113 protein-coding genes and 1 riboswitch (1 of these 114 running past the window's edge) are annotated in these 115,343 nt (G+C 36.1%); of the genes, 25 read left to right on the top strand and 88 right to left on the bottom strand.

Features of this window, described 5'->3' with window-relative positions:
* The 11 genes from SM124_RS06130 to SM124_RS06080 all read right to left on the bottom strand — a co-directional run.
* Positions 1-1,462 carry the 5' portion of an ABC transporter substrate-binding protein gene (locus SM124_RS06130; RefSeq protein ID WP_322445621.1) on the bottom strand. It extends 179 nt beyond the left edge of the window, so the window shows 1,462 of its 1,641 coding nt (coding positions 1-1,462); the start codon lies at positions 1,460-1,462; its stop codon lies off the left edge, out of view.
* A 157-nt stretch (positions 1,463-1,619) separates the two neighbouring features.
* Entirely contained in the window at positions 1,620-2,438 is an 819-nt protein-coding gene (nikC, locus tag SM124_RS06125; protein WP_322445620.1) for a nickel transporter permease, read from the bottom strand.
* A gap of 88 nt (positions 2,439-2,526) precedes the next feature.
* Positions 2,527-3,540 carry an ABC transporter permease gene (locus SM124_RS06120; protein WP_322445619.1) on the bottom strand — a complete coding sequence of 338 codons (1,014 nt, stop codon included), beginning with the start codon at positions 3,538-3,540 and terminating at the stop codon, positions 2,527-2,529.
* A gap of 22 nt (positions 3,541-3,562) precedes the next feature.
* The gene (locus SM124_RS06115) at positions 3,563-4,525 is read right to left on the bottom strand and encodes an ABC transporter ATP-binding protein (RefSeq protein WP_322445934.1); all 963 of its coding nucleotides are present in this window, start codon (positions 4,523-4,525) and stop codon (positions 3,563-3,565) included.
* Complete coding sequence (locus SM124_RS06110; RefSeq protein ID WP_322445618.1) at positions 4,506-5,489, bottom strand: ABC transporter ATP-binding protein; 984 nt, start codon at positions 5,487-5,489, stop codon at positions 4,506-4,508. The genes SM124_RS06115 and SM124_RS06110 overlap by 20 nt, the downstream gene beginning before the upstream one ends.
* A gap of 1 nt (position 5,490) precedes the next feature.
* The gene (locus SM124_RS06105) at positions 5,491-6,156 is read right to left on the bottom strand and encodes a GntR family transcriptional regulator (RefSeq protein WP_322445617.1); all 666 of its coding nucleotides are present in this window, start codon (positions 6,154-6,156) and stop codon (positions 5,491-5,493) included.
* Positions 6,140-7,192, bottom strand: a complete 1,053-nt coding sequence (locus SM124_RS06100; protein ID WP_322445616.1) for a ketopantoate reductase family protein — start codon at positions 7,190-7,192, stop codon at positions 6,140-6,142. Before SM124_RS06100 ends, SM124_RS06105 begins: the two co-directional genes overlap by 17 nt.
* A 10-nt stretch (positions 7,193-7,202) precedes the next feature.
* Complete coding sequence (locus SM124_RS06095) at positions 7,203-8,009, bottom strand: SDR family NAD(P)-dependent oxidoreductase (RefSeq protein ID WP_322445615.1); 807 nt, start codon at positions 8,007-8,009, stop codon at positions 7,203-7,205.
* A 224-nt stretch (positions 8,010-8,233) separates the two neighbouring features.
* Entirely contained in the window at positions 8,234-9,148 is a 915-nt protein-coding gene (locus SM124_RS06090; RefSeq protein WP_322445614.1) for a GNAT family N-acetyltransferase, read from the bottom strand.
* Between the two features lie 71 nt (positions 9,149-9,219).
* On the bottom strand, positions 9,220-9,642 hold the full coding sequence (fosB, locus tag SM124_RS06085; RefSeq protein ID WP_322445613.1) for a metallothiol transferase FosB: 423 nt from the start codon (positions 9,640-9,642) through the stop codon (positions 9,220-9,222).
* A gap of 5 nt (positions 9,643-9,647) precedes the next feature.
* Positions 9,648-10,544 (bottom strand): CPBP family intramembrane glutamic endopeptidase, encoded by an 897-nt coding sequence (locus tag SM124_RS06080; RefSeq protein WP_322445612.1) that lies wholly within the window; start codon positions 10,542-10,544, stop codon positions 9,648-9,650.
* A gap of 250 nt (positions 10,545-10,794) precedes the next feature.
* Between SM124_RS06080 and SM124_RS06075 the strand changes: the two genes are divergently transcribed.
* Positions 10,795-12,948 (top strand): MMPL family transporter, encoded by a 2,154-nt coding sequence (locus SM124_RS06075; RefSeq protein WP_322445611.1) that lies wholly within the window; start codon positions 10,795-10,797, stop codon positions 12,946-12,948.
* A 111-nt stretch (positions 12,949-13,059) separates the two neighbouring features.
* Here SM124_RS06075 and SM124_RS06070 read toward each other — a convergent pair whose 3' ends face one another.
* Together SM124_RS06070 and SM124_RS06065 are read right to left on the bottom strand one after the other, a co-directional pair.
* Positions 13,060-13,356, bottom strand: a complete 297-nt coding sequence (locus tag SM124_RS06070; RefSeq protein WP_322445610.1) for a hypothetical protein — start codon at positions 13,354-13,356, stop codon at positions 13,060-13,062.
* A gap of 9 nt (positions 13,357-13,365) precedes the next feature.
* Positions 13,366-13,629 (bottom strand): hypothetical protein, encoded by a 264-nt coding sequence (locus tag SM124_RS06065; RefSeq protein ID WP_322445609.1) that lies wholly within the window; start codon positions 13,627-13,629, stop codon positions 13,366-13,368.
* A gap of 126 nt (positions 13,630-13,755) precedes the next feature.
* Here SM124_RS06065 and SM124_RS06060 point away from each other — a divergent pair, with 126 nt between their 5' ends.
* The gene (locus SM124_RS06060) at positions 13,756-14,145 is read left to right on the top strand and encodes a flavoprotein (protein WP_322445608.1); all 390 of its coding nucleotides are present in this window, start codon (positions 13,756-13,758) and stop codon (positions 14,143-14,145) included.
* A gap of 92 nt (positions 14,146-14,237) precedes the next feature.
* Here the strand turns inward: SM124_RS06060 and SM124_RS06055 are convergent, their stop codons facing one another.
* The 4 genes from SM124_RS06055 to SM124_RS06040 form a co-directional block, all read right to left on the bottom strand.
* Positions 14,238-15,656 carry a hypothetical protein gene (locus tag SM124_RS06055; protein WP_322445607.1) on the bottom strand — a complete coding sequence of 473 codons (1,419 nt, stop codon included), beginning with the start codon at positions 15,654-15,656 and terminating at the stop codon, positions 14,238-14,240.
* A 140-nt stretch (positions 15,657-15,796) separates the two neighbouring features.
* Complete coding sequence (locus SM124_RS06050) at positions 15,797-16,741, bottom strand: RNA polymerase sigma factor (protein ID WP_322445606.1); 945 nt, start codon at positions 16,739-16,741, stop codon at positions 15,797-15,799.
* Between the two features lie 78 nt (positions 16,742-16,819).
* Positions 16,820-17,821, bottom strand: a complete 1,002-nt coding sequence (locus SM124_RS06045) for a S41 family peptidase (RefSeq protein WP_322445605.1) — start codon at positions 17,819-17,821, stop codon at positions 16,820-16,822.
* Between the two features lie 124 nt (positions 17,822-17,945).
* Entirely contained in the window at positions 17,946-18,524 is a 579-nt protein-coding gene (locus tag SM124_RS06040) for a helix-turn-helix domain-containing protein (protein ID WP_322445604.1), read from the bottom strand.
* Between the two features lie 163 nt (positions 18,525-18,687).
* Here SM124_RS06040 and SM124_RS06035 point away from each other — a divergent pair, with 163 nt between their 5' ends.
* A complete protein-coding gene (locus SM124_RS06035) occupies positions 18,688-18,846 on the top strand; it encodes a hypothetical protein (protein WP_322445603.1) in 159 nt (52 codons plus the stop codon).
* Between the two features lie 155 nt (positions 18,847-19,001).
* Here the strand turns inward: SM124_RS06035 and SM124_RS06030 are convergent, their stop codons facing one another.
* Positions 19,002-19,841 carry an STAS domain-containing protein gene (locus SM124_RS06030; protein WP_322445602.1) on the bottom strand — a complete coding sequence of 280 codons (840 nt, stop codon included), beginning with the start codon at positions 19,839-19,841 and terminating at the stop codon, positions 19,002-19,004.
* 269 nt (positions 19,842-20,110) lie between these two features.
* Here SM124_RS06030 and SM124_RS06025 point away from each other — a divergent pair, with 269 nt between their 5' ends.
* Positions 20,111-21,178 carry an ATP-binding protein gene (locus tag SM124_RS06025; protein WP_322445601.1) on the top strand — a complete coding sequence of 356 codons (1,068 nt, stop codon included), beginning with the start codon at positions 20,111-20,113 and terminating at the stop codon, positions 21,176-21,178.
* 91 nt (positions 21,179-21,269) lie between these two features.
* Here the strand turns inward: SM124_RS06025 and SM124_RS06020 are convergent, their stop codons facing one another.
* Together SM124_RS06020 and SM124_RS06015 are read right to left on the bottom strand one after the other, a co-directional pair.
* Positions 21,270-21,695, bottom strand: a complete 426-nt coding sequence (locus tag SM124_RS06020; RefSeq protein WP_322445600.1) for a VOC family protein — start codon at positions 21,693-21,695, stop codon at positions 21,270-21,272.
* A 142-nt stretch (positions 21,696-21,837) separates the two neighbouring features.
* Positions 21,838-22,392 (bottom strand): histidine phosphatase family protein, encoded by a 555-nt coding sequence (locus tag SM124_RS06015; RefSeq protein ID WP_322445933.1) that lies wholly within the window; start codon positions 22,390-22,392, stop codon positions 21,838-21,840.
* A gap of 679 nt (positions 22,393-23,071) precedes the next feature.
* Here SM124_RS06015 and SM124_RS06010 point away from each other — a divergent pair.
* Positions 23,072-23,368, top strand: coding sequence for a hypothetical protein (locus tag SM124_RS06010; protein WP_322445599.1), 297 nt, complete (start codon positions 23,072-23,074; stop codon positions 23,366-23,368).
* Positions 23,369-23,507: 139 nt separating this feature from the next.
* Here SM124_RS06010 and SM124_RS06005 read toward each other — a convergent pair whose 3' ends face one another.
* Together SM124_RS06005 and SM124_RS06000 are read right to left on the bottom strand one after the other, a co-directional pair.
* Positions 23,508-23,978 carry a GNAT family N-acetyltransferase gene (locus tag SM124_RS06005; protein WP_322445598.1) on the bottom strand — a complete coding sequence of 157 codons (471 nt, stop codon included), beginning with the start codon at positions 23,976-23,978 and terminating at the stop codon, positions 23,508-23,510.
* 2 nt (positions 23,979-23,980) lie between these two features.
* A complete protein-coding gene (locus tag SM124_RS06000; protein WP_322445932.1) occupies positions 23,981-24,430 on the bottom strand; it encodes a VOC family protein in 450 nt (149 codons plus the stop codon).
* A 167-nt stretch (positions 24,431-24,597) separates the two neighbouring features.
* Here SM124_RS06000 and SM124_RS05995 point away from each other — a divergent pair, with 167 nt between their 5' ends.
* Positions 24,598-25,269: a DNA alkylation repair protein gene (locus SM124_RS05995; RefSeq protein ID WP_322445597.1), complete on the top strand. Its 672-nt coding sequence runs from the start codon at positions 24,598-24,600 to the stop codon at positions 25,267-25,269.
* Positions 25,270-25,318: 49 nt separating this feature from the next.
* Here SM124_RS05995 and SM124_RS05990 read toward each other — a convergent pair whose 3' ends face one another.
* From SM124_RS05990 to SM124_RS05980, 3 genes are all read right to left on the bottom strand, one after another.
* A complete protein-coding gene (locus tag SM124_RS05990) occupies positions 25,319-26,260 on the bottom strand; it encodes a phosphotransferase enzyme family protein (RefSeq protein WP_322445596.1) in 942 nt (313 codons plus the stop codon).
* 342 nt (positions 26,261-26,602) lie between these two features.
* On the bottom strand, positions 26,603-27,388 hold the full coding sequence (locus SM124_RS05985; protein WP_322445595.1) for an alpha/beta hydrolase: 786 nt from the start codon (positions 27,386-27,388) through the stop codon (positions 26,603-26,605).
* 76 nt (positions 27,389-27,464) lie between these two features.
* Positions 27,465-29,027, bottom strand: coding sequence for a glycine betaine uptake BCCT transporter (locus tag SM124_RS05980; RefSeq protein ID WP_322445594.1), 1,563 nt, complete (start codon positions 29,025-29,027; stop codon positions 27,465-27,467).
* Between the two features lie 184 nt (positions 29,028-29,211).
* Here SM124_RS05980 and SM124_RS05975 point away from each other — a divergent pair, with 184 nt between their 5' ends.
* Positions 29,212-30,060 (top strand): polysaccharide deacetylase family protein, encoded by an 849-nt coding sequence (locus SM124_RS05975; protein ID WP_322445593.1) that lies wholly within the window; start codon positions 29,212-29,214, stop codon positions 30,058-30,060.
* A 49-nt stretch (positions 30,061-30,109) separates the two neighbouring features.
* On the opposite strand, the gene SM124_RS05970 is transcribed toward SM124_RS05975, so the two are convergent.
* The 3 genes from SM124_RS05970 to SM124_RS05960 form a co-directional block, all read right to left on the bottom strand.
* Complete coding sequence (locus tag SM124_RS05970; protein WP_322445592.1) at positions 30,110-30,376, bottom strand: excalibur calcium-binding domain-containing protein; 267 nt, start codon at positions 30,374-30,376, stop codon at positions 30,110-30,112.
* A 111-nt stretch (positions 30,377-30,487) separates the two neighbouring features.
* Positions 30,488-31,579: a metallophosphoesterase gene (locus SM124_RS05965; protein WP_322445591.1), complete on the bottom strand. Its 1,092-nt coding sequence runs from the start codon at positions 31,577-31,579 to the stop codon at positions 30,488-30,490.
* Between the two features lie 88 nt (positions 31,580-31,667).
* Entirely contained in the window at positions 31,668-31,829 is a 162-nt protein-coding gene (locus SM124_RS05960) for a hypothetical protein (protein WP_322445590.1), read from the bottom strand.
* A gap of 274 nt (positions 31,830-32,103) precedes the next feature.
* Here SM124_RS05960 and SM124_RS05955 point away from each other — a divergent pair, with 274 nt between their 5' ends.
* Both SM124_RS05955 and SM124_RS05950 read left to right on the top strand, forming a co-directional pair.
* Positions 32,104-32,592 carry a hypothetical protein gene (locus SM124_RS05955; RefSeq protein WP_322445589.1) on the top strand — a complete coding sequence of 163 codons (489 nt, stop codon included), beginning with the start codon at positions 32,104-32,106 and terminating at the stop codon, positions 32,590-32,592.
* Between the two features lie 11 nt (positions 32,593-32,603).
* Positions 32,604-33,302 (top strand): DUF1287 domain-containing protein, encoded by a 699-nt coding sequence (locus SM124_RS05950; protein ID WP_322445588.1) that lies wholly within the window; start codon positions 32,604-32,606, stop codon positions 33,300-33,302.
* 305 nt (positions 33,303-33,607) lie between these two features.
* Here SM124_RS05950 and SM124_RS05945 read toward each other — a convergent pair whose 3' ends face one another.
* The 3 genes from SM124_RS05945 to SM124_RS05935 form a co-directional block, all read right to left on the bottom strand.
* A complete protein-coding gene (locus tag SM124_RS05945) occupies positions 33,608-33,811 on the bottom strand; it encodes a hypothetical protein (protein WP_322445587.1) in 204 nt (67 codons plus the stop codon).
* Between the two features lie 142 nt (positions 33,812-33,953).
* Positions 33,954-35,051, bottom strand: coding sequence for a hypothetical protein (locus tag SM124_RS05940; protein WP_322445586.1), 1,098 nt, complete (start codon positions 35,049-35,051; stop codon positions 33,954-33,956).
* Complete coding sequence (locus tag SM124_RS05935; protein WP_322445585.1) at positions 35,038-35,619, bottom strand: RNA polymerase sigma factor; 582 nt, start codon at positions 35,617-35,619, stop codon at positions 35,038-35,040. Before SM124_RS05935 ends, SM124_RS05940 begins: the two co-directional genes overlap by 14 nt.
* 210 nt (positions 35,620-35,829) lie before the next feature.
* Between SM124_RS05935 and SM124_RS05930 the strand changes: the two genes are divergently transcribed.
* On the top strand, positions 35,830-36,798 hold the full coding sequence (locus SM124_RS05930) for a D-2-hydroxyacid dehydrogenase family protein (protein ID WP_322445584.1): 969 nt from the start codon (positions 35,830-35,832) through the stop codon (positions 36,796-36,798).
* Between the two features lie 45 nt (positions 36,799-36,843).
* Here the strand turns inward: SM124_RS05930 and SM124_RS05925 are convergent, their stop codons facing one another.
* The 6 genes from SM124_RS05925 to SM124_RS05900 all read right to left on the bottom strand — a co-directional run bounded on the left by SM124_RS05925 (position 36,844) and on the right by SM124_RS05900 (position 48,414).
* Positions 36,844-37,581, bottom strand: coding sequence for an ABC transporter permease (locus tag SM124_RS05925; protein WP_322445583.1), 738 nt, complete (start codon positions 37,579-37,581; stop codon positions 36,844-36,846).
* Positions 37,574-38,494: an ABC transporter ATP-binding protein gene (locus SM124_RS05920; RefSeq protein WP_322445582.1), complete on the bottom strand. Its 921-nt coding sequence runs from the start codon at positions 38,492-38,494 to the stop codon at positions 37,574-37,576. The genes SM124_RS05925 and SM124_RS05920 overlap by 8 nt, the downstream gene beginning before the upstream one ends.
* A 72-nt stretch (positions 38,495-38,566) precedes the next feature.
* A complete protein-coding gene (locus SM124_RS05915; RefSeq protein WP_407691378.1) occupies positions 38,567-39,580 on the bottom strand; it encodes a sensor histidine kinase in 1,014 nt (337 codons plus the stop codon).
* The gene (locus SM124_RS05910) at positions 39,570-40,283 is read right to left on the bottom strand and encodes a response regulator transcription factor (RefSeq protein WP_322445581.1); all 714 of its coding nucleotides are present in this window, start codon (positions 40,281-40,283) and stop codon (positions 39,570-39,572) included. The genes SM124_RS05915 and SM124_RS05910 overlap by 11 nt, the downstream gene beginning before the upstream one ends.
* Positions 40,284-40,454: 171 nt before the next feature.
* Positions 40,455-44,282, bottom strand: a complete 3,828-nt coding sequence (locus SM124_RS05905; protein WP_322445580.1) for an ABC transporter permease subunit — start codon at positions 44,280-44,282, stop codon at positions 40,455-40,457.
* Positions 44,283-44,496: 214 nt separating this feature from the next.
* Positions 44,497-48,414 (bottom strand): ABC transporter permease subunit, encoded by a 3,918-nt coding sequence (locus SM124_RS05900; RefSeq protein WP_322445579.1) that lies wholly within the window; start codon positions 48,412-48,414, stop codon positions 44,497-44,499.
* Positions 48,415-48,629: 215 nt separating this feature from the next.
* On the opposite strand from SM124_RS05900, the gene SM124_RS05895 reads away from it, so the two are divergent.
* On the top strand, positions 48,630-49,763 hold the full coding sequence (locus tag SM124_RS05895) for an amidohydrolase (RefSeq protein WP_322445578.1): 1,134 nt from the start codon (positions 48,630-48,632) through the stop codon (positions 49,761-49,763).
* Between the two features lie 17 nt (positions 49,764-49,780).
* Positions 49,781-50,581, top strand: coding sequence for a GNAT family N-acetyltransferase (locus SM124_RS05890; RefSeq protein WP_322445577.1), 801 nt, complete (start codon positions 49,781-49,783; stop codon positions 50,579-50,581).
* A gap of 274 nt (positions 50,582-50,855) precedes the next feature.
* Here the strand turns inward: SM124_RS05890 and SM124_RS05885 are convergent, their stop codons facing one another.
* The 11 genes from SM124_RS05885 to SM124_RS05835 form a co-directional block, all read right to left on the bottom strand.
* Entirely contained in the window at positions 50,856-51,632 is a 777-nt protein-coding gene (locus SM124_RS05885; RefSeq protein WP_322445576.1) for a sulfite exporter TauE/SafE family protein, read from the bottom strand.
* A gap of 54 nt (positions 51,633-51,686) precedes the next feature.
* Positions 51,687-51,917 (bottom strand): sulfurtransferase TusA family protein, encoded by a 231-nt coding sequence (locus SM124_RS05880; RefSeq protein WP_322445575.1) that lies wholly within the window; start codon positions 51,915-51,917, stop codon positions 51,687-51,689.
* A 208-nt stretch (positions 51,918-52,125) separates the two neighbouring features.
* Complete coding sequence (locus SM124_RS05875) at positions 52,126-53,253, bottom strand: MBL fold metallo-hydrolase (protein WP_322445574.1); 1,128 nt, start codon at positions 53,251-53,253, stop codon at positions 52,126-52,128.
* 39 nt (positions 53,254-53,292) lie between these two features.
* Positions 53,293-53,856 (bottom strand): sulfurtransferase TusA family protein, encoded by a 564-nt coding sequence (locus tag SM124_RS05870; RefSeq protein WP_322445573.1) that lies wholly within the window; start codon positions 53,854-53,856, stop codon positions 53,293-53,295.
* Between the two features lie 81 nt (positions 53,857-53,937).
* A complete protein-coding gene (locus SM124_RS05865; RefSeq protein WP_322445572.1) occupies positions 53,938-54,234 on the bottom strand; it encodes a rhodanese-like domain-containing protein in 297 nt (98 codons plus the stop codon).
* A 27-nt stretch (positions 54,235-54,261) separates the two neighbouring features.
* Positions 54,262-54,621 (bottom strand): rhodanese-like domain-containing protein, encoded by a 360-nt coding sequence (locus SM124_RS05860; protein WP_322445571.1) that lies wholly within the window; start codon positions 54,619-54,621, stop codon positions 54,262-54,264.
* Between the two features lie 34 nt (positions 54,622-54,655).
* Positions 54,656-55,135: a DsrE/DsrF/DrsH-like family protein gene (locus SM124_RS05855; protein WP_322445570.1), complete on the bottom strand. Its 480-nt coding sequence runs from the start codon at positions 55,133-55,135 to the stop codon at positions 54,656-54,658.
* Between the two features lie 64 nt (positions 55,136-55,199).
* Complete coding sequence (locus SM124_RS05850; protein WP_322445569.1) at positions 55,200-55,427, bottom strand: sulfurtransferase TusA family protein; 228 nt, start codon at positions 55,425-55,427, stop codon at positions 55,200-55,202.
* A 151-nt stretch (positions 55,428-55,578) separates the two neighbouring features.
* The gene (locus SM124_RS05845; RefSeq protein ID WP_322445568.1) at positions 55,579-55,839 is read right to left on the bottom strand and encodes a metal-sensitive transcriptional regulator; all 261 of its coding nucleotides are present in this window, start codon (positions 55,837-55,839) and stop codon (positions 55,579-55,581) included.
* Complete coding sequence (locus tag SM124_RS05840) at positions 55,826-56,203, bottom strand: rhodanese-like domain-containing protein (protein WP_322445567.1); 378 nt, start codon at positions 56,201-56,203, stop codon at positions 55,826-55,828. Before SM124_RS05840 ends, SM124_RS05845 begins: the two co-directional genes overlap by 14 nt.
* A gap of 185 nt (positions 56,204-56,388) precedes the next feature.
* Entirely contained in the window at positions 56,389-56,955 is a 567-nt protein-coding gene (locus tag SM124_RS05835) for a class I SAM-dependent methyltransferase (RefSeq protein WP_322445566.1), read from the bottom strand.
* A gap of 426 nt (positions 56,956-57,381) precedes the next feature.
* Here SM124_RS05835 and SM124_RS05830 point away from each other — a divergent pair, with 426 nt between their 5' ends.
* The gene (locus tag SM124_RS05830; protein ID WP_322445930.1) at positions 57,382-59,061 is read left to right on the top strand and encodes a CoA-disulfide reductase; all 1,680 of its coding nucleotides are present in this window, start codon (positions 57,382-57,384) and stop codon (positions 59,059-59,061) included.
* A gap of 77 nt (positions 59,062-59,138) precedes the next feature.
* Here the strand turns inward: SM124_RS05830 and SM124_RS05825 are convergent, their stop codons facing one another.
* From SM124_RS05825 to SM124_RS05810, 4 genes are all read right to left on the bottom strand, one after another.
* Positions 59,139-59,609, bottom strand: coding sequence for a DinB family protein (locus SM124_RS05825; RefSeq protein ID WP_322445565.1), 471 nt, complete (start codon positions 59,607-59,609; stop codon positions 59,139-59,141).
* A 54-nt stretch (positions 59,610-59,663) separates the two neighbouring features.
* Positions 59,664-60,101 carry a VOC family protein gene (locus SM124_RS05820; protein WP_322445564.1) on the bottom strand — a complete coding sequence of 146 codons (438 nt, stop codon included), beginning with the start codon at positions 60,099-60,101 and terminating at the stop codon, positions 59,664-59,666.
* Between the two features lie 79 nt (positions 60,102-60,180).
* Positions 60,181-60,465: a hypothetical protein gene (locus SM124_RS05815; RefSeq protein ID WP_322445563.1), complete on the bottom strand. Its 285-nt coding sequence runs from the start codon at positions 60,463-60,465 to the stop codon at positions 60,181-60,183.
* Positions 60,466-60,562: 97 nt separating this feature from the next.
* Positions 60,563-62,095, bottom strand: a complete 1,533-nt coding sequence (locus SM124_RS05810) for a carboxypeptidase M32 (protein ID WP_322445562.1) — start codon at positions 62,093-62,095, stop codon at positions 60,563-60,565.
* Positions 62,096-62,404: 309 nt separating this feature from the next.
* On the opposite strand from SM124_RS05810, the gene SM124_RS05805 reads away from it, so the two are divergent.
* The 3 genes from SM124_RS05805 to SM124_RS05795 all read left to right on the top strand — a co-directional run bounded on the left by SM124_RS05805 (position 62,405) and on the right by SM124_RS05795 (position 64,263).
* Positions 62,405-62,971 carry a DJ-1/PfpI family protein gene (locus SM124_RS05805; RefSeq protein WP_322445561.1) on the top strand — a complete coding sequence of 189 codons (567 nt, stop codon included), beginning with the start codon at positions 62,405-62,407 and terminating at the stop codon, positions 62,969-62,971.
* The gene (locus SM124_RS05800) at positions 62,968-63,939 is read left to right on the top strand and encodes a Gfo/Idh/MocA family protein (protein ID WP_322445560.1); all 972 of its coding nucleotides are present in this window, start codon (positions 62,968-62,970) and stop codon (positions 63,937-63,939) included. Before SM124_RS05805 ends, SM124_RS05800 begins: the two co-directional genes overlap by 4 nt.
* Before the next feature lie 102 nt (positions 63,940-64,041).
* Positions 64,042-64,263: a hypothetical protein gene (locus tag SM124_RS05795; protein ID WP_322445559.1), complete on the top strand. Its 222-nt coding sequence runs from the start codon at positions 64,042-64,044 to the stop codon at positions 64,261-64,263.
* A 40-nt stretch (positions 64,264-64,303) separates the two neighbouring features.
* On the opposite strand, the gene SM124_RS05790 is transcribed toward SM124_RS05795, so the two are convergent.
* The 9 genes from SM124_RS05790 to SM124_RS05750 all read right to left on the bottom strand — a co-directional run bounded on the left by SM124_RS05790 (position 64,304) and on the right by SM124_RS05750 (position 73,086).
* Positions 64,304-65,419, bottom strand: a complete 1,116-nt coding sequence (locus SM124_RS05790; protein WP_322445558.1) for an acyltransferase family protein — start codon at positions 65,417-65,419, stop codon at positions 64,304-64,306.
* Positions 65,420-65,421: 2 nt separating this feature from the next.
* On the bottom strand, positions 65,422-66,006 hold the full coding sequence (locus SM124_RS05785; RefSeq protein WP_322445557.1) for a histidine phosphatase family protein: 585 nt from the start codon (positions 66,004-66,006) through the stop codon (positions 65,422-65,424).
* A gap of 281 nt (positions 66,007-66,287) precedes the next feature.
* The gene (locus SM124_RS05780) at positions 66,288-67,208 is read right to left on the bottom strand and encodes a GNAT family N-acetyltransferase (protein WP_322445556.1); all 921 of its coding nucleotides are present in this window, start codon (positions 67,206-67,208) and stop codon (positions 66,288-66,290) included.
* Positions 67,209-67,221: 13 nt separating this feature from the next.
* Positions 67,222-68,226 carry a hypothetical protein gene (locus SM124_RS05775; protein WP_322445555.1) on the bottom strand — a complete coding sequence of 335 codons (1,005 nt, stop codon included), beginning with the start codon at positions 68,224-68,226 and terminating at the stop codon, positions 67,222-67,224.
* A gap of 66 nt (positions 68,227-68,292) precedes the next feature.
* Positions 68,293-69,195: a helix-turn-helix transcriptional regulator gene (locus SM124_RS05770; RefSeq protein WP_322445554.1), complete on the bottom strand. Its 903-nt coding sequence runs from the start codon at positions 69,193-69,195 to the stop codon at positions 68,293-68,295.
* Between the two features lie 91 nt (positions 69,196-69,286).
* A complete protein-coding gene (locus SM124_RS05765; protein WP_322445553.1) occupies positions 69,287-69,775 on the bottom strand; it encodes a GNAT family N-acetyltransferase in 489 nt (162 codons plus the stop codon).
* An 88-nt stretch (positions 69,776-69,863) separates the two neighbouring features.
* Positions 69,864-71,927 carry a methyl-accepting chemotaxis protein gene (locus SM124_RS05760; RefSeq protein ID WP_322445552.1) on the bottom strand — a complete coding sequence of 688 codons (2,064 nt, stop codon included), beginning with the start codon at positions 71,925-71,927 and terminating at the stop codon, positions 69,864-69,866.
* 287 nt (positions 71,928-72,214) lie between these two features.
* A complete protein-coding gene (locus SM124_RS05755) occupies positions 72,215-72,634 on the bottom strand; it encodes a thiol-disulfide oxidoreductase DCC family protein (RefSeq protein WP_322445551.1) in 420 nt (139 codons plus the stop codon).
* Between the two features lie 62 nt (positions 72,635-72,696).
* On the bottom strand, positions 72,697-73,086 hold the full coding sequence (locus tag SM124_RS05750; RefSeq protein ID WP_322445550.1) for a VOC family protein: 390 nt from the start codon (positions 73,084-73,086) through the stop codon (positions 72,697-72,699).
* A gap of 218 nt (positions 73,087-73,304) precedes the next feature.
* Positions 73,305-73,406, top strand: a riboswitch (purine riboswitch).
* Positions 73,407-73,536: 130 nt separating this feature from the next.
* On the opposite strand from SM124_RS05750, the gene SM124_RS05745 reads away from it, so the two are divergent.
* The 7 genes from SM124_RS05745 (at position 73,537) to SM124_RS05715 (ending at position 79,497) form a co-directional block, all read left to right on the top strand.
* Positions 73,537-74,127: a xanthine phosphoribosyltransferase gene (locus SM124_RS05745; protein ID WP_322445549.1), complete on the top strand. Its 591-nt coding sequence runs from the start codon at positions 73,537-73,539 to the stop codon at positions 74,125-74,127.
* 21 nt (positions 74,128-74,148) lie between these two features.
* Entirely contained in the window at positions 74,149-75,672 is a 1,524-nt protein-coding gene (locus tag SM124_RS05740) for an NCS2 family permease (RefSeq protein ID WP_322445548.1), read from the top strand.
* Between the two features lie 115 nt (positions 75,673-75,787).
* Positions 75,788-76,498 (top strand): DUF421 domain-containing protein, encoded by a 711-nt coding sequence (locus SM124_RS05735; protein ID WP_322445929.1) that lies wholly within the window; start codon positions 75,788-75,790, stop codon positions 76,496-76,498.
* Positions 76,499-76,518: 20 nt separating this feature from the next.
* Positions 76,519-76,725: a hypothetical protein gene (locus SM124_RS05730; RefSeq protein ID WP_322445547.1), complete on the top strand. Its 207-nt coding sequence runs from the start codon at positions 76,519-76,521 to the stop codon at positions 76,723-76,725.
* Positions 76,703-77,026 (top strand): ferritin family protein, encoded by a 324-nt coding sequence (locus SM124_RS05725; protein ID WP_322445546.1) that lies wholly within the window; start codon positions 76,703-76,705, stop codon positions 77,024-77,026. Before SM124_RS05730 ends, SM124_RS05725 begins: the two co-directional genes overlap by 23 nt.
* A gap of 115 nt (positions 77,027-77,141) precedes the next feature.
* Entirely contained in the window at positions 77,142-78,557 is a 1,416-nt protein-coding gene (pdxR, locus tag SM124_RS05720; protein ID WP_322445545.1) for a MocR-like pyridoxine biosynthesis transcription factor PdxR, read from the top strand.
* A 16-nt stretch (positions 78,558-78,573) separates the two neighbouring features.
* A complete protein-coding gene (locus SM124_RS05715) occupies positions 78,574-79,497 on the top strand; it encodes a DMT family transporter (RefSeq protein WP_322445544.1) in 924 nt (307 codons plus the stop codon).
* 144 nt (positions 79,498-79,641) lie between these two features.
* On the opposite strand, the gene SM124_RS05710 is transcribed toward SM124_RS05715, so the two are convergent.
* The 25 genes from SM124_RS05710 to SM124_RS05590 all read right to left on the bottom strand — a co-directional run bounded on the left by SM124_RS05710 (position 79,642) and on the right by SM124_RS05590 (position 110,820).
* On the bottom strand, positions 79,642-80,301 hold the full coding sequence (locus tag SM124_RS05710) for an HAD family hydrolase (RefSeq protein ID WP_322445543.1): 660 nt from the start codon (positions 80,299-80,301) through the stop codon (positions 79,642-79,644).
* Between the two features lie 48 nt (positions 80,302-80,349).
* The gene (locus SM124_RS05705) at positions 80,350-82,290 is read right to left on the bottom strand and encodes a GTP-binding protein (RefSeq protein ID WP_322445542.1); all 1,941 of its coding nucleotides are present in this window, start codon (positions 82,288-82,290) and stop codon (positions 80,350-80,352) included.
* A gap of 165 nt (positions 82,291-82,455) precedes the next feature.
* Complete coding sequence (locus SM124_RS05700; protein ID WP_322445928.1) at positions 82,456-83,781, bottom strand: YjiH family protein; 1,326 nt, start codon at positions 83,779-83,781, stop codon at positions 82,456-82,458.
* Between the two features lie 80 nt (positions 83,782-83,861).
* Complete coding sequence (locus SM124_RS05695; RefSeq protein ID WP_322445541.1) at positions 83,862-84,839, bottom strand: agmatinase family protein; 978 nt, start codon at positions 84,837-84,839, stop codon at positions 83,862-83,864.
* Entirely contained in the window at positions 84,824-86,104 is a 1,281-nt protein-coding gene (gene hutI / locus SM124_RS05690) for an imidazolonepropionase (protein WP_322445540.1), read from the bottom strand. The genes SM124_RS05695 and hutI overlap by 16 nt, the downstream gene beginning before the upstream one ends.
* Before the next feature lie 14 nt (positions 86,105-86,118).
* Complete coding sequence (gene hutU / locus SM124_RS05685; protein WP_322445539.1) at positions 86,119-87,786, bottom strand: urocanate hydratase; 1,668 nt, start codon at positions 87,784-87,786, stop codon at positions 86,119-86,121.
* A gap of 220 nt (positions 87,787-88,006) precedes the next feature.
* Complete coding sequence (locus SM124_RS05680) at positions 88,007-88,960, bottom strand: alpha/beta hydrolase (RefSeq protein ID WP_322445538.1); 954 nt, start codon at positions 88,958-88,960, stop codon at positions 88,007-88,009.
* Between the two features lie 23 nt (positions 88,961-88,983).
* Complete coding sequence (locus SM124_RS05675; RefSeq protein ID WP_322445537.1) at positions 88,984-90,459, bottom strand: helix-turn-helix domain-containing protein; 1,476 nt, start codon at positions 90,457-90,459, stop codon at positions 88,984-88,986.
* A gap of 164 nt (positions 90,460-90,623) precedes the next feature.
* Positions 90,624-91,319, bottom strand: a complete 696-nt coding sequence (locus SM124_RS05670) for an HAD family hydrolase (RefSeq protein ID WP_322445536.1) — start codon at positions 91,317-91,319, stop codon at positions 90,624-90,626.
* A 161-nt stretch (positions 91,320-91,480) separates the two neighbouring features.
* The gene (locus tag SM124_RS05665; RefSeq protein ID WP_322445927.1) at positions 91,481-92,974 is read right to left on the bottom strand and encodes an alanine/glycine:cation symporter family protein; all 1,494 of its coding nucleotides are present in this window, start codon (positions 92,972-92,974) and stop codon (positions 91,481-91,483) included.
* A 168-nt stretch (positions 92,975-93,142) separates the two neighbouring features.
* Positions 93,143-94,831 (bottom strand): methyl-accepting chemotaxis protein, encoded by a 1,689-nt coding sequence (locus SM124_RS05660; protein ID WP_322445535.1) that lies wholly within the window; start codon positions 94,829-94,831, stop codon positions 93,143-93,145.
* A gap of 132 nt (positions 94,832-94,963) precedes the next feature.
* Positions 94,964-96,328, bottom strand: coding sequence for an MATE family efflux transporter (locus tag SM124_RS05655; RefSeq protein ID WP_322445534.1), 1,365 nt, complete (start codon positions 96,326-96,328; stop codon positions 94,964-94,966).
* A 215-nt stretch (positions 96,329-96,543) separates the two neighbouring features.
* A complete protein-coding gene (pssA, locus tag SM124_RS05650; RefSeq protein ID WP_322445926.1) occupies positions 96,544-97,212 on the bottom strand; it encodes a CDP-diacylglycerol--serine O-phosphatidyltransferase in 669 nt (222 codons plus the stop codon).
* A 148-nt stretch (positions 97,213-97,360) separates the two neighbouring features.
* Complete coding sequence (locus SM124_RS05645) at positions 97,361-98,503, bottom strand: M20 family metallopeptidase (RefSeq protein WP_322445533.1); 1,143 nt, start codon at positions 98,501-98,503, stop codon at positions 97,361-97,363.
* 239 nt (positions 98,504-98,742) lie between these two features.
* Positions 98,743-98,937, bottom strand: a complete 195-nt coding sequence (locus tag SM124_RS05640; RefSeq protein WP_322445532.1) for a hypothetical protein — start codon at positions 98,935-98,937, stop codon at positions 98,743-98,745.
* 155 nt (positions 98,938-99,092) lie between these two features.
* Positions 99,093-101,252 (bottom strand): sensor domain-containing protein, encoded by a 2,160-nt coding sequence (locus tag SM124_RS05635; RefSeq protein WP_322445531.1) that lies wholly within the window; start codon positions 101,250-101,252, stop codon positions 99,093-99,095.
* Positions 101,253-101,518: 266 nt separating this feature from the next.
* Positions 101,519-101,773 (bottom strand): YiaA/YiaB family inner membrane protein, encoded by a 255-nt coding sequence (locus SM124_RS05630; RefSeq protein ID WP_322445530.1) that lies wholly within the window; start codon positions 101,771-101,773, stop codon positions 101,519-101,521.
* Between the two features lie 100 nt (positions 101,774-101,873).
* Positions 101,874-103,001, bottom strand: a complete 1,128-nt coding sequence (menC, locus tag SM124_RS05625; RefSeq protein WP_322445529.1) for an o-succinylbenzoate synthase — start codon at positions 102,999-103,001, stop codon at positions 101,874-101,876.
* A gap of 132 nt (positions 103,002-103,133) precedes the next feature.
* Positions 103,134-103,583, bottom strand: coding sequence for a BsuPI-related putative proteinase inhibitor (locus SM124_RS05620; protein WP_322445528.1), 450 nt, complete (start codon positions 103,581-103,583; stop codon positions 103,134-103,136).
* Positions 103,584-103,695: 112 nt separating this feature from the next.
* On the bottom strand, positions 103,696-103,995 hold the full coding sequence (locus SM124_RS05615; RefSeq protein ID WP_322445527.1) for a c-type cytochrome: 300 nt from the start codon (positions 103,993-103,995) through the stop codon (positions 103,696-103,698).
* A gap of 205 nt (positions 103,996-104,200) precedes the next feature.
* Entirely contained in the window at positions 104,201-105,028 is an 828-nt protein-coding gene (locus tag SM124_RS05610; protein WP_322445526.1) for a carbohydrate ABC transporter permease, read from the bottom strand.
* Between the two features lie 12 nt (positions 105,029-105,040).
* Positions 105,041-105,940: a carbohydrate ABC transporter permease gene (locus tag SM124_RS05605; RefSeq protein ID WP_322445525.1), complete on the bottom strand. Its 900-nt coding sequence runs from the start codon at positions 105,938-105,940 to the stop codon at positions 105,041-105,043.
* Between the two features lie 226 nt (positions 105,941-106,166).
* Complete coding sequence (locus SM124_RS05600; protein WP_322445524.1) at positions 106,167-107,441, bottom strand: ABC transporter substrate-binding protein; 1,275 nt, start codon at positions 107,439-107,441, stop codon at positions 106,167-106,169.
* Between the two features lie 70 nt (positions 107,442-107,511).
* Positions 107,512-109,608 (bottom strand): amylo-alpha-1,6-glucosidase, encoded by a 2,097-nt coding sequence (locus SM124_RS05595; RefSeq protein WP_322445523.1) that lies wholly within the window; start codon positions 109,606-109,608, stop codon positions 107,512-107,514.
* Between the two features lie 192 nt (positions 109,609-109,800).
* Positions 109,801-110,820: a LacI family DNA-binding transcriptional regulator gene (locus tag SM124_RS05590; RefSeq protein WP_322445522.1), complete on the bottom strand. Its 1,020-nt coding sequence runs from the start codon at positions 110,818-110,820 to the stop codon at positions 109,801-109,803.
* Between the two features lie 286 nt (positions 110,821-111,106).
* Here SM124_RS05590 and SM124_RS05585 point away from each other — a divergent pair, with 286 nt between their 5' ends.
* Positions 111,107-112,366 (top strand): ATP-binding protein, encoded by a 1,260-nt coding sequence (locus SM124_RS05585; protein ID WP_322445521.1) that lies wholly within the window; start codon positions 111,107-111,109, stop codon positions 112,364-112,366.
* A 64-nt stretch (positions 112,367-112,430) separates the two neighbouring features.
* Here SM124_RS05585 and lepB read toward each other — a convergent pair whose 3' ends face one another.
* Positions 112,431-113,048, bottom strand: coding sequence for a signal peptidase I (gene lepB, locus SM124_RS05580; RefSeq protein WP_322445520.1), 618 nt, complete (start codon positions 113,046-113,048; stop codon positions 112,431-112,433).
* 349 nt (positions 113,049-113,397) lie between these two features.
* On the opposite strand from lepB, the gene SM124_RS05575 reads away from it, so the two are divergent.
* Positions 113,398-113,922: a hypothetical protein gene (locus SM124_RS05575; RefSeq protein WP_322445519.1), complete on the top strand. Its 525-nt coding sequence runs from the start codon at positions 113,398-113,400 to the stop codon at positions 113,920-113,922.
* Positions 113,923-113,965: 43 nt separating this feature from the next.
* Here SM124_RS05575 and SM124_RS05570 read toward each other — a convergent pair whose 3' ends face one another.
* A complete protein-coding gene (locus SM124_RS05570; RefSeq protein WP_322445518.1) occupies positions 113,966-114,940 on the bottom strand; it encodes an HD-GYP domain-containing protein in 975 nt (324 codons plus the stop codon).
* Positions 114,941-115,343: the final 403 nt, after the last annotated feature.

Here is a 115,343-nt window from a genome sequence, read left to right as displayed (position 1 = left end):
CTACACTCTTTCTAGCTTCTTCAAGTAACTGATCTACTTTCGCATTTTCAAAGAATGCTAGATTGAAACCAGGTCCTTTACTAGAAGAATGAGCAAAATACCATAGATTATAGTCCGGGTCTGCATAATCTGGTGTCCATGCTGCTAAAGCTAATTGGTGCTTACCGCTTGTTACTAAATCAAGGAACGTTGGCCATGCAAGTGTATTAATCTTCAAGTTTACACCGATTTTGGCTAGGTCCGCTTGAAGCATCACGGCGATATTTTTACGAACTTCATTGTTTTCAGAGATTGCTAGCTCTAAATCAAAGCCATCTTCTAAACCAGCCTCTTTTAAAAGCTCTTTCGCTTTATCTAAGTTATAATCATAAAGTTTGGCATCAGGATTAAAACCAAACATCCCTTTAGGTACAATTCCAGGTACGCGTTCCGCTCCACCAAGCAAAATGCTGTCAATGATTGCCTCATAATTGACCGAATGTGCAAGGGCTTGACGAACGAGTTTGTTATCTAGTGGTTTTGCGGTCATATTCATTGCAAAATCATCAATTTGATATCCTGGTGACTCGACCACTTCTACATTATTTTTTCCATCCATTTGCTTTAGCACATCTGGAGAAATCATCGTGTCATCCAGTAAATCTAGCTCACCTTTTTCAAGCATAAGTCGACCAGTTGACGGCTCTGGAACGATTAAGACATTGACTGTTTTCATTGTCGGAGTTCCGCCCCAATAGTTTTCATTTGCTTTTAAAACTAGCTTTTGGCCACGATCCCAGCTTTCAAGAATGTATGGACCTGAACCTACCTCTTTATCTGCTAAGTAAGACTCAGCCATGTCATCTCCATGATTTTCAGCAAGCTTAGGATTAAGGATGTTCCCAAACACGGTTCCTAACGTTTTAACAAAAGGACCAAATGGCTCTTTTAACTTAATTTTAATCGTGTGGTCATCCACAATTTCAAAGCTATTTTCATCGATTACTTTCTTAAAAATACCTGCTGCTGATTTCCCTAATTTTAACGCACGAGTAAATGAATATTGTACAGCTTCAGATGTAACTGGAGATCCATCATGGAATTTTGCATCTTTTCTTAAGAAGAACGTGTATGTTTTACCGTCCTCACTAATTTCCCAATTCTCAGCTAATTGAGGTTTAACCTCTGTATCTGTTCCATCATAAGTAACAAGACGGTCATACAACATATAAGTAATACGGAAGGAAGTATTGGCTGCAGTGCTGTGTGGATCTAAGTGCGGGATATCTTGGTTTGTTGCGAAATTAAACACATTCGGATCAGCTGATTTAGCTTCTTCGACTTCTTCATTTGTGTTTGTATTATCATTCGTATTTTTCTGAGGAGTGGTTGTTTCTTGGTTGTATTTGTTACAGCCTGAAAGTACAAGACCAACGACCATCATAAACATAACTAGCTTTGCCCAAAGCTTTTTACTATGCATTCCCTTTTCCCCCTAAAAATGATTTTTTTCGCTTAAACTTAGTTAAAACAGCTTTAACCCTTCACCTCCCTAAACAACAAGTTTTTATCTCGTAAATTGTTAACCAATATTCAAAGCTAACAATTCAAGAACAAGTTTCTAACAACCTATATATCTACTAACGCTGCTTCGGATCCAGCACATCGCGTAATCCATCCCCAAGCAAGTTAAACCCTAAGACAGTAAACAAAATCGCAAGCCCTGGAAAAGTGGCTGCCCACCAAGCTTCTCGTAAAATTTCACGACTCGATGAAAGCATCGCACCCCATTCAGGAGATGGAGGTTGTGCACCTAAACCGATAAAACTAAGACCAGCAGCGGCTAAAATAACAAACCCTAAATCTAGTGAAGCTTGTATGCTAGCAGGTGCAATCGAGTTTGGTAGTATATCTTTAAATAAAATTCGAAATGGATTGGCACCAATCGCTCGAGATGCTTCAATAAACTCTGAGCTTTTAATCGACAAAACAGAAGAGCGAACAATCCTTGTATACCACGGCCACCAAACAACCGCGAGTGCGAGCAGCACGTTCTCTATGGATGGCCCAAGTGCTGCGGCAATGGACATCGCGAGGATAATACCTGGAAAGGATAGAAAAATATCCGTCATTCGCATAATGACTTGATCAACTACCCCACCGAAATAACCTGCAATCGCACCTAGAATAGTCCCAATTGGAAACGAAATGAGCACAACGAGCAATCCAATTTTTAAAGAAATTCTCGAACCATAAACAATTCGACTGAATATATCTCTTCCCACTTCATCTGTTCCAAAAATATGTTCATCACTCGGAGGCTGCAATTTATTAGTAATATTAACTTCAAGTGGGTCGTGTGTTGCAATTTGTGGAGAAAACAGAGCCAATACAAGTAAAACGAGAACAAACACAAAACCGATTACCGTTAAAGGGCTGGCAAAAAATCTCCTTAGCATTTCAGGACCTCCTATCTATCTAAATTTGTACCACCTCTTGGAAAATCAGCAATTTGATTTTCACCAAGCACAATCATCATCGAGACAACTAATCATATTTCAGCCTAGGGTCAATCACTTGGTAGAAGATATCGATGATGAGATTCACCATGATAAAGAGAACGGCAATAAGGATTGTAACCCCCATGACAGCTGGAAAGTCTAAATACGTAATGGCATTCACCGCATATTTTCCAAGACCAGGCCATGAGAATACCGATTCAACGAGAACACTTCCTCCTAATGCGTGCCCAAAGGTCATTCCTAGTAAAGTTAAGATAGGCATCATCCCATTTTGCAGAGCATGACCATAAAGTACACGGTTCTGTGACCCACCTTTTGCATAAGCGGTACGAATATAATCACTTCTTAGAACCTCGAGCATACTCGAACGGGTCATCCTCGTGATCATTCCAATCGTTACCGCCGCTTGAGTCACACCCGGTAAAATTAAGTGCATGAGAGCGGAACGGAATACCTCCCAATTACCAGTTAATAAAGCATCTATCGTGTACATCCCGGTAATATGGGTAGGTGGTGAAACCCATGTGTCCAATCTCCCTGAACCAGGCAATACTCCGATTTGTAAATAGAAGAATAATAGAAGGATAATCCCGAGCCAAAACGCGGGCATTGCTACCCCAATGAGAGCCATAAACCGGGTTAGCTGGTCAGCAATCTTATCTTTTTTATTGGCACTTATGATCCCAAAGGGGATTCCAATTAAAACGGTAATCACCATGGAAAACATCGTGAGTTCAAGGGTCGCTGGAAAATATCGTTTCAAATCCTCTGACACCGGCTTCTGAGAGTAAGTACTGTCTCCAAAGTCTCCTTGAACGAGCCCTGCCATGTAACGCCCATATTGAACATAAATTGGATCATTTAACCCCATTTTCTCCCGCAGTTCTTCTAAAACTTCTGCATCTGCCTTCGGACCTAAAATGAGTCGAGCTGGGTCACCTGGAATCGTATGAGAAATGAAAAACGTTAACATACTAATACCGATTAAAATAGGAATCATGAGAACCAATCTTTTAGCAATATAACGAAGTGCATCCATTTAACTCCCTCCTTTCCTAGTTCTATACATGAATACAAGCCGTCCAATGTCCAAACGTTTTTTCCTGTAACTTTGGAACCTCTGTTTTACATTCAGGTGTCGCTACTGGACAACGTGTATGGAATGGGCATCCTGTTGGCTGATTAATCGGACTTGGAATATCCCCTTGTAAAATAATTCGCTCTCTCTTTTGCTTAGGATCTGGTACCGGTACAGCCGATAAAAGTGCCTGAGTGTAAGGATGCTGCGGGTTATTATACAATTCATCTACATCTGCAAGCTCAACGATTCTTCCTAAATACATCACAGCCACACGGTCTGAAATATGTTGAACAACCGATAAATCATGGGAAATAAAGATATAGCTCAGCCCAAATTCACCTTGTAAATCAGACATTAAATTCAACACCTGAGACTGAACGGATACATCCAATGCCGAAACCGGTTCGTCTGCCACAATCAGTTTGGGCTTTAACGTTAATGCTCTGGCAATCCCAATTCTCTGTCTTTGTCCGCCGGAAAACTCATGGGGATATTGATTTAATTGCTCTTTCCTGAGGCCAATTTTATCAATTAAACTCTCAATAACCTCCATCCGCTCCTTCTTATTAGTCATTCCATGAACAAGGAGAGGCGCTTCCAAAATCGCTTTAACCGTACTTCTTGGATTAAGTGAAGCGTAAGGATCTTGAAACACGATCTGCATTTCTTTTCTTAAGTCCTTCAGTTGCTTCCCTTTTAACTCGGTAATGGACTTTCCCTTATATTTGATTTCACCTGAAGTGGGTTCAATCAAGCGTAAAATCGACCGTCCGAGACTCGACTTTCCACAACCAGATTCCCCTACGATGCCTAACGTTTCACCTTCATTAATGTAAAAGCTGACACCGTCGACGGCCTTCACCACTTTCTTGTCACCTAGGAATCCTTTTTTCAAGGTGAAGTGCTGCTTCAAATCCTTGACTTCAAGTAATGCCAACCTTATTCATCTCCTTTGCTTCAAATAACCAACAAGCAACTGTATGATTCGAGCCGACTGTATAGGTATTTGGTTGACTTGACTTACAGTGATCCATTGCCTCCTTACAGCGATCGGCAAAGCGACATCCTGAAGGCATATTTTTTGGAGAAGGGACTGTCCCTGGAATGGAACCGAGGGATTGTTTTCGTTGTCCGATTTTAGGTACGGACTGAAGTAACCCCTTTGTGTATGGATGTTTTGGTTCGGCGAATAACTCTTCCACCGTTCCTTGCTCCACTACCTTTCCTGCATACATAACCACCACTCGGTCACAAACCTCCGCCACAACCCCTAAATCATGTGTAATCATGATAATTCCCATATCATTTGTTCTTTTCAGATTGTTCATCAATTCCAAAATTTGTGCTTGAACGGTTACGTCTAGAGCCGTTGTTGGTTCATCACAAATGAGCAACTGAGGATTACACGCCATTGCAATTGCAATCATCACCCTTTGTCTCATTCCACCTGATAACTGGTGAGGATATTCATTCACTAACTCTTCCGCCCGTGGAAGACCGACTTCCTTTAACAAATCAACCACTCTTTGCTTTCTCTCTGTTTTGGACAAATCCGTATGAAGCATTAACGATTCACTAATTTGTTTTCCAACCGTATGAAGCGGGTTTAATGAGGTTAGTGGATCCTGGAAGATCATCGAGATTTTATTGCCCCTTATCTTTTCCAACTGCTTTTTTGATAGAGTAGTAATCTCACTTTCTCCCAATGAAACCTTTCCACTCAAACGAGCTTTATCAGGCAATAGCCTCATAATTGAAAGAGCCGTCATACTTTTTCCACAACCCGATTCCCCAACAATTCCAAGCGTTTCCCCTTTATCAATGGAAAAAGAAACATCATCTAGAATCTTTAAATAGGAACCATCTTTTTTAAGAGATAGAGATAATTGTTCTACCTGTAATAACACCTCACACACCTCTCTCTTTTTTAAAATTGGTTAGTTCGTAGAGGGCTACAGTATAATGTTCGGAAAACAGTTGTTTGATTTCCCCTTGATCCTTCGTCTTCAACACATTAAGCAAAAGTTGATGATTTTCAACCACCTTAGTTGCCCGCTGCGGGAGTTCATGTGCAATGGTTAAAAACATGGCTCCTACTTGTGTATCAAGCTGCTGATGCATGTGAATCAGCCGTTGATGCTTAGAAGCTTCTACAATCGTTTTATGAAAGAGGGTATCTATTTCCGCTTCCCTTTCTAAATCTCCCTTTTCAAACGAATCCTGCAATTCCATTAGTAACTCTTCTAATCTTTTGAAATCTTTTTTTGTTAAAAATGGACTGGCTAACTGAGCGGCCTCACTTTCTAACAAAGCTCGTAGCGTGTAGATTTCGTAAGCATCTTGGAGAGAAAGAGTCGTAACAAAGGTGCCCTTATTAGTTTCGTGCTTAACGAGTCCCTCATTTTGTAAAAGCTTAATGGCCTCTCTTACAGGACCTCTAGAGATATTTAACTCATCAGCAAGCTGGGCTTGATTTAACCGTTCACCTGGCTTTAAGGTGCCGTTTAAAATCATTTTGCGGATAATTTTTGCTACATCATCTGATAGCGTTCGTTGTTCAAGATAAAACTTCATTTTCCTTAATCCTTTCAAATATCGCTTTCAATTCATACAGGTTTCCCCAGTCCATCTGCCTCGCTCCTGTTTCAATTTCTAAAATCTGCTGTATCAGGTTCTCCGTCAGAGGCATCGCTATTCCGTGTTCCTTCCCCATTTCAACAATCGGAACGAGCTGTTCTTCTATTTCTGTTTTCCTTTTTCTTACCGCTAAATCTCGCCAAATCCCACTTTTTGTTTTTTTATTTGAGGCCATTCGTACCGCTAATTTTTCTAACTGCTTATTTAAGCGTCCATCATCTCTAGCTTCACGTGGATAGACTAAACCCGGTTCCCAATCATCAAAACCTAATGGGTGAACTCCCTCCGCTTCGGCTACTGCTAGAATTTCTGAACACAGTTCCATTAACGTTTCTCTTAAATCTAGTTGCCTAACAACACCAGCCATCGTTTCGTCAACTAAAGCAGTCGCATACAGAAGTCCTGCGTAAGACATTTTGCCCCATAAATAACCCCAAATGTTATTGGTGATTTGAGCGGGGCCCCATGCCAACAGGCGTTTGTGCAGATTTTTTAGTCGATCCGTTACCGATCCATCCAATTCACCGATATAGAGAGAAGAAATTCCACCGTATAAAATTCTCCCTGGCTCTAAATAGTCAGCTGAAAAGTTCACAAAGCAACCAATCGTGTTTTCTGCCCCTATTAAACGAGAAATCTGTTTTTCACACAGCCCATTTTGAACAGAAACCACTACCGTTTCTTTTTTGAGTAATGGGCGAAGCTGCTCAATTGCTGTTTTTGTATGGTGAGCTTTCACTGCAAGTAAAACCATTTCAAGAGGTTTCCCTCGCCCCACTAATTCCTTCGGCGTCATCGCCTTACAGTCAACTGTTAACACTTCAACCGGTCCTTCAATCTTTATTCCTTCTTGATTAATCTTTTGCACATGATTTTCTGCAATATCGCAAAGAAGGACATTTTCCCCATTTAATGTTAAATAGGCACCAAGGACACCGCCAATCGCCCCTGCTCCTACAATCGTAATTTCCATTTCATCCCTCCTAGAAAAGTTGTAACCCTCCATCAGCCGATATGATTTGGCCGCTAACATATGAGGCATAATCAGATGCAAAAAATAAGACGGGATAGGCAATATCTTCTGGTTTCCCCAGCCTTTTTACAGATATGGATTCAATCAACTGCTCTTGCTTCTCCTTCCCCATCCTTTCCCACTGTTTTTCCGTAGATGGATTGGAAAGAACAAAACCTGGTGCCACATTATTTACCGTAATTCCATATGGACCTAGCTCCCTTGCCATTTGTCGAGTCAGCCCTATTTGACCAGCCTTGGCACTTGTATATGCTTGAATTCCCGTCAAACTGCTGCTTCTTCCCGCTCCACTTGAGATATTCACAATCCGGCCATATTGTTGCTTTTTCATGAATGGCGCCACCGCTCGAATCATATAAAAGCAAGCATTCAAGTTGATACCCACGACCTTCTCCCATTCTTCATCCGTCACTTCCTCGATGGGTTGATGGACTTGACCAACTACCCCTCCCGCATTGTTCACGAGGATATCAACCCGACTGAACTGTGTTGCAACCTCTTCTACAAAAGTTTGGATTTGGTCTGATTGGGTTAAATCCACTTTAAATGTATGTACAGTACCCGGGACCCTTTTTTCTACAATGAATTGTTTCGTTTGTTCTAATGGTTCTTCAAGAATGTCCACTGCAATGACATGGGCACCTTGGGAAGCAAACGCCTCACATATTCCCCGTCCGATTCCATGTCCAGCCCCGGTTACAATCGCCACTTTGTCTAAAAAAACATTTGAATGTAAACTGTTAACACTTTGAAACAAAACGGCACCCCCTATAACTGTTTGTAAAATTCAGAATCTTTTTAATATTGTTAATTGGAATCTTAACTAGTTTTGAATTTGTCCGCAATAGCTTCGACAAAACTTCCTTTAAAGCCTGAAAACTTCTGTTAATTGGACAAAAAAAGTTCTTTTCTGAAACTTTTGTTACTTCCAAAAATATCCTCGTAAAAGACAAAAAAGAGATTGTGATCACTCACAACCTCCTACTTTTTCACCGAATGATAAGCTTTTAATAGCTCCTCTACGGAAATATCCTCTATTTTCATACCTGAAATCTCACAGCCTTGGATCTCTACATGATTTAAATTACAATTCCTAAACATACTTCCTTCTAAATCGCATCGATCAAACGATACTGGATTTTGATCCTCACCCAAATTTGTATCGCTAAACTTAAGACCGCCTAACGTCACTAGCTTCATTTTACTATTCGATAGATTTAAATCGGCAAATAAAGTCTCTCTCAAATTGATATTTCGGAACCTAGAATGACTTAAATTGACATTACTAAAATGAGCATTGGAAACATTACTGTTACTGAAGGAACTCCCGGCTAAATTCATTTGATAAAACTCGGCTCCAGCCATATTGCTATTCTCGTATTGATAGTTTGCTAAATCTTGATTTTCGACCACTCTATCATTTGCACGTGATGCTTTTCTTTTAACAAAACAAACCTCATCTTCCGTTTCAAACACTCGATTGTAGCCCATTTTCTCATAGAAATGAAGATTGCTTTTTTGCCTAGGTGAAGTTTCAAGATCCCAAATTCGAACAGTCGGAAACTCTTCTTCAATTAACTCAATAACCTTTGAGCCAATCCCGCGTCCTTGATAGTGGACATCAATAAATATCCGGTCTACCCTTCCATACGATTGACCCGATAAAGTGACAATCACTCCACCAACTATCTTCTCTTCCACCATCACTTTATAAAAGTTCAATTCCTCTACTGAATATCGGGTCATTTCAACAGAATCATATCCAGGTGGCTGAATATTATAGTCAACGATTTCTTCATTCGGCAGCCATTTTCGAGCTTCCTCATCAAATGCTCGCTTCATTATATCAGTTAACAATTCTATGTCGGCTATAGTTGCTTTTTCTAAAGTAATCATGTTTGTACCTCCTATGTTGTACTTCCTATCGTGTATCTGGTACTACTAAATTGTTTTCAAACCCAAACTCCTTAGTTATCAAAGAACTCCATATGCGTTTTATCCGCGCGATAATAATTTAATCGGTCTTGTAAATTTCCTGTGTGAAACTCAAATTTATGTCCATCTGGATCAGTAAAATATAGTGAATCCATATCACGCTTATCTCTTTCCCGTCCCGGAAGAATATTTACGCCAAGCTCAACTAGCTTTTTATACAATCGCTCCAATTCTTCCTTTGAAACGGTAAAAGCAATATGTGTATATGATTTCTTAATTTCCTCTCTAGGAATCTCTTTTTCTACGTTTATTGCAAGCCATAAGCCATCCAAATCGAAATAAGCAAGATTTCTTCCTTTTACTAGAAGCTTAGCTCCGAATACTTCTTGATAAAATTGTATCGAACGGTCTAAATCGCTTACTGAAAATAATAGGTGATTAATCTGCATCTTCATTCTCCTTAATTACTTACTCCATACTTCTTAATCGATAAATAAGTAAAGATGATCAAACTAAAAGCCGTCCACATTAACGTAATAGCAGGGTTTATATTACCTACCACAAACAAAGAAGGAATATTTCCAAATGCCGTATTATCCATCGTTAAAAACCAACCTAGAAACATATTATTTGCTGCATGTGCTCCAATTGTCAATTCCACACTGTTCGTTCTAGCCGTTATAAAACACCATAAAATGCCTGATAAAACATAATCAGCACCAATTAAGACGGCTGAGTACTCCATTTCTGGATTGGCAAAATGAAGAGCAGCAAAAATCAACCCAGCCAAAATGGAGAGTATATAATGATTCTTCACTATTTTCCCAATCCACTGCATCAAATAACCACGGAAAAACACCTCTTCCGTAGTAGTCTGGATAGGAGTGAGTATTAAAACAAACAAAAACAAAGTTACATAATCCTTAAAATTAATATCATTTAAACGATAGTCGCTTGGACTCAAAACAAAATCGATTAAAGTAGTAAAAGTAATCAACCCAAAAAACACCGCAAAGCCCCAGAAAATTCTTTTCCAATTAACCCCATTATAAGGAGTTATTAAACTCTTAAAGCTCCTCTTATGTATCAGCCTTATGGCCAAGAAAATCCCAATAATCCAGACAATATAAGTCATGTTCAGATAAACAAAACTATAAATCGAATCCAAATTTACTGCTTCCATCGTTACATTATCAAAATAAGTTGATTCATCCTTATCCTCAACCACATGCTTCTCGGTCAAATAAACCGAAACAATCGAACCAATAAATAAAAAAGCTAACATAACGAAAAATGAAAGAATATACCTTTTCCAACTATTTTTCCCTTGATTTATGCTGATAAAATCCTTTTCCAAAAGCGATCCACTCCTGATTTAACAATAATTAACATTTGCAATTGTAACATAGGGAGGGACACAATGGGAGAATATATTCTTCAGCTGTTTAATAGTGAGAGCTGGTAAGCAACTCCGAAACCTACACATCAAACATAATCCCCCTAAAAATAGCAAACCCTAATAAAAAGTACCAACACTAGCCTTGGAGGTGAACCATCTATTGCGAGTCCTACGAAAACAAGGTCATCTTTACAATTGGGGTTTATTCATGTACGAGCGACGCTACCTAGTTACGTTGTTCTCTATTATCCTTTTTCTCACTATGATTCCCTTTGCACGAGACTTGCCGAACGTCTTAAAAGAAAACGGGTTCACTCCGGTGGGAAGTGAGTCGGACCAAGGATATCAGCAGATGGAACATACACTCGGAATAGAGTCTTCCTCACTTACGGTTGTTTACAAAAGCAATCAACTAGATTTAACTGAACCAAAACAAGTAAAACGAATCCTTTCCTCCCTATCATCAGTTGAGGAACTACCGTACGTAACGCACATTCACATAAACGAACTAGGGAAATCCAAGAAAAAAAGTCATATCCAATCAGTCCACATAAGCCTAAGCCTGACCGATTCAGAAAGCATTAATGTTTTTCCTAAAATAAGAGACTTAATTCCCACACCTGATGGGATGGAAGTGTATGTGAACGGCGGAATTGCTACTTTATATGATATCCAAACAGCAACGAAAAACGACCTCCTTAAAGCAGAGATGATTGGTCTACCAATTGCCTTACTAGTCTTACTTGTCATTTTCGGGACCGTCGTAGCCTCCTTTCTTCCCATCATTGTTGGTTTAATGGGAGTCACGATTACACTTGGGATTACTTATTTTGTTGCGGACTATTACTCATTATCAAATTTTTTACCAAATATTGTCACGATGATTGGCTTAGCGATTGGAATTGACTATGCTTTATTCGTGGTAAGCCGCTTTCGCGAAGAGCTTGAACTTCAATCGTCTGTAAAAGAAGCTGTTGGCATGACCTCTCAAATGGCAGGTACGTCCATCATTTTTTCAGGCTTTGCCGTATTAATCGGTTTATTCGGAATGCTATTTATTGACCTACCGATTATGAGAGCGTTATGCCTCGGCGGAATTTTCATCGTGCTCTTTTCTGTCTTATTATCCAACACACTGTTACTATCTCTACTCGCTATCATCGGGAAAAATATTAACCGGTTCAAAGTGTTTCCGACATTACAAGCGAGGTGGAGCCAATCTACGTTTTGGGAAAAAGTAGCTTTCGCTGTCATGAAAAGGCCCGTTTTCCTAGCTTTATTTATGAGTGGACTGCTGATTTTACTCATGGTTCCGATTGGTGGAATCAAGCTTGGTGTCCCAACAGCCGACGTCCTCCCGCCAACTTATGAGTCTAGAATTGGGGCTGACCTGATTAAAGAAGCTTATGATGACCGGGAACGAAGCCCCATTTATCTGGTGGTAGAAGCAGAGAAACCAATCACAAATGTTAGCACTATAAAAAAACTCAATGACTATTCCAAAGAAATCACAAAAGTAGCTGGTGTAAAAGAGGTCAGGAGCTTCATCACCGCTCTAGGGAATCATCCTCCCGATAGAACGGCAGAATTATTAGCCCAAAGAGAAAATCTTGAGCTAGTTCAAGAAAAAAATCTACTCAAGCAAAACACTGCCTTAATTACAGTCATTGGAGCAAGTCACCCAGAGTCTATTAAAACAGAACAACTAGTCGTCCGACTGAGACAGCTCGAAAACGAATCATTTCAAACCTATATTACGGGACCTTCAGCTTATCGTGTAGATATGCTCGAACGAATTAAAGCAGGACTACCATATTTAATTACCTTTGTGATGATAGTAACCTATATCATCCTTTTCATTGCCTTTCGCTCCGCTCTTCTTCCATTAAAGGCAGTACTTATGAATGTACTAAGCTTAGGGGCAAGCCTGGGGATTGTGGTCATTGTCTTTCAAAAAGGCTTATTCGCAGATCTATTTCAAGTAACCTCAACAGGCTACGTCAGTATCGTCATGCCTGTTACGATTTTCTGTGTTGTCTTTGGTATTTCAATGGATTATGAAGTATTCCTCATTTCAAGGATTTTGGAAGAGTATGAACGGACGGGAGACAATGATTATAGTACAGCAACGGGACTGAGGAAAACAGGAGGACTCATTAGTAGTGCGGCATTAATTTTAATGGTCGTGGTCGGTTCCTTTATTTTCACGGATATTGAAATTACAAAGGCACTCGGAATCGGACTGTTCAGTGCCATTTTTATCGACGCCACCTTCATCCGAATCATTGTTGTCCCTGCTTTAATGAAATTAATGGGCCATGCGAATTGGTGGGCACCTAAATTTCTTTTCAAGGTTCGGTGATTTTAGCATGAGTTTAGTTAAGTAACTAAACTCATGCTAACTCTTTTAATCGTACAGAATGAACGGAAAGTAAAAAGCCCGTCCTAGTCACAGGACGAACAATCATAACCTTTAACCAAACAATCTTACATATGCAATAAACAAACTAAATGCACCCACCAAAATAAATACGAACGCACACAAATAGAAAGCAACCTTAGCAAACATATACGATTTACTAGCTAAACGGTGAAACAAGGCAACTTCCCATTCTACCCAGGAAAAAAACTTAACCTCTCTAATCCAATTCCACTCTTTTAACTGCTTGTCATGTTCCTCGAGTGTATATTTTTTCTTAACATGAATGGCAAAAACGATCCCTATTATTATAAAAACAATCCCGAACAAAGCAGGAAAAATAGCATCCATAACCGACCCCTATTGGTACAAACTTCGTAACTGATCTAAATCTCTCATCAATAGCTGAATTTCCTCCTGACTTAAACGTAAAGGCAATTGATCATATAATGTAATCACTTGGCCATCCGTATCTTTCTGATGCTTTTTCAAGTATTCATAAAGTGCCATTAACTGATTTTCTCTAATGGTCGACTCTAAAGACATATTCTTCACTCTCTGGAGAGAAAACTCATTCATCTCTTCATCAAACTCACCGGAAATAATCCTTCCTTCCAGTAACATCAAACCACTCCCAATCCGTTTCTTTTCCCCTTATCTTTCGCTAATATTCCCCTTTCTATTAAAAAAAGGGAAAACGACTTCAATTATAGAAACTTAAAGTACCAACAGATGACAGGAGGCATTACATTGGAATTTCGTTCGTTTCTCGATACATACATCAACACATGGATCCAATCTTCGTTAACCGATTTAAGAAACATGATTTCGGAGGATTATCAAGCAAGGGAAATATCTGGTGGTCAAATCATTGACTTTGGCTACGAAGAATCAATTAAAGGCTGGGAGCAAGGTTTTACTTATGTTTTAGAAAACCAGGCCGAGTGGAAAATACACGAAGTCTCTACGATTCCTTTAAGAGAAGATGAGGTCATGGCGGTATTGGAAGCTACATTAGTCATAGATGGGAAGAGCTTACATACAGCCAACTTATTTTTTCAAACGTTCAAGAAAAGGGATGATAACAACTGGAAGCTAGTAAGAAGTTACATTGAAGCGGGCATACAAAAAAACAGGTAACCAATCAATTAAAAAAGCTCCCAATGGTAGTGACCAAAAGTTAGATTTCTACTCTAACTTTCTGGGTGCAGTACCAATAAAGGAGCTCTCTTTTACCATATAATAACGGCTACAAGTGTTGATAAAATCAACCCAATCATAACCGGCAGAAAGTTTTTCCGTACAAGGTCCATGACGGGAACATTACATAACCCAGCAACCGCCACTAGAGAGGACCATGCAATCAACGTTCCACCACCCGTCCAAACAGAACCCATTTGCCCGATAGCTGCCAGTGTTGCTGCATCAATTTGCCCAGTCGAAAGTGCCCCCGACAAGGCTCCCGTTAATGGCAACCCTGAGAAACCAGATCCATCTAGTCCTGTAATAATTCCGATTATTAGAATGCCAAATGCTGATAGAAACTTACTTTCAGGAATCACTTGTTGGGAAGACTGAATCAAATCAAACAAAAATGCTGGGGAATTTCCGTCTTCAACGGATAAAATGCTGGCAGAAAAATCACCACTGCCTAGGAAAAAGAACCCTGCAATGGGGATCACAGGCCCCATTGCTTTGAAAGCAAATATAAACCCATTTGTAATATGTTCACTAATTTGGTCAAATGCTTTGGCCTTACCGTAAGTGATGGTTGCTAAGCTTAAAAGTAAAACAGCCACACCGCCAATAAACGCGGCTCCATTTCCACCTTCAAACCCACCCATTCTTCCACCACTAACCTTTGTGGAGATCATATAAACCATAACAGCAAGCATAGATAAAGGAACTAAAATCGCAAATACCTTACTCCATACCGGTTTTTCCTCACTTGTTTTGCTCTTATCCTCTTTCCCTTGTAAGCCTTCTAACTCTTTTTCAATTAAAGGATTATCTTTAGACCTAATATTTTTTCTCATTTGGAAATAAACAATCAGTATGGCGGTCACCCCTGTAATAAGGGACAAAATCAGTGCTTTATCAGCCACATTAGCTGTTTCAAGACCGGCAGATGTGGCACTTAAACCAGGAGCAATTTGCATGACATAATCGGAGGAAAGAGCCATCCCTTGACCGGCTAACGCTACCGCCATCGCTGCTCCCATAACCGGAAGCCCAGACCGAACAGCAGCAGGTACTAACAACGCACAAATCAGAGGGACGGCGGGAGTTGGCCAAAAGAATAAAGAAATTACAAAGGTAACACCAACTAAGACAAAGTAAGCAATATGCCCATTAGTCATCACTTTTTGGATAGGGCTAATCATTTGTTTATCTGCCCCTAAGTCCCTTAGTGAATGAAGCAAGGCGACCATAAACGTAATGATTAAAAAGATGCTAAACAATTCCTTTGCAGCTGTCAAATTTGCGTTAAAGACAGAAGTAAATCCACCTACAAGACTCCCTTTATAAATCCATGCCACTAAAAAGGTACCTAAAATGGTGGGAAGAACAACCCCTTTTCTAAAAATCATCGTTAAAATGACGACCAATGTAACAACACCATATAGCCAATGAGCGATTGTTAAGGTCATGTAAGAACCTCCTCAGTGTGTCGAACTTTATTCACATTTAAACTTTATTCATTGTATGAACATAGCCCAAATGAGTGAATAAAAATTCGCATAAGAAGATACTCAATCGCCCAAAAATAGATCTCGCTTCCACCACTTTTTTACATCACATAATTCCTAGAAAAAACACTTAGCTGTAGCTCCTTTGCTGCCTCTTTTAATAACTCAGGACAGAAGTAATAATCCTTTACTGTTATAATCCTGCCAGAATCTATTTCTATTAAGTTAAGATTGTAGACACCTAAGCAGTTATTCATCTCTCCAATTTGAACAATCGTTGGTTTTCCCCATAAAATATGTACTTCCGCTTTCATTTCAACAGGATCTTTCGCCCAATCCGTCAGTGAGTAACTTCTTACGGTATCCTTACCAAACTCTTGTGCAATATGTACGATATCATTTGAGACATTCTCATCTAATAATTTGGCAATCCCATCAGGGTCTCTTCTATTAAATGACTCAATAAATAGAGAAATCGTATTTCTTTGCTCTTCTGAGATGGCGAGTTGATTGAACCCTTCTTCATTTAGCTGTATCTCTTTTAACCTTACCCTAGCTCGGTTTAATAAAGCTTTAATTGCTCCTTCCGTTGCACCAAAAATTTCTCCTACTTCTTTTGCTTTAAATCCGAATACTTCAACTAAAAGTAGAACGACTCTTTGACGAGGGGGTAAATGCAAAACCAGTCGCTCCATGGCCTCTTCTACCTCTCCTGATAAATCTTCTTTTTCATAAGAAGGCTCATTATGGTATTCAAAAGAATCCATCTTTATTTTCACTTTTCTACATTGATCAATCCAAGTATTTGAAGCAATTTTAAACAAGTAGCCTTTAGGATTGATTGGTTGCCATAACTGCGCTAAAGATGAGAAAGCTTTTATTAATGTCTCTTGAACTAAATCTTCTGCATCCCAAGGTGACCCTGTTAGCTGATAGCAATACCTCCAAAGTGAAGGTCTGTGGGGAATGATACTTTCGTCGAATGTCTTTTTCAAATCACGTAATGGATTACCCAAATCTTGTAAGTTATTGATGTCAACAGTCATAATATTTCCTCCAAATGGTTGTTTACCGTAATAACGTAAATTACGAGGAAAAAGTTACGCAATCACTTAAAAATTTTACTAGATTATCCCGAACATTTTATTTAACTTATTCAACTGCTTTTCCGCTTCCACTTTTAATGGTTTATGTAAACAATACTCCTCAGAATCAAGTAAACCGCTCAAGATATCTTCGTAAGCTTTATCAAAAGCTTCCTTTGAATCTATTAAAGTATCAGGTTCAACACCTACACCCTCCCAGTTTGTGTTCGTAACTGTACTTACCGCTCTTCCATGTGAAATAAACACTTCAAATTGGGGATGAAGGATATGTGGTCTTCCTGGCTGTGCTCCTCCACCTGTGTTTTCACCGACAATCTTTGCTCGATTCAAGTGTTTTAGATTATAAGCAAAAGATTCAGCTGCTGAAAAAGTGTACTTACTAGTTAAAACTCTCACTGGCTTTTCCAAATACTTCTTACCGGGTACATATGACATCGTCCAAAACTGTATTTCTTTATTTTCTGCTCGATTATAAAAAGTTGTATGGTGAATATCTGTTTCAAAAAAGTAGCTCATAAGGATATTCACCATGTCTGGATCCCCACCACCATTTTCCCTTAAATCAATGATAAGTCCACTTGTATTTACCAAAAAGTTCATCGTAGCTACTGCTGTATCACCCGCTAAATGAGGTAAATCGAATATGTTAAGTTTGAGATAACCTACATTCCCAGGTAGAATCTCACATTTAGCAAAACCAAAGTTATTAAGCCAAGTTCCCTCCTCCATTTCAAACTGATCCTCATCGTTTGACTCTTCTTTTTTTGAGTGTTCCAAGAAATGAAGAGCTAAATGCCTATCGTGGTTTACACTCTGAAGAATCTGACTTATAGATGTACAAAATTCCTCCGGTGCTGAAAGTAAAGCAAATTTTTCGCCTTTTGTAAATTCAACTAGCTTTTCATTTATAGTTAAAGCAACCTCTGGAAAAACATAGTTTTCTTCCAACTTTTTTATAAGTTGATTGATTAAATTTTTCTTGAATTCATCAGTTAATAATAATGCTTCTATTGTATTCATATTTCATGTCTCCCTATTTGTAGATTTTGTTTATAGATTCAGTATCAACCTTATTAAACCTATTGTCAATTTTTTTTGACAAGAATACAATAAAAAAACTTCATTGAAGTTTTCAACAAAGTTTCTAGTTTCTGTTTATCGGATACAACATGACAGCTAACTCCCAAAAATTTAGTTCATTTCCTTTAGCATCTGTTTGATACCATTTTTCTAACAATGCTTCTATATCCTTTTTGAATTCAAGCACTTGTTCTTTCGACAACTCCTTATTTAATCCAATCAAGAGGGGTTTTGAATTTGATTTCTGGCAAAAGAAATCCTCTATTGCCTGCAAGTATAACTCCTTATGCTCATTTAGTAACGCCTCATTCATCTGAAGTTCTGAATGTTTCATTTCATCGTTAATTGAATCTTCTTCTAGTTTATAAATAATCTTATTCGCGATTGGTAGGTAGTATTTTTCTGTAAAATTCCCTTTGATCTTAGTTTCTGTAATCACTAGCAGTCCTGCTTTATGTAACTGTTGAATATGATAATGTACTTTATTTCTTGGCTCACCTATCTTCAGTGATAACTGTTGAGAGGTCTTTGGAACTTGGTCTCTTAATGAAGCCAGTATTCTTTGCCGTAAGGGGTGGGACAATGCTTTCATCTTTTCTAAAGAGGTTACTTCAAACGTGTCCTCTTGTTTAAAATTAGTCAAATGGAACACACCTTTACATTTCTTCTAGCTTTAGTATATCAAAAGTACACTGATAACTAACAGTTCTACCTCTTTTAAACACAAAGCAAAAACTCTCTGATATTCCCAATTATCTGCATACCTTTTGTCAGTTAACAAAAACTAATACAAGGAGGTGTTAACTTTGGATAAACAGATGAAACCGAATAAAAATGTTGGAGAAAAAAGCAACGAAATGCAACCTATGGACCAAGGTCTAAATTTAGTTGCCCAAACCTTTAACAATGCCACTGGAGTAGATAAAGGAAATGATGGAAAAAACAATCCAAATCAACAATCATAAACGCCATTAATACGGCGTTTTTCTTTTTATACTTTTATTTTCCGTTATTATTTCATTATTAGTTTAAATCATTGAACAAATGAAAATAAATCATCTAATAAATAGGGAAGGCATGAGCCTTCCCTATTTTCCTCTATATGTACTTATTACAAAAACTAAACCAAATTCATCGAACTAATAGCTGTTGAGAGGGTAGACTGAATCTTAACATGATCAAACCTAATTCCTAGTTGCACGGCTGTCTGTGCTATCTCAGGTCTCAAACCAGATAAGGTTGTCTGAACACCAATTAAATTTAGAGCCTCAATTAATTTAAAAAGTTGGTGTGCCACCATTGTATCAATCATCACAACACCTGATAAATCTAACAGTAAATGACTAACTCCTAGATTAGAACATTGAATTAAAGTGTTCTCTAGCATAATTTTCGCTCTGGTAGAATCAATATCCCCTACGAGTGGCAAAAGTGCTACATTTTGATTAAGTAGTATAACTGGAGAACTTAGTTCCATAATCAAGGCTTGTTGTGATTGAAGTCTTTCCTCGGAGAAATCGTTATATTCCTTAGTAAACCAAACAATCACCTTGCTGAAAGTTTTCGTGACGATACGAAATGAAATCTCCATATCGCATTGAGTATAGTTTTTTGAGTTTAATTTATAAAATTCACTTATTAAATCGAGGTATTGTTCTTGTGTCCGAAAGAACTCCCTTAAAATTAGTTGTACAGGTGTGTTTAAATGTTCTTCATCTTTTGACACTAGTTCAATCCACTTACCGAAAGCAGTGAAAAACTTTTCCTCTTCCATTTTAAACACTTGGAAAAATTGCTTATGAAACTCGTTATTTTGTTGTTTAACATTCCATATTACAGTGGGATCCTTTGAAGAATAGACTCCATTAGGTTCACTTTTATCCAACTGCTGATACCAATTTTCAGTTAACTCCCAAGATTTATCTAATAAAAATTGATATAGTTCTTCGTTCCTATGCATGATTTGACCCCCAACTACACATTATGCATCTTTATTGCTGTAATAATATTATCATATATACTTCAATTTTCACCAAGATATAATAATATATTCATAGTCAAAAATACTATGTGTCTTGTCTACGTTTTTCCTCTAAGACACCAATTTTTAATTTTACAAAGTTTACAGAATAGATACAAAAAATTCACAAAAGGAGATACTAATTTAAAGGATTTTTTATCTTTTATATAGAACAATAGTAGGAAACAAACCTTAAGGGAATGGTATAAGTGGAATCCTATAGAAATCTGGAATCTGAAGCAAACTATATTTCTCAACGGCCAATTGGATTTATATTTAAGTTCAAAAAAATAGATGATGATTTTATCCATACATACGCACATGGTGATTTATTAAGTAAGTTAGGTTTAACTCCATCGATGGTTGAAAACGGTACTTTATTTGATGTATTGCCAGAAGATGTGGCTAAGCAAAAGCAATTATTCTACCAGAAAGCATGGAATGGTGAAACTTCAAATTATGAAGGCAACTTTAATCAGACTCATTATCTCGCGGTGTTGAGTCCTATTTTTAATAATGGTGAAGTGGTTGAAGTATTTGGAACGGTCTTTGATATTACCCGAGAAAAACAAAATGAACGAATGGTCGGTAAAGCGGAGAAGTTAGCTGCTCTCGGCCAGCTTGCAGCAGGAATAGCCCACGAAATTCGTAATCCCCTTACCTCTCTTAAAGGTTTTTCGCAGATTTTAAAAGAAAGAACGACTGGCCAAGAAGCCGAATATGTGGCCATCATGTTAGAAGAACTGAATCGAATTCAAAATATTGTCAACGAGTTTATGTTATTGTCCAAACCACAAGAGCATTTTATTTTGAAAGAGCACTATATGAATCATTTAATCTCACATGTCATCAAAATTCTAGAGCCAGAAATTACGCTTAACAATATGAATATCATAACTTGTTTTTCAAATGATATTTATGCCCAAGTTGATGACTCCCAGTTGAAACAAGTATTGATTAATTTGATCCAAAATGCAATCGACGCATCTTCCACCAAAAGATCGGATATTATTATCTATCTAAACGAAATAGACCAGGTATACTATGAAATCAAAATAGTTGACTTCGGAATAGGAATTTCTGAAGAACGCCAGGAGTCCCTCTTTCAGCCATTTTTTACAACGAAAGAAAAAGGAACAGGACTTGGACTAATGGTTTGCAAGAGAATTATTGAACAACACAAAGGGAGCATTGAACTTATTAGTAAAGAAGGCTTTGGCACAACGGTAAAAATCATTCTGCCGAAAAAGATAACAGAAGGAGCACCATCAAAATAAAGACTCTTTTCGCCATACTGTTTTCTATAACATAACCTATTATTACCCACTTTTTCGAAAAGAATATCAAAATAAAGATGGTGCTTATGTATTATTGATTAAGTTCAGTTGATACCTGCCATTGGACCCCAAATTTGTCAATTACTTGGCCATATAAAGGACTCCAAAACGTTTCCTGTAGTGGCATACCCACTTTGCCACCAGCTTGTAGTCTTTCAAAGACTTCTTTAGATTTTTCAATATCGTTAATGGTGATGGCAATAGTTACCTGTGACCCAAGTTGGTAAGGACTACCTGGAAATGTATCAGATATCATAAGGTCAATGCTACCAACTTTTAATTGTGCATTTAAAATGCGATCTTTTGTATCATCTGGTGTAGGATAATCAGGGTTAGATGGCATATCTCCAAACGTTTGGACACTAATAACTTTTGCATCCAAAGCATGCTCATAGAAGGAGACTGCTTCTTTTCCATTTCCATTCATTACCAAATAAGGATAGACTCCCGTTATCATTTCAACACTCCTTTTATAAGAACATTTGTTCTTATGTAAATTTTAACACGTTTTCGCTTTTTTGGAAAGCCATTATTTTTACTTCCTCATTTGTTCCAACTAGTTAAACGTAAATATTGACTACTTCAACCACAAGTTTACCCTATTTTCCCCATAGTCTTTCTACGTTAATTAATAAATCATCTTCAAAAGATAACTTATAAATATCAGGCATATCAAGTTTCTTCCAAAAATCAAAATGGTATTTTGAATCAAAGTAGTTCATGATTAAAACCATAATATTTCCATGGGTTCCAATCACGATATTTTTTCCCTTGTAACGTTCAAGAACTTGAAGAGTTGCCTCCACTCCCCTCTGCTGGGCAACTAGATTGGACTCCCCACCTTCCCAAAAAAATGTTTCGTCCTCCCAAACCTTCATAATAGCTTCATTAAAATCTTCGGCCGACTTCTCAGTAAGCTTCCTTTCCTTAAAGCCTTCCTCGATTTCTACTTTACTTCCTATCAGATGAGCTAGCCCCTCAACCGTTTGAATCGCTCTTAAGTACGGGCTAGATAAAACGACATCTATATTTTCAAACCTTAACACATGAGTAACCTTCTTAGCATCTGCTTCTCCTTTTTCGGACAAAGGACGTTTAAATTCATTTGGTGTATAAGTTGAATGGGCATGTCTTACAAAATATACGGTTGTCATATTTCTACTCTCTATATCTTCTAACTCGATAAAATCTATGGGGTTCTTTTTGATATAATCCCCTATTAACATAAGGGTGGAGGGAGAGATCTTATTAAATCTGTTGTTAAGCTGAGTTACTCCTTCCAAGAGGTTTTGATTTTTATTAAGATCATCATAGGCTGCTTGAAAGTCTTCAAGATTGGTCGCATAATTCATTGATGAGAAAAGACTCTCTGTATCTAGAAAAAGTTCAAACATCTCCTGACAATGAAAGTATAGTAAACTATCTTTTATTTTCGACCAAGTTTTTGGCTGTGCATAATAATAGGCGCCCCACCAATAAAACTCCGCTAAACTATTTTTTGCATGGTTATAAAAAGCATAGAATAAAAACAAGGCTTGTTGACCTTTTGTTAGCTGATTATAGACAGACTGTTTTACCTTTATACCTTTACCTTGAATTAATGGGATGAAGGGTTCAAAGCACATCCCTCCAAGTAAAGAATCATCAAGACTTTCCAAAAACTCTCTTTTCATTTTTATCAACATTCACTACGCACTCCTTCAAAATCATCATACATGATTGGAAGTTTCATTCCCACTTTTTCACTTTTTAACCGGTACATTTTTCCACCATGTTTACTCGTACCCTCTACTAAATTATAATTTACACTAGTTTCAAATAAGGAGTGCACCAATGAAAGAGCTTTTACTATCAATTAAAAAATTTGAAATGCTGTTAGAAAAGTATAAGGATGATAAAAGAAATACCTTTGAATTTTTTTCTTATTTTAAATCCTTACATAGAATACAAACGACCTTTGATTATATTCCTATACTTGAACTTGGAACCATTTTAAAAAACGAAAAACCAACGATTTATTTTGAATTAAGGAATTATGCCACCCACAGCCATGTGATTGAGTTGATCACTACTGTTGATATGGACCTGGATGAAGCAACGGCTAAAATTGAGCATATAAAGAGCTTGTAAACATTTGATTGTTTGTATTCCATAATAACTTTAAGTAAAGCCCATAAAAAAAAGCGATTAATTGAAAAAGATCGTTTAACCAACCAGGTTAGACGATCTTTTTTTACGTTAGAAAGGTTTTTCATAAATATCATCAGCTTTAGTTAAATTTAAATACACTAATAAAATAATCTTCTTCTGGAAAAACCCCCACAAATTCAAAGCCATTTCTCAAGTAAAACTTTTTTAACTTTTCATTCCCCGCCCAACAGTCTAAATATAAAGCTTTTCTGGAAGTTTTAGCATATGACTGTGCAAAATCAGTTATCATCTTTCCTAATCCCTTCCCTTGATATTCAGGCATTAAAGCAACTTTAGAAAGATACTTACTATCAGCTTCAATTGCTAAATCACTTAACTCTTTTATTTCATGAATAAAAAAAGTCCCAATCACAAAATCTTCTTTTGTTAACACAAAGGCATGATTAGCGCTAACTTCTGTTAGGATTACTTGTGAATTCCAAGGGTACGACCACTGATTGATTCCCTTCCTTTGTAGATGAAGTGCTGATTCATTTAAAACACTTAAAATTGACTTTAAATCTTCTTCAATGGCCAGCCGAATCTCCATTTTTAATTCCTTCTCTCCTTTTCCCAGTCACTTAAATACATTTTTGGTTTAGTTTCCGGTTCTGCATTTAATTTGCATATAAACTCAATACTGTTTCCATCTGGGTCATCAAAATAGACCATTGCATGTGCCTGGTCGGGCATGACAATCGGCTCAGTTGGCTTGAAACCAAATTCCTCACGCATGATAATCCCTTTTTCCTTCAGCCATTCTTTCGCCTTTTTCAAATCTTCTAGCTCTACACGAAAGGCGACATGTCTTAATGAGGGATGATAACTAGTTCGAACCTGTTCACCTTCCCACAGGCCCAGCCAACTTACATTCTTTTCAATCCAAAAAAATGCCGTTTTTTCATATTGAATAGCTAATTCCAACCCTAATCCCCTATAGAACTCAGTGGATTTTTCAAGGTTACTTACAGGTAAATGTGCTTCATACAGGCCTTTTATCATCATTAAACACTCCCTCAATATTAATATCTTAAGACTAATGCAAAACAGCACAAGATAACTCAGTATGTTGTTTGAAATATAATAAGACTTATGTCTGATTTTCTGAGTGGTAGAACTTAAACACTATACATGCTATCATGAAAACAAATGAATAAGAGGTATAAATCATGAAATATAGTGAAAAGTTACGTCAAACTTATATGTTGTTTGCCAATCCAGCAAATGCCGTTCCAATGAAAAAATATATGAGAGATCAATTTGAGTTTTTCGGGATTAAAACACCTGAGAGAAGAGCTATACTAAAAGACTTTGTTAAAGAGCATGGTTTACCCAAAAAAGAAGAATTTCATGAAGTTATCTTAGAACTATGGGCTATGCCCGAAAGAGAACTCCAGATCGTTGCTATCGGACTCATAGATTTTAAGCAGAAAAAGAAGGAACTTAAAGACGAGTTTGTTCCTCTTCTCGAAAAAATGATTACTCTTAAATCCTGGTGGGACACAGTGGACCACATTGCGAGCAATCATGTGGGCTACTTGTTTAACCACTACCCTGCATTCATTCATACCGTTGGTTTAAAGTGGAGAAACAGCGATAATATTTGGCTTAGAAGGACCATGATCCTATTTCAGCTGAAATACAAAACGAATACTGATACGGAACTTCTTGCTGAAATCATTGTCGAAAACCTTGGTAGCAAAGAATTTTTCATTAATAAAGCGATTGGTTGGGTGTTAAGGGAATATGCCAAGACAAACCCTTTTTGGGTAAAAGAATTCGTTGAGAAACATCCTCTATCTCTCCTTAGTAAACGAGAGGCTTTAAAACACATTAAGTAATACAAATATCGCCTACAACATAATGACAGTTGTAGGCGTCCCTTTTTTCTTATCCGAAAGTTGCTCGATAACCTTCTATTTTCTGTTCGAGTTTATTCACTAAACCAGCAAGCCATTCAGGTGTTTCTTCATTAATCTGCACATCAACCACTTGCTTCAAATGGTCATAAGTAACATAGTTATGGAATCTTATAAACATAGGAATATGATTTATTTCCTCTTCTGAAATTTCCATTTTCGTACGATACCCCTGTATAAACAATTGAAAATTCTTATTTGAAAGATCCACATCATTCGAAAATAAATCTCTTAAAGCAAAGGCTATATCTGCAGCAAACCAACCACTCAGACTACCCTCAAAGTCAATAATTTGCACTTCTTTACCAGCCCAGATTAAATTATCTAATTCAAAGTCAAAATGAATTCTTCCATAGTTTTGTGAAGTCCTCTTAAGACTATTTAGATGCACACTAACCTTGTCATATTCCTTCTGCTCCAAAGCATCTTGAACTGTAATTGGACTCAATAAATTGATTAAAGTTGACGTTTCTTTCTCATGATATAACCTGGATAAATGATGGAGATTCCCTAAAGCCTCTCCCCATAAAACATATTCCTCATCGTTTAGCTCTTCTATTTCTTTTAAATTTCCTTGTAGAAATTGAACTACCACTCCATGAAGTGCACCCATTGGAGTATGAATCGACTCTATTAAGTTTCCTTCATAGGATTGAACCGGTTGATTGACAGTAACGGGATGGTCTTTTAAGTATGATAAAAATAAAAGCTCTTGATTGATTTTCTCCCAATCCCCTTCAGGAGTAATTCTTAGAATATATTTTTCGCCCTCTTTTTCAAAGGTAAAAATAAAATTACTACTTGCTCTTAAAAAACGTAAAGAATCTTTATCCGGACCCCATCTTTCTAATAATTGATAAACATACGTTTTTTCCATCTCAAAAAAGTTCTTCATGACTGACAATTTCATCATTTTTGTTTTTCCTCCTAGAATGAGTAGAACAAAAGATGTTAGGAGTACGGTCCGTCAAATAATAAAAAGACTACCGTGAATACGATAGTCTGAATTGATAAATATATGTAACTTTTTAGAAAAGCTCAAAATAAAGGAACTATGAGTATACTAGTTTCCTATTATTAAGAAATTTTTACAGCTTGAAGGCTACATATTGGACTTCGTAATTCTTTTGTTCTTGATTGAATTTTGAATAGAAACACAATATCAACCTCCTTTGGAATAATTTCCTAACAAGTAGAATTATATAACTCTTATTCATATCTGTAAATACTTATTTTCTACACTACCACTCGTTTATTACCTAATCTTTTTTACAAATGTGAACAATTCAGCCCTTCTCTCTTTAAAATAGACATATCCATGACTTGCATTTTTAATAATCTCAAACCTTGTCGTTGGTAATTTCTCTCTCAAGATATTATAGACTCTTTGGTTCGTGGTTAAAAACTCTCTACAAATATTATCGTTTTCGCTCTCTCCTCCTTCTCTCGTACCACAATCCATATAAAAACTTTCTATTAAAGATAAATCAGACTCTTTGATTAGATTTTCAATATCTTCCTGGTTTCGGTAAAAGGCAGAGGAAAAGATGATAATATGTTTAAAAATCTCCGGATACTTGCAGGCTGCATAGGTAGTAATGAGTCCTCCTAAAGAGATACCCGCCATAGCTGTATAATCTTTTTTTGTCCGATATTTCTCATCTATCAACGGCTTTAATTCATGCACAATAAAATCCATATACTGTTTGCCTTTTCCACCTAACGAACTAGCCTGTCCTAATAGCTTCTTTACATACTCCCCGTCCACCCACGGACTATATTCATTGAAGCGTTCCTCACTATTCTGGTCAATCACCACAACGATAACATCTAGTTCATTTTTATCTAAATAGCTTTTTAGTTTTAATGAAACCCCACCTATTGCTTCACTATCATCGAATACATTTTGACCATCATGCATATACAAAACTGGATAGTTATTTTCGCCTTCTTGATAACTAACAGGCAAGTAAACCCGTATTATCCTTTCTTGATTGAATACATTCATATGTACAGAAAACTTTTCTAACAATGCTCTCATCCTCTAACTACTCTTTTGGATATTTTACCATAATAAAAAAGGAGCATCACCCCAAATTAAGGGACACTCCTCCATATTATAAATGCTTTTGATCAAGTTCCTTTAGTAACTGCTCCAACTTTTTCATTCGCAATTTTTCTTTCAGTCTCTGTTCCTTTACTTCTCGATTTAATGCTTTATTTAAAGAGACCACCATTAAGAGCATAATGACTGCAAATGGTAATGCAGCTACAATCGAGGCTGTTTGTAAACCTTCTAGCCCACCGCTCCACAATAACACTGCTGCAATGGAAGATTGTAATACCCCCCAAATAATTTTTGTAGAGTTTGCTGGATTTAACACCCCTTTAGACGTTAACATTCCTAGAACAAAAGTGGCTGAATCGGCCGATGTGATAAAGAACGTAATAATTAAAAAAGTGGCGAGTACCCCAAGGAGTGTCCCCCAAGGAAACTGCTCAAGTGTAATAAACAATGCGGTTGTCATATCCTGGTTAACTGCTTCTGTAATTCCTTTTTGTTCAAATAAATCGAAGAAGATGGCGGATCCCCCAAATGCGGAAAACCATAGGGCACCTAAAAGAGTCGGTACTAATAATACGCCTAATACAAACTCTTTAATCGTTCTTCCTTTAGATACACGTGCAATAAAGGTCCCAACAAATGGTGCCCAAGCAATCCACCATGCCCAGTAAAACAACGTCCAAGCTCCAACCCAAGTTCCTTGAGAGAATGGTGTTAAACGGAAACTCATCGGAATGATGTTTCCTAAATATCCGCCGATCGTGGTTGTAAAGGCATCCACAATAAACGAGGTTGGACCGACGATTAGTACAAAGAGTAATAAACCACCAGCCAAACCTAAATTTAAGTTACTTAAATATCGAATTCCACGGTTTAAACCTGTTGTAGCTGATAACATATATAAAATGGTAACAATGAGAATAATCATTAATTGGGTGAAAACGGTATTTGGAATTCCTAGTACATGATTAAGTCCTCCATTTATTTGAAGGGTACCAAGACCTAACGAAGTCGCCACACCAAACGCTGTGGCAATCGCTGCCAATGTATCAATTCCTTTCCCGATTGGCCCATTAACTCGATCTCCTAGCAGTGGCTTGAAAGTCGAACTGATTAAAGCCGACTCTCCTTTTCGATATTGAGCGTATGCCAATGCTAACGCGATAATCGTATATATAGCCCACGGGTGTAGCCCCCAGTGAAAGAACGAATACCGGAGTGCCAACCTCGCAGCTTCAGGTGTTCCTCCCACCGCTTGATCTAAAGGCGGTGTAATGAAATGATAAATCGGTTCAGCCACACCCCAGAATACTAGACCAATCCCCATACCTGCAGAAAACAACATCGCGAACCAAGTATAATAAGAAAACTCTGGCTCGTCGTCATCTCCTCCTAGCTTAATTCTTCCATACGGGCCGAACGCTAAATAAAATGCAAATACTAAAAAGATAAACGTAGTAAATAAATATAACCATCCAAAATTGTTTGTTGTAAAATCCAATGCCTTTGTGGCTGTTTCTGATAAATTCTCAGGTAAAATAAAACCCCATACAACAAACAGGGCAATTACCGTTACTGATATGTAAAATACAACCCCTAATTTATTTTCCTTCATCCAAACATCCTTTCTAAAAAAACAAAAATAATAACGTCCATAATTTACCCCTAATCAACGGGTAATAAACAAAAAAACACTGATATAATCAACATTTGTCGAATTAGATTTTTTACATGTATAAAGCTTCTTTTTATAAAAAAAATAAGATTGTTTGTATATTAATAAAAAGGAGATTTAAAAGATGAGGAAACGAACCCGCAATCTAGGACTTTTTATCGCTTTGTTGCTTTTTATGAGTGTTTTTACGACGGATAGCATCTTGGCAAATGACAGTTCTGCTGATGACTCAACAAGTGTGGCTAGACAACAACCACCAGAGGGCCTACCCAATTTACAAGGTGGTCCGGAAAAAGAACGTGTTCGTTACCCAGTTTCAAATATCGTGTTGCAACAGCGTTATCCAGAAACCGTTGTGTTAAGAGGTCCTGCAAATGTAAATAGACTTGCCTTAACCTTTGATGACGGGCCAGATCCGAGATTTACTCCATTAGTTTTAGATACATTAAAAAAATACAATGTGAAAGCGACTTTCTTTTTAATGGGAGCAAGAGCGAAGGCTTACCCTGATATTGTGAAGAGAATGATTGACGAGGGACATATTGTTGGAAACCATACATATTGGCATCCCAATCTAGTGAAGCAAGGCGAAGTCGCTACCCTTGAAAGAGAAGTTAATCAATCAGAGGAAGAATTAGCAAGATTAATTGGATACCGTACCAAATTATTCCGTGCACCATATGGTTTTTTATATAATGAACTTGTTGAAAAGCTTAGAGATATGAATTACACCGTTGTTGGGTGGTCGGTAGATTCCTTAGACTGGAAGGAAGAGCCACCTGAAACAATTGCTTATACGGTATTAAGCAATGTTCAACCTGGCGCAATTATATTAATGCATGATGCTGGAGATTGGACATCTGATCGTACGAATACTATTAAGTCACTCGATCAAATTATTCCAACCTTAAAAGAACAAGGGTTTGAGTTTGTCACTGTTCCTGAGTTATTAAAGATTCCTTATAAAAAGTAAAAATAGGGAGCGATTAATTTTCGCTCCCTATTTTTTTCTATGTAAAGTTTTATCTCTCACAAGCAATTAAATCTTTATCTCTATCTCTACCCTTATTCAAGTCGTATAGTTTTTTAGAAACAAAAGGTTTGTACTTGGTTTTTCCACCTTTATTCTTAACTTTAGAAGTACGAGCAACCCCACCTTTGTAATCTTTGTTTAGCTCTGTACAGTTTTTATACTTTTTAACTTTCCCACTAGCATCAGCTTCTGAGACTCCTGAAGTCACTCCAAAAATGAGAGTGAAAGATAATGCTGCAATTATTATTCTATTCATAGTGATAACCTCCTTTTCCCACTGATAAATATAAAGCATCTTTGTAACCTTTTCAATAAAATCCATAAAAAAAACGCCCCTTCAATTAAGAAAGAGCGCAACTTTAATCATTTATTTGCCTGTAAATGAAACGTTAATGACCATGACTTCACTTCGACTTCCTAGTCTAAGTGGAGGTCCCCACGTTCCAAAACCGGAGGATACAAATGAATGCATCGTATCTTTTTTCAAGTATCCCCAATCATTTTCATAAATTCGATCCGTTATAAGATTGGCTGGGAATAACTGACCTCTATGAGTATGTCCGGCAAGATGAATATCTACACCTTGATCTCTTGCCACATCTAAATCGTATGGTTGATGGTCAAGCAAAATTATAGGTTTTGAGGTATCTACTGCTTTAAACAGCTCACTCATCGTTAATCGTTGCTTATCTGTTTTATCATTTCGACCAACAATCGTAAAAGCATCATTAATGGTAATAAACTCATCCTGTAAGACACGAATGTTAATTTTCTTCATTTCATTGATAATGGGATTCATATCGTCACCATAATAATCATGATTCCCTAAAACTGCGTATACCCCAAGTGGAGCCTTCACCTTGCCTAAAATTTCACCCATATTTTTTTTAACGTAGGGCTCAACATAGTCATCGATAATGTCACCAGGAACTAAAACAATATCCGGCTGTTCTTGATCTACAATGGTTACTAGTCGTTCTAAATGACCTCGACCTACTAGCGAACCGAGATGCAAGTCAGACACCATTAATATTTTTACATCCTCTTGAGTTGAAGGTTTATCAATTTCGACCTCATACTCTCTTACTACTGGGCTCCAGGCATTAATTGAACCGAATACAAAGATGAATAGGTAAATAGAAAGAACCACTATACCGATCCAGAAAACACCTTTCTTTTTTAACGCTAAATAAAATAAATTAGCTACCGGAAGCAGAACAAGACTATAGCCAACAATGGCTACCCAAAAGCCTCCAAGAATTTCTATTACTTGAAAAGGCAGAAGCCTCCCTATGATAAACGAAAACGATAAGCTAATGATAAAAATGATATATGTTTTTTTATAGCGTGGTAATTTCGTTGATTTAACCCATGCCCAGCCGTTGTAACCGATGTAGTAACAAATGAGGCCGTAAATAGCTAAAGTAAGAATAAACGAAAGTATAGTTAAAATTGACATTGTAATTTAAAAGACCCTTCCATGTTCATTGTGGATTTTATTATACCACTATACAAATGGAAACATGAAATTAGAGCTCTCCGGGTTTTTAATAATTTTCAGGAATGCTCACTCTTTTACAAAGCTCTGCATTTACCCCTAAATTCTGCAATTTATTAATGACATCCCTAATGGATCCCTTATCCGGTTGAATATTATTTGTCTTCATTTCTGATACATTCTTTTGACTAAACACAGTGATTTTCTTCAAAATACTGCACCTCAATTCGTGTTAGAAGAACACATGTTTTTTATTACTTTCATTATAGATGACATTTATGAACGAACTATGAACAATTAGAAAATAAATAAGGCAACTTTGTGAACATTTTTTCACACCTGTCCTTTTTATGTACATGAACATCTATCACTAAATTTCTATTTTTAGTAACCTTTTTCCATTTCATTCCGTCTATCTAATAAATGAAACTCTTGCTTATGGCTATAGCGAGTAAAAATGTTTAGTAAATAAGGGGAATAATAATATGAAGAAATGGTTCATCGCTTGGACATTACTTATACAACTCATCCTCACTGGTTGTAGTTTTCAGGTTACTGAAAATCAGTCAGAAGGTGAAGAGAAAAAACCTCCTAAGGCTTTTATCGAGGTACAAAATGAAACTTACGAAACAGTTTTAGGAACGTATTGCTGGAGATATAAGAATGAAGGTACTTGTGTAGATTATGCAGGTCCTGAAGAACTTTTGAAAGACAAAACTCCGATTAAAGTTCAGCCTGAGGAAATCGTCACTTTCAAGATGAACTATAAGCCTTTTCCAAATGAATTTCATGTCCTTCAAATAAGCGAAGGCAAGCAAGTAGAAATTCAAATTAAAGACAACTCTTTCACTGCTCCTACAGAAAAAGGTACGTACTATTATTCTTATGGAGTTTGGTGGATGGATAAAAAGCAGAAACATGTTTCTAAAGGGGACGCCTTTTACAACTTTGCATTAGAAGTAATTAAAGATTAGGACTGTGAAATATGAAACTTAAAAGAATTATCCTTTCAATCATCTCTTTCCTCATTTTAGGCAGTGTGTTGTTCGTACTATTTTTCCGGAATGGTATCATCCTTGATTCCTTGAACATACACTTGGATGAGCCTTTTGTTAAAAGAATTGAAGTTCCTGATAATTTTGATCAGACTGACCGGAATAAAAACGGAATACCAGATCCTATTGATGTCGTAAATGCTGCAAGAGAGGAAGTCAAACAGCGAACACCATATAAAAGTGCTTATTATGCTGGTGGGTATCCTCCTGATAATGAAGGTGTTTGTACGGATGTTATTTGGAGAGGCTTACTTGGTGCGGATATTACATTGAAAGACCTTATGGATGAAGATATTAAAGAAGTTACGAGTGACTACCCTAGAGTAAATGGCAAACCAGATCCAAATATCGATTTCCGTAGAGTTCCCAATCAAAATGTATTTTTTCAAAAATACGCCGAATCTCTTACAACTGAACTTAAACCACGAGATGTAGACAATTTGCAAGAATGGCAACCGGGAGATATCGTTGTCTTCTTAGATGGATTTCATCACGTGGCAATTATCTCTGACAAACGAGCAAAAGATGGTACACCGTATGTGATACATAATAATCCACCATATGCAGCAGAGGTCAAATTAAAATCCTTTAAAACCCCTATCGCGGCACATTATCGTTGGAAGTACTAAAGGAGGGAATGCATCCCTCCTTTTTTGTATGTTTTATATTACTAACTGTCAAATGAGTAAACATTATGTCTTACTTTTTCAGGTCATGCAGGAAACTAATGGATAAAAATAGAAGTTTATATCACCCTTAACAAAAATTCTAGTTTTAAAGATTGTATTCTATTCTGGAGAACTCTTTTACATATATAGAAAAAACAAGTAAATACTATTTATGGAATATTAGGCAACTAAAAATTAGAGATAAAGAAAAGCTTTCCGTTCATAAACTTGAACGACAAGACATTTACTAAGTTTTAATATTCCCTTTACTGTAGCTTCGTTTTTATTGGATACAATGTAGATGAATTAAAAATTCCAACTAAAACAATAGCCACTGGTTCTTCAAATTTTTCATAGGCTCTGTAGTTAATCCTTGTTCTGCTAAACAAGTCTCTATGAATTGGAGGGTAATTAAATGGCTCTTTTTTTAAACTCCCTGTTTCTGCTTTACCTTCTTCATTCCTTCTCATTAGTGCTGTACCATTCTCTATTTTACAAACAAAAAGAAGAACAATCCTAAGATTGCGCTAAGAGAAATAACACTCCTAGCGTATTTTTTCGTCCCAACACTTTAACAAACTAAAGGGGGACTGTCCCCCTTTAGCCAACTGGTTATTTTATTTCTTTACCGCTCTTGTCTTTCAAAACAATTTCGTATTTATCACCTTTGACTTCTGCTTGGACTTCATCTCTTGCAATAAATTCATCTATCATCCCTATAATTAAGTCGGCATTCTCCTTAAATCTTGAATCCTTACTTTCCTTGTCTAATGTGATAAAAATTTTCATCACTTGCTTATCGCTCTTATATCCTAGACCTTTAACATTATACTTGTTCTTACTACCTAATTCTTCAAACATAACAGCTAAAGCATTGCCCCAACGACCTTCTTGAGCTCGTTCTGCTCCGAAACGATAGATATCGACTTCTATATCTTCTCTTCCGCCCTCTTTAAGTGCAGTTTCCACCGCTTTCACAATTTGTTCTACTTTGTTTTCATCTTCTTCTTTGGCAAACTCAAGAGTTACCTTATTCTTACCTCCACCCCAGGACTGATTATAATTGTATTTCTCTAATACAGGTGAGACTAACCTACTGATTTCATCCCACTCCTTTCGTTCTCTTTCTTCTTCGGCTAAATGTTCCTGAGAAGGTGCTACATACTTTCGCACTTTAATAGAATAATCATCGTATCTTTCGTCTTGTTTTAAAATATTGTTTGATATCTCTATAATTTCTTTACTGGCTTTTTCAATATTCCCCTCTGTGTCGTCTAAAAACACATACATAGCACCCTTTTTAAGACTATAAACGTGGTGGATAACTTCTTTGACAGGATATCCATCTTCCACGAGCTTATTTGTAATTTCACTACTCATATCAATATGTTGTCTTTTTTCATAAAGCGATTTAAGTGGTGGGAATTTCGATACAACGTCCGCCATTGCTGGTGAAATAAACCCTGATCCAATAAATATCGCACAAGCTGCCGCAGCTGACAGCGTTGCTAACCCCGCTTTCTTTGTTACCGTCCATTGCATCTTCTTAAAAGACTGGAAAGCATTCCATTCTCTGTCCACCTGATTTACTCTTTCTTCATCAAATTCTCCTTCTTCATATCGTGTTGGAAGATTATTTATAAACTTTTTCAACTCGGGAGAAACAGGTTCGCCGCTCTTCTTTTTCCATGTTTTCTTATTGAATTCCATAAGTCTCAGCCTCCGTAAGAAATTTTTTATCCTTTCCCATCAATTCCGCTAACTTTCTCTTTCCACGCTTTAATCGTGATTTCACCGTATTCATGTTCTCTCCCAAGGCAAGCGAGATATCTTTAATAGACATGTCCTCGTAATAATAAAGAAGTAATGGAATTCTTTGATTTTCATCAATTAGAGCTAGCCAACTCATCATTTCATTTCTATTTTCATTGGCCATTAATTGAATATGTAACGATTCTGTCTTCATTTTTTCCTCTGCCTCAGAACTATCTTCTATTGGCACATAGGTTTGCCTGGATCTTTTACGATATAAATCAACGGACCGGTTATAGACAAGTCGATAAAACCAAGGTTTAAAGTTGTTAATTTCTTTCCCTCTCATGATGCTAATATAAGCATCCTCTAATGCCAGTTGTACGGCATCTTCTACTAAATCCCTTGAGCGAAGAACTAGATAAGCCGTCTTCTGCGCGGATGATAATAAGTCCTCAACCAGCATTCCAAAAGCATCATGGTCTCCGTTCTGAATTTGTAGAATTAACTGTTGTTCTGAATTCACTTGAAGGATCCTCCTTTGCGTTTTCAATAAGTATGTCGTTCTGGGTGGTATGGAAAGTTGCACTTTTTAAAAAATTTTTTTGAATTTCTTTGGGGTCAGTTCCCCTTTATTTAACTAAAGGGGGACTGACCCCATTTGAATTAATTGGTATAATATGTTTATTAATCTCATTACCTAACTTTTTAACCTAATATAGTTGGAGGTACCTATATGAAAGTTGTCATTTTAGACGATTGGGAAGGTTTCTATTCAAATCATCCACAAGTAGAAAGATTAAGGTCTCATTTTGAAGTGGAAGTGTATAATGATCAGCCTACCAAAACTATTTTAATTGAACGGATTCGGCATGCTGATGTAATCATTCCCATTCGTGAACGAACAAAGTTTACTAAAGATATTTTACAACAATTACAACATATTAAACTAATTGCACAAACAGGAGCGGGGCTAGCTCACATTGACATGGATGAGGCTATCAAATTACATATCCCCGTTTCTACAACCCCAGGAGGATCTGCTGCCGTTGTTGAATTAATCTTTGGAATGATGATTAATCTGTCTAGAAAACTATTACCTTTACATCAAGATTTAAAGAACCGTATATGGCAAGAATCGGTAGGTTTAAGTTTAGAGAACAAAACCGTCGGGATTATCGGTTTAGGAAAAATAGGTTCAGGAGTAGCCAACATTGCGAAGGCTTTTAACATGAATGTAGTTGCATGGGGACCCAGATTGACAGAAGAAAGAGCAAGCGCACAAGGGGTTACTTACACCTCGCTTGAAGAACTTTTACAACGATCTCACTTTATTGTAATTGCAGTCCGTTTAGTGCCTGAAACAAAATTATTACTTACTGAACATCATTTTAATTTGATGAGAAAAGATGCTTTCCTTATTAACACTTCTCGAGGAGAGATTTTGGACGAAACTGCCCTTATCAAGGCTTTATCAACCGACAAAATTGCTGGAGCTGGACTTGACGTGTTTACAGAAGAACCAATTAATGAAGACAACCCTTTGTTGACACTCGATAATGTCCTTTTATCTCCGCATATTGGCTGGAAAACAGATAATATGTTTAACCAATTCCTAACAACCGCTGCTGATAATATTCTTGCGTTTTTCATTGACAAAAACCCAACGAGAATAGTGAACCCAGATGTATTATCTGTTCAATAATGGAAAAAGTGCCCATGGTTTTTTGGGCACTTTCCCTTTAATTTTTTAATTCACATCAACTCGATTAAAATAAAAAATCGTACACACCCACCCAACAACTGAAATCACACCAATAATCATATAAGAGTACATGGCCGGATAGGTTGATAACATAGAATTGGTAGCGATATCACCAGCTGCTGCCCATGGAAAAAGATCTCGATGCTCGGAATTACTAGCCATAACATTCATCAACGTTATGACAATCGTACAAATAATAGTTGGAACATAATTTTTTAACCATAAAGTAATAAAAATAATCGGTGAGGAGAGAACAAACAGTAATGCTCCACCTAATAAGAACTGTCTAAAGGAATGAATAACAAGGGAAGCACTTAGCCCTTCAAACTGAAAAAGCACTCCTAACCCTAAAGTTATACTCCATGTAAACATCGTGAGGAGCATAATCCACAGAAATAATAAAATACTCTTACATATAATTAAGCTAAAACGTGGCACCGGAATCGTTAATAAGTTTTTTAACGTATCCTCTAAGTACTCACGAATGAATAAGTAAGCTGTTACAACCCCGTAAAGAGGTACTCCTATAATGATTACCGTATAAAGATTCCCTTGAAAAAATAATTCTTCAAAAAGAATAGGTTCTGCGTTTGTCTTCGTCTTCAGATGCAAAAAGGAAGCAACGACAATTAAAATGGGTGCAACAGAAGCTCCCAAAATACTAATAAAGAACATTTTTGAACGTTTTAATTTTAGTAGTTCCGTATAAAGTAGATTAACCAATCGTTCCACCCCCTACGAGAGAAGTGAAATAGTCTTCTAAACGGTCCTCACTTAAATACATCTTTGACACATCCACGTCATGCTGTACAAATAAGCGATTAATTTTGGCTTGCTCGCCAATATGAGAATACACTCGGATGATTTTGTCTTCCCGGACTTCATAATTAAAAATATCGAAATGCTTTTCTAATAACATAGCAGCTTTATTTTCATTACTGACTTGGAACTCCACATACCTCTTATTTTTCAACTTAAGGGTATGATAAGAAACCTCTTCTAGTAATCTACCTTCATGAATAAACCCTAAATGATCCACTAGCTGCTCAACCTCAGATAAAATATGACTGGAGATAAATATGGTAATGTTTCTTTCCGTTGCTAGGTTTTTAATCAATTTTCTCATTTCTTTAATTCCAATGGGATCCAAACCGTTCGTTGGTTCATCTAAGATTAATAGTTCCGGATAGTGGAGTAAGGCTCTTGCAATTCCAAGCCTTTGTTTCATGCCTAAAGAATAATTTCCAACGAGCTTTTTCGTTTCGTGCTCAAGACCAACTAATTCCAATGCCTCGTCTAAAGCTTGCTTCTTTTTTACACCCATGATTTTTGCATTTATCATTAAGTTCTCTTTTCCCGTTAAATTCTCATAGAATCCCGGTATCTCAACAATAGATCCAATTCTTCTTAAAATTTCCTTTTGATTTGTAAAAAAATTCTCCCCAAAAATTTCAATTTCACCAAAAGTAGGTTTAACCAACCCGAGTAACATACGAATCGTAGTCGTTTTCCCTGCTCCGTTCCGTCCTAGAAACCCATAAATATCCCCTTGTTTAACATTGAGGTTCACTTGATCAACTGACGTTTGATTCCCGTATACCTTTGTTAAATTTGTTGTTTTTAAAATGACACTCAAACTAACTACCTTCTTTCCTTTAGCTTACATAAAATCTTAAGCTTAAGGTCTTAACTGCGGCTAAACGATTTATTAATTGTTTCTTAATTTTGGAATAGAAAAGCTGAAGGTTGTTTTTTTCCACGGAATGCTTTCTACCCAAATTTCCCCACCATTTTTGAGAAGTAAAGCCTTTGTAATGGCTAGACCTAACCCGCTTCCGCCTGTAAAAGTTCTCGACTGATCGTTACGATACATTCTTTCGAACACTTTTTCATAATCTTCTTTTTCTATGCCGGGGCCTTTATCCCATATATGAAGAATAAACTCTTCATTTGTTTCACTCATTTCTATTCCTAAAAACTCTCCTTCTTTCCCGTGCAAGAGGACGTTCTTAATCAAGTTACTAATCACTCGGGACAGACTAAGTTTGTCTGCAAACACATAGCAACTTTTCTCTGGTATTTTCAACTCCAATTGAAATTTATTTCTTTGAAGCTCTGGTAAAAAATCAATTACTAGTTCTCTAGTCCATTCTGCTAAATCCATTCTTTCAAAGTTCATAGGAACTTCATCAGCATCAATTTTCGCCATCTGAAAAATTTGGTCAATGAGTTCTTTTAAATGGTAGGATTTTTTTGAGATGATATTTACATACTCTTGGCGCTCATCCTCTGTAACCACAGTCTCGTCCGATAACGCATCAACATACCCAATGATGGATGTAAGTGGAGTCCGAATATCATGGGAGATACTAGACAAAAGACGTTTACGTGCCTCCTGTGCTTGAATATTCTCGATTTGAACTATCTCTAGTTTTTCGATCAGTTCATTTATCGAAAATATCAGCTCATTTGTTAATGTATCTTGATTAGCAAACAATCTCGTCTTCACATTCCCTTTAATCGCTCTTTGCAGCTCCCTATTTAGGATTGCTAGCTTTTTTCTAGATTTAACTCTACTGACAAAAATAATCACTGTACTTAGGAAAAACAAAATCAGTAAACTCATTAGAGGAAATGATTCTTGAACAAATGCTAAAACAATAAGCACTGAACATATCGTTAAATGAAACATGAAAAGCCAGGAAATAACATCATGATTCATGAATATCACCAGTAAACTTATACCCAATCCCCCATACAGTCTGAATTACTTTTGGATTAGAAGGATCTTCTTCTATTTTCATACGAAGCTTTCGAATATGTACCATAACCGTGTTATCATCCTCAATATAGTTACTATCCCATACATTTCGAAAAATCTGTGTTTTTGTAAACACTTGCTGTGGATGGGTGGCAAAAAATTTAAGCAATTCAAACTCTTTACCGGTTAAAGTAACTTCCTCTCCCTTAACTAGAACCTGTATTTTTTTCATATCAATTTTGATATGGTTGAATGTTAATACAGATTCCTCTTGACCATGCCCGTCACTGCCTAACACGATAAATCTACGCAGACAAGCTTTCACTCTAGCAACCACTTCATGAATACTAAAAGGCTTTGTGATATAATCATCGGCCCCTATACTCAAACCTAGAATCTTATCAATCTCATCATCTTTAGCTGTCAGCATCATAATGGGGATATTGGACTTCTCCCTAATCTTTCGACAAACTTCAATTCCATCAATGGAGGGCATCATTAAATCTAGTAAAACTAACTGATATCTATTCTGGTTATATAGCTTGAGTGCTTCGGCTCCATCTATAGCTTCATCAATCTTATAATGTTCTCTTTCTAAATACTTTTTCAATAGACCTCTAATCTCTTCCTCGTCATCGGCGATTAAAATTCTAATTTCCTCCATGTACGCACAACTCTTTTCATTTGAAATTAGGTTAATCATATTTTAGCACTTTTAACATTATTATCCACTAGTCTACTAAATTCTGTGTAACTACAAAGCATAGAAAAAGAGGCATTTAGCAGTAAAATCCCTCGACTTTTAACTACTAAAATACCCCTAATAATTATTTTTCTATTCTATTCCTTTAATTACCTCAAGGGCTTTTTCAATATAAACATCTTTCCCCGCTTTTATCTCATCCAATCTTAAGATTACTGGTACGTTCGGTTCTATTCCAACAATATGTGCAGGAGAACCATCCTGTTTCTGTACCACCATTCCAGTAAAGTTTAAGGTTGCCCCTCCTACAAGTGATGATGAATTTACAAGACCATTAGCACCGGCTGTTTGCCTACCAACAACCTGACCTAATTTATTTGCTGTAACAAAATGTAAATAAGATTCACCATCACCAATCGTTTCTTCCGAAGCTAGGAAAACCCACTTTCCACTTAATGTAGGAGCCTTAGGTTTGAATGACCATTGTTTATCAACATCTTTGTTGAACCAAATCGCATTATGATAATCAGGATAAACAATTTGTGGGATTCGATAATTCCCCCCTCTACTTTTTTCCTTAATTAAATGCGATAATAATTTTTTCGTAGATAAATCAGGTATTCCTCTAATATCAAATACAATTCCTTTTGCATTCGCTAGTTTAGGAATTAATGGCTTTATATCATCCATTTTCGTTCCTACTAGATTTACATAGTAAATCCCGTTTTCTAGTTCTTTTACCGTTTCAACTCTACCGTAAGTATCTAAAGCTTCAAAGTTCTGATCCTGTTCTAGTTTTACGAATTCCTCTTTACCATCTCTTACAAACTTAAAAGAGCTACTTTCTCCCCGACGTCCGGTCGTTACAAGAGTTAAGGCTTTATTAACTTTCCATTGTGTTGAACCAGAAATTAATTTACCTTCTTCTTTTAGTACATCTATTATAGGAGTATTATCTTTCTCAAGAATCATATCACCTTTCTTAATTGGTGAATCTGGATGTGCATTTACGACTACAACATTGCCTTCCACTAATTTAATTCTGAAAGGCAACTGGACATACCTACCTCCACCACGATTTCCAATCAACTCCGCTTGACCATCTTCAAGAACCGTAATCATTGTATTAATCCCTGTTAGAAACTCTTTTTCATTCTTTGCACGCAATGCACTCTTAATTGCTGGTTTTAATTCTTTACTCCACCCTTCACGATCTTTTAAATATGGATAAAAGTGTTGAAGCTTATTCCAAGCGATAATTGTGTTTGCTAGATAAGTTTCAGTTTGTTCTAAGGTCATTTTATCTAATGAAATCGTTCCTAACTCTTTATATAAATCAGATAGCTGTTTCCATGAAGGATCTGTCATCCCTACGGTTGATTGTTCTTTTTCACTATAAAGAGTAAGCGGAATGTAACTAATAATGTCCTCACTTATTTTCACTTCTAGAACTTCATCTTTTTTTGGTAAATGCTCATGAATTAATTTTGATTGATCCTTCATTTTAAAATCGGTCGTAGTCCATACACTTCTAAACAAAGGTTTTTCTTTTGGCTCGTCTTCCTCTCTTTGATTAAACATGGCCATTATATCTCTATCAGGACCTACCCCTTCATGTTGAATAAATGCCACTCTTAAGTCTGCATTATTCTGTACATCAGAATTTACTGGGATATCGCTTTGTTCTCCCGGCTTTAAAAATTGAACGGTAGGAGCAACCGGATAAAACAATTCCTCTAACTTTTTTCGTAGCTGCTTCTCATTGCCTGCATCTTGTACATGCTTAATTCCGTAAACAGCAAATCGATTCCAATCTAAAAAGTACCCTTCTCCACTTGGGTGAAAATATCTGATATATCCGTATGCCTTAGCAAATGCCGCGAGATTATCAATCACACGTTCTTCATCTGCTATTGCTGCCACATGAACGCTTTCATCCTTAAAAATAATGTTCTTTTCATTCAAAAAGAATAATAAAGCTACGATAACCGCTAATGAGAATCCTGCTCCTGTCATTACTTTTTTAGGTGTAAACCATTTAGTTAATTCTAATATAAGAGTAATCTTCTCTTCTACTAAACTACTTGTTACTTTGTGCGGTTTACTATCAAATAAGCGTTTTAATCCCTCTCCTAAGAAATTAAAGGCAAGAATCGTAATTGCGATACTTAAAGTGACGAAGAAAGGAATCCAAATCGCTCCTCGAATATCGTTTAAAGCATTCCCTAATAAAACCGCCCAATTTAACGAAGTGTTTATAAATTTATAACCCTCTGTTTCTGTGAGAATTAATGTTTGTGATAAGAATACAGAAATAAATCCTAACTGCGCTAGTAAGAATAATGATCTTCCTAAATCATTTGTTAAAAATATAATCGTCTGTTTTTTTAATAGTGGAAAGTAATAATTCTTTAGCAATCTTATTTTCGTTGCCCCTGAAGCAATTCCAGCTTTTACATACTCGAGTTGTCCAATTCTTTCAAATTCTTCCCGATAAATTTGTCCGATTCTACCCACTTCTACTATTGCCATGAGAAGAACAATCCAATAAATTCGACTTTCTGTATGGGCAAAGAATGGTATTGCCATGACTAGCATCACTAAAATGATGACAGGGAAGAATGAAAACATCATTTGTAAAACATGTAAAATACTAGTCGAAAACCAATTTCCCCTTGAAGCAAAGAAGCCTAAAGGAATCCCTATCATAAATCGAACCAAGGAAATAATCGTGATGATTAAGAGTGTCTCCTTCGCACCAAGTATGATTAAACTAAATAAATCCCGCCCAAGTTTATCCGTACCAAGCCAGTAATCACTTGATGGCTCTAGTGGAGGAACTACTAATTTTCCATCCTCATTTTTAGTAAACATGAATGGCTCTAACTCCGTATCAACTACAGACCATTTTGGACCTGCAACAGCAGTGTACAAAATTCCCAAAATAAGGATTAAACTAAAAACAAATAGAGGGTTCTTCTTTAAAACTAAGAGGCCATTAATGAGTTTGGTCATAAACCAAACCACAAATCTCCTTACATATTTCCCTAGCTTCTTTGCTTTCATTGGTCGAAGCGCTTGACTGGACTCAACAGATAAAGGCACTAAAAAATGTTTAAATAGATCACTTAGCAGCATGGCAAGGAACATCACTAAAAAAAATGGATAAAGCAAGGCAACAAACATATAAACCTGGCCCTCTTGTGCTGCCTTTAATATTCGATAACCCATCCCTTGGTAAAATGCTAGTAACTCGATAATGGGTAGACTAGTTAATATGTACAATGTAATCGTTCTTATGTTGGTTATTACCCGTGCCCATGTGTTCCAAAGCATATGGGTGTATAAAATATATGTATCAGACTTACCCTTTGCTCGAACTGTACTGATATAATCTTTCTTCGATTCATCCTCAAGGGTCGAAAATGTAATACGATAAATGTAGAAAATGGGATAAAGACTCAAACTCATGACTGGTAAAAATGAATTATACCAATGTTCATGACCAAATAAATCAAGATTCAATATTCCATGGCTATAAATTAATAGACCACCATATTGAATTAAAATAAAGGCAAAGAAATCAGGCAGAGAGCTAAACGTTAAATGAATACCGTAAATACTTCTACCGATGAAGCTATTCCTAAATTGAAAATGAATTAATCCTAGTAAAACTCCCACACCCAAGCTCACAAAAAAAGCTGGAATGAAGATTTTTAAACTTCTAAAAAATAAGGTAGTTGCTTCATCTACATAATAAGTATTCCTCTCTGTTTTCCCTAGTCCTTCACCTGTAACAATGTTGGTTATAATATCTTTAGTAGACTCAATGTTGTACTCTAAATCAAAAGGTTGTGGTGCAGGCCCAATCCCTTTTGGAATGACACCAACAAAAATTAATAAAACGCCTAACCCTGCTAGTAATACAATGTTTCGGATTTGCTTCAAAAAAATACCCAAATTGACCGCCCCTTTTTGGACCGTTTCTTTTTTTTGGTCCGTCTTTTCCTTCCCCTTTGTAAAATAGTTTCTTTTAAATTCCATTATATCGTTTGTAATATTTGGAAGACAATGTTTTATTAAAAAATTTAGAATTATTAGAATAGAACTTCAATCACAAAAATAGACCATCACAGCTTCATAAGCTGAATGATGGTCTGTTGTTACTATCACACTATTTTACAAGTTCTTCAAAGGCTGTCTCAATAAACGAATCATTTCCTGCACGAATATCCTCCATTGATTGTAAAACCGGTATTATTGGATCCAGTCCTCTTATTTGATAAGTCTCACCGTCTTTTCTGTTTACAATCATACCAGTCATATTCATAACCGCATCTTTTGCTAATGGAGTGGAGTTCACAAGCCCTATTGCACCCGCTGTTTTCCTACCTACTACTTTTCCTATTTTATTCTCGGTTACGAATTGTAAATAAGCTTCACCATCACCAATGGTTTCTTCTGATGCGAGGAATACAACATTCCCTTTAAACCTAGGTTTTTCTGGTTTAATGGTCCAATCCTTCTCTACCTCTTTATTAAACCATGTAACACTACTGTAGTCAGGATAAATAATTTTTGGTATATGGAATGTTCCAGATTTACTACGTTTTTTAATTAAGTGAGATAGCATCGTTCTCATTGATGGATCAGGAACTCCCCTTACATCAAAAATGACCCCATCTGCTTTAGCTAATTGATCTATAAATGGTCTCACATCATCCATCTTTGTTCCCACTAAATTCACGTAATAAATATTGTTATCCAATTCCTTAACTACTTCTTTTCTATTATAAGGATCTATTTCATCATAACTTCTATCAAAGGTTAAAGTAATGGGGCTTTCTTTCCCCTCGTGCTCATATTTGAAAGTAACTTCTTCCCCTTCTTTTCCTGTTATGAATAACCTAGAAGCCTTATTCACCTTCCATTGTGTTGAACCAGATACAAGACTTGCTGTTTTACTAAGGGCCTCCAAAGCAACTTTACCATTCTTCTCTTTGATAACATCCCCTATTTTTATTGGAGAATCCTCTGCAGCAGCTGTAACGACTACTTCACCTTCAATTACTTTTACTCTAAAAGGTAAATAAATATCCTGGACCGTAGTAGAAAGGATTTCAGCTTGCCCATCTTTAAGAGGAAGCAACATTTTTTGATACGTTTTGTAAAATTCAGCCTCATTTTTAGCATGTAAAGACCTTTGAATGGCTGTTCTTAATACTTGATTCCAAGCTTTTTTATCTTCTATATATGGATAAAAATGTTGAATCTTATTCCAGCCGATAATGGTATTTGCTACATATGTAGCATTTTCTCCCAATACACTATCAGATAACTCCTCTAGGTAAGAATTTAGTTCCTCCCCTTTTTCAATCCCCTCTTCTTCATAAAGAGTTAACGGGATATACCCCTTAATACTTTTTGTAATATACACTTCAGCAATCTCATCCTTCTCAGGCAACTGCTCAAATAACAACAAAGATTGATCCGTCATATCTAGATTGGTAGAAACCTTTTTACTAATAAATAAAGACTTTTCTTCTTTTTTATCAGAAATATTATCAATCGTTGGTCCGGAACCTTGATGTTGATAACTCACAATCCTTCCCTTTGGATTTTGTTCTGAAGTGTTTAAATCTACTTTTTCCTGTTCTTCTCCTAGTATGCCAAATTGAACAGTTGGAGCAATTGGTTTAAAAAGTTCCCCAAGTTTTTCTTTTAACTGCTCATCATCTTCAGCACTTACTATATGCTTCGAACCGTATATCGCAAATCGATTCCAATCAAACTGAGTACTTCCCTCACTAGGATGAAAATATCGAATATACCCATAAGCCTTTGCAAATGCCGTAAGATTCTCAACGGACCGCTCTTCATTTTCTAAAGCATATACTTGGAGGCTTACAGTTTTTACATTTATCTTTTCAGGTGTTAAGAATATAAATCCTGCAATTAGTATGGATAGGGTGATTCCCGCACCAGCCATAGCCTTTTTAGGAGGAACCTCTTTTAATGCTTTTATTACACTAGTTACCCTTTCATCCACAACAGCAGAGTTCACTTTTAATGTTTTAGTATTAAAGTATTTCTTTAATCCTTCCCCTAAAAAATTGAATGTTAATATGGTTATAGCAATAAAAAGGGTAACGAAAAATGGAATCCAGATGCTCGCTCTAATATCATGTAAGGCCGTTGATAACAATACCGGCCAGTTTAACGAAGTATTTTTAAATAACCTTTGTCCTGTCTCACTAAGATATCCGAAATGAGATAAGAATACAGAAACAAATCCGAGTTGTGAGAGAAGGAATAATGACCTTCCTAAATCGTTTGTAACAAAGATAATGGATTGCTTATTCAATAAAGGAAAATAGTAATTTCTTAAAAGTCCCATTTTTGTTGCTCCAGCAGCAATTCCGGCCTTTACGTATTCTAATTGTCCAATTCGTTCAAATTCTTCTCGATAGATTTGACCAATCCTTCCCACCTCAACAATGGCTAAAAGAAGAACCATATAATATTTTCTGTCCTGGCTGTGTAGTAAGTATGGAATGGCCATGATTAACATAATTAAAATCAAAACCGGGAAATAAGAAAAAAGGGTTTGTAATAACCGCAAAATTGAAGCAGAAATGATGTTTCCTCTTGAAGCAAAATAACCTAGTGGAACACCTAAAATGAAACGTAGAAGCGTGATAATACTTACGACGATTAATGTTTCTTTCGTACTTAAAATAATTAAGCTAAATAGGTCCTTTCCTACCTTATCTGTTCCAAACCAAAATTCACTAGACGGGGGGATAGGTGGAATAATCCATTTTCCCTCATCACTCTTACCAAATAAAAAAGGTGTTAATTCCTTATCAACAAATGACCAGCTTGGTCCTACAAAACCTAGAACAAATAAGCCTATCAAAGTAATAGAACTGAACACTAACAGTGGATACTGCTTCACAAACAAATAGACGTTTATGAATCTACTAATAAACCAAACTATGTAATCTTTAAACTTCATTAATTTTATCGTTTTTATTAAAATAGTAAATCTTTTGTAACGATAAGCTATTTCTTCTCCAAGTAATAAAAGCGGATAGATGATACTCTTAGGATTCAACCAATCAAAATAATCTTTAAACCTTATCATCTTTAATTGCTGAATAAAGATTTTAAGATTCCTAGATCTCATTGGTCTTAGAGCTTTGCTTGAGTCCTCTGAAACAGGCACTAGAATATGAGAGCTTATATCGCAAATCAGCATAACGACAAACATGATCAATAAATAGGGATAAATTAAAGCAATTGTCATCATAAGCTCATTGCTCTGTATGGACTTTAACAATTTATACCCCATACCTTGATAAAATCCAAGTAACTCAATAATCGGAAGACTTGTAAGAATATAAAGAGTAACCGTTTTTATATTCGTGATAATTCTTGCCCACGTGTTCCAAAGCATATGTGTGTAAAGGATATATGTATCAGACTTTCCCTTTGAACGAGCCGTAGTTACATAGTCCTTTTTTGATTCATCCTCAATGGTGGATGCTGTAATTCTGTATAGGTAGAAAATTGGATATAAACTTAATGATACCATGGGTAAAAGTGCATTATACCAATATTCATGCCCGAATAAATCCAGGTCTAAGATACCATGACTATAAACAAGTAATAAGGCATATTGAATAAGAATAAAGGCAAAAAAATCTGGAAGAGAAACAAATAATAAATGAACATTGTAGATCGCTTTTCCAATCATCTTTTTTCTGAACTGATAGCTTAAAATCCCAAGGAAAACACCCATTAAAATACTAAAGAAGAAAGCAGGGATAAGGATTTTTAAACTACGTATAAAAGCGGTATTGGCTTCATCCATATAATAAGTATTTCTTTCAGATATCCCCAGCCCATCCCCTGTCACGATATCCTTTACTACCATAGTGAAAATTTCCCAGATAAATGCTAAATCAAAAGTATTCATCGGTAGTTCAGGATTCTTGGGAATAACGGTAAGAAAAATTAATAAGGCTCCAATTCCAACTAATAATGCTACATTTCTTATTTGCTTATAAATAAAACTCAGATTGACCACCCCTTTTGAACCTATTCTATTTATACGGTTCTAATATAAAATTCCCCTTCTCTATTTGGTATATAATTACAGTATAACTTTTGTAATATTTGGAAAACAATACCATTTTCGAAAAATCAGCTTAGTTCTCACCTTAGTTTTTAACAAAGTCTGTACGGAGACCTAATCTATACTATAATTTTAGTAGTCTAATGAAATTCGGGAGGGACATCACTTTGAATTACACTACCATCATTGATCAAAATAGAGATATCATTTTACAAACTTATGAGGATTTACATCAATTAGCTGAACCAAGCTGGAAAGAGGAACAAACCTCTCTTTACCTGAGAAAACGTCTTCTAGAGGCTGGTCTTGAGGTCCGTACGTTTGAAGGTCATTTTGGGTTTATTGCTGAAATAAAAGGTGAATCTAATAAAGTAGTCGCACTTAGAGCAGATATGGATGCCTTAATGCAAGAAGTAGACGGAGTGGTAAAGGCCAATCATTCTTGTGGCCACGACGCCCACAGTACATTAGTGTTACATACTGCATTAACGTTAGCGAAACTAGAAAAACCGAAACATACATACCGATTTATTTTTCAACCGGCTGAGGAAAAGGCAGAAGGTGCACTGCAAATGATGAAAGAAGGTGCCCTTAATAATGTTAAGTTTCTGGGAGGTGTTCATTTACGACCAAAAATTGAGATTCCCTATGGAGTTGCATCTCCAGTTATCCTTCATGGCTCAACAGCTACATTAAGAGGGACCATTACCGGTACACCCGCACACGCTGCTCGCCCAGAAGAAGGGATCAACCCAATTGAAGTAGCATCCTTACTCATTCAAGCTGTTCAACAAGTTAGAGTAAGAAATAGCAAACGTTACTCGATCAAAATTACAGAACTCCACTCTGGTGAAGCATCGAACTTAATCCCGGAAACCGCTAGATTTACGTTTGACTTAAGAGCAGATTCAAATGAGGCGATGGATGAGTTAATTGGTAAAGGACAACATACGATTGAGTCTATTGCACAAGTAACAGGAGCTACCATTTCCTACAATCTAGGTGAGTTCTCCCCTGCTGCGATTGAAAATCAAGAAGCAATGAAACTAGCTCAAAAAGCAATTGTTGCTACACTTGGAGAAGAGAATTTTGTACCGACTCTTGTTTCACCAGGAGCAGAGGATTTCCATTTTTATACGTTGAAAAACCCAAACATAGTAGCTACACTAATTGGCCTAGGCTGTGACTTAACACCAGGATTACATCATCCAAAAATGACATTTAACAAGGAAGCATTAATCTACGGGACAAAGATTTTAACAAGTTTAATGCTAGAAGCAGATCAGAAAACGTGGAGTTAATTCAAAGGAGAGAACAGATGAGTATTGAAATAGAATCTGTTATTACTATTCGTACGATTACGGATATCAATGAACTTTCACTCGTTCGACAACTGGAGGGACTAGTCTGGAGTGAAGATGATACGGTTCCTGTGAGCCATATGGTCGCTGTTTTAAAAAATGGTGGTCTAGTACTAGGGGCATTTCACGAAGAAAAACTTATTGGCTTTCAATACAGTTTCCCTGGATTCGATGGAGAAAAAGTCTTTCTCTGCTCGCATAGTTTAGGCATTCACCCAGACTATCGAAAACTAGGGATGGGTATGAAGTTAAAAATGGCTCAGAAGGAATGGGCAGTTGAAAAAGGATACGAGCTCATTACATGGACATACGATCCCCTTGAAACCGTTAATGGAAATTTAAATCTACATAAACTCGGTGCGATATGCTCCACTTACATGGAGAACGTATATGGAGAAATGGCCGATAGCATGAACGTCGGATTACCTTCTGACCGTTTTCTCGTAGAGTGGTGGGTTAAGGACGTATGGCACAGAAATCAGATTGCTGTAGACCGTATTTCTTCAGCGATAAACGTCAGCGTACTAGATGGGGTGTTAGTTCCAGATAAAATGAATTTAGATATACTAGAAGATACCATCTTCATTCCGGTCCCTAGCAATTTTCAAGAAATTAAACAAAAAGATTTTGACTTAGCGGTGAGATGGCGGGAGTTCACGGGGAAAGTGTTTACTCATTACTTTAAAACTGGATGGATTGCTACTGATTTAGTTAAAATCAGTCAGCAGCAGTATTCCTATGTACTAGAAAGAAAATAAGAGCGGGGTTCGGTACCGACCTCCGAAAGTTAGAGTAAAAAACTAACTTTTGGGGTTAACTACCTTCCCGCTCTTATTTTGTTCTATCTAGTAACAACTTAAATCCTAAAAAAACCACTTCTGTATCAAATAAATAACTCCTACCAGGAGCCAGACAAATACCCCAGGTCATATCGGTGGAAGCCACTTCTTTTGGGGTACTTGATGATTCAATCCTCAAGTGCCAGTTCCACACTTTTTATGGTCAGCCATTCAATCACCCGTTTTTGTTAGATTATAGAATATCCATCCAAATCTTAATAGCCGTTGCTGAAATTAGGATGGCTAAAATAACTTGTAATACCTTCGTGTTCATTTTTTTCCCTGCCACCGCTCCAAGTGGTGCAGCAATTAAACTCGCTATAATCATGATAAATGCTGGGAAATAATCAATTTGTCCAGTCGTGATTTTCCCTACTGTAGCACCAATGGACGAGATGAATGTAATAGCTAGTGAAGAGGCAATCGTCATGCGTGTTGGAATTTTTAAAACAACAAGCATAATCGGTACAAGTAAAAATGCTCCTGCAGCACCCACGATTCCAGCTCCAGTCCCAACAACTAAGGCAAAGAATGCGGCTAACCATTTATTGAAGGTAACTTGATCAAGTGGAATATCATCTATGCCTTTTTTCGGAATAAACATCATCACCGCTGCAATCAATGCCAGTATACCATATATGAAGTTAATACCCTCTTCAGACATAAATTTAGATCCGTATCCACCAATAAAACTACCGATTAAAATACTAACCCCCATGTAGAGAATTAATGTTTTATTTAAGTATCCACCCTTTCGATAAGCCCAAACTCCACCGATAGTTGCAAAAAATACTTGGATTGCGCTAATGCCTGAAACTTCATGAGCAGTAAACGCAGCTATACCGAATAATGGTGGAATGTATAATAGCATCGGATACTTAATAATCGAACCGCCAATTCCGAGCATTCCCGAAATATAAGAACCAATAAACCCAATTAAAAAGATCGTAATAATATAGGTAAAATCCATTTCCAGGACCCCTTTCAGATAAAAGGGAACCAATTTGGTCCCCTGATGGATTAATTACTCGCCTTTTTTAATCCAAAATTTGAATACATCTTGGTCTTCTTCGTGTTTTAAAAGTTCAAGTCCACCAGACTTTGCCCAAGCAGTTAGGTCATTTTTAGCCCCTTTATCTGTTGTATGAATCTCTAACACTTGACCAGCCTCAAGATCGTTCATTGCTTTCTTCGTTTTCACGATTGGCATAGGACAAGCTAAACCTTTTGCATCTAATACTTTTGTTGCTTCCATTGTAATTCCTCCTAAATTGACATGATTATAGTTTAAAAATTAGGATTTTTGCGATTACTGGATTTTTTTTTGCGAAAATCTGATTTATTTTGCGATTTTTAAATTTATTTTGCGAAAAAAACCATAATTTTGCGAAAATCCATTTATTCTTGCGAAACTACATTTCTGGGGTGCAAAACTCCACCCCGACTATTAATTCTCCAAAGCCTTATCTTACTGCACAACGATTTGGTCCAATCTCCATTTCACGTTGTTGTTCTTCATCAGGAGTGATTTTCCCCATATTCGTTTGCCTAATCTCTTGATATGCGTTTGGTTGTGGTGGAAGATTCTCCGTTACAAGCTTTCTGAATTCATTCTCATCCTCAATGTTTAGACCATGGTTTTTAGCAAAAAGAGTACCTAATTTCTCTGCAACACTTCCGTCTTCATTCAACTCATCAATAATCATAAAGTGAGCCGGTAGAACAACTAAGTCCTCAGATAAATTTTTGTATCTAGTGTAAAGACTTTCTCTTAAATCAGCTACCCAATCCTCAGCCATACCAGCTAAGTCAGGACGTCCGATTGAATCAATGAATAAAATATCTCCTGAAAGCAAGTATTTGTCATCAACTACAAATGAAGTTGAACCGATTGTGTGACCAGGTGAATAAATGGCATGAATATCAATGCTTGTATTTCCAATTGCCACAACATTTCCACCTTCTAATGGCTCATAAGCAAATGTTACTTCTTCCGCATCTTTCGGAGGTAGCCAGTAAGTCGCACCCGTCGTTTCAGCAATCATTCGACCACCTGAAATGTGATCAGCATGTAAATGAGTATCAAAAACATGTGTAATCTTAGCACCAATTTTACTCGCAAAGTCTAAATACACCTTCGTCATACGAGTCGAATCGATAATCGCCGCTTCACCGTTTGATACGACCATATACGATAAACAACCTTTACCAATACGAACAAATTGATAGATCTCTCCGCCATCTTTTAAATCGCCCACTTTAACAGGCTCTAAATGTTCACTCCATGCTTTCATTCCACCGGCTAGATATGAAACATTTAATCCTTCCTCTGACAACATTTCTGCCACCATAATCGAAGAACCTTCTTTTGCACATACCACTAACACTTCACGGTCGGTAGGAATTTGATTCATAATTCCTTCCACACCATCAAGCAAATCAAAATAAGGAATGTTTAAATAAGTGAAGTTCTCACCTTCAATTTTCCAATCGTTAAAATCCGTTTCGTTACGTACATCTAAAATAAATAAAGGTTCTTTATTAATCACCTTTTTGGTTACTGCGTTTGGATTCATGGCTTTAACAGTCATTTTTCTTACCCCCTATGGTATTTATATTCATAAAATTTTTTATCTAACATTCAACTTCCCAGTCCACTGACTCATACCTGGAACAACATTAAACGCTTTAAACCCTTTTTCCGCTAATTTTTGTGCAGCTAAATCACTTCGGTTTCCAGTACGGCAAACCACATAAACTTCCGTATCTTGACTCAACTCACCCATTCGCTCTTCCAATTCACCAAGTGGGATAGAAACAGCGTTTGGAATATGGCCAAATGCGTATTCTGCTGATTCACGCACATCAAGAATAACCAACTTATCTGATTGTAATTTACCTTCTAATTCACTGTTTTGAATGACATGAGGATGCTTTTTCTCAATCGTTTCATCACCAGATGATTTGCGTAAATAATGCTTTAAAACATCGCCTTCTTCAATCGTTCCTAAATATTGATGACCTGAACTTTTTGCCCAAGCCTGTAAATCTGCTTTTGACCCTTTATCAGTTGCTTGAACTTCTAACACTAATCCTGCACCTAAAACGTTCATCGCCTTTTTTGTTTTCACAATTGGCATCGGACATGCTAAACCTTTTGCATCAATCATCACATTTGCTTTAATATTTTCCATCATAAACCTCCAAATACCTAATAGGGTATATTTTATTTTAAAAAAATTTGCAAGAAGTGCTTAGTAAGCTAGAATCCTAGCTTACTCCACTTCGCCTTCCCAAGCTAACATGCCACCAGTCATATTAATGACATTGAACCCTTGGTTTTCAAGGAACTGACATGCACGGCCACTTCTACCACCTGAACGGCATACAACTACGTATTCAACTGACTTATCTAAGTCTTGTTTGCGAAATTCTACTAAACCTAATGGAATATTTACGGCACCAGGAATCTTACCTGCTTCCACTTCATCTACTTCTCGAACATCAATGATATTTAGTTTTTCACCGTTCTTTAATAACGTTTCAACCTCTTTTGGTGAAATTTCTCTCATGCTTCATTCCTCCTATAAATTAAGTTATTATACCCAGGCGCTCATGCCGCCTTTGACATTCGTCACTTGTTTAAAGCCTAATTTTTTCAACAATTTAGAAGCTTTATTACTACGCATCCCACTTTGACAAATCACGACTACTTCTTTTTCCTTCGAAAGTGTATTTGCTTGTTTAGAAAGCTCATGTAATGGAATGTTTTTAAACCCTTTAATATTTCGACCAGTAAACTCACCCACTGTTCTTACATCGATATATTGCTTAGTATGGTCATTTAAACTGTTCTTTAATTCTGATGTTGTAATCTGTTTAACGCCTTTAGTCGGCAAAATTTGACGAAGCATCAAATAAGCAAAGAGTCCAATTAATAGATAATTAACAATTTCCAATATTTAGCCCACCTTTGTAAAATCTAATAAACTACTAAATAAATAAGTTAACATTTCCTTCTTCAGCGTCAGCTAGGTAAGCTGCTACACCAGCAAATTCAACACCATCTAATAGTTCTTCGTGTTTTAATCCTAGTAAGTCAACTGTCATTTGGCATCCAACTAATTTGATATCTTGTTCTTTTGCCATCTCAATTAATTGAGGAAGTGGCATAGCATTATGTTTTTTCATAATGTCCTTAATCATTTTTTGACCAATACCACCCATATTCATTCTTGATAATCCCATTTTATCGGCGCCTCTTGGCATCATTTTTCCAAACATTTTTTCCATAAACGTTTTCTTCACTGGAACATGTTCATCTTTTCGTAAAGCATTTAAACCCCAGAACGTGTGGAAAATAGTTACTTCATGATCGTATGCTGCCGCACCATTCGCAATAATATAAGCAGCCATTGCTTTATCATAATCCCCACTAAATAAAACGATCGTTGTTCTTTTCTTTTCAGTCATTTGTCTTCCTCCTCAAAGTTGTATATTACCATTACCCCTACAGGTATATAAAATTCAAAAAAATTTAAGCTTTTTTTATCCAAAACTTAAATACATCTTGTTCTTCTTCATGATTTAATAGCTCGTGACCTCCAGATTTAGCCCATGCCGTTAAATCATTTTTAGCACCTTTATCTGTTGTATGAATTTCAAGTACTTGACCTGACTCTATTTCATTCATTGCTTTCTTAGTTTTAACGATCGGCATTGGACATGCTAAACCTTTTGCATCTAAAATTTTATCTGCTTTCATTTTGTATTCCTCCTAAAAATTTATTTACCGTTACCCCTATGGGTATATTAATATATAAAAAAACTTCTGTCAACACTAAAAGTTGAATTTGAAAAACGAACTTCCTTTGAGTCATTAACTACATCCTTCGTTCGTTTTTCACATCCCTCTCCTATCGACTTTTTACTAATAAATTAACAGCTTCCTTGATGATATCGTCCATTTTCTCGCCTTTCTTTTCAGCTTCAAGAACACACTCAACAAGGTTAGAACTAACAATCACTCCAACTGTACGATCAACTGCCGAACGCACTGCAGACAATTGTGTAATTACTTCTTTACAATCTTTATTTTCTTCCATCATTTTCAGAATGCCTCTTAGCTGGCCTTCCATTCGTTTCACTCTATTTTTAATTTGATCATTGTACTCCATAATAATCCTCCCCTCCGTAATATTTTTTATCGGAACAAGTACATTCTGTTAATGTATACCCCATCACGCTGAACCCTCTTTTTCTGAGAGAACGTATGCTAACATTTTTCTCAAGATGATCAGCTGCAACAATATATATTTTCTTATTATTTATTTCATTATAATATCTGTCTAAGTAAGCCACCGGGATATTTATCGCTCCAGGAATGTTACTATTACTGGATTCATTGTAGTCCCTTACATCTACAATCGTTATTATATCATGATTAAAAGATTGGATGCATGGAACACCTCTTACTGGAACATATCTCTTATAGAGCAGCCATACGACTATACTAACTAGAATGGTCAAAATCGCTATCATGTTAAACCTCCTGATGTCAGTCGATTTGTTATCGACTTGCTTATAATATACCTACATGGGTATAGTCGTCAACCATTTTAATCAATTTTTTTAATTTAGCTCTTTTCTAAAACATTACGAAAACAGCCTTTAATTTAAAAGCAGAAAGAAGGTGAATCAACGAATTGACACCTTCTCTTAAACCATTAAAATTCAACAATAATCCCATATATCGCCTGATGAACGTCAATGACCTGGGATACTAATTCATTCTCCATAAAGATTTGATGTAATCCATCAGATGGAATTCTTTCTTCAAGTGGTGGTCCGATTTCAGTTTCAATTGCCTCCCACTCAAGTACAAGCAATTTTGATCCACTTGTTAAAATTCGTTTGAATTCTGAGAGTACCTTCTTTAAATCAGATACCTCATGAAGTACAAATGCAACTACCGCTTTATCTATACTGTCATCAGGTAAATCAATGTTTTCTAAATTACTAACTGTATATTGAATGTTTGTAATCCCTTCATTATTAGCTCGTTCTTTAAGTAAATCTAACATTTGCGGTTCAATATCAACAGCATACACTGTACCTTGTGTTTCTTTTGCTATTGGTAAAGTCAAATATCCGTTTCCTGCTCCTAAGTCCGCGACCAAGTCTGACCCCTTTATATTTAAAAGTTCAATAACCGATTCGGGGGTAAACAGTTCTTTTCTTTTAGGATCAATTAACTTGTCTGCCTTCTCAGGTTTAAATCTGTGTCCAGTCACTTCTTATCACTCCTAATCCATTAATTTTCGAAGAGCTTGTTCTCTTTATTAATTTCAGATAAGGTCCGAACTCCTAATTTTCGTATAATCGGTAGAGGTGGACACCACCCTTGTATGGCGTGTCTTATCATATATATACTAGCAATTCCAGAAAGAAGCAGCCATACTCTTTTGCCTCTGAATTGTTCGGATAATAGTTCCATTTATTTCCTTACGAATTCTGTAAATTTTACTACTTCATTTTTTTTCTATATCGTTTAATATAGGGGTAGGGGTATTGGTACTCCAAAAAGTACTCCTTTAGTTTTAAGGTTTGTAAAAAAAGAAGCTTATTTTTTATCTAACCTTAAGTTTGCCTTTAAGTAACGATTAGAATGCATCAATTGATAAAATTCAATAAACTAACCTATATAAGGAGAGATTATGATGACAAAGAAAATTTTAATTATCGGTGGAGTTGCTGGTGGAGCTACAGCTGCTGCTAGACTGAGAAGAATCGACGAACACTCTAACATTATCTTATTTGAAAGAGGAGAACACATCTCTTTTGCTAACTGTGGACTTCCTTACTATATCGGAGAATCGATTAAACAACGTGAAAAATTACTCGTACAAACGGTCGAAGGTATGAGTAAACGATTTAATCTTGATATCCGTAACTTAAGTGAAGTAACAAGTATTAATCGTGAACAAAAGACTATTATGGTCAAGAATCTTAGAACAGAAGAGAGTTATGAAGAAAACTATGATGTACTCATCCTTTCACCTGGAGCCAAACCAATTGTTCCTAACATTCCAGGTTTAAGAGAGGCTAACCACATCTTTACTCTACGAAACATTCCTGATACGGACAGAATTAAAGGATTTGTTGATCAACAACAACCTAAAGAAGCGGTTGTAATTGGTGGTGGGTTTATCGGACTTGAAATGGCTGAGAACCTAGCTGAACGCGGAGTAAAAGTGACAATCGTTGAAATGGCTAACCAAGTGATGGCTCCACTTGATTATGAAATGGCATCTATCGTTCATAATCACTTAGTAGAAAAAGGTGCACAACTCATTTTAGAAGATGGAGTCCAATCATTTGAAGACCAAGGAAATACCGTTGTTTTAAATAGTGGAAAGAGAATTAACACTGATTTAATTATTCTTTCTATAGGTGTTACTCCTGAAAATAATTTGGCGAACAATGCAAGGCTTGCAGTAGGAGAACGTGGTGGAATTCAAGTAAATGAATTTATGCAAACAAGTGATGAAAACATTTATGCACTTGGCGACGCGATTGAAGTGAGAGACTATATCAATGGACATGCAACGATGATCCCGCTAGCTGGTCCTGCCAATCGACAAGGGCGAATCGTAGCAAACAATATTTATGGTAAAAAAGAGACGTATAAGGGTACACTCGGAACGTCTATTGCAAAAGTATTTGATTTAACTGTAGCTACAACAGGGAACAATGAAAAAGTGTTAAATAGGATTGGAACTCCTTACAAAGTTGTTCATATTCATCCGGCTTCACATGCTAGCTACTATCCAGGTGCACATCCTATCGCCCTTAAACTAATTTTCGACGAACAAACGGGTGCGATTTACGGGGCACAAGCTGTAGGTAAAGATGGTGTCGATAAACGTATTGATGTTATTGCAACGGCTATAAAAGGAAAATTAACGGTATTCGATTTAACAGAACTAGAATTATCTTATGCTCCGCCATTTTCATCAGCCAAGGATCCTGTCAATATGGCTGGATATGTTGCCTCAAATATGATTGATGCTAATATCCAAACGGTTCAATGGCATGAGATTGACCAAATTGTTCAAGATGGCGGGTTATTAATTGACGTACGTGAACCTAAAGAAAGAGACAATGGTTTTATTCCTGGCTCTATCAATATCCCACTAGATGAACTAAGAAACCGTCTAGATGAACTTCCAAAGGACCAACCCATTTACCTTTCTTGTCAAGTTGGTTTACGTGGATATTTAGGAACTCAAATCTTACTTGGCCATGGCTATAACGCTATTAATGTAGACGGTGGTTGGAAAACATATTCTTCTGTTTTTAAAGGGAATAAAGTTCACGCTGTTGGATGTAAAGGTTAAGAAAACATTTTGTTTAGAAAAGTCTAACAAAAAGACCCTGTAGCTATAATCTAGCCCAGGGCTTTTTTTGTGTTATATCAACTAACACTATACAACTCTCTACCAATTAAATTGGCTGACACAGGTTTTAAGCACAACTCTCTTGACCATACAGACAATTGCCCTACATGGTGAATTTCATGAGCTATTACATGTCGTAAAATTTCCCCTTTTGCATAGAACTTATCGCTCCACGAAACTTTCACTTTCTCTTCATCCATTTCTTCTAACCATGCTTGGAGAAAGGTTCTTATCTCTTTTTGTAATAGGTCTGAAATGGTTTTTACACTTTGAACGGTGTTAAATTCTGCAAAATCCAATTCAAAATCAGGTTTACCTTGTATCGCATTGATCCAACTATACTCAACATCCACTATGTGAAGTAAAGTGTGTAGTATATTACCTAATCCCCCACTACGCTGTAATAATAGCTCTTCTTGAGGGATTTGTTTACACCATTCGAACCATTCTTCTCTAACTTTCCAATTATACTCAAATAATTTTTGCATGCTGCTGACCGACCTCTATTAGTTTTATATTTAAGGCTTTTATTATAAAAATACTTATTTAAATGTTTCTTTCACTTCATCCTTTGGATCCCATATGGACCAAGTAGCTTCTAGTAAATTCCCTACATCATCTCTAAAATAAAAATATTTAGCTTCCTCATCTCCGAGTGTGGTTAATTCTCCCTCTATTTTAACCCCACTATTTTGCATCTGTTCATATGTATACTCAATATCTTCACAGTTAATGGCTGTAATAGGAAACGCTACTCCATTTCGGTTAATCTCAAGGGGAGTTAGTTCACTCGTTTCTATTAACAAAGTTGCTATTGCATTTTGATGAGGATAATGTAAAACGGCAAGATATGAACCCCGGTCCATAAATTTACTTACCAGCTTTAAACCTAAGTATTTCGTGTACCATTCAATTGATTGATCAATATTATTTGTAGGAATATAATTATGACCCACTCTTGTAAATAAAAAATTAGACAATTGCCATACCTCGCTTCCTATTTGTTACTAATTAGTTCTCCTTTAGCAACAAAAACCCTCCTACAAATGAACTAAATAATCAAATATTGATCTTACCTCTTATGTATTTTATAAAACCTTGTCTATGATCTTCCTTATCTAAGATTTTTCTTACATAATAAGGGTCGCTTAATAATCCACTTTCCTTATCTATTTCAATCCATTTTTTTATTTGTGGGTTTTCTAGCAACTCTCTGTACCATTCTCGCTCATTTAATTCATTCCACAAATCTTCTATATCAGGATCCTTTATTCGCAGGACGTATTTTCTGATCCCTTCAATAATTAATGCTCCAAACAGCAAGGTTAATAATAATATCAGCATCTACTTTTTACTCCTTGTACGATTCATACAAAGTAGTTTTCCCTTAATCCGCTAAAAACAAAAATCGCCCTGAAGGATTCAGGACGATTTTTTCAAATTATAGACCATATACCTTGCTATATTTTTCTTCTAAATAATCCACTAAGTATTGAGCATTTAACTCTTCGCCTGTAGCATTTACGATTAATTCATTTGGAGTAAGGAATTTCCCGTGTTGATGGATCTTATCTTTTAACCAGCCTTGAATTTTACCAAACTCACCTTTTTCAATCGTTTCATAAAAATCAGGAAGGTCCTGTTGAATTTTATTTAAAATTTGAGCTGCATACAGATTTCCTAAAGAGTATGACGGGAAGTAACCGAAGCCACCGAATGACCAATGGATATCCTGAAGTACCCCAACGCTATCTGTTTCAGGAGTAATACCTAAATAATCTTCCATCTTTTTGTTCCACACTTCTGGTAAATCTTTTACTTCAATCTCACCACCAATTAATGCTTTCTCAATTTCATAACGAACCATAATATGAAGGTTATATGTTAGCTCATCTGCCTCTACACGAATCAATGAAGGTTCAACAGCATTAACCGCACGATAGAAATCTTCTAACTTCACAGCATTTAATTGCTCAGGGAAGTAAGTTTGAAGGGTAGTATAGAAATATTTCCAGAAGCTTTCACTACGAGCCACCATGTTTTCTAAGAAACGTGATTGAGACTCGTGAACTCCGAAAGAAGAACCACTTTGAAGAACTGTTCCTTCATACTTCTCATCAATATTTTGCTCATAAATACCATGACCTGCCTCGTGAATCGTTCCAAAAATAGCGGATCTAACATTATCCTCTAAATAACGAGTGGTTAAACGAACATCACCAGTATTAATGGTTTGAGCAAATGGGTGAGCCGTTTCATCTAATCTTCCACCCTCTGTGTCAAAACCGATAATTGGTAGGATATATTTATTAAATTCACGTTGTTTTTCAACATTGTAATTTTGCTCAAAAATAGAAACAAGCGGCTGGTTAGGTGATGCTTGAATTCTCTTTAGTAAAGCCACACTTGACTCTCTTAATTTTGCAAATAACGGATCTAATTTTTCGACTGTTAATCCTGGTTCAAATTCATTTAATAATGCGTCATAGGGATGCTTTTCATAGCCATAAATTTCAGCCACTTTTCTTTTGAATTCAACAATCTTCTCAAGGAAAGGCTGATATGAGCCAAAGTCATTATTCGCTCTAGCTGCTTCCCAAACGTCATTCGCTTGAGCAGTTAGCACCGCATACTCCTTATAAAGATCAGTAGGTATTTTCTTTGAGCGATCGTAATTTTCTTTATGCTCACGAACTTGTGCTTTGCTAATATCATCTAACTGTGCAGCTGCTTCAGGTGTAGATAAAATGTCTAAAAGCCCTCCCATTTCACTAGAAACAGACAACTTGAAAATTTCAGTGCTTAAAGTACCTGATGCATTTGCAAATGTACTTCTTCCCTTTTTAGGTGCAATCACTTTTTGGTCCCAGCCAATAAGGGCTGCGATACTAGATAAATGAGTTATTTTCTCATCCAATTCCTTAAAGCTAGCTAAAGCTTTTTCAATTGATTGATCTACTGCTTGATTTGTCATATGTAAGCCCCCTGAATAGTCAAAAATAATTAAAACGACTATGTAGTTTGTTTTAATTTAACCACATTTTTTATTGAGTATCAATTTTTATTTTTCTGATTTTTTAATATTTTTGCAGGGAACTTTTACGAAGGACTTTAAGAATATGGACTTTAAGTAATCTGGTAGCCTTTGAGAGTTTAGCTAGTAAACCTTAAATAAAATTAAACGATTAAGTGGTACAGTAAAACTTAAACAAAATTGGTACTTTTACTATTACAGTTATACTTTTATGATTAATTTATAGATTGTTAAAGGAGAGAGTAAAAAATGAAAGTACATATATTGATTTATGATAATTACGCACATTTTGAAGTGGATCTAATTGGTTGGATAAAGTCTAGAGAACATGAAATTGTAACAGTCTCTTTACAAAACGAGGAAATTAAAAGTGTGGAAGGGTTTATTGTTAAGGCACAAAAACGCCTAGATGATCTAAATCCAACTGAAGTGGAAGCCTTCATTGTTGCTGGAGGAGATGCTGAATCAATTGTAGGTAATGAACGTCTACGTACCTTTTTAAGAGAATTAAATAATAGACAAAAATTAATTGCTTCTATTTGTTATGGACCACTTGTGCTGGCTGATGCTGGTATCCTAAACGAAAGAACTTTTACAACAAGCGTCACCGAGGACCTTGAGCTTTTTAATGCCTTTGATGGGGGTACATTCCATAATACAACGGTTGTCATTGATGACCACATCGTTACGGCAAAAGGAACCGCATACGTTGAATTCTCAGTAGCCATTTGTAAAAAATTAAATTTAACAAGCGAAAGTCATTTAGAGCACTGGACTCAGTTCTTTAGCACGAAAAAGGAGTTTATTTTACAATGAGTAAAATTAAAGCAGGAATCATCGGAATTGGATCATTAGGACATGGGATGGTTGAAGTTTTTGATCAACATCCTAAATTTGAATTAATTTCTGTATGTGATACAAACGAGGTTATTCTAAACAAAACGGTTGAACAATTTGACATTGAAGGATATACCTCTTATAAAGACCTATTAGAGAAATCAGATGTAGATATGGTTTACATAGCTGTTCCGCCAAAATGGCATCATCCCATTACAATGGATGCGATTAAAGCAGGGAAACATATCCTTTGTGAAAAGCCATTAGCCAACTCATTAGAGGATGCAAAAGAAATGTTGGATGAAGTCAGTAAAACAGGTCTCATTCATTCAATGAACTTTCCATTAAACTATGTAGCTAGTACTCGAAAATTCGAAGAGCTTTTACAGGAAGGATTCATAGGAAAGCTGAGACGTGTAGAAGTTAATATGGAATTCCCTGTTTGGCCAAGACATTGGCAACAAAATTCATGGATCAATACAAGGGAACAAGGTGGATTTGTTTTTGAAGTTACTGGACACTTTATTCAACTTATTAATCGATTCTTTGGTTCCATTACAGATGTAGAAAGTAAACTAGAATTTCCTGAAGATTCAAGCTTACCTGAAACAGGAATGATTGCACAAATGAAGGTACAAAATGTTCCTGTTTTAATCAAAGGAATTAGTGGAACAGCTGGCACAGAAGAACAGAAACTTTCATTAACGGCATATGGAACAGAGGGAACTCTGTCATTAATTGATTTAATGATATTAAAGGCAGGTAAATTAGGAGAAGAATTCCTAGACGTACCATTAGAAAACATCCACTTCTGGAATGAATTACTTAATGAATTTGTAGCAGCAATAGAAGGCAAACCACATGAACTATACACTTTTGAATCCGGCTATGAAGTACAAGAAGTACTTGAGAATCTTAGAAACCCTAAACTAGAATTAATAAAATAACGTTAAAGGCTGCTGCCTAGCAGTCTTTTTTCTATAGATACGTTATAATATACTTAACAGGAAAAATTATGAAACTGCATCTTAAAAACTAGGAGGGATTTCATGACAGGAACTATAACCATAATAATGGTCTTTTCCATTCCCATTATCGCTATTGTAACAAGTCACCTTCAAAAACAGACTAAACTCAAAGGCCAATTCATTCAAGAAGAATTAAAATTAGAAAAACTAAAGCAAGAAAACTTCTTATTAGAAACAGAAAAGTTGAAATTGGAACTTGAACAAATGAAAATTGAGCATCATAATGATACAAAGATCGGATGATGATAGAACCCCTTCTAAAACTGAAGGGGTTCTGCAGTATCTACATTTGTTGTTTAATCTCACTATTCATATTGACTTTTTTACTCTTTATCCCAAATAACAATCTTAAAACGTTATTCGGTCTAATAATAAAATGAAAGATGAACATGATTGTAAGGAAGGACAAGACAGTCAAGAATATGACTTTAACTGGGATCGACCATGATAAATCATAAATAGAATAACCTAATAGAACGATAACTGGCTGATGAATGATGTAGAACGGCATGGAAGCTTCTCCAGCATATTTTAATTTTACATTTGTAAATGACAAATATTTATCAGCTAGATTAAAGATGCTTAGCAACCAACTCCAGCAATTAACCACCCTTACAAAATCAAATATTACTTCACTTATCCATGTTTGCGGGTGAAATTCAATAAACAAGACAATGTAAACAATGGAAGTCACTATTGCCGTTATTAAATGGAGGGGAAAAGTAACTTTAACTGCTTTCTTAAACTCTTTTTTAGAGAAATAATAATATCCATATAAAAAGAGAACTAAATAAAAATGTAAGTCCCAGCCACCTAGATTAACCGTATCGACGAGGCTAATGACAAATAACCCTAAAGGCAGTAGAACAAAGTGAATGGTTCGGAAAGAAACATTGTGGCCTCTCACGTTCTTAAATAATGGAAAAGTTAGAAGAGAAAATACAAGTAAGACTAAACAATACCATAAATGCAATCCAACAAAAGCAAAGTTCCCTACTCCTCCAATATCTAAATAAAGTCCATCGAAATAGTGTGGAAAGAATTCAAAAAGTGATCCGCTAAACTGGTTATTTGTTAATCTCTCAATAAACACTTGCGGTGGAGATAGAATAAACACTCCTAGCAACAAGGGAATTCCTAAACGAATAAACCTTTCTTTTAAGAACTCTCCTCCCTTCCTCCGTTCCAGGGCATAAAAAACACTAATTCCTGAAACAACGAAAAAAATCGGCATAATCCATGCACCATTAAATAAGGTAAAAATGAGAACTCCTGTTGAACTAACATCATTATTTTTCACGTGCCAAGGAAATGGATTAAAAAACATGGATATGTGATAAAGAAAGACAGCCATGGTTGCTAGAACTCGAATCCAATCCATGTCGTATTGTCTGTTCATCATCATCCCTCTATTTCTAGATGAAGGGTACAATTATAGATTTCTGTCCCCCAACCATCATCCTTCTTAAGGAGTTTCGTAACAGAAGTATTCTTTGGCTTTTCTTCTCTAATCAACTCTGGTACGATTTCATCCAATAAATGATAAATAAATGAACCATGTGTCACAATCAGGACATTTTCATTTTCATGTTCTTTTACAATTTCTTCTAAAAAGGAAAGTCCTCTGTCAATCACACTCTCTCTTTTTTCCCTCCCTAAATCTAAATCCCTCCAAGCACTTCCCCATTTAGTAAGTCTCTCTTCTTCCGTCGTACCTTCTATCAGTCCTCCACCAACTTCACGAATTCTAGAATCTAATCGTACGTCAAGTTGGCCCAGCTTTTCCCCTATTATGTCAGCCGTTTGCTTCGCTCTAAGAAGATTACTAGAATAAATCACATTCCAATTCTCTCCACTCAAACGTTTAGCTAGACGTCTTGCCTCAAATAAACCATCCTCATTTAGAGGAATATCTGAACTTCCTTGGGCTCTACCTTCCTTGTTCCATTCCGTACGCCCATGTCTAATAATCCCTATTTTAGTCATTAAACTATCTCCTCACAATTTTGGCATATAGTTCCATAGTAATTCTCTATAGCTTGATTTGTAAAGTCACTTAACATTATCCAAACTTAATAGTTTACTAGCTGAACAGAAAATTTTTCTCACTAAAATAGCATATTTAATATCCAAAGTTAACAGTTTTCCAATAAGTAAATGAAATTTAAAAAAGAAGCCAACCAACAAGTCAGCTCCTTCATCCAAACAGAATCTCAGTTTATTAACTTAATATCAACCAAAAATGGCTCCTAAAATCATTCAGCCAATTAAAAAATTAAGTCTTTCTTAAACCTCTTCTCTTCCTTAGCAACTTGGAAACCAACTGATCGATAGAGATTAATTGCCTTATCATTGTCTACTAACACGCAAAGGTCTGCCTCTTTTAATTCCAGTCTACTCAGATGCTCCATTGCTTTCGTGAATAATACTCTAGCAAGCCCTCTATTCCGATAGTCAGGACTAACAAATAGGTCCTCTATTTCACCTAAAGTATCACTCTCTTGCCAAGCCATCACACTAGCCACGAGTTCACCTTCTACAAAGGCGGCAAAACAAGTCCAATTCGGGTTACATTTATACTCTAATAAACGCTCTTTTGAAATAGGATGATCTGGCCAAATCTTTTTTTCCATTTTTAAATAGTATTGAATCTCTTCTTCTGTTTCGATTTTCCACTCTTTAATCTCTATCTCTTCATCGTTGTTTTCAACCGGCTCAATCATCTCCGTTAAATCCCTTACCATCCAATAAAGACTTCCTTTTTCTTCAAAGCCTTTTCCCATTAAAAATTGATTGTCCGCTACTTCAATGGCATAATTCCCCGCACAAAGTTTCGTTTGAAAGCTCTCTGGTAAATTCCCCTTAATCTTTAACGCTTTCTCGTACAGAATTTCATATAGTGAATCTCTTATTTCTTGGTTTTCCTCATAGTCAGGATGAATCTTCATATTCACATAGATTTCATGATGACTAGATGGATCACCATCTTCCTTAATAATAGTAATAGGTTGAACTTGTCCTTTAGCAACCATTCGTTCATTTACAAAAACACTCTGTGTAAACGGTGCAAACTGTATAGGCCCTGGCCACCAAAAAATAATATCCTTGTATTTACTTTTAATGGCTTTATATAATTCTACTACTTCATTATGGTCTGTTTCACGATAATCTCTAATTAAAAAGTCCATTTTGTTATCTCCTTTATTGTCCATTTACATCATAATAATTGATAAAGCGATTATGTAAGATTTCTTCATTACACCTTTTAATAAAATCCATTGCTTGTTCTTCTAGCACGAGCGCTTCCTCAACGATCCCTACTAGATTGCGAGTTAATTTGGAGTTAAAAACTGTTTCTTCATATGTCGCTTTTAGCTCTTGTTCTACCAATTGATAGAGTTCAGCCACTTTCTGATAAATCTCATATACTCTTTCTACTTCCGAGAATTCGTTACTAACTTCTTTAAAAAATAATGCTCTCTCTTGTTGGGATTTACAGTAAGTTTTTAAACAATGAAAAGCACCAAACGTGTGAAAGTCCTCTTTTTTTAATGCATCAATCAAATATTGATAAGCTAGCCTCCCTGAAGCGTACTCTTTATTCGTCTGTGGGTAGCAAGGATATAAAGTTTCCCACTCGTCTACTGCCAAAATCATCGCTTCTATAAACAAATTTCTTTTATTCATTTGGACATGGTCACCAATAATCGCATAGTACCAACAAGCGGTATCCAGAATTCCGAAGTTTTGATATAAAAGAGGAATCATTTCACCTTCATGGGAACGATCCTGACAATAAAAGATTCCATCCACGTCATCATAGCCGTAGATTACACCAAATTGAATCGTTTTTGGGGAACGAGTTAATATTGCTGTTCCTTTATCAATCGACCTCTTGATTTTCTCTATTGCTGCTCTCTGATATAAAGGAAACGTTGGGTCATTTGTAAAACCACAATAATTTTCGTTATAAAAACCTATTCTCTCAATCGCTAGTTTCGTATCCACTTCCCATGACATCATATCTATTGAACTAGGTATTATTCTTTTGTGAATAACAAACTTAAATGCCATCCCTGTCAAAGCAGAGAGCATAAACTTTTCATCTGAATAAACTCCTTTAGCAGATAAAATAGCATATAGAGAATCAGTAAAGGAATTGGAATTCTTTGTTACATGAATATTTGGTATAGTGATTGCGCTCATATTTCCTCCATATCTTGGTATATCCCAAGTATAAAATAACTGGTATGACAAAGAATGTCATACCAGTTATTTTTCCATATTTAATTTTTCCATTATGTTTTGTAATCTTTGGTATAACTTATTTTTAAGCCAATTCGGCGATAAAACCTTTTCCCAATTCATTGATTTCATTAAAAGTTGAAGCAATTCCTCTTCATCGTTATATTCGATTTTATAATGGTCTTCATTTTTCTCAAAGCTAAAAAAAGAATCTAATTCTTCTTCAAAAAGAGAATTGCCTTTTACCTCAGCCAAAAAAGGCTGCTTTTTAATTTTCATCTCATAAGGTTGTTTGATTAGTTGTGGTTGAATCTCAAAAGTTTCATTTAAAACTTCATATTCAATCACCGACTCAAAACGAATGGTATCTAACCCATCTTTTTCTTCAAGAAACACGTCAATATAATCTACTTCATGCTTACGATAAATGTAATAAACATGGGCTATAGAAGCTAGAATACCGAACATTCCTTGTTGAAAAGTGATTTTCACTTTTCTTTTCATTTTCATCGATTTTTTCAGTTCATAGTAAAGATTACTTGACCTAAAATCTACGGAGAAATGAGGCACAGTGATGCCCTCTAGCTCCTCTATTTCATCACTCCCAATCCTATTAAACAATTGAGCCAAACGGTTCATTTTATCGGTTTTACTAAATTCTTTATATCGATAAGCAAGGTATTTTAATAACCGCTTCTCCTCTTCTGTTATGTATACGTTAGGAAGTGTAAAAGCTGGGTCTTCATATCCATATCCTCTATTCTTAGCATCGTAAGCTAAAGGGGCGTTCAATGAGTTTCTCAAATATTCAACATCCCTTTGTGCTTGTCTCAAACTAATCTCAAATTGGTTTGCAAGCGCATTAGCATTAGGAAAGCGATTCATTCTTATTTCTTGGTCAAACCACTGAAGTCTATGTAAATTACTCATTCAATCCCACCGAGCCTTTAATAAATTGAATAAACTTATTTTATCCTAAAAAAATCCCCTCAAGTAAAGGGGATTTGGTAGATTCATAAACTTATAAAGTTACTTTCATATCCCAAGAAGTTCCATCAACACCTACTTTAACGAAACCGTGTCTTTCATATAAACGGAGAGCTGGATTGTTAGGGTCTACACTTAATGATAGTGCGTGATAGCCTTTTTCTTTTACCAATTTCTTAAGCTCTATTAACAACGTATTCCCTACACCTAACCCTCTATACGCGGATGAAACAGCCATACTAATAATTGGAGTTTGAGAGTCAACGTATCCGTAAGTTTTATAATCATCGGTAAATAGTCTAACCCAAATAGCACCAACAGCTTTGTTATGTTCGGTTGCTATAAGGGCTATATCTCCCTCTCTGCCCCAATCCTGTATATACTTTGCCATATTGGAGTCATTTACTATTTCTCGAGAAGGTCTTGGCTCACCTTCTGGTATATAAATGGCTTCATAAAGCATATCTGATAGAAATGGAAGATCCATATCAGTCCCGATCCTTATTTGTATATCTTTTCGCATGTAACAACCACCTTTAATCAATTCACGAATCATTATCCAATAATACTGTAGAAAATGGAAGCACGATATTATGCTTCCATTTGAAAAATCACTTTATATTAAATTTTTTCGTCAACGCATGTAAATATGCTGCCATATCAGAAAGTGAATTTGAAGCTGCTGACACTTCTTCCATTAATGCCAGTTGCTCTTCAGCTGCGGCAGATACCATTTGTGTTTCACCTGCATTTTTACTAGCAATCATTCCAATTTGGTCAATGGCATTCGTTAAATCTGAGCTTTCGTTTAGTTTTTTCACCATATTGGTTACTTCTTGAACCTGATTTGTTACTCCATTTACGGAGGATTGAATGTTGTTAAAAGTTTGACCTACTTCATTAATCACTTTAATACCATTGTTTGCTTCGCCCATGCTTTCATCTATAGCATGAACCACTTTTTCAATATCTCCTTGAATGGACTGTATATAAAGTCCAATTTCCTTTGACGATTTACTCGATTGTTCCGCTAGCTTTCTTACTTCTTCAGCAACTACAGCAAATCCTTTACCATGTTCCCCTGCTCGTGCTGCTTCAATGGAAGCATTTAAAGCAAGAAGGTTGGTCTGATTTGAAATATCCTCAATAACAGACAGAATGGAATCAATATTCTTCGATTTGTTATCTAAATCAGAAATAATATGACTTAATTGATCAATATTAGTGTGGATGGTATTAATTTGCGTAATTGCTTTGGAAACCTCCACATTTCCTGCGAGTGCCATATGGTGTGTTTTTACCGAAACTTTAGTTACCTCGTCAGATTGTGCTGAAACTCCGTTCAAGATATCATTAACCGTCTGTAGTGTATCATGGCCAATTTTAATACTGGAAATTTGAGTATCAGATCCCTCAGCAATATCTTGAATTGACCTTGTAACTTGTTCTATGGAAATACTCGTTTGTTCGGTACTTTGGTTAAGCTCATTGGATGAAGATGAAATTTTCTCAGCTGAATCAATTACATGAGAAACTAATTCTCTTAAATTATGAGACATTTCATTAAATGACTTAGACAATACCCCAATTTCGTCCTTTGTCGTTATCGGTACGTCTTGCTTTAAATCTCCCGAAGCCACTTCAGCCATTGCTTTAGAAACGATAGTAATTGGTTTTGAAATCGTTCTAGCAATCAAACTTCCTATCAAGAATACAAGAATAGTAGAACCCACTGTTATGAAAAAGAACCATGTTTTTAGTTGATCTAACCCAGCATTAATTTCTTCCTGAACTGGGGCAATACATAAAAACCATCCATTAGCTAGTTTTTCATAACCTAGTATTTCATTTTTACCCTTATTCTTATAATCTACAATTCCCGCATCTGCTTTTTCCATTTGCTCTGATACGGTTTTAGCAGTCTCTTTACCAAATTTATTTAGGTCCTCATTTTCTTTAAACTTAGGATGAACTAAGAACTGGTGACTTTCATTTATCAAGAAGGCATGTCCAGTTTCATAGACTTTGATTCCCTCAACCATTTCCTTGATTTGATCAAATCTAATATCCATTCCCACTACACCAATGGTTTCCCCATTCTTAATTAACGGTCTAGTATAAGAGATAACGTATGCACCTAGGTCTTCATCCGTATACGGTGCACTCCATAGACCTGTATTCTTTTCTAGCGTATCAAAATACCAATCATAAGATTCATCTGACTTTGTGAATTCTTCTACATAGCCTAGTTCTTGACTAACATAGTTCCCTTCTCCCGTTTCATCAACATACCAAGAACCATATACACCGTTAAATTTATGTACATCTAAATATATGTATCCGCCAATGGTCCCTGCTGCCTCTTCACTGAAATATTTAACCGTGGTCCCAAGCTCATTTTGAAGGCTTTCTAAATATTTCTTATCACTTAAACTCTCACTTTTAATTAAACTTGAAGCAGCCATAGACAGACCATCTACTTTACTTGCTGTATCCTTCATAAGTAAGTTTAAATCACCGGCATATTTTTTTGTCATATACAAAAGCTTATCTGTGGACTCTTTCTCGACCTCACTATGACTAAAATAAAGCCCTACTCCACCCACAATGGCTGCTGTTAAAATCGAACAAATAAAGATTGATAGAATAATTTTTGTCCCTATCTTCTTAATCATCAAGCTTTCTCCTCCACACCCAATTCTATCGATAATTAAACTTAGTTTAAATAGACTTCATAGAAGAAAACTTCTATTCTATTTACAAAAAAATACTTAAGTATGAATAATTATTACTATATACCTAATTATAGCAAGAAACATCTTATTAGAGGAAACTATTTTCCTAAAAAACCAAAATTATTAAAATTTTATAAATACTAGAAGCCTCTTCTATTAGACTAATAAGGTCGTTTAAAAGAAAAATCAATTTTCCTCTAAAAGAAAAATTGATTGATATTTATACGTTATCTAGTTTCATCATTATCAAGAATAAAACGTTCTCTATCTTCTTTTTTAGGAATCATACAAGTGTTCTGAACGCCAAAGTATTTGTATCTTCTCTTTGCAAACCATCTGTAGCAAAAATCTCTAATAGGCTTAGGTATAAGAATCAATATATACAGCAAGCTGTAAACCCCATCCAAATGCTTACTAATTTTTAGAGCAGCAGTTGATTCTGTATAACACTTGCCTTCTTCAATTAAAATAACAGAATCGATCCCTACTGGAACTGGAAAACGTGACAAATAATCTTGACCTACACTTGACTGCAAAGAGGCAAATTTAAATCTTCTCATGGAATCACGGCGAATAATAAAATTCACGGAGGAATGACAGAAATTACATACACCATCAAATAAAATAATTGTATACTTCTCTTCCAACGTTACCACTCCGTTTCGTATTCATTATGGAATATTACTTTCTTTTCATCATATATTTCCCACTATAGAACCATATTAGGGGTATAAGCCACTTCTAAAACATAGCCATCTAGGTCATAAAAATCAACTGTATAATACCCTTCCGAATATTCATCCCGCTGTATCGGACCTCTGATGATTTCTATTTCATTTTCCTTTAAGTAGGAGGACACAAGGTCAACCGTCTTCCTGTCAACGGCTTGAAAGCATATATGCCTTGGTCCTACAGTCCTTTGCCTATTAACATTAACTTCTTTAAAATATATTTCTATTGTTCCTGTACTATAAGCCATGTCATTTAGCTTCTTCCATCCAATAAGTGAAAATAACCCTTCATAGAATGGTAGAGATTTCTCAAAACTTGAAACCCAAAATTCCATATGATTGATCCCTGGTTTCCATTCCCTAACCATATAACATGCACCTCCATTAAAATTGACAAACACTTACTATAATAAAATTTTATTGCTAATAGGAAATTCTTACAACTTTTTCAAATGAGTTTAACATAACCCATTATAATCTATAAGTATAATTCACGAACAATTATCGTGTTTTTTAAAACTTTATTCGTTTTTTTAATCAAAAGGGTTCACATATTCAAAATTATCATTTATAATCACTACCATACACAAACAATTCAATAACTACTCGTATAATAGTGGGAATATGGCCCACGAGTCTCTACCAGGTTACCGTTAATAACTTGACTACGAGTGATACACTAACATTAGTGCCTCCTTTTACCGGCACAAATCTTAGATAAAATCTATCTAAACCCGAATGTTAAGGCATCACTTTTAGTTAAGAGGTGCCTATATTCGGGTTTTTTGTACTCTAATTACTACTCAGGAGGAAAACACATGGAACTTTTAAAACAAGCAATCATGGAGAAAGGCTCTGTTATTAGTGAAGGTGTATTAAAGGTTGATCATTTTTTAAACCATCAGATTGATACCAATCTCATGATTGCAATCGGTAAGGAATTTGCAGACAAATTTAAATCAAACCAAATTACTAAAGTATTAACTTTGGAATCTTCGGGAATTGCTCCAAGTTTTATGGCAGCACAGGATTTAAGTGTTCCCCTCGTATTTGCTCGAAAAAGAAAATCTATAACGATGAATGAAGATGTGTATTCTAGTATGGTTTATTCTTTTACAAAAGAAGTAACGAACGAAATTTCCGTATCAAAAAGCTTTTTATCATACGGAGATCGTGTATTAATTATCGATGACTTTTTAGCAAACGGTCAGGCAGCACTTGGATTAGCTAATATTGTTGAACAAGCAGGTGCAAAAGTTTCGGGAATTGGAATTGTCATTGAAAAATCATTCCAAGAAGGTCGAATGAAGTTAGAAGAAGCAGGTTATCGTGTAGAATCACTTGCCCGAATTCAATCCTTACATAATGGAAAAGTAAGTTTTTTGGAAGAAAGTGCACTTATAAAATAATTTCTGTAAAGGAGAAACAACATGAATAAGACCGTAAACTATCCTTGGTATAAGAAGGAAGATACAGATGCATTCTTTGCCTTGTTCCAAAATAATTTAGCTAACTTTGTTATTATCGCTGTTTCAATGCTTGGAATGGGATTTCCCGCTAGTATTGTATTCGGAAAAGTAATTCCGGGAGCAGCTGTTGCTGTTATGTTCGGGAACCTTTACTATGCTTTCATGGCCAACCGTTTGGCACAAAAAGAAGGTCGTGCAGATGTAACTGCCCTTTCATACGGAATTAGTACACCTGTTATGTTTGTGTTTTTATTTGGAGTATTAGCACCGGCAAATTCACTTACAGGTGACCCAGAACTTGCATGGAAAATCGCTGTTGCTGCAGCATTTTTGAGTGGATTAGTAGAAGCTTTTGTTAGTTTAACTGGGAACTGGGTACGCGATCGACTGCCTCGTGCTGCAATGCTCGGAGCTCTTGCTGGAGTTGCTTTAACTTTTATCGCGGGAGAAATGTTATTTAATACCTTCTCTGTTCCAGTAGTTGGTCTTGTTTCCTTAGCGATTATTATTGTTGGTGTTGTTGGAAAAATATCTATGCCATTTAAGATTCCTACTTCACTTTTCGCAGTAATTGTTGGTACCATTCTAGCATTTTCATTAGGCTATCAATCTCCTGAAAAAATTTCAGAAGGATTGGCAAATGTAGGCTTTTATCCAATCTTACCAAGTCTAGCTGCATTTGAAGGGATGTCATACTTATTTGGTGCACTAATTGGCTTACTTGCTGTTATTTTACCGATTACTCTATACAATGCTATCGAAACCATGAATAACGTTGACGCTATGGCTGCTGCTGGTGATTCTTATGATGTTCGCGAATGCCAAGCCGTTGACGGTGTCGGGACAATGTTAGGCGCGATTTTCGGTGGATTATTCCCTACTACTGTATATATTGCAACGGTGGGATCTAAATGGATGGGTGCTGGCCGAGGTTACAGTATTTTAAATGCCATTGTGTTTGGAATTGCCGCGATGACAGGTATCATTGCCGCTTTCTCAGCTATAATACCATTGACTGCTGTTGCTCCAATCCTGGTGTTCGTTGGGATTTCAATGGTTGCATCAGCATTCCAATCAAATGAAACAAAGTACTATCCTGCTGTTGCCATTGCTATGCTGCCATACTTTGCAAACTATATTATGACTCGATTCAACAAACCTGCAGGTGAAGCGGTAGCAAATATTTCGAGCGGAATTGTTCCTTTAGGTCAAGGAGCTATGTTTACCGCCATTATTTTAGGTGCTTTAACCGTCTGCATTATTGATAAAAATTTCATTAAAGCTGCAATCTTCTCTCTAATCGGTGCCCTCTTATCCTTCGTAGGATTTATGCATGCACCACAACTAACAATCAATGCTGCACCTGACTATGCAATTGCTTATGTGTTAGTTTCTGTGTTCTTCACCTACTGTGCTTATCAACAACGTTCTAGCATTGCAAAGGTAAATGAATCAATAACCTCGAACAAAAAACTGGCTTCGTAATAGCCCAATATCAGTACCTCACTTTAACAAGTGAGGTATTTTTTCGTTTAACCATCCTTGAATTAAAACCCATTTTATGTAAATGATATAACTAGAGAAAGGATGTAAGGTGAAAATGGATGAACATCTTCAAATTATTTTAAGATCAATAATTGCTTTTAGTTTGTTATTTATTAGTGCAAAATTCTTAGGAAAACAAACGATTTCTAAAATGACCAATTTTGATTTTATTGCAACCATTTCGTTAGGTTCAATTGTAGCTAATTTAACCTTCAACACTTCCGTAAAAATTCACCATTTAGCTCTGGCTTTTACTATATTCGTTATAATTATATATTCTAGTGCGTTCCTATCAATGAAAAGTCGAAAGGCTAGAAAATTTTTAGCAGGAGACCCAACCATCGTAATTGAAAACGGAAAAATACTTGAAAACAATATGAGGAAAATGAGGTATACCTTTGACTATCTAAATCAACAATTACAGGAAAAGGACATTTTTAATATTCACGAAGTACTATTTGCCATTTTAGAAGCAAATGGAACACTTACCGTATTAAAGAAACCCCAGTATAGAACACCTGTCATTCAAGATTTACACATGCAAGTGGTTGCAGAATCCCGTTTACCCATTGAACTAATTATGGATGGTAAAATTGTAGAGAGGAATTTGGAAGAGAATCAATTATCACTAAAGTGGTTAAAATCAGAGTTAAATAAAAAAAGTGTTTTGTTAAACGATGTAGCCTATGCTGTTTTAGCCGGAAATGGTGTCTTATACGTAGATACTTTTAATGATCATATTTTATCTCCTATCGATAAAGAATAATAAGTTAGGTAGGTGCATTAGTGGACAAGTTATTTTTCTACATCCTTCTAGTATCATTCTTGCTTTTATATAATGGTAAGGTTTATGGAGAAATGCAAGTAACTTTTCCTTTCGGGGCAAAAGCTGCTCTTTTAGACTCCTCTATTTCCTTAAAAGAAGCTCTATTATACGCCATTCAAGATGAATACATTATGCAAGCTAGATATGAATATACTATTGTCTCATGAGCTATTCTATTCATTAAAAGAAGCTGGACAAATGCACCTATCAGCTATACTTTCCTTAGGCGACAAATACCATATACAAGCACCTGTAAATATAACAAAATCATATTTAAAGCCTCCTTTAACAGAAAGAGTTGCCTTGATGGTATTAGTTCAAGGAGAAAAAGAAAACATAAGAATGTATGAAATACTACTTACCCACCATCATTTCCCTGAAGATGTCACGAAAACATTCAAACGGATTCTTAGCAATTCAAAAGACCATTTAAAGCTCCTTGAAAATGAATGGTACATCCATAAATAAGAGGTGAAATTACCTCTTTTTTGTTTATAATTTATCTACCCTTTCCATTACTAAAATAGTAAAATATAAAAAATGTAGAAATTTTACAATCTATTAGTTAGCGAGTGGCATTTACATGTATGATTTAGGCTTACCTGTTCATCTCTATTTGAACAAATATCATCATAAATATTTAGCTTTTTACCACGCCATTAAAGATAGCATCATTAACGGAACCCTTACAGATGGAACACGCCTTCCCTCGTCAAGAGAGTTGGCTGAACAATATTCCATTTCAAGGGGTACAGCCAATGTTGTTTACGATATGCTAACAGCCGATGGCTATGTGGAAACGAGGTTAGGCAGTGGTACATACGTAGCATTTAAATCCAAATTAAAAGTGGAAGGTGCTGCAGATATAAGCTATCAAAAATCGTCTTGGGGTCAACGTTTAAAGGACGATCATTCATCATACACCCAAGCAACATTCGATTTTTCAACTTTAAGACCGCTTACGGATTTATTTCCTCAAGTGGAATGGAAAAAAGCAGTTAAACAAGGTCTAGAAAAATTAAATTACCTTGTAGGGTACGTGGACCCGGATCCGAAAGGACTTTTAGAGCTCCGTCAGGGAATTGCCAATTATCTTCTCACAACCCGCGGTATGAAAATGAATGTAGAGGACATTATCATCTTAAATGGTTCTGTTAACGGAATGGCTCTCCTTGCACATTTACTAATAGGAGAAAATGATACAGTACTTATAGAAGAACCCACTTATCTTCGAGTAAGGAATATGATCCAAACCGTCGGTGGTGTTCCTGTTGCACTCCAAATAGATGAACTTCCTACATTTACTAGTAAACTAGCTTATGTGACACCAAGTAGTAAGTACCCAACTGGTCAAGTAATGACCATTGAAGAAAGATTAAAACTTCTTCAATGGGCAAAGGAGCAAAATGCTTTATTAATTGAGGATGATATCGATAGTTTATTTAATAGAAAAACGAGAATGCTAGAGCCTCTTAAAGTTTTAGATTCAGAGAACAGAGTCATTTATTTGGGAACATTTGCTTTTACTCTTTTGACTCCTCTTCGAATCGGTTATGCCATTGTTCCATCTTATCTCATAAAAGACTTTCTTAAAGCTAAACATGTCTTTGAACCGTTTACTACTTCTCTTTATGAACAAGCGGCCATTGCTCAATTTATTAGTAATGGACATTATGGCAAACATGTCAGGAAAATGCAGCGCGTCTACCGTCAAAGATATGAAACTTTTATAAAGTTAATGGATAAAAAGCTAAAGGGCGTTTTCTCCTGGATTGAAACAGATAAAAGCTTGCACGTTTTTGGTTGGTGGAATGGGACGGAGGAAAGCTACGAGTATTTTTTGAGTGCTTGCAAAGAAAAAGGTGTAGTTTGGGAACACCCTATTGCCTATTTCATGAATAAACCTAGCCCTTGTGCCGTTTTTCACTATGGGAGTTTAACCGAATTTGAAATGGAAACAGCTATATCGATCATGGCTGAAGTGTATAAACACATTTAATCGTTGGAGGGAATTTATGAGTGAGTTAGCATTAGCACCTTCTAGACCAAGAGGAATGGCCCTTGTTCTTATAGGTGCATCACTATGGGGGATTTCTGGCACCGTTGCACAATATTTATTTCAACAACAAGGCTTCAGTCCAGGATGGCTTGTCGTAATCCGTTTAATCATTTCTGGCCTCATTCTATTAAGCCTAGCAAAAGGTTTCGAAAAAAACAACATCTGGGGTATTTGGAAAAATATGCAAGACATCATAAGTTTAATTCTATTTAGTTTCCTTGGAATGTTAGCCGTTCAATATACCTATTTTGCTGCTATTGAAAGTTCAAATGCTGCTACGGCTACTGTTTTACAATATTTAGCTCCTGCAATGATTTCTTGCTTTATCGCTATTCGAGCGAAAAGGTTGCCTTCCGTAAAAGAAACAATTGCTGTTGCATTGGCCCTTGTTGGTACCTTTCTTCTTGTAACACAAGGGAATGTTAGTAGCTTATCAATTTCAGGTTGGGCTTTATTTTGGGGTATAGCATCTGCCGTAGCTCTAGCCTTTTACACCTTGCAGCCACATAAACTCTTAGCTAAGTGGGGTTCAACCATCGTGGTAGGTTGGGGCATGTTAATCGGAGGAATCAGTTTTAGTTTCATCCACCCTCCTTGGGAATTCCAAGGAACATGGAACTTATCATCATATCTATCCGTTACTTTTATTGTTATATTTGGAACATTAATAGCGTTTTACTGTTATTTAGAGAGTCTAAAGTACATTAGTGCCTCTGAAACTAGCGTACTGGCTAGCGTTGAACCATTATCTGCTGCAATTTTATCTGTATTATGGTTACACGTTACATTCGGAGTCGAAGAATGGGTAGGAACACTTTGTATTATAAGTACCATTATCATTTTGGCCTTAGTTAAACAAAATCCTAAGGAGAAATTATGAAAAAAGTGGCGTCTTTACTCGAGCCTAAAACTTTAGGAGATTGCAAGGTTTTAGGTTAACTAATATTATATCACTGAAAGCATGCAAACTGAGTAAAGAAGGTTTACCAAATAAGGAGTCTCCTGTTAAGAAGACTCCTAACTCTTAATAATGCTTATTGACAACATTCAAAATATCTAATTCATTATGAACAATAAAGGTTGAACTAGCCCGTGTTAGCTCTTCCTCTGAACCATATCCATATGTAACTCCAATGCAATCAATTCCAACCTGATTGGCCCCAATCATATCATGCTTTCGGTCACCTATCATAATAAAGTTGTCCTTTACAAACTCTGGATACTGATCAAGGATATACTGAATAATTTCACCTTTAGCTATTCTAGTCCCATCAAGATTACTACCAACAACCAAGCTAAAAAATGCTTCAATTTCAAAATACTTTAAAATTTGTTCGGCAAAAACAGTTGGCTTAGACGTTGCGACAACCAACTCATAGCCATTTCCTTTTAATTCTTTTAGTAACTCTGGAATATTTGAATACATCTCATTTTCAAACATGCCTTTTTCCACAAATCTCTCGCGATAAAATTTGATAGCCTCTGAAACTTGTTCATTAGTAAACTGATATATAGTTGAAAATGACTCTTGAAGTGGTGGTCCAATAAAAGGCTCTAGCTTATCTAAATTCGGTTCTATAACCCCCATTTTCCCTAAAGCATACTGAACAGACTTCGTAATACCGATTTTAGGATCTGAAAGAGTACCATCTAAATCAAATAAAATGATCTTGTAATCTCGCATGCTGTTTCCCTCCTTAACATTCGACCCTAATTAGGATCAATTTCTAATTTAACAATGCATTTCCTTCTCAGCATCCTCCCAACTCACGGTATAACCCTGTCCCTTAGAACAGAATATAGAAGAGGAAGTATATTGACTATCCGCATTCTTATTATAATTTAATTTCTGTATTACTTCTGTCTCATTATGGCATTGATCATATCCATCAAACATCACCGTTAAGGCACCCTTCCCTCCCGTAAAAGCGGCAAGCTGAGAACTATAATTCATAAAGGTAGAGACAGGAACTCTTCCTATAACAGTGGTCTTATTTCCATCGGTCAAAGGAGGTTCGAAGCTTCCATTTGCTTGCTGGATATCGGATAGAACTCTACCCATTTGATCGGTATCTACTTTAATTTTGAAATAATAGTAAGGTTCTAAGAGCCTGTTTTTCGCTTTCTCTAATCCTTGTCTAATGGCTCTAAAGGTCGCCTCTCTGAAGTCTCCTCCTGATGTATGCTTATTATGAGCTCTTCCCGTTAATAGAGTCACTTTTACATCCGTTAAAGGGGAACCAGTTAATATTCCGTTATGCTCTCGTTCGAAAACATGATGCTGAACTAAATTCTGTAACCCAACGGTCAAATGATCAGTATGGCATGTACTTTCAAAAATAACGCCACTGTTTCTCCCACCTGATTCAATTCTTAAATGAACTTCCGCGTAATGTCCTAACGGTTCGAAATGACCGTACCCTATAACAGTATCTTCAATTGTTTCTTTATACAAAATCTCCGGCTCTTCAAATTCAATATTCAGTTGAAAACGGTCCATTGCAATCTGTTGTAATACTTCTAACTGAATAATCCCCATCACATGAATATGAATTTGCTGCAGAGTTTCATCCCAAATTACATTTAATGACGGATCTTCGTCATTTAACATATTAAAAATACGAACGGCTTCCTTCATGTTCATATTCTTTTCAAATACAACTTTTGACTTCAATGTAGGTACCATTTCAAAACTAGACTGTTCTTGAAGAGCACCTAATCCATCTCCGACTTTTGTTTGAGTTAGTCCCGTAACGGCAAACAGTTCACCAGCAGACACCTCATCAACGATTGAGAACTTATTCCCATTATAGACACGAATACTCGTCACTTTCTCAACCGTTTCAGTTCCATAGCTAATTTCATCTCGAACCTTTAACTGACCACTCAAAGCCTTTATAAAAGTAATTCTAGTACCTTTTTCATCATGTCTGATTTTATAAACTCTGCCAGCAAAAGGTTCGTCCCTTTTATAGTCAGTCGAAGTCAGGTCATCTAACTTTTCTAAAAACTCTAACACTCCCGTATCTTGTAATGCCGATCCGCTAGAGCAAGGAAAAATAAGCCCATCCTGTATCATTTGTTTCATTTTCTGCAGCCAGAAGTCCTTATCATAACCCTTTTCCATATAACGCTCTAAAAGAGTTTCATCTCTCTCCGCAATAAACTCAACAAGCTCCTCTTTCATTTCACCATGTTTAAACGTATCGGTTAAATCAAAAATTTCAGTAGTGAGATTTAGCTTTATTTCCTCCATCACATTCTGAATATCCGCTCCCACACGGTCACTTTTATTAATAAAGAAAAACGTTGGAACATGATGTTTGCGTAGCAGTTGCCACACGGTTTCCGTATGTCCTTCTATCCCTTCAACCGCACTAATGATGATAATTGCATAATCCATGATTTGTATCGCTCTCTCCATCTCAGGAGAAAAATCAACATGCCCTGGGGTATCAATTAAATAATATTGGGAATGATTAAAGTTCATCATAGCTTGGTCTGCGAATACTGTAATCCCGCGCTGTTTTTCAATATCATGACTATCTAAAAAGGAGTTCTTATGGTCCACTCTACCTCTTTGTTTGATACTGTTTGTATGAAAAAGAAGCTGTTCCGCAAACGTTGTTTTCCCAGCATCTACATGTGCTAACACTCCGATTGTTTTAAACATTTTGTCACCTCTATTTTTGCAAAAACCTTAATGATAAAAACAAACTAATGATCCTCATAAACTAATACTATCTAAAATTATCACTAACCAGCAAAAACATCAATTTACTCACCAAACTTTCTCATAGAAAAAATCCCCGTAACATTACGAGGATTCTCTCATGACCTAAAGCAATAAATAAGCCAAAGGTGTTGCTATTAATATCGTTAAAATCGTTCTCTCAAGCCAAATAACTAAAAGTTGTGGAATGGAGATTGGAATCTCTGTTGAAATAATACATGGCACTAGTGCGGAAAAGAAAATAATTGAAGAAACCGATACGATTGCAATAACAAACTTCGTAATAAGACTAGCTTCAACGACAAGCAAGGCTGGTAAGAACATTTCAGCAATCCCAACTGCACTTGCTTTCGCTGCTAAAAGTGGTTCCGGCAACTGAACTAATGCGGTAAACGGATAAAAAATATAACCAATCCAGTCAAAAACAGGTGTGAATTCTGCTAAAACAAGACCAAGTAACCCTACTGACATAATAGAAGGTAAAATCGACATAGTCATAACAAATCCATCTTTTAGATTCATTCCGATGTTTTTCCATAAAGATGGTGAACCATCAGCCGCTTTCATCGCCTCTTTCCAAGCTACTTGCAAGCGGCTTCCACTTATCTGCTCCTCTTCCGCTTTTCTACCCTCAAAATAATCTTCGCTCATAGAACGTAATGGCCATAATCTAACAGTAATAGCGGTTACAACAAAGGTTACGCCAAGTGTCGTCCAGAAATATACATTCCAAATGTCCATCAACCCTAATGTTTTCGCAACCACAATCATAAAAGTGGCTGAAACAGTAGAGAACCCTGTTGCAATAATGGCTGCTTCTTTAATACTATATTTCCCTTCTTTAAAAACTCTGTTGGTAATGAGTAGTCCAATTGAGTAACTACCGACGAAAGAAGCAACAGCATCAATGGCAGATCTTCCAGGTGTTTTCCAAACAGGCTTCATAATCGGCTGCATAAGGACACCAATAAACTCTAACAAACCATAGCCAACTAATAACGCCAAAAACACAGAACCAATTGGAACCAGTAAACCAACAGAAATAACTAACTTCTCGAATAGAAACGGTCCCATACTTGGGTCAAACAACCATGCTGGTCCAAAACCAAATACGATCATGGAAGCTGTAATTAAACCCAATATTTTAAATATTGAGAAAATTTTATTGACAAGATTTTTATTCCACGTCTTTGTATAAAAAGGATAAATGGCTCCAAGTAAAATGACTAGTAAAGCATAGTACGGGATGACTGTCGGTAACGAGGTTTGGATCATTGATACTAGATGATCTAACATGATAGAGGATTTTTCGTTCATGGTGACTGGAATGAAGAACATAAAAACACCAATAGCACTAAAAAGAACAAACTTTAACACATTTGGTACTGACGATTTAGGATTTACGTTAGGATTAATTGAACCATTATTCATTACTGTTGGTTTATCCATTCATTTATACCCCCATTTGATGTGGCGTAACTCATAAACATCGAGTTACGCCGCTATTTGAATTACTCTCTATTTAACAAACCGGTTAAAAAAGTTAAAAACGTATACGTTCCTGCTTTGACCGTTGGTTGTGCTTGATGGTCTTTGGTTGGGTCCAAACAGACGATGTCCATTGCTTTTACTTTCGGTGAAAGAGCAGCTTCATAAACGCCTTCGAACAACTCTTCCGTCCTCATCCCTCCTGGGGTAGAGGCCGGAACCCCTGGTGCAAAACTAATATCCAATACGTCCATGTCAATCGTTACGTAAATTGTATCAACTTTCGCTTCGAGCTCAGCTAATGCCTTTTTGACCGTTTCAACGACACCCATTTTACGTGCTTCTTTTAAAGTAATATAATTAACTTTTTTCTCACGAGCATATTGGATCAATGACTGGCTATTAAAGAAGCCATGTAGACCAATGTTATACACATTCTCTCCCTTAATAGCTCCTTGCTCAATTAAGTTTCTAATAGGAGTACCATTTGTTGGTCCATGATCACTTAAATCGCGTAAATCTAAGTGGGTATCAAACTGTAAAATACCAATTTCTTTTTTGGGATAGATCTCTTTCATTCCACTCACAAGCATAGCGGTTATTGAATGATCTCCACCAATAGCTACAGGAAACGATGTAGGAAAGTGGTTCAATACCTCTTTCATTGTCTCTTTAATATTTCGATGACATTGTGGTATATCAGTGAAGTGCATTTTCACATCACCTATATCTGCCACATTCAAGTCTTTCAAATCTGTTTCATGGTCAATATTATAAGTAGAAAAGCCTTTCCAAGACCTTCTAAAGGCTTCCGGGAACTCAGAAGCCCCAGAAGCACTAATCGAAGAACGTGATAAAGGTACACCGAACATAACTACATCCCAGTTTTTATCCCCTTCATCTAGACCTTGCAATTGCTTGATCCACTCATTTACTTTTACATCCGTACCAGGTACAACTTTTGGCCAAAGAAAGCCTGGAGGAGTTATTGTTGGTAACATAAGCGCCCTCCGTTAACAACCACTCGACCATTTTTAATCACTGTATCCGTATGATTCATTCCATAATGATATTGCATTTGCATGTAATTCAGTACATTTAGAATGACTAGATCAGCACGTTTACCTTCTTCAATACTACCAATCTCTTTCCCACGATTAATGGCATGTGCCGCATTAATCGTTGCAGCAGTTATTGCTTCAGCTGGATTTAAACCCATATGCATACAAGCAAGATTCATCATAAATGGCACCGAGCAAGTCGGAGAGGAACCAGGGTTACAGTCAGTTGAGATGGCTACTGGCACTCCACTATCAATCATTTTTCTACCTTTAGCCGCCTCAGTCATTAAGAAAAATGCTGTACCAGGAAGTAATACACCAATGACTCCTTTGTCAGCCATCATTTCAATTCCTTTGTCAGATGCTCGTAAAAGGTGATCTGCCGAAATAGCTCCTACCTCTGCTGCCAGCTCTGCCCCTTCATAAGGCTCGATTTCGTCAGCGTGAATTTTTGGGGTTAAACCATACTTTTTCCCAGCCTCTAGTAGTTTTCTAGATTGCTCTGGAGTAAACACGCCGTGCTCACAAAAAATATCGTTAAACTCTGCCAGTTTTTCCTCAGCAACCTTAGGTAACATTTCTTCAATGACTAAGTCAATAAATGCATCGGGATTCCCTTTATATTCAGCAGGAACCGCATGTGCGCCCATAAAGGTACTTACCACTTCTATTGGGTGAAGAGCCCCAACCGCCTTGGCTGCCTTTAATTGCTTATACTCTGTCTCCCAATCAAGTCCGTACCCACTTTTTGCTTCAACGGTTGTAACTCCATGTAGTAAAAATCGATCTAGACGAACAAGACTTTGCTCAACCAATTCTTCTTCTGAAGCAGCCCTTGTTCTAGAGGTCGTCGCATGAATGCCTCCACCGTTATTCATGATTTCCATGTACGTAGCACCGTTCAGCCTCATATTGAACTCATTTTCTCTACTACCAGCGTATACAAGATGGGTATGCGGGTCGACTAATCCTGGTAAAACCACTTTTCCAGTAGCATCTACCACTTCTACTCCATCTAAACAATTTTTATATAACTCTAGTAATTCATCAGTCGTTCCTACCGACTTTATTTTCCCGCCCTCGATATAAACGGCTCCATCTTCAATAATGTGCAGATTACTCATTTCTTCCTTAGTTAGTGGTTTTTCCGAACTCCCCGTAAGAGTAATCAATTGATTTGCATGTTTGATTAAAAGTTTTGACACGTTTTCAACTCTCCTTACTCCATCATAGGAATGTTAACGCCTTTTTCCTTCGCTGTTTTAATCGCTAAATCGTAACCAGCATCTACATGGCGAACAATACCCATTCCTGGGTCAGACGTTAGAACTCGCTCTAATCTTGCTTCTGCTTCTTTTGTTCCATCTGCTACAATTACCATCCCTGCATGAAGAGAATAACCCATTCCAACACCGCCACCATGGTGAACAGATACCCAGCTCGCTCCACCAACAGCATTAATTAATGCATTTAAAATTGGCCAATCCGCAACTGCATCACTTCCATCTCTCATTCCCTCTGTCTCACGATTCGGTGAAGCAACAGAACCAGAATCCAAGTGGTCACGACCGATAACAATTGGAGCCTTTAATTCGCCTCTAGCGACCATATCGTTAATGATTTTTCCAAACCTAGCTCTTTCTCCGTAACCTAACCAGCAAATTCGAGAAGGTAGTCCTTGGAATTGAATTTTTTCTTGGGCCATTTTAATCCATTTGCATAAATGCTCATTATCAGCAAATTCACGTAAAATCACTTCGTCCGTTTTATATATATCCTCAGGATCTCCGGATAATGCCACCCAGCGGAATGGGCCTTTTCCTTCACAGAACAATGGACGAATATACGCAGGGACGAATCCAGGGAAATCAAACGCATTTTCAACTCCCTCATCCTTTGCTACTTGGCGGATGTTGTTCCCATAGTCAAATGTAATGGCACCTTTTTGTTGCATTTCAAGCATCGCTTTAACGTGGAGTGCCATACTTGCATTTGATTTCTTCACATATTCAGATGGATTTTCGCTTCTAAGTTTTGCCGCTTCCTCTAAAGAGAACCCTACAGGTACATAGCCATTCAATGGATCATGAGCAGACGTTTGGTCAGTTAGAACGTCAGGAATAAAATTCATTTCAATCATTTTTGGTAAAATCTCAGCAGCGTTTCCTAGAAGTCCAATTGAAAGGGCTTTTCCTTCATGCTTAGCCTCTTGTGCTAAACGAATGGCCTCTTCAATTGTATACACTTTCGTATCTAAATATTTCGTTTCAAGGCGACGGTCAATGCGGTGCTCATCTACGTCAATGGCAATACAAACACCCTCGTTCATTGTAACAGCTAAAGTTTGTGCACCACCCATTCCACCTAAACCAGCAGTAAGGGTGATCGTTTGTTTTAAGGAACCTGAAAAATGTTGTCTAGCAAGTTCTGCAAAAGTTTCGTACGTTCCTTGCACAATTCCTTGAGAACCAATATAAATCCAGCTTCCTGCTGTCATTTGCCCATACATCATGAGACCCTTTTTATCAAGTTCATGGAATGTATCCCAGTTCGCCCATGCAGGCACTAGGTTTGAGTTTGCAATTAACACTTTAGGGGCATCTTTATGAGACTTGAATACAGCTACAGGTTTCCCTGATTGTACAAGTAAAGTTTCATCGTCCTCTAGCTCATGTAAGGTTTTTACAATAGCATCATAGCATTCCCAGTTACGTGCAGCTTTCCCAATCCCCCCATAGACCACTAACTCTTCAGGAATCTCAGCTACCTCTTTATCAAGGTTGTTCATTAACATACGAAGAGCTGCCTCTTGTACCCAACCCTTTGCATGCAATTCACTACCACTATAATTGTTAATTTCTCTTTTGTTATTTGTATCCGCTTTCATAAATTCCCCTCCATTTACTTCATCGTTCTTATATATAAATTGTAACGGAAAAGAATTCAGAATAATTTGTCATTACTATTCATTTTTTTATATTTTTATAAGGTGGAAATTTTGATTATGGTACGGATTTATACTTTCCTTAGTCCATTTATACTTTTATTAGATTAAAAAAAGTCACTTAGAATCACTAAGAGACTTTTCACTGTTTTTATTAAAGATTTTACTGAAGATTCTTATTCAAAAACTCCATTAACCGATCTTGATATTCTTCCTTTGCATAAGTGTAAGCTTCGGTATGTCCAACACCTGGAACAATCCATAGTTCCTTTTCACTTGTAGCTGCCTCAAAAATCTCTATTCCCATCTCTAAAGGGACAAGACGATCTTGATCACCATGAATAACGAACAACGGCAAGGTATTTTTCTTAACTTGCTTGATTGCAGATGCTTCTCCAAATGAATAACCAGCCCTGATTTTAGTAACTATACTTGTTACCTCCATAATAGGAAAAGCGGGCAATTTATATAAATATTTTAATTGATGTGAAAGTTCTTCATGAACAGAAGTGTAACCACTATCGTTTATAATCCCCTTAACCTCTTTAGGTAAGTTTTCACCACTAGTCATTAAAACGGTGGCTCCACCCATAGAAAATCCGTGTAAATAGATATCGGTTGCTTTATATTCATTGATTAATAGATTGATCCAATCTAAATAATCTTTTCTTTCATGCCAACCGTAACCGATATAGTCCCCTTCACTTTCCCCATGTCCACGTGCATGTGGCCTTAAGACATCATAACCTTGTTCCTGGTAAAATTTCGTAATCCCAGGCATATCATTGCCGTTTCCTCTATAACCATGCGCTAATATAACTGCTTTCCCATTAGACTGCTGGTTATTTAAGAAAACCCCTTTTAACTTTAACCCATCATAAGATTCGATTTCTAATGTTTCAAAGGTTTGTTCTCCAAGCCACTTTTCAACTTCTTCCTTCTCCCTCTGTTCATCTACACTGGCATTAGCCGGAACCGAACTTTTTCCACCATATAATTCTACGGACTCTTTACTTCTATTAATAGCAACATTATAAAAATAGTTACCTGCAATGGTTAGCGTTAATAGAACCAAAATTATTAAGCTTGTTAATATGATTAAAATACGTTTTTTCACTCATCTTATCCCCTTCAATCAACCTAATTTCCATTTTTTCTAAATTGGCTAGGTTGAATGTTTAATAGTTTCTGAAAAACTCGATTAAAATACTGTTGGTTTTTATAACCACACATATAGGAAATCTCTTTAATAGACAGGTCCGTTTCTATTAACAATTTTTTTGATTGCTCAATTCTTATGTCATTTAAAATTTGACGAAATGATTTATCCCATTTGTTCATTAATACTGTACTTAAATAGTTAGGGTTGCGTCCTAGTTCGTCTGCTACTTTATCTAGTGTTAATCCGCTGTCCCAATATTTTTTTTCAAGTGTATGAACAATTCGATCAGCTAAATCTAACTTTAATCCTCTATTATTCTTAATAGCTTCAAAAATACTAGATATAAATAAAATGATTTCATCAATAATTCGATAAATAACGGGACTATATAAAATGCTTTGAAAAAGGGTTAAGTATTTCTTTTCATAACGTTCTTCTATTAATTGATAGGTTTTCATATGCCTTCTCATTTGGGCAAGAATACTCGTTAAGCGTATACGGACTAAGCCTGGGTCTGGATAAGGTTCTTTATAGTGAAGGAACTCTTGATACAGCCAAGACTTTACCCCGTCAATGTCAGACTGGTTCAGAAAATGAATCCACATTCTTTGTTCATCTGGTGTTAAAAAAGGATCAATAAACTCCCAGTTCGTCCATTCCTGAGCTTCGATAATTTGCTTAAAACCTAAATAGAAGGTGAGTTCCATTAACTGGTTCACTACAACATATTGTTGATGGAGGTTCCTAGAATATTCACTTTTCGAGTAAATGATAATCGCAAGAGGTTCAATTGAGCGTTCTTGCCAATCACGTAAAAATCGATTACATTCATTTCTCCAAGAAAAGTTCTTTTTATGTTCACTGACTAGCATAATCATATCGCTTAAAATAAATGCTTGTACTTTGTTCTTAAAAGGATAACCTTCTAAGTACGAATATAGGTTTGATAGTTGTTGACTATTCTCCGTTTTCATACCTATTGAAATATAGTTAGCCGCACTTTCCTTACTTTCTAACAATAATTCCTTGTAATGAAGTACGGAGTCGTTAAACGTATCTACAGAAATTGACTCTGTTTTATTTAAACTTTGAAACTGTCTGAATAGCTTTTGAACAGACTTCAATAGTATTTCTGGAGAAATTGGTTTTAATAGTAAGTCCTTTACACCTATATCAATCGCTTTTTTAGCTTGGGCAAAAGTCGCTTCTGTAGTAAGTGCAATAATGGTAGGTTTAATAATCTTAGTTACTCTTACAAAGTCCTCCATATATTGATTGCTGATCATGCCTAATTCAAAAATCAATACATGTGGCTGAAAGTCTTCAATTTTCTTAATTACCTCTCTCTCAGTTCCAACCGTTTTTACAAGACAATTGGGTAGAGAAGAATGCAATAACCATTCCATCCCTTTAGTGTCATACTCGTCTCGATTGGCTACAAGTACTTTGTACATGCTGCCACATCCTTTTTTACTATTATTATGGATGGTACAGTTACCAAATGTAAAGAGGTATTGAATCCCTTCATAAGTAGAAATATATTCAGGGTAAAAAATTTTTTCTTTAAAAATAAACGCCCATAAAGAAATGGCTAGGAATCCCTAACCCATTACCTTAATCAGCGGATCGGCGTAGCTGTTTCTATTTTTTGCTGCCTCCAAGATTCTAAAATCAATGCGATTTCTGCAAGATCTTCTATCGTTTCATCTGCGGCCGCTTTACCCCATTGATTATTTTTAATCCAAATGGTTTTCATGCCAATCGCTTTTGCTGCTTCAATATCATTGATTGGATGGTCCCCAATAAATACACATTCATTTACTGATAGATTCATTTTTTCCAAAGCTCTATGAAATATCTCTGGGTTCGGTTTTTTAACTCCCTCCCATTCAGAAATTAAAATGGCTTCAAAGTATTCTTGTATGTAGAGAGATTTTATATTTTCCATTTGAAATTGACCTATTCCATTAGTGATCATCCCTAAACGAATGGAGTTTTTTCTTAAACCTTCTAACATTCTGGTAAGGTTTGAAAAAGGAATGCAGCTATACCGAAAATATTCATTATAATCAGCCAATAAATGATCAGAAGTTATTTTAGTAATACAAAATTCATTTACTAACTGATCATAAACTTTGTCTTTTCCAACGTAACCATGGCCATCTAGATCAATAAATCTAGAAATATAATTTTCTATAGGAATATGACCTAACTCCTCCAATAAACGCTCATGCTGATAGTGAAGAAAGTCATATAATGAAGATTCACGATCTAACAAAGTCCCATCTAAATCAAAAATAACTCCCTTAACCATACGATCATTCCCCTCAAAAATAAGCATAAATACCTATTCTACAAAGGTTATTCAAAATCCTTCAAATGTTTCGTAAATTACTATTTTAAAATAATCCATTGAACGGAAAATTAAGAAAAAGAAGCCAGCATGCTTAATTAAACATGCTGGCCTCTGACTAATTAATTTTTATTGATAGTTTGACCTGTTGTTGTACCTTTTGTTGGTTCATGACCACCATCATACTGATATTCTTTTTCCCAGAAATCAGCATTCTCGATTCCAACCTTTACTGGATCAAAAACTGGGTCTTTCCCTGCTTTTTTCTGAGTCTCATAGTCTTTAAGAATTTTAAGAGCTGGTTTTGTAAGTAGCAGAATGGCAATGATGTTTAGCCAAGCCATTGCTCCAACCCCAATATCACCTAATCCCCATGCCACATCTGCTGTTTTAACACTTCCGTATAATACCATTCCTAAAATAACAAACTTTAGAACATATTCTGTCCAAACACGTTTAGTCTTTTTATTAATATAAGCAAGGTTTGTCTCTGCCATATAGTAGTAAGCCATGATAGTTGTAAAAGCAAAGAATAATAATGCTAACGCTACAAATGGAGCTCCGAAACCTGGAATTTCAGCCTCGATAGCCGCTTGAGTATACCCTGGACCTGGCTTCATTTCACCAAGTGTTGTCTTGATTGGCTCTCCGTTTTCTGGAGTAACATTATACATTCCTGTGATTAAGATCATGAATGCTGTAGCTGAACAAATGAATAGTGTGTCAATATAGACTGAGAAAGCTTGAACAATCCCTTGTTTAGCTGGGTGAGAAACCTCAGCAGCTGCAGCAGCATGTGGTGCAGTACCTTGACCAGCTTCGTTTGAATAAATACCGCGCTTTACACCCCAAGCAATCGCAGCACCTAAAATACCACCAAATGCAGCATCTTGACCAAATGCACTTGAGAAGATTAGAGCCATAATATCAGGTAATTGAGAAATATTCATGAAAATAATGATAAGAGCTACTAAAATATAACCAACTGCCATAAATGGTACAACAAATTCAGCAACACGAGCAATACGTTTAACACCACCAAAGATAATAACCGCAAGTACAGCCACGATTACTGAACCAGTAATCCATGGTGATATACCGAAAGCGTTATCCATACCAGATGCAATACTGTTTGCTTGAACACCAGGTAATAAAGCACCTGTTGCAAGTACGGTTACTGCAGCAAATAATACCGCATACCATTTAATTTTGAGTCCCTTTTCAATGTAATAAGCTGGGCCCCCACGGAATTGCCCATCTTGTTTTTCTTTCCATACTTGACCTAAAGCTGCCTCAACGAATGCAGATCCAGCACCTAAGAATGCGATTAACCACATCCAGAATACTGCACCTGGTCCACCGTAAGCAATCGCAGTAGCAACACCAGCGATGTTCCCTGTTCCTACCCTTCCTGATAAAGCAAGTGATAAAGCTTGGAAGGAAGAAATACCAGCTTCAGAAGTATTTCTTTGAAACATCAGTTTCCCAATATCTTTCATATGTCTGATCTGTAAAAATCTAGTTGCAAGAGTGAAAAATAATCCTGTACCTAAGCATAAATAGATAAGTGCTGGACTCCAAATATAATTATTAATCCAGTTTACAATCTCTAGCAGAAAAATTCCCCCTTACTTTTTTTCTTATTATAAATTAGACTCGTCACAAAATAAACAAATTTTTATTATTTTTCTAATTTTTTGAATTCTTTCGATTAACTAAATTCATATTTATCATAAGAAGAAAGGCATGATTCCTCGGAATCATGCCTCATACATACATTTAATTTACACTTTAAACTTTCCAACTAATTTCTCTAATTCGTCTGCCATTCGAGCTAAACTTTCAGCCGATGAAGTAATCTCCTCCAAAGAAGCAAGTTGCTCTTCTGAAGATGCAGCAACATTTTGTGAAGCTTCTGAAGAGTCCTTTGATATTTGGGATAATCCTTCAAAAGAGAGAGTAATGGTCTCCGTACCTTTTGATATATGTTCTGTTGATGTTGATACTTCTCGGATTTGCTCTGACACTTTTTCGATGGAATGTAAAATTCTATTGAAGGCAAAACTGGCCTCATTTACAACTTCCATCCCCTTGGTTACTTCCTCCATCCCTTGCTTTGTACTTTCGACAGCATATAAGGTATTGGTTTGGATTTTTTGAATAATAGTGTTTATTTTTCCAGTAGAATCTTTTGATTGTTCAGCCAGATTTCGAACTTCATTAGCTACGACTGCAAAGCCTTTGCCCGCTTCTCCTGCTCGAGCTGCTTCAATAGCAGCATTTAAAGCTAGTAGATTCGTTTGCTCGGCTAAACTAGTAATCACGTCTACTATTTGGCCAACTTCTGTAGATAATTCACCAAGTTCACGAACCTTTAATCCTGCTTGTTCTACTGTCACTTGGATTGTGTCCATTTGATTGATTGTTCTAATGACCGCTTCATTCCCCTCTTGTGCCTCCTTCGTTGTTTGCACAGCGGATTCAGACACTCCTAGTGATGATTGAGCAATCTTTTTAATACCCAGGGACATCTCACTGACATCATGAAGACTTTTCTCCATTCCTATCACTTGTTTATCTGCACCTGTAGCCACTTCCTGAATAGACATCGTAATTTGATTCGTCGCACTTGTATTTTGCTCAGCACTAGAAGATAACTGTTCAGCGGAAGAAGCTACCTCTACAACCGTTTGTTGTACTTGTCTAATAAGGGACTGAATATTTTCTATCATTCTATTAAAAGCAGTTGAAAGATGAGCAAATTCATCTTTCCCTTTAATGTTTAGTCTTGCCGTTAGGTCACCTTCACTTGTTGAAAGTTCCTCTAACTTCCTAACAACTTCATTTAATGGCTTCGTAATCAATCTCGCAATCATTAAAGCGATAACAATGCCTAGTAAAATTGAAGCGATGACTACTATTAAACTAATCATAGAGCTAGTATCAATCATTTTACTATCTTCTTGAACTTTAGTATCCATGATATCTTGTTGAACCTGTTTTAGTTCTTCTATTTTTTTAGAAAAATCCCCTTTAATCTTCGAATACTCACCCTTATAAACGGTTATGGTTAAGGTTTGGTCCTTTCCAGCTAATTCAAGCATGCTTGTTTCTAAATCAATCAGTCGTTCATTATGTGAATCTAATTCATTAAAAATAGCAATAGCACGTTCATCTTGAATGAGTGCTTTCATTTCTTGCATCTGTTTTCCTAGCTGTTCTGCTACTTGGTTATATGTATTTAATTCTTCTTGATTGTCTGGTTGGATGATGATTCCTTTAATGGAACTTGCTAGTATTAAGTCATTTCTTTGGATTTCTTGAGCTAAGTTGTACTTATACACTTCTTTTTCAGTAAAAGATTTGTAGGATTTACCCACATTTTGCATTGAAAAATAGACAAGTATAAATCCTATCAAACTGACTAGTAATACGGAACCAAAACCTAATAGTAATTTCTGTTTAATTTTCATGATGTACTCTCCCTAAATCTAGTATATACAGACTATATCGGTGAACTTTCCATTGAATTTCAGTGGTTAATTATTCCATTGCAAGTTAAAAAAGGAACAGACTCATTCTAGTCCATTCCTCTTATGTGAAGTTTATATATTTGCTTGAGACTCAGTAAATTTTCTTTTCTGTATGAATATTAATCTAGAAGACAATCCGATCCCCGCTGCTAATAACCCTATTGTCAAGCCGATCCAATATCCTGGAGCCCCGAGCTTTGTATAATGAGCTAGTATATAACCAACAGGCAAACAAATGAGCCAATAAGCAATCAATGTCATGATAAAAGCAATATTTACATCCTTATACCCTCTTAAAGCAGCTAAGGCTGTCGCCTGTATCGCATCTGAAATTTGGAAAAACAATGCATAGATTAGGAAAGTCCCTGTTAGGTGGATTACAGCTGCCTCATTAGAATATAGTCCAGCAACCTCATTGCGGAATAATACTACAATTAAACCGGTAACTAAGGCAATGATGATAGCTAGATTAATTCCTAACCAACTATACGTACGAGCATCTTTAAACCTTTTAGCCCCCACTTCATATCCAACTAAAACAGTAAGTGCCATAGAGATACTAATAGGAATCATATATAAGAATGAAACAATATTAAGAGCTGTTTGATAGGCAGCAATGGTGGTAATCGTAAATTTACTTATTAATACCGTTACAACCGCGAACATACTTGTTTCAAAGAAAATAGATAATCCCATTGGCACGCCAATTTTTAAAATCTCCGTACTTTCTTTTAAAGAAAATCTCTTAAAATCTGAAAATGCAATAAAGGAGGAAAATGGCTCTTTTGTTTTTATAATAAATAGAGTCATGCCTAAAATAAACCAATAGGTGAAGGATGTAGCATATCCTCCCCCAGCTCCTCCTAGTTCAGGAAAGCCCCAGTTTCCGAATATTAAACAATAGTTAAAAAATAAGTTCACAGGAAGAGCAACGATTAAAATGACCATAACTACTCTGGTTTTACCTAGCGCATAAATGAAAGACCTTAACACATTAAATAAAAATAAAGGAACAATACCAAAACTTAATCCAATTAAGTAATCATAAGCAGTGTTTTCTACACTTGGGTGTAGGTTCATATAATCCAAAATAGGTTTAATCACAATTGATCCAATAAGAACTACTATGATCCCAATGAATAAACCTAGATAAACCCCATGGGAAACAACTGAAGATACTTCCTTCTCCCTTTTTTCACCAAATCTCTGCGCTGCAATTGGAGAAACAGCTAGTAAAATACCACTTAACCCCGTAAAGACAGGATTCCAAATAGCCGACCCGATAGCTACCCCTGCTAAATCAGAAGCGTTATATCTACCAGACATAATGGTTGTAAACAATACCATCGAAAACATTCCAAGCTGTGTAATAAGGATAGGTATGATTAGAACCATGATAAGCTTAATTTTCTCCTTTAATGAAAAGGTTTGTTTCATAAAAATACTCCTTTAGGTCTTTCCACAATGATAATACTGACCATAGTGTCCTTTTTGTTCGCCTCAGGCACTTCAATAAGCCTTGGATAATATTAACAGAAAATGGAATACCTAGCTACTATATCGTCTTACATTTAATTTAATTTTACCAATCAACTATAGAAAGTTTATAAAATCAATAGAAGAGCACCAGTCGATGCTCTTCAAAATATATTTTATTCCTCGTTCTTTTTGCTTTTTCCTTTTACAAAACGATAAGCTAGATAGGCTATGTACAAAGGTGTTGCAATATAGATTAAGTAAGGAAACTGACCGTATGTTCCTCGGTATATTACATAAAGCAAACATCCTAAAAAGATCGTAACAATAGTACCGTACTTCGGAAGGGGAATTTCTTTAAAGCTCGGAATTCTAATTCTGCTAACCATTAAGAAACATAAGGCGGTAAATACGACGGTTGTAATGATATTAGGAATTCTATCCCCAAATAGAGTTAATAAAGCAAGTATCCCTCCGGCTGCGGTTATCGGAACACCAATAAAGTAATTTAAAGAAGTTTTATCTGTGCTAATATTAAATCTCGCTAATCGATAAGCACCGAAAAGTGGAAACAAACCTGCAACTGCAAATCCTAAAATATCGAATTGATAAAAATATGTATAATACACTAAAAAAGAAGGAGCTACTCCAAATGTTACGATATCTGCTAGTGAGTCTAACTCTTTACCTAAAGAGCTATCCGCCTTTAACATTCTAGCAAGTCTACCGTCCATACTGTCTAACATCATACCTATTAAAATTAAAATAGCTGCATTTTTGTATTGTCCATCTGCAGCAAAACCAATGGATAGAAAACCACAATATAGATTCCCTAAAGTAAACATATTAGGGATGGATTTAATAAATCTTACTCGCAATCGCACTAAATGAATCACACTCCTTGAACTTCATCTAAATATGTTCTGAACAAAACAATCATCATAACATTATAGCACTTTTTGATATAAGAATCGAATCCTCTTTTAAGCCAGATTAGTTATTTTTATCTGTTAAACGTTGAATAATCATAGCCAATAATAAAGTTCTCTCAGTCAACGTAGGCAATTCCAAATACTCATTTTCACTATGTGCATCTCCACCAACCGGTCCTAAGCCATCAATGGTTGCTACTCCTAAAGCTGACGTAAAAGAGGCATCTGATCCACCACCTGTAGAAGTGTCGTCAATCTCGACTCCTATTTCATTTCCGATATCTTGAATCACACGAAGTAGGGCACGAGTTTTTTTATTTTTCTCCATTGGTGGCCGATTTATTTCACCTTCTAAAGAAACCTTTGTTCCTTTTACATCCGTGGAAGAGCAAATTTCTTCGAGTTTTTCCTCCAGTATATCTGCTTGCTCCATTTCAGAGATTCTTATATCTATTTGAGCTTCAGCATGGTCTGAAACCGTATTAGCTGAGGAGCCTCCTTCAATTAAGCCTACATTCACGCTAATTCCTTTTTCGTGATCGGATAAATCGTATAGTTGAATGATTTTATGAGCTAATTCCTCAATGGCACTCCTCCCCTTCTCTGGGTCAATGCCTGAATGAGCCGCTTTTCCTTCAACTACTAAAGTATAATTCCCTTTTCCCCTTCTGGCAGTAACTAGAGAGCCATCTTTTCGAGCAGGCTCCATCACAAGGGCATATTTTTTCCCTTTTGCTTCATTTTCAATAAGTGAACGAGAGGTCGGGGACCCAATTTCCTCATCACTGTTAAGGACAATTTTAATATTTTTATACCCATTTAAATTTTCCTGTATAAGTGCTTTGATGGCATATAACAGTGTTACTTGACTTGCTTTCATATCAATGACGCCAGGACCATACGCTCTGTTACCTTCCATTCGAAAAGGTCTTTCTAACGCTGTACCTTCTGGAAAAACCGTATCCATATGAGCAAGGATAATAATCTGAGGTTCTACTGCTTCTTGATGCTGAATAACTAAATGATTCCCAAGTTCCTCTTGTTTGTGATAGGTGACGTTAAAACCTAGTTCCTCGTAAGATTCCGCTAAAATACTACCAATTAAGTCCACACCAGACTTTATATAGGAACCACTATCTATGTTCACAAGTTTTTCTAATAAATTGATCATTTCTTGTTCTTGATTTTGCAAAAATGAATCCATACTACCTTTCCTCTTTCCTTGTCGCTATCTCTATATTAGATTTTATCAGATTAGAGTAAATCTTGTAAGAGTTCCCCTTTTCATATTATTACTCTGTAGCTTCTTTTTTTAGGCATAACATTATGAGGCTTCCCCTATCAATGAAATGATGCATCTAAAAAAAAGAAAAGCTGACTCGAAAAAGTTGATTTACAACCTTGAGACAGCCTAGAGTCTATTATCTTTATACAGTCATTTACTTATGAATACCATCTAATATAAACGGCTAGGGCAACTAGGGATAACCCAATGGTAACTACATAAATTAGAGTTAAATTTATCGTATTTTTCTTTGATGATTTTCTATATTCCCGGTCACTCTTTCCTGCTAACCAAAGTGTAAATATGGCTGAAAGTATGAAAATTACAATGACAGAAATAATGGCAACAGTCATGATCCACCTCTGTATTCTCTAGTATCTCTTATAGGATAACATATTCAGAAGGGTATACAGGGAACTAAATATTAATTTTCTTAGCAATAGAGAATTTTACCTTTAATACAGCTGAATGTCACAATATTATTTCCAAATTGTTCAAACTATTTCTTTTATAGAATGGGGGACCTTTGGCTAAACATGTTTTGAAATTCTTGAACGGGTAGTGGTTTGCTTATTAAGTAGCCTTGAATTTCATCACAGCCTAAACTTCTTAAAATTTCCAAAGCCTCATATGTTTCAATTCCTTCTGCTACCACTTTTAGCTTTAACTCTTGGGCAAGAGACATAATCGCTTTTACTATAGCAACATTTTCCCTATTTTGAGAAACCTCCTGAATAAAACTACGGTCAATTTTAAGGGAACTGATCGGAAACTTTCTTAAGTAATTTAAAGAAGAGTAACCGGTTCCAAAATCATCTATTGAAACTGAGACTCCGAGTGTTCTTAATTTTTCTAAGCAAACGATACATTCTTCAGTATTTTCAATAATACTATTTTCCGTTATCTCTATTTCTAATAAACTAGGATTTAAGCCTGTCTCTTTTAACACTTTTTCAACGATATAATAAAAATTTGGGATACGAAAGTGTAGTGGTGAAATATTTACAGCAATGGAAACTGGATTATCCGGATCCAATAGAAACCACTCTTTACTTTGTTGACATGCTTTCTCTAACACCCATTCATCTATTTGGATGATAAATCCAGTCTCTTCAGCAATAGGAATAAATTTATCTGGAGGTACCATGCCTAGTACCGGATTATTCCATCTTAATAATGCTTCAACCCCATTTATTCGATTGGAGAAAAGATTTAGCTTCGGTTGAAAGTATAACTCAAATTCGTTATTTTCAATGGCCTTTCTAAGATAATGCTCAATTTGGAGTTTTTCATCCTCATTTTTGCTCATTCCTGTTTCATACCATTTAAAAATGTTTCTTCCTTTTTGCTTAGCGATATTCATCGCTAAATCGGCATTTTTCAATAATTGGTCTGAGTTTTCACCGTGATTAGGATACATACAGATACCGATGCTTGAGGAAGTAACGACATCCATAGAGTTACTTAGGCTAAACGCATGACTAAATATAGATACTATATTTTTAGCTTTATCTGAGATAAACGACGGATTCAGTACATTTCGGAAAACAATGATAAAGTCGTCACCCGAAAATTTGTAAATTTCACCTTCTGTACCTATTGATTCTTGCAGCCTGACTGAAACGGCTCTTAAAAGACTATCTCCAACATTATGACCAAATGCATCGTTAATTTTTTTAAATTGGTTTAAGTCGAGGTAAAGCAAGGCAAATTTTTGCCCATTCTCATTTGATTTAACGATTAGTTCATGGATGTCTTCATTAAACTTTCTTCTATTCGGTAGATTGGTTAAAATATCGTGATAAGCCAGAAACTTAATTTCCTCTTGAGCCTGGTGAAGCTCAGTAATATCGTTCGTACATCCAATAATTTCATGAACTTCTCCATCACGGTAAACGGGAGAAAGATGAGTTAATAGCTGTCTATTGTTAAATCTATAGGAATAACTTTCTGGTTGACCCAAAAAGGCACTTTTAAACTTTTGATCTAGTAGAGTACTAATGTCTGTCGAAAATATATCTTTTGGTAATTTATTCTCCAATGTTTCATTATTTAAACCAAGTTGGTTTGCTAACTTCCCTGCTACTTGTTTATAAACAAACTGGCCCTCTTGATTAATAATGACTTTATAAATTAAACTATTCATTGAATTTACAACTTGTGTAAAGTCATTTTGTAGTGCTGTTACCAACTCTTCCTGCGCCTGTTTTCCCTCAGTAATGTCTGTACGAAGTGAGATGTAGCTGCTAGGCTTACCATCTTCCCCTTTTACCGGAACAATCGTCGTTTTTACCCAATAAAAGGTTCCATCTTTCTTTTTATTTTTGATCTCACCTTCCCAAACATTCCCTTTACTTATTTCACTCCACATTTGTTTAAAAAAGGATTTATCATGGTATCCAGAATTTAGTATTCGATGGTTTTTCCCAATGAGTTCTGAACGTTCATAATTTGAAATTTCACAAAATTTATCGTTTGCATAAAGGATATCGCCACGTGTATTTGTTGCAGCAATAATAATGGATGTATCAATAGCCTGTTTCAAATTCGCAAAACTTTTTAGTACACTTATCAATTCATCCTTTTGGCTTCCTTGCAACTCTCCAATTTGGTCCATCAAAGAGTCTATTGAAGCATCCACGTGGAACATTTCTATAACATTATCCATTTATTCAACCCCTATATCAGCCAAAAAGCTCTTTCTACGTTGTACACTTTGTGAGTATTGTAATTCATGTCAAAATTTGACCTTTTATTTCTGTTATATAGTTTGTTTTTATCATTTTATGTCGAATAAATCAAGACTATTAGCACTTTACAACATTATTACATTCTTTATTTATAGGTAATTTGTAACAAAATTTTCATAAATTAACCATAACTTCTAAAACAAAAAACAGACCCAATGGATCTGTTTTTGTACAAACATAATATTTAACTAAAATCTTCACCCGTCTTTTTCTTTTCTGGGGTAGCTTTTCTAATCCCATCATCATCTTCCTGATTATCCCTTACTACTTTTTGAAGAACAAAAGAAGACATTATTAAAAATAATGAACAGACAGAATAATAACCTTTTTCAACTAAAGGGGCATCCATATTATAAATCCCCACGAATGTAAATCCACATGCTAAAGCAAAGCTAGCCCATGCTAAAAAAGTAAAGGCTGGTGTATTCCTACGACGCATGTTTTCTACCTCCTAAAAAGTAAAGATACAATAACAATACAATTATATTACTTTATTAGGACATTTTTCCATAATAATTTACACTACGTCTTACTAGTCTTTATTCATTCGAAACCGTTATTTTATCTACTCTGAAGGATTCTAGGACCTTTCTGTTAACTTCATAGCCTATTCCTGGTTTTTCTGGAACATGGATGATTCCATTTTCTACTGTAACAGCTGGCTCAATAATATCTTGGTCCCAATATCTTTCCGAAGCGGCCGTATCCCCTGGTAACGTAAATTGATCTAAGGAGGTTAGTGCTATATTATGAGCTCTTCCAACTCCCGCCTCGAGCATGCCTCCACACCAAACGTCAACCCCTTGCAGTTTGCAGTAATCATGAATCTTTTTTGACTCAGTTAAACCGCCTACACGACCGATTTTCACATTAATAATTTTACAACTTCCCAGTTCAATTGCCCGTCTAGCATCATCAAACGAGTTAATGCTTTCATCCAAGCAAATCGGAGTTTCGATAGCTGCCTGAAGCTTTGCATGATCAACAATATCATCGTGACCTAATGGCTGCTCAATCATCATTAAATTCAAATCATCGAGCTTTTTCAAATGGTGTATATCTTCTAAAGTGTATGCTGAATTTGCATCTGCCATAAGTTGAATCGTGGGAAATTCTCTTCTTACTTCTTTAAGTACCTCTACGTCCCATCCTGGCTTGATTTTTATTTTCATTCGCTTATAACCTTCCAGAACGTATCGCTCGACCACTTGAAGTAAGCTTCTAACTGACGGTTGAATTCCTATACTTATACCTACATCTATTTGACTTCTAGTTCCGCCTAAAACCTTCGCTAAGGACCATCCTTTCCTTTTAGCATATAAATCCCACACAGCCCCTTCTAAGGCTGATTTAGCCATTGGATTCCGGCGAATGATTTGAAAACGTTTAGAAACTTCATCGGGATGCTCAATAGGTTCTTTTAATAATAATGGAATTAAAAAGTCAACCATCATATGTTCGTTAGTTTTAACCGTTTCCTCTGTATACCAGGGACTTGAAAAAGCTACCGATTCCCCGAAACCAGTGAAACCATCCTTATCAATCATTTCGACAATAAAAAACTCCTTATCTTGAAAGGTACCAAAACTAGTTTCAAAAGGGTCTTTTAAACTCATAACTAACTTATGTAAAATGATTTTGTCAATCGTTATAGGATTTGCTGACATAATTTCCTCCTGGCAATAAACGTTTTCTACTTATTGTGAATGTAACAGAATCTGGTTTAAATATGAAGGGATAATGAAAAACTCAAGTGCCTTAACAAAGTAAAAAGGACACCCATAAAAGTGTCCTTTGCACTATTCAACTTTTATTTTTTCAGAAATTGCATATTTTTTTCCCTCTTTAGGTGTCATCCAGAGTGTTAATTCATATTCACCTGGTTCAAGATTTAATCTACTTAAATCAATCTCGTATTGTAAACTTTGATCAGGTCCGAGCTTTTCCTCCCCTAAAGCTTGTAAAAAAGCAACGGCACTAGAAAATAAGAATACATCTTCTCCTTTATCATTCTTCACTAAAAAATCATATCTTTGTGAACTAGTAAATTCTAAAGTTAATTCTTCTTCTGATTGATTTTTAACTTCATATTGATACTTTAGAGGTTCTATTTGCTTAAGGCTTTGAGTCACTTCATTTGAAGTAACTTCTCCTGCATTTGTATTAGTCACTTGTTCAGCATCTTTCATAGAAGTACCACATCCTGTAATAAATATCGTTATTAATAAACCAAACCAAATTTTTTTCATATTTTAAACACCTTCACTTTTATTATGATGTGTAATTTTACATATTCTCATAATAATAGTCGAAAAAAGAGAGGGTTTCGTTACAGATACTCATTACCTATTTTTGGTACTCTTAAGGTTTTGTCTCATTAATAATATAATCTGCTAAGCGCTCACGATCGTAATCCGTTAGTTTTATAACCGGCATCCCCCCAGGAGGATTAACCATAATATCAATCAACTGTTCCTTCGTATACTTATGTGCATGACTTAGTGATAAATTGATTGATGTATCAGAAGGTTTACCATGACAAGTAATACAGCTTTTTTTATAAAGTTCGGGCTCCGTTAAATGAACTTGATCAACGGGCTCTTTTTTTGAACAAGCCGTTAATAATAATATTAAAAAAGGAATCATGATGATCTTCCCCATGCTTTCACCTCTAGTTGGTTTCTATATTTTCTATGATACAATGTGAAGCTGCTTTTTTATGTGAAAGGTTCATGAACTTAGAACGGTTTGTTAATAAGTTTGTAACATTTAATCAGTTGAAATAGGTAAATTTCTATTTAGTGTTCTATTTAATGAAAAAATGCGTGCGGCTGTAAAAAGCCTACACGCATTTCTTCATTTTAAATTACTTACCGCCAGAGAATGTGATTCCCTTTGTGAAATAGCGGTTAAAGAATGCATAAATGATTAGTACTGGCATGGTAAATACCATTGATGCTGCCATGATATAGTTCCAATAACTAATGAATTGTCCTTTAAAGGAGTTCAATCCTAATGGTAATGTGAACATTTCTGGGCTCGACATAATAATCAATGGTCGCATGAAATCATTCCATAAGCCCATGAAAACGAATATAGCTTGAGCGGCTAGTGCTGGACGAGCTAGTGGTAAGACAACTTTAAAGAAAGTACCAATTCGGCTCAGTCCATCAATTTCAGCAGCTTCTTCTAACTCTTTCGGGAAGTTGATGAAAAACTGTCGCATCATAAAGATAAAGGTTGCATTAATCATCGATGGAACAATCATCCCTTGATATGAGTTCAGCCAACCTAGTTCTTTAAGAATTAGATAGTTAGGGATCATTGTAACCTGAGCTGGTATCATAAGGATTGCTAAAATGAGAATAAATAGTGATTTTTTCCCTGGAAAAGTTAATCTTGCTAAAGCATATCCAGCCATAGAGTTAAATAATAAGTTTAGAGCAGTAGCTGTAATGGCTATGAATGCACTATTAAATAGCCATCTAGGAAATAGATCTTGTCTAACAAAGATTTCTATATAGTTATCTAATGTAAAGTTTTTCGGTATAAAATTCATGGAACCACTTACGATTTCTTCTAACGTCTTAAAGGAAGATGAAATTGCCCATAAAAAGGGAACCATTGTTACAATTGCGTAAGTGACTAGGATTGCATAGAGAAATCCTTTTCCTAAGCCTATTTTCTTTTTCAAGCCTATCCCTCCCTAGTACAATGATTCTTCTTTTGAGAATTTTCGTTGAATTAATGTTGCGATTAGAATGATGATAGCTAAGGCAAATGCCAATGCTGCTACATATCCCATTGTTCCCATATTCTTAAATGCATATTGGTAAATGAGTAATACAACTGTTAACGTTGAATTGTTTGGACCACCAGATCCACCTGAGAAAATATATGATTGATCAAATAGTTGGAATGTACCGATTAAGCCCATGATTACAACGAATGAAGTTACTGGTCTCAAATTCGGAACTGTGATAAAGAAGAACTTTTGAATGGCATTTGCCCCATCCAGTTCTGCTGCTTCATAAAGCGATTCTGGTATATCTTGAAGTGCAGCTAAATAAATAACCATGAAAAATGGTGCTGTTGACCAGATATTCATAATCATAATTGCATTAAGAGCTACGGCAGGGTCACCAATCCAGTTGTAAGTTGGTAAACCAATCGTTGCAAGAATATGATTCACTAACCCATTTTGGTTGTACATCCACATAAAGATAAGCGTTAGTACAGCTGATGATGTTAATGTTGGTAAAAAGTATACAATCCTAAAGAATTTTTGTCCTTTCAACCCTGCGTTTAAGGAAGCCGCAAGTATTAAAGCTAACATCGTTTGTGCTGGTACGACGATAACCACATATTTTAAAGTGTTCCATAAAGCAATTTGTGCACGTTGATCATCTGCAATCCTAAGGAAATTATCCATTCCTACAAAATCAAAGGATACATTCCCTAACAACTGAACCTTATGAAAAGATAGAAAGATTGCATAAAGGATCGGTCCGATAACGAATAAGCCTAAAACAAAAATAGTCGGGGACATGAAGAAGTATCCTTGTCCGGTTTCTTTTAGTTTCTTTTTGTTATAGCTCTGCCTCATTTTTTCTCCACTTCCTTTTAAGTAGTGCTAATCATTTTATATATTTTTCATTACAGGCTAATTAAGAACATAAGTTGAATCCTACATTTATTAGATTCTTTTTAATGACGTAAATACTTACTAGATTACCGTGTTGTCTAGCTGACTAACCTACATCAGCAAAAAGAGAATAATAAATGGGACCTGAGAGAGGAGAACCCCCTCTCAAATCCAAATTTACAAAAGACTATTTTGCTTCAATTTCTTTGTTTGCTTGTTTTTGCGCTTCTTCAAGAGCTTCTTTTAATGGACGCTCGCCTAAGAATGCACTGATAAATTGGTTGTTAAAGTTGTTCATGATGATTGGTAAGTTTGTGCCTTCTGACCAAACTGTAGAGTAAGAAGCACCTGCAACGATTGGAGCACGTAATTCATCTTTATCCCAACCTAATTCAGCAGCAACTGATTTACGAGTTGGTAACGCAAAGCCCTTAGACGTCCAGATTTTCATACCTTCTTTACCTGTTAAGAATGAAATTAGCTCCCAAGCCGCTTCTTTCTTTTCAGACTGTGCATTCATTACATAAGAAACTGTGTATGCCATTGTTCCTTTTGTACCGTTGATTGTTGGAAGTTCAGCAGTACCAAATTCGATTCCTGGGAATGTGTCTTGTAGATACGGAATTGCCCAGTTACCTTCAATAACCATTGCTGCTTTCCCTTGACCGAACATTTCTCCACCCCAGCCTGCTCCAACCTCATTTGGTTGTGCTGACGTTTTATCATTTAGACGTTGATCAATGATTGGTTGAAGTGCATCTACTACTGACTGATCAGCAAAATTTGCTTTGTTATCTTTTACAATCTCCCCACCTGCAGACTCACCGATGTAGTACATACGTGCAAGCTCAGGAGCAACACCGAAACCGTAAACATCTTTTCCTTTTGTTAATGCTTTCGATACTTCACGTAATTCATCCCAAGTCTTCGGAACTTCTACACCTGCTTCTTCAAACATTTTTTTGTTATAGAATAATGCTAGTGTTGAAAAATCTTTAGGGAAACCATAAGTTTTTCCATCTTCACCTTTAAATGCATCTACTAGAGGCTGTTCAAAATCATTCACATCAAACTCATCTGTTACAAACTCATCTAGTGGCTGTAAAGATCCAGTTTCAATTAATGCAGGTGCTTCAAATGCGTCTAAGTAGAATACATCTGGAGCTTCTCCACCAATTAAGCGAGTTTTAATAACATCCATATATTGATCAGAGATTACTTCGTATTTAACTTTAATGTTAGGATGAGTTGCTTCAAATTCAGCAAGCGTTTCTTCTAGTAACTCTTGCTCAGACGGGTTACCGCCCCATCCCGCTAATCTGATTTCTACTTTTTCTCCAGTTGCCTTGTCTCCGCTATCTTTTGGTTTTGCCGCATCGTCACCAACGCTACAACCAGCTAATATACTTCCGAATAACATTGTTGACATTCCTAAAGTAGCTAATAATTTTTTAGCTTTCATTTCTATACCCCTCTCAATATTTTAGTTTTATCTATCTGAAGGAGGATGTTTTCCTCCTATAGACCATTGGTTAGGAAATAACTTTAAAACCTGTTGTATTTTCATCGATGGAAATGATTTGTTCACCATTCTTACGTGAAATCGTTACCGATAGAATTCCCTTTCCAATTGCAATGTTCTTTACTTTAAGAACATTCATTTTATCTAATAAAACTGGATTCAAATGAATTTCTTTATTCAAGCTGTCTGGGAACAAACCTAATAATGTTTGGATAAAGACTAGAGGTGTACCAGCAGCCCATGCTTGCGGTGAACAAGCAACAGGATATTTGACTGCTTTCCCAATGGACTCTTCATAACCACAGAAAAGCTCAGGTAGACGGTCATATTCAAAATGTGCTCCAGACTTAATCAAGCCGTTAATAACAATATTCGCTTCTTTTTGACGACCCGTTTTACTCATTCCTAGTAAAATCATGCTGTTATCATGCGGCCAAATACTTCCGTTATGGTAACTCATTGGATTGTATCCAGCTTCTTCTGATCCCATTGTTCTAATACCAAACCCTGAGAACATTTTTGGGCTAATCAGCATGTTCGTAACTGCATCCACTTTATCCTCATCTAGCATTTCAGAGAATAGAACATGCCCCGCGTTAGAAGTAATCGTACCAACTTGTTTCTTATGCTCATCTAATGCCGTTGCGTAATATTGAACATCATCCATCCAAAACTCATTATCAAAGCGTTCTTTCAAGGCCTGTGCTTCTTGGCGAAGTTGATTTGCTCTCTCATCTGATATATTTAAAGAACTAAAAATATCTGCGATTCCCATTTTGGCTTGGTATACATATCCTTGTACTTCAGATAGTGCAATTGGAGTCTTTGCATAGTCTCCATTACGATGAACCATTGAATCACCAGAGTCTTTCCAACCTTGATTTGCAATTCCTTTACTAGATTCCTGGTGATACTCAACAAATAGGTCTCCATCGCGATCTCCGTATTGATCAATCCAGCTTAATGCCTGATCAATATTTTCTTTCAGGTGAAGAACAATTTCTTTGTCTCCTGTCCATTTCACATACTCAGTTAATAAAATTAAGAATAATGGAGTAGCATCAATGGTTCCGTAATATGGAGTAAAAGGAATTTGTCCCGTCGTAGCTAACTCTCCAAATCGGATTTCATGCATAATTTTACCTGGCTGCTCATCTCTCCATGGGTCTACATTTTTACCTTGCTTACTAGCCATAGTTAACAAAGTACCTTTTGCAACACTTGGATTAAACGCTAGCATTTGAAGAGCAGCAATTAGGCTATCGCGGCCAAATGGAACTCCAAACCAAGGTAACCCAGCGACAGGAAACTGACCATAGCCTAAATCAGTAAGCAATACTCTTAAGTCGCCAATTCCTCTATCTACTAAGCGTTGTAATGGTGCATAATCCGTTTCTACCGATGTGATTTTACTTTCCCACTCTTTGTATGACTCCATTAAATCTTGTTTGGCAGCTTCAAGGTTTTGAATTTCTTTCTTTCGCTCGTTCCCTGTTTTCGGTTCAATCATTAATGTGACGCTTTGTTCCTCCAAATGAGTAAGGCTAAAGTCAAATGTTACATTTCCTTCTTCACTTACATTCTTAGCAGTACGATCCCACTTAATGGTAGTTGAACGCTCTATATCATCTGCACCAAGATAGTTAAAAGTTAATGACTGGTCCGTAACTTGCTGACCTGTTCTCTCACCAATTTTCCCAGACTGGAAACCACGAACAATAAACATATCTGCAAAGTCTACATCCATGTGAACGCTTACATTGAAGCTAATCGGTTTTGGAAAATAGTTTTTCACCTTAATGGTCTCGTACAAGACGTCGTTACTAATAAATCTTGTACGGTCTATTTCAACTGACTCTCTCCACAGTATCAACTCTCCGTCTTTTTCCATATGGGGATTAGTTAAAAGTATTTGTGCCATGTAATTTTCTGACGCATCCGAGGATAAAAGGATAGGCTCTTCCCCGTTAATTCTAATATCAAACTTACTTAAAAAACGTGTGTCCTTAGAATATAAACCTAATCCATAAGGGTGATTTAGTGGAATGTTCCCTTTTGTATCTGTTAGCAAAAACAGATCATTTTCTTTAATTACTCTGTAGTCCATATTGTGCCTCCTGTTGGTATAGGTCTAATATACTGAGTTATTATGTTCGAATAACTTTTATCTATCATTGTCGAAACGTTTCGGATTTTATCTAAAAATTTTTTTCCTATTTTAGAAGACTTTGTTTTGTAGGAATAATTAGTATTTCTTATTTTCCCAAAACGTTTTGGTTTTTCCTTAAATAGAAACCACTTAACAATCGTGGTTCTTAGCTGTGCTTTCTCTCATTTTCAATTCATTTTCTAGTGTGATTATATGAGAAACTGCATCTCCTTGTAGCATTTGAACTAATAGCTCTGCAGATTTATATCCCATCTGGTAGATATCTTGCGCGACTGTTGTTAATGCTGGTGAAACATATGAAGCTAGTAATATATCATCATAACCTACAATTGATAACTGTGTTGGAATATCTATTTTTAACTTTTTTGCTGCTTTAATGACTCCTAAAGCCATTAGATCACTTGCACAAAAGACAGCTGTGATTTCAGGAAAATCAGTTAACAATTTTAGTGCTTGTCGTTCTGCCTCATCTTCATCAAAGGCACCACTTACAATCCAGGAAGGATTAACAGGAACATTCATCTCATGATGTGCTTCCATAAATCCTTCTAGCCTTCTCTTACTAACGAAAGCAAATTCATGTCCATTGACCATGGCGATCTTTTTATGGCCAAGCTCTAGAAGGTGTTGTACTGCTTTTTTTGCTCCGCTAATATTATCTGTGGTTACATATCCAACGGTATCTGATTCAATTGGTATATCAATGAGAACACAAGGAATATCGCTATCAACAACTTCTATTAAATATGGATCATCTGTTTTGATCCCCTGCATAATAACTCCGTCCACTCTTCTCTCACGACAAAGCTCAGTATACGTTTTTTCCCGTTGCTTTGTTGATGTTGTGCTGAATAAGACTAAATCATAACCTGAATTTGATAAATACTCATTTACCCCTGATAATATTTTAAAAGTAAAATTATCTTTAGCACTACTTCTTGTTAAACCCGATACTAGTAAGCCTATCGTATTCGATTTGTTCATCACTAAGCTTCTAGCTAATGTGTTTGGGCTGTATTTTAATTCTTTGGCAACAGCCATAATTTTTTGCCTTGTCTTCTCATTAACATCCGAATAACCGTTGAGGGCTCTAGATACTGTTGTCACCGAAACACCAGCAACCTTGGCAATATCTTTTATTGTAGTCATTAATTAAACACCTCCCAAAACGTTTCGGATATCTTGCTTGATTTGATAATAAAGGATAATGAAAACGATTGCAAACATTTTTTATCGTAAAAAGATGACAAATTCTATGCTGTCAAAAATCATACAATATTTTGGATTATGTTGTATGATTTGTTGGTTTAAGGTAATATGCTTTCTCTATTCCCTACTGGTTGGTTTTTCTATTTAGTTACACATACATATCTGTTACAATTTAGTGTTGTCTGTATATATATTAGTATCCTTCTAAGACAGGAGAATTACAACCATGAAAAACAAACTCATTTATTTATACATTATCTTTGGAATGGGATATGTTCTAGTATCTGATTATCTAGTTGCTAGATATGTACATGAGGATTATTTAAGGTTTATTCAATTAGGAAAAGCCTTTTTATTTGTGCTATTAACAGCCATTTTTTTTCATCAATTGAATAAGAAAAAACGAGAACTTGATGAAGTAAAAAAAGCGGAGCAACAATTTTCAACCCTAATTAACTCAATGGTAGACTTTGTTTGTTTTAAAGATGGTGAAGGCAGATGGTTGGAAACCAATACTTTTGGTTTAAAGCTATTTCAGCTCGAACATGTGGACTATAAGGGAAAAACAGATAGAGATTTAGCCGAGTATACGGAATTTTACCGGGAAGCCCTTATTTATTGTCAAGAAGTTACAGACGAAATTGCTTGGAACAATAAAGATATCACTCGATGTGAAGAAACGATTCCCTTACCTGATGGAACAAATAAAACATTTGATACGATCAAACAGCCTCTCTTTAATGAAGACGGCTCAAGAAAAGGGCTTATAGTTATTGGAAGGGATATTACGGAAAGAAAGATTGCTGAGGAAAAACTTATTAGAACAGAAAAACTCTCTGTTATAGGGGAGTTAGCTGCCAGTGTAGCTCATGAAGTACGAAACCCTCTTACTTCTTTAAAGGGGTTTGTACAATTGTTAAAAGAGAAGGATCATAGCGTGACCTCCTACTATGACATTATGTTAAGTGAGTTAGACAGAATTAATCATATAGTTGGTGAATTACTCCTTTTAGCAAAGCCACAAGAATTAAAGTTTAGTACTTGTGATGTCTCTAAAACATTAGGTGATGTCATGTCCTTACTAGAAACACAAGCCAATATGACCAATGTTCAGCTAAATTATCATTCAACTGGTCCCGTTTTTATAGATTGTGAAGAGAATCAGATGAAGCAACTGTTTATCAATATCGTTAAAAATGGCATTGAGGCTTCCGGAGAAAAAGGGGATGTTTCAGTATACCTGAATAAGCTTAATGATCAAGTACAAATTATTGTTGAAGATAGCGGTCCGGGAATACCAGGAGAGTTTTTATATCGCTTAGGTGAACCTTATTACAGTTCAAAAGAGAAAGGCACTGGATTAGGTCTTACGGTTAGCTTCAAAATTGTTGAGCAGCATAAAGGGAATATTCGATTTAAAAATAGAGACGGTAATGGGACAAGGGTTGAAATCCTATTTCCAGTTAGTCCTACTCTTAAAAATTAAGCATAAAAAACTGCACCAAATGAAAAAAAGAGGTGCAGTTTTTTATATCAATCATTTTTATTTATCAGTATTTATTAATCTTCTTAATTGGATAATATCTTAAAAATACTTCACCTACAACGTGATCAACGGGAACAGGTCCAATCTCCCTACTATCTAAACTGTCATTTCGATTATCTCCCATTACGAAAACGTGGTTATCTGGAACCACTACCGTTTCAAAAGGAAAATCCATGTCCTCTTTTATGTATGTTTCATCAAGTAATTCACCGTTTCTGTATACTTTCCCCTCATTAAATTCGAGTTTGTCTCCAGCTTTCCCTACAACTCTTTTAATCCAATATTTATCAACCTCTCCACTACCGTTAACAGCCCAACTGATAAATGGATTATCAATAAATTCATCTTTAATTGATCGGTCCTTTTCTAATTCACTATCAATAATTACGATATCCCCATGTTCCGGCTCACTTCCAAGTAAATAACCACTTTTGAACACCATGACTCGGTCTGCTACTTTCCCACCGTCAAATGGATCCATTCCTTGAAAAGTAGGCTCCATGGAGCTCCCACTTACTTTATATGGCTGTAAAACAAAAACACTTATAAAAACAGTCAATACTATTGCAAGGGCTAGTGCTTTAACCCAGCTAAACAATTCCTTCGTAACTTTTTGAACCACCAAGCTCACTCCCCATTTAGATACATCGTGAATCATAATAATCAGCTTAAATTCATGAGACCAGCCTGTCATTTAACTCGTCTTTATTAGCCTTCTTAATAATAACACGTAAAGATTATTTTATCGAAGAAAACGTTAATTATTTACACTTATTTCACCTGAATTTTTAACCATAAGTTTGTTTATAGGTTCATTTTCGAATGAGCTCCTTCATATATTATCTTGTGGCCTTCATTTTGTCTTAATAAATCCCTTTGTAACAAATATGAAATATTTGTAATGTAAAAGAAACTTTTTTTATAGCTGAGCCGTCTAATATATGGAGAAATAATAAGGGGTGTGCTTAACCATGATTTTTAAGAAGGGAATATGCAGTATTTCTATTGCTTTTTTACTAAGTGTAACTGTTAATCCTTTAACTATTGGCCAATCAACAACAGAGAAGATTATACATTCTGAATCGATAAAGGCTGCGAGCTCTTCAGAACATATAGCCCATCAAAAGGTTTTGCCCCCAACTTGTGACTTTAAAAGTGCAGACAATTTAAAAGAAATTGTATCCACTTTAAATACAAAGGATGAAATTCTATCCGTTTTAGGAGAGCCTAGTGAACAACTAGTAGACTCGATGTCAAATGCCCCGTTATGGAAGTACAATTTTTGCCCTACAGGCCATTATCAATATCAGCAGCAAATGGATGCAGTTGACATTGTTGGATTACTAGAAGATGAATTAACTGCCATTATATATGTAAGTTTTCTTAACGATTTTAAAAATGTTAATGATTTTGCTATTTATTATAAGGATTCAATTGGAGAAGTGAAGGAATATAGGAGAAGTTCAGATGGCACAGAAAAAGAAATCACTATATAGCTATTACAAGGAAAAGCCCTTCAAGTGAGGGCTTTTTTAGGTGTTATTGTATCATTTTAATCATTAAAGAAGGATTAGAAGCTAAATCTACTTCTTCTTCATTCTCAAGTAATCTCACTACTGGTCTGTGTAGGTGTGTTTTAATGCCAATGACGACTCCGTCTTGTTCGTTTGAAAGCTTTATTTTTGTACCAGGTATATATGACGGAATACTGTTAACAAAAGCTTGAATCACGTTTTCACTGTATTCAATACCGCTTTTGACCATAATCATTTCAAGTGCAACATGTGGAAGAGTATCTCCCTCAGAAATTAATCGTTCATAATAGTTTGCAAGTCCGCAAATTTGTGCTGTTTCAAGAAATTGCTCCCCTACTATACTTCTTGGAAACCCTTTACCGTTCATTGTTTCGTGATGTTGAAAAGCAACATGCGCGGAAACTAAACTAATCTCTCGATTTCTTCTAATATAATCAAAACCTGCATTTGGATGTTGATGAGGATCATCAGTCAGTACTTTTCCTATGTCATGCAATAAGCTTCCCATTGCTAAATCTCTTAATTGTGCATTGTTATATCCCATTGACTTACCAATTTGTATAGCAAGTAGAGTCACATTAATGATATGAGCATATTCCTTTAACTCATTCGCAACTGACGATGTAGGTACTAGGACAATGATTTTACGTTTTTGTACTTCTTGAATAATGGTTGTAATGGTTTTCTGTAGGATCAAAATATTTAATAGCTGATTCTTACTTGCCAATTCATACGAATCTTGAATCACCTTTAAAGTATCTAACCATGTTGGCATATCTAGCATTTCATCTAAAGAAATTCCTTTAGACACAGCATCTTCTACTAATAAAGTTGATATTTTCATCTCTTTTATTCTATCTAAATATTTGGGATGAATGGTTCTACCTGCGGCTAATAGAATTCTTTTCATTCGATCATAAATAGGTTGGGCTAACTGCATCGTATCGTAATCGTATTGTGATACATGAATAAATCTCATTCTTTATAGACTCCTTACTTATCTATCTTATTAGGCATATGTCCCTATTATTAAAGTCCTTACAATGACAATAATAGACAAAATTCAACAAAAAATCAAGAAAATTCATCTAATTTATTATAGATATATAAATGAAATTTCAACTTAAGGTGTAGCATCCTAAACTTTTGTATGTTCTGATATGATAACTTGTCCGTTGATTTTCGTTCCAGGCGCTCGCTTTCCGCAGGGCGGGCGGTGAGCCTCCTCGTCGCTATTCGCGCCTGTGGGGTCTCACCCACTGGCTTTGCACACCTTCCAAAATAAGTAAGTTGATGTATGAAGTTATAGACAAACGCAAAAAAAGCTCCTATTGTAGAAATGTTGAATGTTTGTTCCCTAAAACAAACTTCTACAAAGGAGC

The sequence above is a fragment of the Robertmurraya mangrovi genome (assembly GCF_034427655.1).
Lineage (GTDB): Bacteria > Bacillota > Bacilli > Bacillales > Cytobacillaceae > Robertmurraya_A > Robertmurraya_A mangrovi.
Note: the sequence above shows the minus strand (reverse complement) of the source record. Positions and strands in the feature narration are given on the sequence as shown.

What these genes read in the sequence shown, in the direction of transcription:
- SM124_RS05605 (WP_322445525.1), bottom strand. Translation starts at nt 105,940, where the DNA reads ATGAGGCAGAGCTATAACAAAAAGAAACTAAAAGAAACCGGACAAGGA.
- SM124_RS05930 (WP_322445584.1), top strand. Translation starts at nt 35,830, where the DNA reads ATGAAAGTTGTCATTTTAGACGATTGGGAAGGTTTCTATTCAAATCAT.
- SM124_RS05805 (WP_322445561.1), top strand. Translation starts at nt 62,405, where the DNA reads ATGAAAGTACATATATTGATTTATGATAATTACGCACATTTTGAAGTG.
- SM124_RS05785 (WP_322445557.1), bottom strand. Translation starts at nt 66,006, where the DNA reads ATGACTAAAATAGGGATTATTAGACATGGGCGTACGGAATGGAACAAG.
- SM124_RS06015 (WP_322445933.1), bottom strand. Translation starts at nt 22,392, where the DNA reads ATGACAACCGTATATTTTGTAAGACATGCCCATTCAACTTATACACCA.
- SM124_RS06010 (WP_322445599.1), top strand. Translation starts at nt 23,072, where the DNA reads ATGAAAGAGCTTTTACTATCAATTAAAAAATTTGAAATGCTGTTAGAA.
- SM124_RS05810 (WP_322445562.1), bottom strand. Translation starts at nt 62,095, where the DNA reads ATGACAAATCAAGCAGTAGATCAATCAATTGAAAAAGCTTTAGCTAGC.
- SM124_RS05975 (WP_322445593.1), top strand. Translation starts at nt 29,212, where the DNA reads ATGAGGAAACGAACCCGCAATCTAGGACTTTTTATCGCTTTGTTGCTT.
- SM124_RS06030 (WP_322445602.1), bottom strand. Translation starts at nt 19,841, where the DNA reads ATGCATAGGAACGAAGAACTATATCAATTTTTATTAGATAAATCTTGG.
- SM124_RS05635 (WP_322445531.1), bottom strand. Translation starts at nt 101,252, where the DNA reads ATGGATAATGTTATAGAAATGTTCCACGTGGATGCTTCAATAGACTCT.
- SM124_RS05715 (WP_322445544.1), top strand. Translation starts at nt 78,574, where the DNA reads ATGAGTGAGTTAGCATTAGCACCTTCTAGACCAAGAGGAATGGCCCTT.
- SM124_RS05815 (WP_322445563.1), bottom strand. Translation starts at nt 60,465, where the DNA reads ATGCTGATATTATTATTAACCTTGCTGTTTGGAGCATTAATTATTGAA.
- SM124_RS05980 (WP_322445594.1), bottom strand. Translation starts at nt 29,027, where the DNA reads ATGAAGGAAAATAAATTAGGGGTTGTATTTTACATATCAGTAACGGTA.
- SM124_RS06075 (WP_322445611.1), top strand. Translation starts at nt 10,795, where the DNA reads ATGTACGAGCGACGCTACCTAGTTACGTTGTTCTCTATTATCCTTTTT.
- SM124_RS05885 (WP_322445576.1), bottom strand. Translation starts at nt 51,632, where the DNA reads ATGGATTTTACCTATATTATTACGATCTTTTTAATTGGGTTTATTGGT.
- nikC (WP_322445620.1), bottom strand. Translation starts at nt 2,438, where the DNA reads ATGCTAAGGAGATTTTTTGCCAGCCCTTTAACGGTAATCGGTTTTGTG.
- SM124_RS05845 (WP_322445568.1), bottom strand. Translation starts at nt 55,839, where the DNA reads ATGGAGTACAATGATCAAATTAAAAATAGAGTGAAACGAATGGAAGGC.
- SM124_RS05825 (WP_322445565.1), bottom strand. Translation starts at nt 59,609, where the DNA reads ATGCAAAAATTATTTGAGTATAATTGGAAAGTTAGAGAAGAATGGTTC.
- SM124_RS05705 (WP_322445542.1), bottom strand. Translation starts at nt 82,290, where the DNA reads ATGTTTAAAACAATCGGAGTGTTAGCACATGTAGATGCTGGGAAAACA.
- SM124_RS05830 (WP_322445930.1), top strand. Translation starts at nt 57,382, where the DNA reads ATGACAAAGAAAATTTTAATTATCGGTGGAGTTGCTGGTGGAGCTACA.
- SM124_RS05620 (WP_322445528.1), bottom strand. Translation starts at nt 103,583, where the DNA reads ATGAAAAAAATTTGGTTTGGTTTATTAATAACGATATTTATTACAGGA.
- SM124_RS05590 (WP_322445522.1), bottom strand. Translation starts at nt 110,820, where the DNA reads ATGACTACAATAAAAGATATTGCCAAGGTTGCTGGTGTTTCGGTGACA.
- SM124_RS05655 (WP_322445534.1), bottom strand. Translation starts at nt 96,328, where the DNA reads ATGAAACAAACCTTTTCATTAAAGGAGAAAATTAAGCTTATCATGGTT.
- SM124_RS05850 (WP_322445569.1), bottom strand. Translation starts at nt 55,427, where the DNA reads ATGAAAGCAGATAAAATTTTAGATGCAAAAGGTTTAGCATGTCCAATG.
- SM124_RS05735 (WP_322445929.1), top strand. Translation starts at nt 75,788, where the DNA reads ATGGATGAACATCTTCAAATTATTTTAAGATCAATAATTGCTTTTAGT.
- SM124_RS05725 (WP_322445546.1), top strand. Translation starts at nt 76,703, where the DNA reads ATGAATATACTATTGTCTCATGAGCTATTCTATTCATTAAAAGAAGCT.
- SM124_RS05945 (WP_322445587.1), bottom strand. Translation starts at nt 33,811, where the DNA reads ATGAGAAGGAATGAAGAAGGTAAAGCAGAAACAGGGAGTTTAAAAAAA.
- SM124_RS05910 (WP_322445581.1), bottom strand. Translation starts at nt 40,283, where the DNA reads ATGGAGGAAATTAGAATTTTAATCGCCGATGACGAGGAAGAGATTAGA.
- SM124_RS06070 (WP_322445610.1), bottom strand. Translation starts at nt 13,356, where the DNA reads ATGGATGCTATTTTTCCTGCTTTGTTCGGGATTGTTTTTATAATAATA.
- SM124_RS05990 (WP_322445596.1), bottom strand. Translation starts at nt 26,260, where the DNA reads ATGATGAAATTGTCAGTCATGAAGAACTTTTTTGAGATGGAAAAAACG.
- SM124_RS05790 (WP_322445558.1), bottom strand. Translation starts at nt 65,419, where the DNA reads ATGAACAGACAATACGACATGGATTGGATTCGAGTTCTAGCAACCATG.
- SM124_RS05995 (WP_322445597.1), top strand. Translation starts at nt 24,598, where the DNA reads ATGAAATATAGTGAAAAGTTACGTCAAACTTATATGTTGTTTGCCAAT.
- SM124_RS05585 (WP_322445521.1), top strand. Translation starts at nt 111,107, where the DNA reads ATGAAAAACAAACTCATTTATTTATACATTATCTTTGGAATGGGATAT.
- SM124_RS05600 (WP_322445524.1), bottom strand. Translation starts at nt 107,441, where the DNA reads ATGAAAGCTAAAAAATTATTAGCTACTTTAGGAATGTCAACAATGTTA.
- SM124_RS05670 (WP_322445536.1), bottom strand. Translation starts at nt 91,319, where the DNA reads ATGGTTAAGGGAGTTATTTTTGATTTAGATGGGACTTTGTTAGATCGT.
- fosB (WP_322445613.1), bottom strand. Translation starts at nt 9,642, where the DNA reads ATGAAGATGCAGATTAATCACCTATTATTTTCAGTAAGCGATTTAGAC.
- SM124_RS05915 (WP_407691378.1), bottom strand. Translation starts at nt 39,580, where the DNA reads ATGAATCATGATGTTATTTCCTGGCTTTTCATGTTTCATTTAACGATA.
- SM124_RS05985 (WP_322445595.1), bottom strand. Translation starts at nt 27,388, where the DNA reads ATGAGAGCATTGTTAGAAAAGTTTTCTGTACATATGAATGTATTCAAT.
- pssA (WP_322445926.1), bottom strand. Translation starts at nt 97,212, where the DNA reads ATGTTTACTTTAGGGAATCTATATTGTGGTTTTCTATCCATTGGTTTT.
- SM124_RS05700 (WP_322445928.1), bottom strand. Translation starts at nt 83,781, where the DNA reads ATGAATAATGGTTCAATTAATCCTAACGTAAATCCTAAATCGTCAGTA.
- SM124_RS06045 (WP_322445605.1), bottom strand. Translation starts at nt 17,821, where the DNA reads ATGAATACAATAGAAGCATTATTATTAACTGATGAATTCAAGAAAAAT.
- SM124_RS06100 (WP_322445616.1), bottom strand. Translation starts at nt 7,192, where the DNA reads ATGGAAATTACGATTGTAGGAGCAGGGGCGATTGGCGGTGTCCTTGGT.
- SM124_RS05745 (WP_322445549.1), top strand. Translation starts at nt 73,537, where the DNA reads ATGGAACTTTTAAAACAAGCAATCATGGAGAAAGGCTCTGTTATTAGT.
- SM124_RS05630 (WP_322445530.1), bottom strand. Translation starts at nt 101,773, where the DNA reads ATGCGTCGTAGGAATACACCAGCCTTTACTTTTTTAGCATGGGCTAGC.
- SM124_RS06090 (WP_322445614.1), bottom strand. Translation starts at nt 9,148, where the DNA reads ATGATTACTTTAGAAAAAGCAACTATAGCCGACATAGAATTGTTAACT.
- SM124_RS05740 (WP_322445548.1), top strand. Translation starts at nt 74,149, where the DNA reads ATGAATAAGACCGTAAACTATCCTTGGTATAAGAAGGAAGATACAGAT.
- SM124_RS06065 (WP_322445609.1), bottom strand. Translation starts at nt 13,629, where the DNA reads ATGTTACTGGAAGGAAGGATTATTTCCGGTGAGTTTGATGAAGAGATG.
- SM124_RS06050 (WP_322445606.1), bottom strand. Translation starts at nt 16,741, where the DNA reads ATGACTGTTGACATCAATAACTTACAAGATTTGGGTAATCCATTACGT.
- SM124_RS05660 (WP_322445535.1), bottom strand. Translation starts at nt 94,831, where the DNA reads ATGAAAATTAAACAGAAATTACTATTAGGTTTTGGTTCCGTATTACTA.
- SM124_RS05940 (WP_322445586.1), bottom strand. Translation starts at nt 35,051, where the DNA reads ATGGAATTCAATAAGAAAACATGGAAAAAGAAGAGCGGCGAACCTGTT.
- SM124_RS06055 (WP_322445607.1), bottom strand. Translation starts at nt 15,656, where the DNA reads ATGACCTTAACAATCGCTCATTGGCTATATGGTGTTGTTACATTGGTC.
- SM124_RS05875 (WP_322445574.1), bottom strand. Translation starts at nt 53,253, where the DNA reads ATGACTGTTAAAGCCATGAATCCAAACGCAGTAACCAAAAAGGTGATT.
- SM124_RS05615 (WP_322445527.1), bottom strand. Translation starts at nt 103,995, where the DNA reads ATGGGGAAGATCATCATGATTCCTTTTTTAATATTATTATTAACGGCT.
- SM124_RS06120 (WP_322445619.1), bottom strand. Translation starts at nt 3,540, where the DNA reads ATGGATGCACTTCGTTATATTGCTAAAAGATTGGTTCTCATGATTCCT.
- SM124_RS05575 (WP_322445519.1), top strand. Translation starts at nt 113,398, where the DNA reads ATGATTTTTAAGAAGGGAATATGCAGTATTTCTATTGCTTTTTTACTA.
- SM124_RS05710 (WP_322445543.1), bottom strand. Translation starts at nt 80,301, where the DNA reads ATGCGAGATTACAAGATCATTTTATTTGATTTAGATGGTACTCTTTCA.
- SM124_RS05855 (WP_322445570.1), bottom strand. Translation starts at nt 55,135, where the DNA reads ATGACTGAAAAGAAAAGAACAACGATCGTTTTATTTAGTGGGGATTAT.
- SM124_RS05840 (WP_322445567.1), bottom strand. Translation starts at nt 56,203, where the DNA reads ATGATAGCGATTTTGACCATTCTAGTTAGTATAGTCGTATGGCTGCTC.
- SM124_RS05675 (WP_322445537.1), bottom strand. Translation starts at nt 90,459, where the DNA reads ATGTACAAAGTACTTGTAGCCAATCGAGACGAGTATGACACTAAAGGG.
- SM124_RS05890 (WP_322445577.1), top strand. Translation starts at nt 49,781, where the DNA reads ATGAGTATTGAAATAGAATCTGTTATTACTATTCGTACGATTACGGAT.
- SM124_RS05570 (WP_322445518.1), bottom strand. Translation starts at nt 114,940, where the DNA reads ATGAGATTTATTCATGTATCACAATACGATTACGATACGATGCAGTTA.
- SM124_RS05770 (WP_322445554.1), bottom strand. Translation starts at nt 69,195, where the DNA reads ATGAGTAATTTACATAGACTTCAGTGGTTTGACCAAGAAATAAGAATG.
- SM124_RS05645 (WP_322445533.1), bottom strand. Translation starts at nt 98,503, where the DNA reads ATGGATTCATTTTTGCAAAATCAAGAACAAGAAATGATCAATTTATTA.
- SM124_RS05775 (WP_322445555.1), bottom strand. Translation starts at nt 68,226, where the DNA reads ATGAGCGCAATCACTATACCAAATATTCATGTAACAAAGAATTCCAAT.
- SM124_RS05750 (WP_322445550.1), bottom strand. Translation starts at nt 73,086, where the DNA reads ATGGTTAGGGAATGGAAACCAGGGATCAATCATATGGAATTTTGGGTT.
- SM124_RS06005 (WP_322445598.1), bottom strand. Translation starts at nt 23,978, where the DNA reads ATGGAGATTCGGCTGGCCATTGAAGAAGATTTAAAGTCAATTTTAAGT.
- SM124_RS05880 (WP_322445575.1), bottom strand. Translation starts at nt 51,917, where the DNA reads ATGGAAGCAACAAAAGTATTAGATGCAAAAGGTTTAGCTTGTCCTATG.
- SM124_RS05765 (WP_322445553.1), bottom strand. Translation starts at nt 69,775, where the DNA reads ATGCGAAAAGATATACAAATAAGGATCGGGACTGATATGGATCTTCCA.
- SM124_RS05800 (WP_322445560.1), top strand. Translation starts at nt 62,968, where the DNA reads ATGAGTAAAATTAAAGCAGGAATCATCGGAATTGGATCATTAGGACAT.
- SM124_RS05595 (WP_322445523.1), bottom strand. Translation starts at nt 109,608, where the DNA reads ATGGACTACAGAGTAATTAAAGAAAATGATCTGTTTTTGCTAACAGAT.
- SM124_RS05640 (WP_322445532.1), bottom strand. Translation starts at nt 98,937, where the DNA reads ATGACTGTTGCCATTATTTCTGTCATTGTAATTTTCATACTTTCAGCC.
- SM124_RS05950 (WP_322445588.1), top strand. Translation starts at nt 32,604, where the DNA reads ATGAAACTTAAAAGAATTATCCTTTCAATCATCTCTTTCCTCATTTTA.
- SM124_RS05695 (WP_322445541.1), bottom strand. Translation starts at nt 84,839, where the DNA reads ATGTTACCAACAATAACTCCTCCAGGCTTTCTTTGGCCAAAAGTTGTA.
- SM124_RS05870 (WP_322445573.1), bottom strand. Translation starts at nt 53,856, where the DNA reads ATGGAAAATATTAAAGCAAATGTGATGATTGATGCAAAAGGTTTAGCA.
- SM124_RS06020 (WP_322445600.1), bottom strand. Translation starts at nt 21,695, where the DNA reads ATGATAACGGGAGTCTATCCTTATTTGGTAATGAATGGAAATGGAAAA.
- SM124_RS06105 (WP_322445617.1), bottom strand. Translation starts at nt 6,156, where the DNA reads ATGAAGTTTTATCTTGAACAACGAACGCTATCAGATGATGTAGCAAAA.
- SM124_RS05965 (WP_322445591.1), bottom strand. Translation starts at nt 31,579, where the DNA reads ATGTCAATTTTAACTATACTTTCGTTTATTCTTACTTTAGCTATTTAC.
- SM124_RS05955 (WP_322445589.1), top strand. Translation starts at nt 32,104, where the DNA reads ATGAAGAAATGGTTCATCGCTTGGACATTACTTATACAACTCATCCTC.
- SM124_RS05970 (WP_322445592.1), bottom strand. Translation starts at nt 30,376, where the DNA reads ATGAATAGAATAATAATTGCAGCATTATCTTTCACTCTCATTTTTGGA.
- hutU (WP_322445539.1), bottom strand. Translation starts at nt 87,786, where the DNA reads ATGAAAGCGGATACAAATAACAAAAGAGAAATTAACAATTATAGTGGT.
- menC (WP_322445529.1), bottom strand. Translation starts at nt 103,001, where the DNA reads ATGTCAGCAAATCCTATAACGATTGACAAAATCATTTTACATAAGTTA.
- SM124_RS05760 (WP_322445552.1), bottom strand. Translation starts at nt 71,927, where the DNA reads ATGATTAAGAAGATAGGGACAAAAATTATTCTATCAATCTTTATTTGT.
- SM124_RS05865 (WP_322445572.1), bottom strand. Translation starts at nt 54,234, where the DNA reads ATGAGAGAAATTTCACCAAAAGAGGTTGAAACGTTATTAAAGAACGGT.
- SM124_RS06000 (WP_322445932.1), bottom strand. Translation starts at nt 24,430, where the DNA reads ATGATAAAAGGCCTGTATGAAGCACATTTACCTGTAAGTAACCTTGAA.
- SM124_RS05795 (WP_322445559.1), top strand. Translation starts at nt 64,042, where the DNA reads ATGACAGGAACTATAACCATAATAATGGTCTTTTCCATTCCCATTATC.
- pdxR (WP_322445545.1), top strand. Translation starts at nt 77,142, where the DNA reads ATGTATGATTTAGGCTTACCTGTTCATCTCTATTTGAACAAATATCAT.
- SM124_RS05780 (WP_322445556.1), bottom strand. Translation starts at nt 67,208, where the DNA reads ATGGACTTTTTAATTAGAGATTATCGTGAAACAGACCATAATGAAGTA.